Raw genomic sequence first — 111362 nt, 5'->3', positions numbered from 1 at the left:
CACGCTGCTGTCGGTCCTGGGTTTGCTGGACGTGCCCACCAGCGGCGATTACTGGTTCGAAGGCCGCAACGTCTCGGGCTGGAGCGAATCACGGCTGAACGAATTGCGGCGCGGGCGCATCGGCTTCATCTTCCAGAGCTTCAACCTGATCGAGGAATTGTCCGTATTCGAGAACGTGGAACTGGCGCTCGAATACACCGGCATGCCGGCGCGCGAGCGCAAGACCAAGGTGGCGGCCATGCTGGAAAAGCTGGGCGTGGCGCACCGCGCGAAGCACCGGCCGTCCCAGCTCTCCGGCGGCCAGCAGCAGCGCGTGGCGATCGCCCGCGCGCTCGTGGCAGGCCCGGCGATCCTGCTGGCCGACGAACCGACCGGCAACCTCGATACGGCGCACGGCGACGACGTGATGCGCCTCCTGCGCACCATCAATGCCGAGGGCACCACGGTCGTGATGGTGACGCACTCGCCGGCCCACGCGGCGCAGGCTTCGCGCACGCTGAACCTGCTCGACGGCCGCATCATCGTCGACGCCCTGCGTGCCGCATGAAATCCCTGCGCCTCGCCTGGGGCCAGCTGGCCGATGCGGCGCCGGCATGCACGACCGGCATTTCGATCCCGGGCTGCCCGCGCACCGCGCGGGCAGCGGTCCTGCGAGGATGAGAAGATGACCTTACGCGACTTTCGTATCGGCTGGCGCCTGCTGCTGCGCGAGCCCGGTTTTTCGCTGGTGACCGTGCTCGGGCTGGCACTGGCCTGCGCCGCCTGTTTCCTGCTGCTCGGCTATGTGCGCTACTGCTTCACCTACGACAGCCATGTGCCCGACGCCGCGCGCGTGGCAGTCGTAAAACAGCGCATCAACGTCTTCCCGCGGCCCGAGTGGGATACCCGGTCCCTGCTGCCGCTGGCCCGGGCCGCCCTGGACAGCGGCCTGGCCGAACAGGCCAGCATCGCCGTGCGCATGCGCGAGGCCGTGCGGGCCGGGGCCCACCTGCACGAAATGACCGTGGTGGCGGTGGATCCCGCCTTCGCCGGCATCTTCGGCCTTGTACCGCTGGCGGGCGACTTGCAGGCGGCATTGACGCGGCCGGAGGCGCTGGCCGTCACGCGGGCGGCCGCGCGCCGCCTGTTCGGCAGTGCCGAGGGCATACTGGGCCGCACCGTGCAGGTGAACGGCGAAACGCTGCAGGTGACGGCCCTGCTGCCCGACGTTCCGGCCAATGCCACCACCACCTGGGATGCGCTCACCGGTCCCTTGAGCCGCGCCCGCCCCGCTGCCGACCGCACGGCGGTTCCGGACTGGAAACGCGGCGGGGTCTTCGTGAAGTTGAAAGCCGGCGCCAGCGCCGCGCAGCTCGAAGCCCAGTTGCAGAAGGCCGTCGACGGGTCGCCGATGGAACAGCGCGTGCGCGCCAGCCCCATGGGCAAGACGCTGCAAGGTCCCGCCACCGAGGTGAAGCTGCTGCCGCTGCCGGATGCCTACTTCGACCCGGACCTGGCGGCCAGCCGCGCCGGCGCCGACCACGGCAAGCGCGCAACCGTGCTGGGCCTGGCAGGCATAGCGCTGCTGATCCTGCTGCTGGCCGTGACGAACTACGTGAACCTGGCCACGGTGCGCGCCCAGCAGCGCCAGCGCGAGTCGGGTCTGCGCAAGCTGCTCGGCGCCAGCGCGCCGCGCATGGCCGGGCAGTTCATCGCCGAAGCAGTCCTCGTCGCCCTGCTCGCCGCCGTGCTGGGCGTGGCGCTGGCGTGGCTGCTGCTGCCCACGTTCGCCGGCCTGGTCGACCGCACCCTGGAGGGATTCTTCAGCCCCGCGCGCATCGCCCTCGCCCTGCTGGCCGCGCTGCTGACCGGGGTGGTGGCCGGCGGCTGGCCGGCACTGGTGGCCTTGCGCGTGCGGCCGGCGGCGGCGCTGGCGGGGCGCGACAACAGCGAAACGGCCGGCGGCCTGTGGCTGCGCCGCGCCTTGACGGTGCTGCAATTCGCCACGGCCATCGCACTGGGCGCGATGGCGATCGCCGTCGCCTGGCAAACGCGCTTCGCCACCCATGCCGACCCCGGCTTCGATCCGGAGCAGCTGGTGACGGTGGACTTGCCGGTGGATGCGAAAGCGCCGGCGATGCAGGCCTTCGCGCAAGCCGTGCGGCACCTGCCGATGGCGGGTGGGGTGGCGCTGTCTTCCGAGGCGGTCGGCCGCGACGGCTACAAGATCGTGCAGAGCTTTCGCACGCGCGATGGGCGCGACCTGCGCATGGAAATCAAGCCGGTGTCGCCGGAGTACTTCGAGGTGTATGGCGTGCGGGCCCTGTTCGGCCGGCTGTTCACGGCCGGCACCGACCGGGCCGCCGGCGATGCGCTGGTGCTGAACGCGGCCGCCGCCAGGACCCTGGGCTACGGCAATCCGCAAGGCACGGTCGGGCAGGCGCCATTCGCGCAGAACGGCACCGTGGTTGGCATCGCCCCGGATATCCGCCACAACGACCTGCGCCGGCAGACCGAAGCGGTCGTCTACCTGCTGCGGCCCGATTACGGTGTGCTGACGTTGCGCACCGGGGCGAGCATGGATGAGGTAGAGCGCGCGCTGGCACCGCTGTGGCAGCGCTATTTCCCTGACCGCATCATGACCGTGCAGCCGGCGGCCGGCCTGTTCGCGCAGTCTTACCAGGCAGACGCCCGGCTGGCCGGCATGCTGGGCATGGCCAGCGTGCTGGCGGTAGGCCTGGCCGCGTTCGGCATCTATGTGCTGGCCGCCTACAGCGTGCAGCGCAACCGCCGCCAGATCGTGCTGCGCAAGCTGTATGGCGCCGGCAAGGGGGCGATCGCCCGATTGCTGGGGCGTGAATTCGCCGCGCTGCTGGCGGCGGGGGCACTGGTGGGCTTGCCGCTGGCCTGGCTGGCGATCGAACGCTACCTGGCCGGTTTCGTGGAACGCGCGCCGCTGGGCCAGTGGCCGCTCGTGCTGGCCACGCTGCTGGCCGCCCTGGTGGCACTGCTGGCTACCGCCCGCCATGCAGTGGCGGCGCTGCGGCTGCCGCCGGCGGGCGCGCTGCGAGACTGACACGGCGCATCCAAACGAAAATGGCGGCCCATGGGCCGCCATTCTTGTTCGAGTAATCGACGATCAGCGCTTGATCGCCAGCATTTCGATCTCGAACACCAGCTTGGAATTGGCGGGAATCTTTTCGCTCGCGGTGGCGCCATATCCCAGGCTTGCCGGGACGACCAGGCGGCGCTTGCCGCCCTGGCGCATGCCGACCACGCCCTGGTCCCAGCCAGCAATGACGGCACCCTTGCCGAGAGGGAAAGTGTACGGGCTTTCCGCGGTGCGCTGATCGAATTGCGTACCCTTGTTCTCGGTCTTGGTCTCGTCGTACAGCCAGCCGGTGTAGGTGACGGTCACGTTATCGCCGGTGATCGCCTCGATGCCCGTGCCCACGGCCAAGTCCACTTTCGTCACGACTTCCGGTGCCGGGGTGGTGACGGGCGCGTCGTCGTTGCCGCCGCATGCGGTGAAGGCCAGCGCGCAAGCCAGCGAGGCGAGAATGTTGAAGATCGATTTCATAAGGTCACTCTTGACTGGTTTCTTAAAGGTTGAGAACGGTGGCCATGCTGCCGGTGGAGCGAAAGTTTAACAGAGTGCCATCCCGGCTCTCCACCGACAACATTTCCTTACAAAAAAATGTGCACTAGATTTCGACTTGCGTGCCCAGTTCGATCACCCGGTTCGGCGGGATCTGGTAATAGTCGGCCGCCGCCCGCGCATTGCGCGACATGGCCACGAACAGGTGTTCGCGCCACGGCGCCATGCCCTGGCCCGGCGCCGAGATCACGGTCTGGCGCGCGATGAAGAACGAGGTTTCCATCATCTCGAACGGCAGGCCATGCTCGCCGCACAGGTCGAGGATGCCCGGGATGTCCGGCTCGTCCTTGAAGCCATAATTCACGTTGACCTGGAAGCACTGGTGCCCCAGGTCGGTAATGCGCACCTGTTCCTCGCGCGCCACGTAGGGCTCTTCCAGGATATGCACGGTGAGGAAGACTACGCGTTCGTGCAGCACCTTGTTGTGCGACAGGTTATGCAGCATCGCGTGCGGCACGCCATCGCTTTCGCCGCGCAGGAACACGGCGGTGCCGGGCACCCGCGCCGGCGGTGCCACGAACAGCGAATCGAGGAAGGCATCGAGGGGAATCGCGTGCTTTTGCAGGTTGTTGAACACCAGGTGGCGGCCGGTGCGCCAGGTGAGCATGATCGTAAACAGCGTGGCGCCGAGCAGCAGCGGCATCCAGCCGCCGTGGAACAGCTTCAGCGTGCAGGAAGACAGCAGCAGCACGTCGATCACGAGGAAGAAGCCGGTCGCGGCGACGCAGACCGCCAGCGGCAGGTGCCAGCGGTAGCGGATCACGAAGAACGTGAGGATGGTGGTGCACAGCATGGTGGCCGTCACGGCGATGCCGTAGGCGCCGGCCAGTTCGTCGGACGATCCGAAGCCCACCACCGCGATCAGCACCACGATCAGCTGGAGCCAGTTGACGGCCGGGATATAGATCTGGCCGATCTGGTGTTCGGACGTGTGCATCACGCGCATGCGCGGCAAGAGGCCCAGGGCGATGGCCTGCTTGGTCATCGAGAACGTGCCGGAAATGGTGGCTTGCGATGCGATGACGGCCGCCATGGTGGACAGCACGACGAGCGGATACACGCTCCAGCTGCCCAGCTGCTGGAAGAAGGGATTCGTGATCGCCTCCGGCGAGTGCAGCAGCAGCGCGCCCTGGCCGAAGTAGTTCAATGCCAGCGCGGGAAAGGCGACGGCGAACCAGGCCACGCGGATCGGCTTCTTGCCGAAGTGGCCCATGTCGGCATAGAGGGCCTCCGCACCGGTCATGGCCAGCACCACGGCGCCCAGGGCGACGAAGGCGATGAAGCCGTTGTCGATCATGAAGTGCACGGCGTGCAGGGGGTTCAGCGCGCGCAGGATGTCGGGCCGCTCGACGATGTTGACGATGCCCATCGCCGCCAGTGCAAGAAACCAGAGCACCATCACGGGCCCGAAGAAGCGGCCGATGCCGGCGGTGCCGTGGCGCTGCACGGAATACAGCGTCACGAGGATGACGATGGCCAGCGGCACCACATAGGGCTCCAGGGCGGGAGTGGCCACTTTCAGCCCTTCCACCGCGCCAAGCACGGAGATGGCCGGGGTTACCACGCTGTCGCCGTAGAACATGGTGGCACCCAGCACGCCCAGTGCCAGCAGCGGGAAATGCCAGCCCGAGCGCTTCGAGACCGAATTAAGCGCCAGCGCCATCAGGGCCATGATGCCGCCCTCGCCGCGGTTGTCGGCGCGCAGCACCAGCGTCACGTACTTCAAGGAGACGACGATGGTCAGGCCCCAGAAGATCAGCGACACGACGCCCAGCAGGTTTGCCTCGGAAAGCGCCAGCCCGTGCTCCGGGTCGAAAATGGTTTTCAGGGTATAGAGGGGACTGGTACCGATGTCGCCATAGACGATGCCGACCGCCGCCAGCGTGAGCGCGGCCAGGCTGTTATTCTTGTTTGTCAAAATTGCACCCGAGTTAAAATTTTGCGCACTGCACAATAGGCCAATCGCCTGTGAAAAGCAAGGCCGGGCCCGCCAGCGCCTGCTGCGCCGTTGTGTTAAGGTCGCGGCTCAAGAAAGGATGCAGTAATGATTACCCCCATCGACAAGGCGAACGCCGCCGATGTTCCCCGCCTGTTCGAGGTCTGGGAAGCCGCCGTGCGCGCCACGCACGATTTCCTCGACGTAGCAGCCATTGCCGCCCTGGTACCCGTGGTGCGCGACCTGCTGGGCTCGTTTGCTCCACTGTACTGCCTGCGCGACGCCGCCGGCGCACCCTATGCCTTCATCGGCGTGGCCGACGGCAATATCGAGATGCTGTTCGTGCATCCGGACCACCGCGGACGCCGCGCCGGCCGCGCGCTCACCGCCTTCGCCATCGGCACGCTGGGCGCCACGAAGGTGGACGTCAACGAGCAGAACGCCCAGGCTGCCGGCTTCTATGCGCGCATGGGGTTTGTCCAGGTGGGCCGCTCGGCGCGCGACCCGTTCGGCAATCCCTACCCGATATTGCACCTGGAGCTGGCATGAAGGAACATCACAGCGAGCAACGGCACAGCGCGGGCGTGCTGAACGCCACGTCCGCCTTCCTGCTCTGGGGTCTGTTTCCGCTGTACTTCCATGCGATCGGCGAGGTGCCGCCGGTGGAGATCCTGGCCCACCGCATGGTGTGGTCGCTGCTGTTCCTGTGCATCGTGCTCACCTGGCGCCAGCAATGGAAATGGCTGCCTGCCGTGCTGCGGCAGCCGAAGACCGTGGCCACCTTCGCGGCCAGCGCGCTGCTGTTGTCGGCCAACTGGTTCATCTATATCTGGGCCGTCAACAACGGCCACGTGATCGACGCCAGCCTGGGTTACTTCATCACGCCGCTGCTCAACGTGCTGCTCGGGCTGTTCGTACTGAAGGAACGGCTGCGCGCCGGCCAATGGCTGGCCATCGGCGTGGCGGCCACCGGCGTGGCCTGGCTCACCTGGCAGGCCGGCGCCCTGCCCTGGATTGCGCTGCTGCTGGCCGCCACCTTCGGCGCCTACGGCCTGCTGCGCAAGACCGCCACGCTGGCCGCGCTGGAGGGGCTGTCGTTCGAGACGCTGCTGCTGTTCCCGCTGGCCGGCGGCTATGTGCTGTGGCTGACGGTCCATGGCGCCAACACCTTCGTGAACACGCCGAACGACGTCACGCGCGCGCTGCTGGTCGCCGCCGGGCCGATCACGGCGATCCCGCTGCTGCTGTTCGCCGCCGGGGCACGCAAGATCCCCCTGTCGGTGCTGGGCATGCTGCAATATATCGCCCCCACGATCCAGATGATCCTGGGGCTGCTCGTCTTCCATGAAACGTTCTCGAAGGCACGGCTGGCCGGTTTCATCGTGATCTGGAGCGCGCTGGCGCTGTACATGGCGGAGGGGTTCTGGATGTCGCGCCGAACGGCGGCCGCTGGCTAGCGGCGCGCGTTTGGCGTATCCTTGTTGACCTTCTTTAAAGTCTCATCACTCATTCGAGAATTTCTTAATGGCAAACTACGTCTATACCATGAACCGCGTGGGCAAAATCGTCCCGCCCAAGCGCCAGATCCTGAAAGACATTTCGCTCTCGTTCTTCCCGGGCGCGAAGATCGGCGTGCTGGGCCTGAACGGCTCCGGTAAGTCGACCTTGCTGAAGATCATGGCCGGCATCGATACCGACATCCAGGGCGAAGCCCGCCCGATGCCGGGCCTGTCGATCGGTTACCTGCCGCAGGAACCGCAGCTCGATCCGGAAAAGACGGTGCGCCAGGAAGTGGAATCGGGCCTGGGCGAAGCCTTCGAAGCGCAGGCCAAGCTCGATGCCGTGTACGCCGCCTATGCCGAGCCGGACGCCGACTTCGACGCCCTGGCGGCCGAGCAGCAGCGCCTGGAATCGATCATCGCCGCCGCCGATGGCGGCAACCTGAACCTGCAACTGGAAATGGCCGCCGACGCACTGCGCCTGCCGCCGTGGGATGCCAGGATCGGCGTGCTGTCCGGCGGTGAAAAGCGCCGCGTGGCGCTGTGCAAGCTGCTGCTCTCCAAGCCCGACATGCTGCTGCTCGACGAGCCGACCAACCACCTGGATGCCGAATCCGTCGAATGGCTGGAGCAGTTCCTGCTGCGCTTCCCGGGCACCGTGGTGGGCATCACCCACGACCGCTACTTCCTCGACAATGCCGCCGAATGGATCCTGGAACTGGACCGCGGGCACGGCATCCCGTGGAAAGGCAACTACAGCTCGTGGCTGGACCAGAAGCAGGCCCGCCTGAAGCAGGAAGAAGCCACCGAATCGGCGCGCCAGAAGGCGCTGCAGAAGGAACTGGAATGGTCGCGCCAGAATCCGAAGGCCCGCCAGGCCAAGTCGAAGGCCCGCCTGGCGCGCTTCAATGAACTGTCCGAATACGAATACCAGAAGCGTAACGAGACGCAGGAAATCTTCATCCCCGTGGCGGAGCGCCTGGGCAATGAAGTCATCGAGTTCAAGAACGTGTCGAAAGCGTTCGGCGACCGCCTGCTGATCGACAACCTGTCGTTCACCGTGCCGCCCGGCGCGATCGTGGGCATCATCGGCCCGAACGGTGCCGGTAAATCGACGCTGTTCCGCATGATCGCCGGGATCGAGCAGCCGGACAGCGGCGAAGTCGTGATCGGCAAGACGGCGAAGATCTCCCTGGTCGACCAGAGCCGCGATGCGCTGGCCAACAACAAGACCGTGTTCGAGGACGTGTCGGGCGGGGCGGACATGCTGTCCGTGGGCCGCTTCGAAATGCCGTCGCGCGCGTATCTCGGCCGCTTCAACTTCAAGGGCGGCGACCAGCAGAAGATCGTGGGCAACCTGTCCGGCGGCGAGCGCGGCCGCCTGCACCTGGCCAAGACGCTGCTCAAGGGCGGCAACGTGCTCCTGCTGGACGAACCGTCGAACGACCTGGACGTGGAAACGCTGCGCGCGCTGGAAGACGCGCTGCTGGAATTCGCCGGTTCGGTGATGGTGATCTCGCACGACCGCTGGTTCCTGGACCGCATCGCCACCCACATCCTGGCCTTCGAAGGCAACTCGCAAGTAACCTTCTTCGACGGTAACTACCAGGAATACGAGGCGGACAAGAAGAAGCGCCTCGGCGAGGAAGGCGCAAAGCCGAAGCGTATCCGCTACAAGCCGCTCACGAACTAAGCTGCGTCGGAAACAAAAACGGACTCCACTGGAGTCCGTTTTTTCTTCTCTCACGAAGAACTTTTCCGGTGAGGCGGGCGCAGGGACATTGGGCCGGAATCCCGGCCGGCTGTCGCGCCCGGCCTCGATCGGTGCGCCAGCTCCGTTAGAAGCTGTACTTGGCGTTCAGCGACACGGCGCCCTTGCTGCGGCCGAAGTCCACTTCGTTCTTGCCGTAGTGTTCATACTCCAGCGACAGCGCGACCTGCTCGTTCACCGCGTACTCGGCGCCCAGCGCGGCGTAGGCGGAATTGCGGCTGCTCTCGCCGCTGTACGAGCCGGCCAGGCCGGACAGGTTCACGTCGTTCTTGTTATGCGCGACGCCCAGCTTGCCGAACACATTGACCTTTTCCGCTACCGGGTAGCTGGCCTTGCCGGCCACATAGTAGGACTTGGAATCGGCTTGGGCACGGCCATTGATGCCGGCTTGCGAGTAAGCGTAGTTGGACTTGCCGAAGTCGGTGTACCCGGCTTCAACGGCCCAGGTCGGGTTGATCTGGTAGCCGGCGAAGAACTTGCCGCCATATTCGTGCTTGCTGTGGTCGCCGCCGGTGTCGCCGGTCAGGTTCTCGTAGCGATGTTCGGAAACGACGCCACCGATACCGACGTACGGCCGGCCGTCGGCTGCGTGAGCGGATACCGCGCCAAAGGCAGCAGCGGAAGCAACAAGGGCAAGAATGGTGTTTTTCATGGTTGATCTCTCAGCAAAATGGTTGTCGTTACAGTGCTGCGGGATCGCTGTTCAGTGTGGTTGGAACCGCGATGGAACCAAGATAACACCGGAGCTCATTTATAAAAGGTCCATTTCCGTAATAATTGTTAGCAGATGTAATGGCCATTGAAATGGCGCTGAGGCCCCCAAACTGTCGGCGTTTGCTTAAGAAACCCTAATAAAGTGTTGTCGCGGCAAGTCTTCAGCGAATCCACCGGAAGGTGAGGTTCACGCGGGCGCCGCGTGGCCTGGTTTCCTTGTTGATGCCATGGCGCCAGTGCCGTTGCAGCGTGCCGGCCATCAGCAGCAGGCTGCCATCCGTCAGGTCCAGCTTGATGGTCGTGCCCCGCTTCTTGTGCTTGAGGATGAAGGTGCGCGCGTCGCCGAACGTGACCGAGGCGATGGTCGGCTCGGGGCCCAGCTCGGGCTCGTCGTCGCTGTGGAAACCCATGCTGTCGCGCTCGTTGCGGTAAAGGTTCAGCAATACGCTGTTGAAGCGCGCGCCGGTCGCATCCTCGACGGCGCGCTTGATGTCCAGCAGCAGCGGCGTGAACGGCAGGGGATGGAAGGTGCGGCCGGAATAGGTGTAGCTGGCTTCGCCGTACCAGGCCGAAAGCCGCGGCTGCCGCACTGCCTTGCCGAAGAGGTAGATGGTTTCCTCGCGCCACGCGATCTCGTCGAGCAGGCGGCGCAGCACCACGTCGTTGGGCCCGGGCAGCGGCAACTGGGGAAGGAAGGACAGCCGGCCATCCTCGATCGGAATCGGCTGCAGGGCGGCTTCAAGAGAGAACAGATCCATGGCGCTATGATATGCGCCTCGGAACGACAAGGAAAACCTGATGGAGAAACGTACTTTCCTCGGCGCGCTCGCCGCGACGGGCGCCGCGCCGGCGCTTGCCGCGCCGAAGGCCGGAACACGCGGACCGACGCTGTTGACGGTCACGGGCGCGATCCCGAAGGCCAACCGCGGCCGCTTCGACCCTGTGGCGGACCAGATGATGTTCAAGCAGAAGCTGGCCTTCGAGAAGGCCTGGACATTCGACTACGCGGCGCTGGCCGCGCTGCCGGCCGTGACGATCAAGCCCACGCTGGAATACGACGGCAAGGTGCACACGCTGTCCGGCCCCTTGCTGGCGGACGTGCTGAAGGCGGCCGGGGTCCTTGTCACGGACGCCACCCGCATCACGCTGCGCGCCGTCGACGGCTATGCGGCAGCCATCACCGGCGCGCAAGCGCGCAAGCAGCGTTTCATCGTGGCGACTGAAATGGATGGCGCGCCGATGGCGCTGGGCGGGCTGGGGCCGCTGTGGGCGGTCTACGACGCGGACCGGGTGCCGGAAATGGCTTCAAGACCCGTGGCCGAGCGCTTCGGCTCCTGCCCCTGGGCCCTGTACCACATCGATATTGCCTGAAAAATGGGGACAGACCCCATTTTCCTGGAAAGATTTCTTTGTTGGAAACTCAGGCGTAGGCTTCGGCCAGCGACATGACGCGCGGCGTGAAGGTGATGCCCACGTCGCCGAAGATCTTCGTGATCTGCGCCATGTTGGCTTCGCACTCTTCCGCCTTCCAGCCCTTGAACAGGTCGGTGCCGTCCTTCTGGAAATGCAGGTCGAGCACCTTGCCGCGGTCCTTGTGGGTGTAGCCGGAGCTGTGGGTTTGCTGGAAGCCGGCGGCGGCCAGCGCTTCGATCACGCCGACCGGCGGGTGATCCGGATCGGTGGCGAGGTAGACGCCGTAGGTCTTGCCAGGCGGTTTTGCGGCGATATCGATTTCGTAGATGCCGGGCGCCTTGGTCACGGTCGTGGACTTCAGAAATAACATAAGATCCCCTGTCCGGCGCGACGCCGGTTGATGAGAAGTGAAAAAGAGGACCTAGCTTATTGCCTTCAACCAATTTTGTCGATCACTGTGACAGTATTTTTGCTTGAGCGCAACGTTTTGACGCCAAGCCGACAAGATTGCCGTGCGGTTAATCGGACGTCCCGGCGGCCTTGCGCGCCGCCAGCGCCGCGGTCGGCGGCACCAGCGCGCCATACAGCATCCCCGTGTCACCATCCCACGCGGCCACCGCCGCCTGCTGCCGCTGCACCGTGGCGTAATCGCCCCGCGCGATCGGTCCCGACAGGGCTTGCGCCGCGCCCATGCGGAACACGTTCGACAGCGATTCCTGCGCCAGCGGCCGCGCCAGTTCGCGCGCCACGTCCTCGGGAATGCCGGCGGCCTGGTAGGCGCGCAGCGCCGCGTCCAGCACGGTGACGAGGTAGTTGCTGGCGAATACCGCGGCCGCATGGTAGACCGTCTTGGCCGCCGGATCGATCGTCACGGGGCGGGCTCCGATGGCTTCCAGCGCCGGCGCCAGCACTGCCAGCGCCGCCGCGTCGCCCTCGATGCCGCAGAACGTGCCGTCGAACGCGGCGACGACGGCCGCGGGGTCGGCGAAGCTGCGGATCGGGTGCGCGCTGGCCAGCAGCGCTCCACCCTGCCGCGCCGCCTCGAGCGTGCCCGATGCGAGCGCGCCGCTGCAGTGGAACACGACGGCGCCGTGCAGCGGCCGGCTGGCCGCGAGCGCCGCGCAGGCGGGCACGATCTGGTCGTCCGTGACGGCCAGCATGTAGACGTCCGCCAGCGGCAGGCCGGCCATGTCCCCAGTGGCCAAACCCGCTCCGATGAAGTCGACACCCCGCCGTGCCGATGCCGGCGAGCGGGCCAGCACGCCGGCGATGTCGAACACGCCGGCCGTGTGCCACAGGCGCCCCAGCGCCCGGCCCACGTGGCCCGCACCGACGATGCAAAGCCGCTTCATCAGAACCCGGACCCCGGCGTTTTCAGGAACTCCAGCTCCTCCGGCGTCGACGTGCGGCCCAGGATCTCGTTCCGATGCGGGAAACGGCCGAACTTGCGGATCACGTCGCGATGGCGCTTCGCGTAGTCGAGCATGCTCTCGAAGCCGGTGCTCGATGCGGCCAGCTTGTCGAACAGGATCACGGAGCGGTCCTGCATGGACAGGTTTTCCGCATGCTCGAACGGCATGTACGAAAACGCCCGCTGTACCGGGGGCAGCGTCTGGTTGGCGCCGGAGTTGTCGATGGCGAGCGCCGCCTCCAGTGCCAGCGTGTCGCCGGCGAACGCCTTCGGCGTGCCGCGGTAGATGTTGCGCGTGAACTGGTCGAGCACGATGATGCGTGCCAGAACGCCCTGCGTGCCCTCGTCGTCCCAGTGGCGCAGGCCGCCCGCGAGCGCGTCCTCGACGGCATCGCCGAATTCGGCGAACACCAGGCGATCGAACGCATCATCCTTGCGGAACCATTCCGGCCGCTGCATATTGTGGCCCTTCACGCCGATGGGCAGGAACCAGAAATCCAGTACGTCTTGCGGTGTGACGAGCATAAGTATTTCCCTGTTGCCGGATTTGACAGCCGTTCAGCTGGCAAACCCCAAGTGCGGAACCCGGGGTCGGCCCCGGCGGGTCCGACCCCAGCCTTTGCTGTTGGGGCGAATGCTTGCGTTTCCCAAAACCGGGGTCAGACCCCATAACCAGGAAATATTTCCAAAATTCGGGGTCTGACCCCGGTTTCGAGCAACTCGGCGGGTTCCACCCCAGTCTTTGCTGTTGGGGTGAATGCTCGCGAGATCGGCCCGCCGGCTCAACCCAACTGCATCAATTGCGGGCATGCGTGATCTGGAAACCCTCCACGCCCTCGTAATGCGCCATCTCGGCGGCCAGCTTGGCCAACGGGGTGCCGCTGTGCTTGCCGAGCGCCAGCGCGACGAAGCGCCATTCCATGCGGCCCGCTTCCAGCTTGATCATCAGCGAGCCGCCGGCGATCTCGTAGCCGCGCTCCCTGGCCATCTCGCGCAATTTTTCCCCGGACGGTTCGTAGCCCGGCTTGAAGCGCAGCGTGATCGCGATCGCATGGCGCGACGGCAGCCACGCTTCGATGCGCGACAGGTAGATCATCACCGTGGCCGATGCCAGCGCCAGGCCCATGGCCGCGGCATAGAACCCCACGCCGACGAGGACGCCGATCACGGACGATGCCCAGATCGACGCCGCCGTCGTCAAGCCGCTGATATTGAACCCTTCGCGCATGATGACGCCGGCGCCGAGGAAACCGATGCCGGTGACGATGCCCTGTATCACCCGGGTCGGATCGGTGCCCACCAGCGCCGTCATGTGCCCACCGAACCAGTGTTCGGGGTAGCCGCCGATCACCGTCAGCGCCGCCGAGGCCATGCACACGATCCCATAGGTGCGCATGCCGGCGGCGCGGCCGTGATACGAGCGCTCGTACCCGACCAGCATGCCGAGCAGCAGCGCGCCCAGCAGGTTCAGGATGATGACGCCATTCGTCACCAGCTCCGTGGACGACCAGTAGGCACCCAGCATGTCGCGCGTCATGTCAGGCCTTCGGCGGCTTCTTCGTCAGCTGCTTTTCGAATGCGACATCGAGCTTGCTCACGCGCTTGGGAGTCTGCGGCCCCTGCGCATTGACGAAGGCCACGAACTCGTCGAGCTCCATCGGTGGGCACAGCGGCGGCTTGCCCGGCCCTTCCGTCAGGAAGAAATGACCGCTGCCGGTAATCGACATCGAATACCCCTCGTTGCCGCTGCGCTTCTTCAGGCGGTCGACCGCGTTGGACGCACGGGTGGAACGGCTGCTCATATCGCCTTGGTCCTTTCATTGAGCCAGTCCAGCGCATCGCCCGCCACCAGCGGAGCCAGGCGTTCGCGCACGGTGGCGTGGTAATCGTTGAGCCACGCGATCTCGTCCTCGCGCAGCAGCGCGCGGTCGATGCAGCGCGTGTCGATCGGGCACAGCGTGAGCGTCTCGAAGCGCAGGAATTCGCCGAACTCGGTGGTGCCGTCGGCCCGGTTCATCACCAGGTTCTCGATGCGGATGCCCCATTTTCCGGGCCGGTAGATGCCCGGCTCGATCGACGTGATCATGCCCGGCTCCATCGCCGTGTGCGGCTCCGGCATCATCGATGGGGTGATCGCGTGCGGCCCTTCATGCACATTGAGGAAGAAGCCCACGCCGTGGCCCGTGCCGTGGCCGAAATCGATGCCGGCGGCCCAGATCGGCGCACGCGCGATCGCATCGAGCATGGGCGCCTTCGTCCCGCGCGGGAAGCGCGTGGCGGAAAGCCCCATCATTCCCTTCAGCACCAGCGTGAAGTCGCGCCGGTGCTCGGCCGTGATCTCGCCCACCGGCACCACACGGGTGATATCGGTGGTGCCGCCGATGTACTGGCCGCCGGAATCGATCAGCAGCAACCCGTCGCCTTCGATCACGGCGCGGTTCACCTCGGTGGCGCGGTAATGCATGATCGCGCCGTTCGACTGGTACCCGGCGATGGTGCCGAAGCTGGGGCTGACGAAGCCCGGTCGCCGCGCGCGCGCGGCGGTAATGTGTCGGTCGATATCGACCTCGTTCAGCGGTTCCTCATGGCGGCGCGCCAGCGCGCCCTCCAGCCAGCTGAAGAATTCGCACAGCGCGGCGCCATCCTGTTCCATCGTGGCGCGCACGTGCGCGGCTTCGGCCTCGGTCTTGCGCGACTTGGCGAACGTGGTGGGATTGATTGCTTCCACCACTTTCACATGGCCGGGCACGGCCTGGCGCGTGCCGTGCGTGATGCGGCGCGGGTCGAGCAGCAGCACGGTGCCGGGCGGCAGTTCGGCCAGTGCGGCGGCGGCACGCGCGTAGGGCGCGACGGTGATGCCGTCCGCCGCCAGCTTGGCAGCCAGCGACGGCTTGACCTTGCCTTCGGCAACGAACAGCGTGGCGTGATCCAGGCCCACCAGCGCATGCGAGACGAAGATCGGGTTGAAGTTCACGTCCGATCCGCGCAGGTTGAACAGCCAGGCGATATCGTCGAGCGTGGAGATCAGGTGCCGGTCGGCACCGTGTTCGCGCATGGCCGCATGCAGCGCGGCCAGCTTGTCCGCGCGCGAGGTGGAAGCAAACGGCGCCTCGTGCTCGTACACGGGTTCCGTCGGCAAGCCCGGTCGGTCGCTCCACACTTCGCCCGGCACGTCCAGGTCCGTACGCAGCTCGACGCCCTTCGCCTGCAGGGCGCCTAGCAGCAGCCGGGCAATGGCCAGGCCGAGCACCGCGCCGTCGACGGCCACGACCTGGCCGGGCTGCATCGTCTCGGCCAGCCAGTCCACGTATTGCGTGCTGGCGCCGGAGGAAATCTTCATCAGCGCGATGCCCGTGCCGGCCAGTTCCGATTCGGCCTGGGTCCAGTAGCGGCCATCGGTCCACACGCCGGCGAAGTCCTGCGTGGCGATGAACGTGCCGACCGACCCGGAAAAGCCGGACAGCCATTCGCGGCCCTTCCAGCACGGCGGCAGGTATTCGGACAGGTGCGGGTCGGAAGACGGCACGATGACGGCATCCGCCCCATGGCGGCGCATGGCCTGGCGCAGGGCGGCGAGGCGGTCGGGAATGGTATCGGTCATGGTTGTATCTCTTGCCGGCAGCGGTGGTCGGCGCAATGATACCGCGATTGCAGCTCGTCAGTGGCGCCCCTACAATCGTGCTTCCAACGAACGGAGAGGTATTCGTGATACCGGAAGACGTAAGGCAGGAAATCATGCGGCGCCTGGCGGCCGCCGAGCAGGAACATGGCGTGCGCATCCTGCTCGCCGTCGAATCGGGCAGCCGCGCCTGGGGCTTCGCCTCGCCCAACAGCGACTACGACGTGCGCTTCATCTACGCGCATCCCCCGGCGTGGTACATGGCGGTCGACCTGGAGGAAAAGCGCGACGTGATCGAATATCCGATCGTCGACGATATCGACCTGAACGGCTGGGACGTGCGCAAGGCGCTGCGGCTGTTCTGGAAATCGAATCCGGCATTCGTCGAGTGGATCCAGTCGCCGATCATCTACATCGAGCGGGGCAGCTTCCGGGAACGCGCCAGGGACGCGCTGCCGCAGGTGTACAACGGCGAGCATGGCCTGTACCACTACCGGAGCATGGCGAAGACGAATTACCGCGGCTACCTGAGAGCGGAGCAGGTCCCGCTGAAAAAATACTTCTACGCCCTGCGGCCCCTGCTGTCCGTGCGCTGGATCGAGCGCTACCGGACGGCGGCCCCGATCGAATTCCACAAGCTGCTGCATCTGCTGGACGATCGCCCGGAACTGCTGCGCGATATCGGCGCGCTGCTGGAGAAGAAGCGCGCCGCGCCGGAACTGGGCCTGGCCGATCCCGTGCCGAGCCTGAACGCCTTCATCGAGGAAGAGCTGGTCCGGCTCGACCATCCGGCGATACCGCGGTTCGAACGGGGCAGTGTCACCGCGCGGTTGAATGCGCTGTTCCACGCCGTGCTGGACGAGGAAAAACAGCCTTCGAGCGCCTAACAAAACCTCTCGACATACCGCCAACAGATGAGCGAGCAGGCAAGCGTCAGGAACGCTTGGTGCATGTCTGCTCGCCGCTCATGCCGGATGCGCAATCTGCGGAAGCGGTGTAGCCAACCCAAGGTCGGCTCGACGACCCAACGCCACCGTCCAAGCCGTTCACGCGACTCCACGCCGTAGCGCGCGACACGAGCTGCGATGCCACGACTGCGCAGCCAAGCCCGATGGGCTCTTGAAGCGTACGTTCGATCAGCATGCAGCTTACCTGGACGTTTGCGGGTACGGCCTGCAAGCCCTTTAATTGCGGGGATTGACTCTACTAACGGGATGAGGAAACGCGAATCGTGTACCAGCGCACCTGAGATCTGGGCTACGAAGGGAAGGCCACGCTCATCCACCAGCAAATGGTGTTTGCTGCCGAGTTTGCCGCGATCGGTCGGGTTTCGGCCTGTGTGCTCGCCTCCACCAGGTGCCGGTACGCTTGCAGCGTCAACGCAAGCTCGATCCCACATGATCTGATCGTGCTCGCGGAGCCGTCGAAGAATCGCCTCGTGGATAGGCTGCCAAACGCTGGCTAGAATCCATTCGTGAAGGCGACGCCAGCATGTCATGCCACTGCCGCAGCCGAGTTCGCGCGGCAGGTACTCCCATGGTATTCCAGTCTTGAGAACAAACAGGATTTTAATCAGCGCCGCGCGATCATCGATGCGCGGGCGACCGGCTTTCGGCGATGGGGACAAGGCGGAAGATGAGCTGCTATAAGGGACCAAAGATCTTCGGGAAGCAGTTCGCGGGCCATGGCATCAGTCCGTCGACAAACACGGACACCATGTTAGTGCCCTTACTGAGCCTGCTTACGTCCGCTATTGCCCCATAGCGGACGGTCTGAAGTCTACCGTTTGAAGACACTGCTTCAGGTGACGACCTATTTTGCGCTACGGATGGGAAAAAGAGCCCCTGGATCACGCCCGGTATCGCAGCGCTTCGACAAGTAGTGCAAATGCACTCGTTGGCTGCCTGCGGCTGGGATAGTAAAGGTGATAACCGGATAGTTCGGTGCGCCAATCGCTCAGCACATGTACCAGTTGTCTACTGCTAAGACGCATCTGAACTAGGTCCATCGGCAAATACGCCAAGCCAAACCCTTCGATCGCCGCCTCCAGGATCAGGTCGAGCGTGTTGAAAATCAACGGTCCATCAGTACGAACGTTGAGCTTTCGCCCGTCTTTTTCAAACCCCCAAGTAGTTAGCCCGCCAGAAGTAGGTACTCGAAGGTTGATGCAACGGTGTTGTATGAGGTCCTGTGGCACTGCCGGAGCTGGATGCTTCCCAAGATACACCGGCGCCCCGACTACGGCCATCGGAATGTCCGGCGCGATGCGAACAGCAATCATGTCTTGTGCGACCTGTTCCCCCAAACGTACGCCTGCGTCATAACGCTCGGCCACGATGTCGACGAGACCATAGTCAAGGGAGATCTCAACGTTGATATCGGGGTAGTCGGGCAACAGCTTTTTCAGCGCAGGCCAGATTATCGTTTTTGCTGCATGTTCGACTGAGGTGATACGTATAGTACCGGCTGGCTTGTCGCGTAGCTCGCTCAATGCTGCCAAGCTCGCATCCAAATTTGCCAGTGCTGGAGCAAGGGTTTGCAAAAGCCGCTCGCCCGCATCAGTCGGGGCCACGCTCCGCGTCGTTCGCGTCAGCAAACGCAATCCAAGCCGTTTCTCTAATCGACGCATGAGCTGGCTGAGCGCAGACTGCGTCATCCCGAGCTTTGCGGCAGCCCTTGTAAAGCTACGCTCCTCTGCTACGACAAGGAACGCCGTCAAGTCAGCCATTTCTTCGCGCTGCATTTAGTAGTCCCGCTTATAGGCTCTTGAAGATCTAGGCATCTTATCACTGAGAATGGCCAGGGCTAACATACTCGAGCTGTTGCAAGACTCGCGTGTGCCACCGTTGGTAAGGAAACAAGGCCGAGGCAGCACTCAATCAACCGCTCGTCCTAGCACTCAGTATCCGCACAGTCCAAATTGTGGATGGAACTGCTGAAAGGCGTGGCAGAAAAGGAGAAGATGTATGGATAAGCTGAAGAATCATCTTGATAGCGAAAATGGCCCGGAACAAACGGACCGCCGCAGGCTGCTCGTCGCGGGGTTAGGATTGGCAGCAACTTCATTGCTGACTCCTGGGTCTGTCAGCGCACAAACCCAGCAGCCAGGTCAGTCCGCGACTGCCCAGCAAGGAACACAACAAGGCCGCCGCAAGCTTGGAACGCTAGAAGTCTCGGCCCTCGGCTTTGGCTGCATGAACGTTGCCGGAATGTACAACCGGCCGATCGACAAGCAAGAGGCGATCCGACTGATCCGCGCTGCCTACGATCGCGGCGTTACCCTGTTTGATACCGCCGAAGTTTATGGCCCTTTCCTTAGCGAGGAACTAGTTGGTGAAGCTCTGGCACCAGTGCGTAACCGGGTAGTTATCGCCAGCAAGTTCGGCTTCAATGTCGACCTGAATACGGGTGCAGTTGGTCCCGGACATAACAGCAGGCCTGAGCACATCAAGCGTGCAACGGAGGGCTCGCTACGCCGCTTGAAGACTGATTACATCGATCTCCAGTACCAGCATCGTGTCGATCCATCCGTGCCTATCGAGGACGTTGCGGGGGCAGTACAAGACCTGATCCGCGAGGGAAAAGTGCGTCACTTCGGGCTTTCCGGTGCAGGCGGCGCAACGATTCGCCGTGCACAAAAAGTGCTGCAGGTAACGGCCGTACAGAACGAATACTCCATCTGGACGCGTGATCCCGAGCTTGAAGTGTTGCAGGCTTGCGAAGAGTTAGGCATTGGGCTTGTCGCGTGGAGTCCCTTGGGAATGGGCTACCTGACAGGAACCGTGACCCCGAGAACGGCACTTGGCCAGGAGGATCTGCGGGCATCGATGACCCGCTTCACTCCAGAAGCGCGCCGTGCCAATTGGCAGATCGTCGAACTGCTCCAGCGCGTGGCCAACCGGAAACAAGCGACACCCGGTCAGGTCGCGCTTGCTTGGCTGTTAGCTCGAAAACCATGGATCGTACCGATTCCGGGAACGACGACACGCAAGCATATGGAGCAGAACATGGACGCACTTGCGCTTTCCTTGAGCGCAGCGGACCTGAAGGAGATCAATGACGGCTTTGCTGGTATCCGGGTACAGGGAGCGCGGTTGAACGCGGAACTGCTCGCAGGCATCGATATCGGGGCCAAGCTGGGAACGAGTTCAAAAGGCGGACATGGCATGTCGCCGCTGCCCTGACGAGCCCCCAACTTCATGCATATTGGAAAGGATGCAGTATGACTTTAAAACTCAAGGGCACCGTTGCTCTCGTTACTGGTGCCAGCAGTGGCATCGGCCATGCCACTGCAAGAGCGCTGACTCAGCTGGGTGCTGTCGTCGTCCTCGTCGCTCGCCGTAAGGACCGTCTCGACGCCCTCGTTGGTGAAATCGAGCGCGCAGGAGGCAAAGCTTTCGCAATCGCGCTCGACATCATGGATCGGGCAAACGCAGAAGCCGCCGTTGAACAGACTATCGCTCAGTTCGGTCGCCTAGATATCCTCATCAACAACGCGGGTGTGATGATCATCGGCCCGGTTGTTGACAACGGGATCGAGGGCTGGGAACAGATGATTGACCTGAACCAGCGTGCGCTGCTCTACATGACCAAAGCTGCATTGCCCCATCTGCAGGCTGCAGCGAAGAAGGAGACGCGTGGCGTCGCCGACATCGTGAACATTTCCTCGTATGCCGGTCGTGTTGCTTCACCCAACTTCGCTGTCTACAACATGACGAAGTTCGGCGTGAACGGCTTTACGGAAGCGTTGCGTCAGGAACTGGGCGGCAGCCATGTCCGCGTCGGGGTGCTGGAGCCGGGCGCAGTCCACACCGAGCTCAACGACAATCATCAGGGCGCCATGCGTGCCGAGATCGATTCGTTCTTCGCAAGCATAGAGGCGCTCGATGCCGCAGATATTGCCGATGGAGTCACATACATGGTCACGCGCCCGCGTCATGCCGCCATTGGAGAGTTGTGGATCATGCCGACCAAGCAGGCTCAGAAAACGTAATCGTTTTTGCTTTAAGCCGATGATCTCTTGATCTTGGCACCACCGACACAAAGTCAATCTAAATCTGGAGAACATGATGACCAACAAGAAGGTTTGGTTCATTACTGGCGCAGGCCGCGGCTTGGGGCTTGATATCGCAAAGTCCGCCTTGGCTGCGGGTCATGCAGTCGTGGCCACCGGACGGGATCCAGCCAAGGTTGTCGCGGCAGTCGGTGCCCACGACGCTCTATTAACCGTGAGGCTTGACGTCACGCAGCCCGACGACGCACAAATTGCGGTGGAGGCCGCAATTGCGAAGTTCGGCCGGATCGACGTCCTGGTCAACAACGCGGGCAATTTCTTTGCCGATTTCTTTGAAGAGCTCACCACGGAACAGGTCCGTCAGCAGATCGATACGCTGCTGTTCGGCCCGATGAACGTGACCCGTGCCGTGTTGCCGCTGATGCGTAAACAGCGCTCAGGTTTGTTGTTGACTATCTCATCAACAGCCGGCATCTCGGGCGGCATGTTCTGTTCAGCATACGCTGCTGCCAAATTTGGAATCGAAGGCTGGATGAAGTCGATCACCCCCGAGTTTGCGCCATTCGGGATCCGTACCATGTTGGTCGAGCCTGGCTTCTTCCGCACGGATTTGCTTAATACCGATTCCACCACGTATGCAGCGCTCTCTATCGACGACTATGCTGAGCGCACGAAGGAAACCGTCGCCGCGTGGACCGACATGAATGGCAAGCAGAGCGGAGATCCTGCCAAGCTCGCCGCCGCACTTGTGCAGCTTGCCGAACTCGCAGAGCCCCCTGCACGCTTCGCTGCAGGCGCCGATGCTGTGCAGGCTTTTAAAACGAAGGCCAATGTCTTGCTCAGTCAAGCCAGCGCGCACCTTGATCTTTCTTCGTCGGTAGGATTGTGCCGATCGGAGCTCTGCAGTGCACCTTACGCAATGGTTAATCGAGTTGCCTAAACTTCATCCGTCGCTACCGAGAATTTCGGTGCAGCTCGACGCATACTGATGACCTTCGCACGTCGGCTTCTGGCCGATAGCGGACGGTCGGAACGGCTCAGTGTACTCGGCTGTTGCCTGCTGAGCAACCAGAGGGTTTTGTTAGGCGCTCCTAGTGCAGCACTCGCGGTTCCACGTAACTCGTCGTCTGCTCGAAATCCATGCGCGGCTTGCCTTGCACGATGTCATGCACGGCGCGGACGATCTGGTCCTGCGCCACGTAATGCAGCATGTGCCCCGCATCCTGCACGGTGTGCAGCTGGCTTTGCAGCAGTTCGCGGTGCAGCCGCTCGGCATTGTGCTCGTGCATTACAAGCTTGTCGCCAGCGCCGGAGAAAATCGTGACCGGCAGCGTGACCTCGGCATAGCGCCGCCGCAGTTGCGCGGCAGCCGGAATCATCAGCACCGATTCGGCGCTGGCCGCGCGCAGTTGCGAAGGCCGCAGCGACAGCCACTTGGGCCAGCGCGCGAAGGCCGGTGCCTCGCCGCGCGGGCTGAACGCGCGCTTGACGAAGGCGGGCCACAGCAGCCGGCCGAGCAACGGCGATACGGTGAAGCGCATCACGTCGCCCAGCACGGGGATCGCCGGGCCGGACAGCAACACCGCATCGGCGCGCGGGCTGGGGTAGTAATAGCCGGCCATCAGCACGAGCCCGCGCACGAGACCGGGATGGTCCATCGCCATCGCCAGCGCAACCAGCGTGCCCCAGGAATGGCCAGCCACGACCGCCTGCTCCACATGCAACTCCTTCAGCGCCTTGCCCAGCAGGGCAGCCTGCTCGGCGGGCGTCCACACCGTGCTGCGCGGGCGGTCGCTGTAGCCGAAGCCGGGCCGGTCGAAAGCGATCACCGTGTGCTCGCGCGCCAGCATGTCGATCAGGCCCGACAGCTCGAAGTCCAATGACGTGGCGCCGTTGCCGTGCAGGAGCACGACGACAGGGCCGGCACCGCGCCGCAAGTAATGCAGTTTCACGCCATCGACCGTCACGAATTCGCCGGTGGGCGGATTTTCCGCCTCGGCCCGTTTGGTCTTGGTCCTTACCACCATGAAGGCGGCGGCAAGCGCTCCCGCTCCCGCGGCCGCCCATGCCGTTTGTTTTCTGCTCAGCCGTAACATGTAAAACTCCCGAATTCAACCGTGTCCACGACAGGCTAAAGCAGGAGGGAGCTGCAATTTGTTAAGGCACTAACATACGCAGTGAAGCCGTGACCGCCTGTCGGCGAGCGGCCGGCTTTCATGCCGACTCACACTACTTCCCATATCGCTGACCCAATGAGCCACAGCACGGCCAATGCGAGGACGGACATGATCGTGAACCAGATGAGGTCTGCAAGCCGCGCCAGCAGCCATGCCGTGCCAGCGCCTCCGGCGATGACGATGGCGAAACGCAGCGCTTTCGGCAACTCCGCACCGCCAAACTGTTGAATCAAGACATAGCTCGATACGCCGCCAGCGATCAATCCGATAAACCCGAAGAAGAACGATCGACTGGCGCTGTCTTCCTCCTGCTGTGCCGCCCGCACGGACTCCTTGCTGTCGTGATATTCGTAGCTTCCGCTCGCCGAACGGCGGCTGTAACGCGTCCCCATCCCTTGCTCCCGTGGGTGTTGCAGTTCACCTGCGCGCCGGCAGGGCCAAGTCGGGATGATGCGCCTGCCACGATGGAAGCTGCTGAACATTCACTGAGCTTTGAGCTCAATCAATTCAAAGCTTGACGAAGCGAAACATTTCTCAATGCACTGTTTCAGATTGCTGGCTGCGCCTCGAACTTGCGCAGCCCGTCGAGATCGAGAATGCGGATGCCGCCATAATCCACGCGCAACAAGCCTTCCCGCTCCAGCACCTGCAATGCCTGGTTGGCCCGCTGCCGCGAAGCGCCCGACAGCAAGCCGATCTCTTCCTGCGAGATCTGCACGAGCCGCTCGCTGCCCGGATACAGATGGGTGTTGAACAGGGAGGCGAGGCAGCGCGCCACGCGGGTATCGGGATCGAGCAGCCGTTCGTGCTCGACCATGCCGATGAACTGGCCCAGCCGCTCGTTCAACTGCATCAGCAGGAAGCGGGTGAACGGCAGGCTGCCTTCCAGCAGCCAGTGGAAGGTTTCGGCGGGCATGCGGGCGATGCGGCTGTCGCGCAGGGCCATCGCGTCGTACTTGCGGCACTCGTCCTTGAGCAGCGAGCCTTCGCCGAACCAGCCGCCGGGCGGCACGCCCGTGAACGTCACGCTCTTCCCGGACGGCGAGAAATTGTTCATCTTGACCATGCCGGCGATGATGCCCACCCAGTTGTCGACGACTTCGCCCTTGCGGCACACATAGCCGCCCTTCGGCACGAAGACTTCGTACGTGGTCGCTTCCACGCGCGCCATCTGCTCGGGCGTGAGGGCCTGTGCCCAGAGGGCGCCGCGCAACGCCTCTTTCAGGCTGGGAACCTTGTCATCCATTTTGCATCGCACCATCGAAAGTGGGAGCGATTGTCTTCGAAACGACAACCGACGCGGAGAAGCGCAGTTAATATCATTGCATAAAAAGCGCGCCCCACCCCTTCACCATGGGAGACAAGATGGACGCAATACCGGAGACCTTCCCCCGCCTGCTTCGCGAGCACGGCCGGGTCCGGCCGCACAAGTGCGCGTACCGGGAAAAATACCTGGGCATCTGGCAGACATGGACCTGGGCCCAGGTGAACGACGAAGTGCGCGCACTGGCCTGCGGCCTCGCAGCACTCGGCTTCCAGCGCGGCATGAATCTCGCCATCATCGGCGACAACCGGCCGCGCCTGTACTGGGCCATGCTGGCGGCCCAGTGCCTGGGCGGCGTGCCCGTGCCGCTGTACCAGGATGCGCCGGCGGCCGACATGGCCTATGTGCTGGAGAACGCCGAGATCGCCTACGCGGTCGTGGAAGACCAGGAACAGGTCGACAAGCTGCTCGAGCTGCAAGGCGACCATGGCGGCATCCGGCACATTGCCTACGACGACGAGCGTGGCATGCGCCACTACCGCCAGAGCGAGCTGATCTCGTACAGGCGCCTGCAGGAGGCGGGTCGGGCCTGGGACGCGGCCAATCCCGGTTACTTCGACGCGGCGCTGCAAGCGGGCCGCGGCACGGACAATGCGATCATCCTTTATACCTCGGGCACCACCGGCAAACCGAAAGGCGTCTGCCAGACCCATGCCGCGCTGATCGCGGCCGGTACCGGCGGCACGGGCTTCGAACACCTGACCGACGCGGAAAACGTGCTCTCGTACCTGCCCATGGCATGGGTCGGCGATTGCCTGTTCTCGTTCGCCCAGGCCCTCGTGGCCGGATTTACCGTGAACTGCCCGGAATCGCCGGACACCGTGACGATCGACCTGCGCGAGATCGGACCCACGTATTACTTCGCACCGCCGCGCATCTTCGAGGGCATGCTCACGCAAGTCATGATCCGCATGGAGGATGCCGGCGCACTGAAGCGCCGCATGTTCGACCACTTCATGGACGTAGCGCGGCGCGTGGGCGCGGACATCCTCGACGGCCGCCCCGTGCCGCTCGCCGACCGGCTGCACTACGCCGTCGGCAACCTGCTGGTCTATGGTCCGTTGAAGAACGTGCTCGGCCTGTCGCGCGTGCGGGTAGCCTACACGGCCGGCGCCGCGATCGGCCCCGACCTGTTCCGCTTCTACCGCTCGATCGGCATCAACCTGAAGCAGTTCTACGGGTCCACGGAAACCTGCGCCTACATCTGCCTGCAACCGGATGGGCAGATCAAGTTCGACAGCGTCGGCATGGCCGCGCCGGGCGTGGACGTGAAGCTGGCCGACAATGGCGAAGTGCTCGTGAAGTCGCCCACCCTGATGAGCTGCTACTACAAGCGGCCCGACGCCACGGGCGAGGCGATCGATGCGCAAGGCTGGTTCCATACGGGGGACGCGGGCATCTTCGATGCCGACGGCCACCTGAAAATCATCGACCGCGCGGCGGACGTGGGGCGCCTGAACGGCGGCGCCATCTTCGCGCCGAACTACATCGAGAACAAGCTGAAGTTCTTCCCCTTCATCAAGGAGGCGGTGGCGTTCGGCCACGGCCGCGATACGGTGTGCGCGTTTCTCAACATCGACATGGACGCGGTGGGCAACTGGGCCGAACGGCGCGGCATCGCCTACTCGGGCTACACGGACCTGGCCGCGCACCCGCAGGTGTACGCTTTGATGACGGAATGCGTGGAAAAGGTGAACGCCGACCTGGCCGCCGACGCAGCGATGAGCGCCACGCAGATCCACCGCTTCCTCGTGCTGCACAAGGAACTCGATCCGGACGACGACGAGCTCACGCGCACCCGCAAGGTGCGCCGCAAGTTCATCGCCGAGAAATACCGCGTGCTGATCGACGCGCTGTATGCGGGCCGGCAATCGCAGTACATCGAGACGCAGGTGAAATTCGAGGATGGCCGCACCGGCATCGTGGCGGCCGACCTGCGCATTGCCGACAGCCGCGTATTGCCCGCCGACGTGCGGCGCGCGGCATGATGGGAGAACCAGCGATGCTGATGAACGAACCCGATACCCTGTTCCACGCACGGCGCGAGACTGGCCCCGTCATTCTCGACCTGCGCCGTATCTCGCTGTCGTTCGGCGGCGTGAAGGCGCTCACCGACATTTCCTTCGACGTGCGCGAGCACGAGATCCGCGCCATCATCGGCCCGAACGGCGCCGGCAAGAGTTCGATGCTCAATGTGATCAACGGCGTGTACCGCCCGCAGCAGGGCGAGATCGTGTTCCGCGGCCGGCACCGCCGCAGCATGGATTGCCACGCGGCGGCGAAGTCGGGCATTGCCCGCACGTTCCAGAACATCGCCCTGTTCAAGGGCATGACGGTGCTGGACAACGTGATGACCGGCCGCAACCTCAAGATGACATCGAATTTCCTGCTCCAGGCGCTGTACTGGGGGCCGGCCCGGCGCGAGGAAATCGCGCACCGCCGCAAGGTGGAGGAAATCATCGACTTCCTGGAAATCCAGCACATCCGCAAGACGCCCGTCGGGCGCCTGCCCTACGGTCTGCAGAAACGCGTGGAGCTGGCGCGCGCCCTGGCCGCCGAGCCGGAAATCCTGCTGCTGGACGAACCGATGGCCGGCATGAACGTGGAAGAGAAGCAGGACATGTGCCGCTTCATCCTCGACGTGAACGACCAGTTCGGCACGACGATCGTGCTGATCGAGCACGACATGGGCGTGGTGATGGATATTTCGGACCGGGTGGTGGTGCTCGACTACGGGCGCAAGATCGGCGACGGCACGCCGGACGAGGTGCGCAACAATCCGGAAGTGATCAAGGCTTACTTGGGGCGAGCCGGGGTTTCGGAAGGCATGCCTTCCGCCGGTCGAGCGCCCGGAGCTTTAGCGGAGGGCCGGCATGGACATTAACTTCTTCTTCGAAGTGCTGATCGGAGGCCTCCTCTCCGGCGTGATGTATGCGCTGGTGGCCATCGGCTTCGTGCTGATCTACAAGGCGTCCGGAGTGTTCAATTTCGCCCAGGGCGCCATGGTGTTCTTCGCGGCGCTGACCTGCGTGGGCCTGATGGACAAGTTCGGCATGTCGCTGTGGCTGGCCATCCCGGCCACCATCGTCGCGATGATCATCCTCGGCATCGCCATCGAGCGCGTGGTGCTGCGCCCGCTGGTGAACCAGCCGGAGATCACGCTGTTCATGGCCACCATCGGCCTGGCCTTCTTCCTGGAAGGGCTGGCGCAGCTGATCTGGGGCGCCCAGGTGCGCCAGCTGCCGCTGCCGATCGAGGACGTGCCGCTGCAATCGCTGCTGGACCGTTTCAATATCGTCGTGTCGCAGTTCGACGTGACGGCGGCCGCCATCTGCGGCGTGCTCGTCGCCGTGCTGGCGCTGCTGTTCGCGAAAACGAAGGTCGGGCGTGCATTGCGCGCCGTGGCGGACGATCACCAGGCCGCGCTGGCGGTCGGCATTCCACTCCAGCGCATCTGGGCCATCCTGTGGGCCGTGGCGGGCGTGGTGGCCCTGGTGGCCGGCCTGTTGTGGGGCGCGCGCAATGGCGTGCAGTTCGCGCTCACCTTCATTGCCCTGAAAGCCTTGCCGGTGCTGATCCTCGGCGGCTTCACGTCGGTGCCCGGCGCCATCGTCGGCGGCCTGATCATCGGTGCGTCCGAGAAGCTGGCCGAGGTGTATATCGGCCCCCTCGTCGGCGGCGGCATCGAGGGCTGGTTCCCCTACGTGCTGGCGCTGCTGTTCCTGCTGGTGCGGCCGGAAGGGCTGTTCGGCGAAAAGATCATCCGGAGGATCTGACATGTTCTACCGCGAAGCCGGGCAATTCCGCACCACCTACGAGGCCGACGGCCAGATCCTGCCGATCCGGCAAGACCGCATCTTCCTGCTCGCCACGCTGGCCGTGGCCGTGCTGGCGGTGCCCTTCATCGCCTCGCCCTACCTGCTGTCGGCGATCCTCATCCCCTTCCTGATCTTTTCTCTGGCGGCGCTGGGCTTGAACATCCTCACCGGCTATGCCGGCCAGCTGTCGCTGGGCACGGCCGCGTTCATGGCCGTGGGCGCCTTCGCCTCGTGGAACTTCGTGGCGCGCATCCCCGGCATTCCCATGCTGCTGGCCTTCGTGCTCGGCGGGCTGTGCGCGGCCCTGGTGGGCATCGCGTTCGGCCTGCCCTCGCTGCGCATCAGGGGCTTCTATCTGGCCGCCGCCACGCTGGCCACGCAATTCTTCGTGATCTGGTGCCTGACGAAGATCTCGTGGCTGACCAACTACAGCCCCTCCGGCGTGATCACCGCGCAGCAGATCGAGATCATGGGCTATGCCTTCGACACGCCGCAGCGCAAGTACGTGCTGGTGCTGCTGGTGGTGGCGCTGCTCGCGCTGCTGGCGAAGAATCTGGTGCGCTCGAACGTGGGGCGGTCCTGGATGGCGGTGCGCGACATGGACATGGCCGCCGAGGTGGTCGGCATCCGCCCGCTGCGCACCAAGCTGCTGGCCTTTGCCGTGAGTTCGTTCTACTGCGGCGTGGCTGGCGCACTGTACGCATTCGCCTACCTGGGCACGGTGGAGCCGGAAGCCTACAACCTCGACCTGTCGTTTCGCATCCTGTTCATGATCATCATCGGCGGCGTGGGCTCGATCCTCGGCTCCTTCCTGGGCGCCGCCTTCATCGTGCTGCTGCCGGTGTTCCTGAACATCGTCGCGCACGGCCTCGCGCTGCCCACCAGCGTGGCGTCGAACCTCGAACTGATGGTGTTCGGCGCCCTCATCATCTTCTTCCTGATCGTGGAGCCGCATGGCCTGGCGCGCCTGTGGCAGATCGGCAAGGAAAAACTGCGTTTATGGCCATTCCCGCATTAGAACAATCACATTAGAACAATCACAGGAGACCATCATGAAGCTGCTGCCCTCCCTCGTTTTCGGCGCCGTGCTGGCAGGCGCCATCGCGCCGGCCTTCGCGCAGGAACAGTTCGTTGCCCTGCCCTCCTACCGCGTGGGGCCATATGCCTCCGGCGGTTCCGGCTTCTATGGGGGCATCATCGACTACTTCTCGCTCGTCAACGCGGCCGGCGGCGTCAATGGCGTGAAGATCGCCTGGCAGGAATGCGAGACGGAATACAACCCATCGCGCGGCGTGGAATGCTACGAACGGCTGAAGACTCAGCGCGGCGGCGCCACGCTGGTCGAGCCGCTGTCGACCAGCATCGCCTACGGCATCCTCGACCGCATCCCGAAGGACAAGATCCCGATGACGATGATCGGCTACGGCCGGTCGGACGCCGCCAACGGCAAGGTGTTCCCTTACGTGTTCCCATTGATCTCCAGCTACTGGAGCCAGGCCGCGGCCATGGTGAAATACCTGGCGGACAAGAACGGCGGCTCGCTGAAGGGCAAGAAGATCGTGCACCTGTACCACGATTCCGCGTTCGGCAAGGAACCTTTGCCGGTGCTGGAAGCGCTGGCGACGCAACAGGGCTTCGAGCTCGTGAAGATCCCCGTGGCGCCGCCCGGCAGCGAGCAGCAGGCGCAGTGGCTGCAGATCCGCCAGGCGCGGCCCGACCACGTGATCCTGTGGGGCTGGGGCGTGATGAATTCGGTGGCGATCAAGACGGCGCAGCGCAACGGCTTCCCGCGCGAGAAGATCCTGGGCGTGTGGTGGGCCGGGTCCGAAGAAGACACCGTGCCTTCCGGCGACGCCGCCAAGGGCTATACGGCGATGTCGTTCAACACGCCCGGCAACTACCCGGTGCTGGACGAGATCCGCGCGAAGCTCTACAAGACCGGCAAGGGCAACCTGGCCGACCAGGCCCGCATCGGCTCCGTGTATCACATGCGCGGCGTGACGGCCGGCATCCTGTTCGTGGAAGCGATGCGCACCGCGCAGGACAAGTTCGGCAAGGGCAAGCCGGTGACAGGCGAGCAGCTGCGCTGGGGACTCGAACACCTGAATCTCGACGCGGCGCGGCAAAAGGCGATCGGCGCCGTGAACATGTTCCCCACCGTAAAGACGAGCTGCGAAGACCATGAGGGTTCCGGCGCCGTGAAGGTACAGCAATGGGACGGCAAGAAGTGGAATGCCATCACGCCGAACTGGATCGTGGGCGACCGCGCGCTGGTGAAGAAGCTCGTCGACGACTCGTCGAACAAATACGCGGCCGAGAAGAACATCAAGCCGGCCTGCATGCCATGACCGGCCTTTCCGTCAACAATATCGAGGTGATCTACGATCACGTGATCCTCGTGCTGAAAGGCGTGTCGCTGGAAGTGCCGAAAGGGTCCATCGTGGCCCTGCTGGGCGCCAACGGCGCGGGCAAGTCCACCACCCTGAAGACGATCTCCACGCTGCTGCGCGGCGAGCGGGGCGACGTGACGAAGGGCGAAGTGCGCTTCAACGGCGAGCGCGTGGACCAGCTCACGCCGAACGAACTGGTGACGCGGGGCCTGGCGCAGGTGATGGAGGGCCGCCACTGCTTCGGCCACCTGACGATCGAGGAAAACCTGCTGACCGGTGCCTACACGAGGAAGCTCACCCGCGCGGAACTGCGCGAGGAGCTCGACCGGGTGTACCGCTATTTCCCTCGCCTTCGGGAGCGGCGCGCCAGCCAGGCCGGTTACACGTCCGGCGGCGAGCAGCAAATGTGTGCGATCGGGCGCGCGCTGATGGCGAAGCCGTCGATGATCCTGCTCGATGAGCCTTCGATGGGCATCGCCCCGCAGATCGTGGAAGAGATCTTCGGCATCGTCAAGGACTTGAATACGAACGAGGGCGTGTCCTTCCTGCTGGCCGAGCAGAACACGATGGTGGCGCTGCGCTATGCGGACTTCGGCTACATCCTCGAAAACGGCCGCGTCGTGATGGAAGGCGACGCTGCCGAGCTGGCGGCCAACGAGGATGTGAAGGAGTTCTACCTGGGTGTAGCCGCTGCGGGGCGCAAGAGCTTCCGCGACCAGAAATTCTACAAGCGGCGCAAACGGTGGCTGTCATGAACCTGGCCAAGGCGAAGAAACTGTGCGCAGGGCTGCCCGGTGCCACGCAGGACGTGAAATGGGAATCGAGCCTCGTGTTTTCGGTTGGCGGCAAGATGTTTGCCGCGACCGATGCCGATCCGAAGGCAAGCCGCATCAGCTTCAAGGTCGACGACGACGCCTTCCTCGCGCTGACGGACCGTCCCGGCATCATCCCCGCCCCGTACCTGGCGCGGGCGAAGTGGGTGCAGATCGAGAACTTGAAGGCCGTATCGGACGAGGAAGCGGCCGCGCTGCTCACGCGCGCCCATGAAATCGTGTTCGGCAAACTGACGAAGAAGCTGCAGAGGGACATCCTGGAAGGCTGCGCATGAACTCACTCGACGATCTGGAGACGCGCGATCCGCGCGACCGCGAACGCGACCTGATGCGGCGCCTGCCTGCCCTCGTTGCGCAGGCGCAGACCGCGCCGGGCTGGGCGCGCATCCTGCGCGGCGTGGAAGCCTCGGCCATCGACCACCGCGCGGCGCTGGCGCAGCTGCCCGTGACGCGCAAGGCACAGCTGAAGGATTTGCAGCAACAGGAAAGCCCGCTGGGTGGCCTCACCAGCACGGCGCCGCGCGCGCTGGCGCGCATCTACATGTCGCCCGGCCCCATCTTCGATCCCGAGGGGCGCTCGCGCGACTGGTGGCGCTTTGCGCGGCCCATGTGGGCCGCCGGCGTGCGCGCCGGCGGCCTGCTGCAGAATTGCTTTTCCTACCACTTCACGCCGGCCGCGTTCATGGTCGAAGGCGGTGCTGCGCGCATCGGTTGCACGGTGATCCCGGCCGGCAGCGGGCAGACGGAGTTGCAGGTACAGGCCATGTCCACACTGAAACCGGATACCTATGTGGGCACGCCATCGTTCCTGAAGCTCATCATGGAAAAGGCCGTTGAAACGGGGGCGGACGTGTCGGGCCTGAAGCACGCGCTGGTATCGGCCGAAGCGCTGCCCGACTCGCTGCGCAAGTGGTTCGTCGATCACGGCGTGCCGCACGTATGCCAGGCCTACGCCTCGGCCGACGCCGGCAGCATCGCCTACGAGACCCGCACCGAGGGCAAGCTCAATCCGGGCATGGTGCTGGACGAGGAAATAATCCTGGAGATCGTCAAGCCCGGTACCGGCGAACCCGTGCCGCCGGGCGACGTGGGCGAAGTGGTGCTCACCGTGTTCAACCCGGACTATCCGCTGATCCGCTTCGCCACCGGCGATCTCTCCGCCCTGCTGGCCGACGCGGCGCCATCGCCATGCGGGCGCACGAATGCGCGCATCCGCGGCTGGCTGGGCCGCGCGGACCAGACGACGAAGGTGCGGGCGATGTTCGTCCATCCGTCGCAGGTGCACGAGGTGGCGCGGCGCCATGGCATCGCCAGGGCGCGGCTGGTGGTGACAGGCACGATCGCGGACGAAACGATGACCTTGCAGTGCGAAGTGGACGATCCGGCAACGGCCGGCGACGGCGCCGCCATCGTGGCGACCCTGCGCGATGTGACGAAGCTGCGCGGCGAAGTAATCTTCATGCAACGGGGCAGCCTGCCGAACGATGGCAAGGTGATCGACGACCAGCGCCGCTATGACTGAATGACTGAAGGCAAGGCGGATACTTGCGCTACACATTGCCAGTACGGTTGAATCCGGGCCGGACAACCGCACCGTAATCGCGGATAATTGGCGCATTTTTCAACTGTACTTTCCACGTCATGCAAGAATTTCATCATCAACGGGCCCGTGCGCTGCTGGACAACGCCGAGGAAATCTTTACCGCCCAGCAGGTGTCCGACGCCGTGCGCCAGGTGGCCGGCGACCTGAACGCGCGCTTCAACGCGCTCGAGGAATTCCCGCTCGTGCTCGGCGTGATGGGCGGCGCCGTCGTCTTCACCGGCAACCTGCTGCCGCAGCTGACGTTCCCCCTCGAATTCGACTACATCCACGTGAGCCGCTACGGCGACGAAGACCGCGGCGGCGAAGTGGTGTGGAAGGTGGTGCCCCGCTCGAATGTCGAGGGCCGCACCGTGATCGTCGTGGACGATATCCTCGACGAAGGCGAGACGCTGGCGCACGTGAAGCAGCGCCTGCTGGAAATGGGCGCCAAGGAAGTCGTCATCGTCGTGTTCTGCGACAAGGCGATCGGCAAGACCAAGCCCATCAAGCCCGACCTGGTCGGCCTCGTCATCCCGAACCGTTTCGTGGTGGGTTACGGCATGGATGCCTACAACTACTGGCGCAACCTGCCGGGCCTGTGGGCGCTCGACAACGCGGACCTGTCCAACTAGGCGGTCTCGCGCGGCCGCAGCACCGCGTCCACCAGGCCGTACTCGACGGCCTGCGTGGCCGACATGAAGTTATCCCGGTCCGAATCGCGCGCCACGCGCGCGATATCCTGCCCCGTGCGCTCGGCGAACAGCCGGTTCAGCCGCTCGCGCAGGTGCAGCACCTCCCTTGCCTGTATCTCCACATCTGCCGCCGTGCCCTGCGAACCGCCACTGGGCTGGTGGATCATGATGCGGGCATTCGGCAGCGCATGGCGCTTGCCCTTCTCCCCCGCCGCCAGCAGGAAGGCGCCCATGCTGGCCGCGAAACCCGTGCAGATCGTGGCCACCGCCGGCCGGATGAATTGCATCGTGTCGTAGACCGCCAGGCCCGCGTAGACGGACCCGCCGGGCGAGTTGATGTACAGTGAAATATCCTTGTCGGGGTTCTCCGATTCCAGGAACAGCAGTTGCGCGACGATCAGGTTGGCCGATTCGTCGGTGACGGGGCCGACGAGGAAGACGATGCGTTCGCGCAGCAGGCGCGAGTAGATGTCATAGGCCCGTTCGGTCCGGCCCGTGTTTTCGATGACGGTGGGGATCATGTGCATGGCGGCTCCTTGGTGAGTGTGCCCGCTTGACGCGCCACGCACCGCGGCCGTGACAGGGAAATTTTTTCGGCCGTTGTCACGTTTTCCCGGTCTCATGCGTCATCCACGCAAGGAGGATGAGATGAACGATTCGATTGCGCAATTCGAAGCGTCGCGCCGGCGCCTGTTGTCGATCGCCTACCGCATGCTGGGCAGCGTGGCCGAGGCGGAAGACGTGGTGCAGGACACCTGGCTGCGCTGGCACGCCGCCGACCATGCCAGACTGGAAACGCCGGTCGCCTGGCTGACGACGGTGGCCACGCGGCTGGCGCTCGACCGGCTGCGCCGGGCGAAACGGGAAATCGCGCTGCCGGAACCGTGGCTGGAAGACGAGCCGCCATCCGGCACGGACGAGGTGGAACGCCTGTGCGAGCTGTCGTACGGCATGCTGCTGATGTTGCAGCGCCTCTCGCCCGACGAGCGCGCGGCGCTGCTGTTGCACGAAGTGTTCGACGTGCCGCATGCGGAGATCGCCCGCATCCTCGGATTGAAAACGGACCATTCGCGCCAGCTCGTGCGCCGGGCGAAGGCGCGGGTACAGGCGGGCCCCGCGCGCCGCGGCGCCAGCGCCGACAGCGCGCGGCTGGCCCATGCGTTCGTGGAGGCGATCCGCCGCCACGACGAGGATGCGGTGGTGCGGCTGGTGCGCGGGCTCGACGTCGTCGGCCTGCTCGACCGCGCGGCGCCGCACGCCCTGGCCGCGCCGGGCACGAGCGCCCGCTTGCAATGCGTCAACGGCGCGCCGGGCGTGGCCGTGCTGCGCTACGGACGCATCGATGTGCTGCTCAGCTTTGACGATGGCACGCTGTATGCCGTGCAGCCGCGGGTCATGGCCGTGCCACCCTTGATCGGGGCCCCGCTGCCTACCACCTAAGGCCAATGGGCATGCGAGGTTGCCTGGACTACCATTTTCCGCACAATTCACCCCTTCAGAGGTCCCCATGAGCACGGAAAAACTGGAAGTCCTGACCCCGCACAACAGCCAGATCATCTTCATCGACCACCAGCCGCAGATGGCGTTCGGCGTGCAATCGATCGACCGCCAGGTCTTGAAGAACAATACCGTCGGCCTGGCGAAAGCGGCCAAGGTATTCAACATTCCCACCACGATCACCACGGTGGAAACGCTGAGCTTCTCCGGCCACACCTACCCGGAACTGCTGGACGTATTCCCCGGCCAGGACATCCTGGAACGCACCTCGATGAATTCCTGGGACGACCAGAAAGTGCGCGACGCGCTGGCAAAGAACGGCCGCAAGAAAGTGATCGTGGCCGGCCTGTGGACGGAAGTGTGCAATACCACGTTCGCGCTGTGCGCGATGCTGGAAGGCGGCTACGAGATCTATATGGTGTCCGACGCTTCGGGCGGCACGTCGAAGGAAGCGCACGACATGGCCATGCAGCGCATGATCCAGGCCGGCGTGGTGCCGGTGACGTGGCAGCAGGTGCTGCTGGAATGGCAGCGCGACTGGGCGCACCGCGATACGTATGATGCCGTGATGAAGATCGTCAAGGAACACTCGGGCGCGTACGGCATGGGCGTGGACTACGCGTACACGATGGTGCACAAGGCGCCGCAGCGTACCGCTTCGCAGCATGAGACGCTGGCGCCGGTGGCGGCGAAGTAATCGCATGATGCACCTGGTGTCGTACACCTCGCAGAGGTGTACGACACCGGTTTTCCCTTCCCCCGCCTTACAGCGCGAGCCGCTTGCGCGCCGCCTCGTACTCGGCCTTCAACCGCTCCACCATCTCCGCCGTCGTCGGCACGTCATCCATCAACCCCACCCCCTGGCCGGCGCCCCAGATGTCGCGCCATGCCTTCGCGCTGCCCGAGCCGAAGCTCATCTTGCTCTTGTCCGATTCCGGCAGGGCTTCAGGATCGAGGCCGGCGGCCACGATCGATTTCTTCAGGTAGTTGCCGTGCACGCCGGTGAACAGGTTCGTGTAGATCACGTCCGCCGCGTTCGATTCCACGATCGCTTCGCGGTAGGCGTCCGTCACGTTCGATTCCTTGGTCGCCAGCCAGCGCGAGCCGATGTAGGCGAAGTCGGCGCCCATCGCCTGCGCGGCCAGGATTGCGTCGCCGGTGGCGATCGAGCCGGAGAGCGCGATGGGACCGTCGAAGAACTTGCGCACCTCGCCGACCAGGGCGAAGGGCGACAGCGTGCCCGCATGGCCGCCGGCGCCGGCCGCCACCAGGATCAGGCCATCGACACCCGCTTCCAGCGCCTTCTGCGCGTGGCGGATCGAGATCACGTCGTGCAGCACGATGCCGCCGTAGCTGTGGATCGCGTCCAGCATTTCCTTCGGCGGGGCGCGCAGCGACGAGATGATGATCGGCACCTGGTGTTTCACACACACTTCCACGTCGTGCGCCAGGCGGTCGTTCGACTGGTGCACGATCTGGTTGACGGCAATCGGGCCCACTTTCTTGTCGGGATTGGCCGCCTGGAAGTCCGCCAGTTCCTTCTGCAGGTCGGTCAGCCACGTGTCGAGCAGCTCGGCCGGCCGGGCGTTCAGCGCCGGGAAGGAGCCGACGATGCCGGCCTTGCACTGCGCCGCCACCAGGGCGGGGCCGCTGGCGATGAACATCGGCGAGGCAATCACGGGAAGGGACAGGTTTTGCAGCACGGGAGGCAAGGCCATGGTCGACTCGCAGAAAGTGGAAAAGTTGATCGGGTCGGACGATTATAGACTTATAAAAGTACGATCGTGCGAATTCTAGACGGAACGCTCTACCCGATGGCGCCACACACTACACGTTCACCAGGTCGTCGCCCTCGACCTTGGCGGCCAGGCCCCGCACCAGCTGCTTGATGGCCCAGGCGGCCAGTTCTTCTTCCGATTTATGCAGGTGGCGACGGTTCGTCTCGACAACCAGCGGAATCGACGCGAGCAGTGCCTGCACGCCGGCGACGGGAATGCGCTGGCGTTCCAGCAACAGGAACTTGAGCAGCACCTTCACCGCGTATTCGGCGTTGTTGGCCGGTTTCGACGACAGGAAATCGAGCCGCCGCCGGGCACGCGCCAGCGAGGCTTCCACGTCGTCGAAGATCGCGCCATGGCCGGGGATCACGAGCCGCACGTCCAGCGCGGCGATCAGGTCGAGCGTGGCGCCCGCCTCGGCGAAGCCCTCCTCCCCTTCCAGCTCGGGGAAGATCACGCCAAAGCCGTTCTGCCACAGCGCATCCGCCGATATCAGCACCTTGTGCTCGGGGCAGTACCAGATCAGCGAGTGAGCATGGTGGCCAGGGGCGCCCAGCACCTGCCATTCGAGGCCGCCCACCGTCAGCACGTCGCCCGGCTTCACCACGCCGTCGATCGTGAAACGTGGGCATTGCTGGCCGGTGGCGCGGAACGTCAGCGCGTCTTCATCCCAGTGGCGCACCTTCGCTTCCTCGGCGGCCGGCACGAACGTGTCGCAGCCATAGTGGGCCTGCAAGAGCGCGTTGCCGCCGCAATGGTCGGAATGCAGGTGCGTGGTGAACAGCCGGTCCAGGTGGCGGCCCGGCAGCGCATGGCGCACCAGCTCGAGCGTTTGCGGCGCATGTGTTACGTAGCCGCTATCGATCAGCGCCGTGTCATGGCGGCCGACCAGCAGTACATTGTTGGCGGAAAGCCAACCGCGTTCGAACACGCGGATCGAGTCGGGTAAAGTCATCATATTCAATCGTGAGCCGGCGCGGCGCGCGGCGCGCTCAGTTGACCTTCAGTCGAAGCCCAGCGCCTGCTCGCGCAGGCGGAGCCGGGCCCATACGGCGCGTTTGTATTCGTCGTCGGCGCCCGACCACGCCACGATCTCCTCGATCGTGCGCAGGCAGCCCTCGCAGAAGCCGGTGTCGCGGTTCATCTTGCACAGGCTGACGCAGGGCGATGGAACGGGCGTGGCATGTTCCGGCAAACCAGTTTTCATAATGCGGTGGCAAATGGCAAGCCTGTATTTTAGCCGATACAGTGCGGCCCCCCCGTTTGGAGAATTTGGCTATACTGGCCAAAAATAAAAGGCCCGTGGACCGCACGGAGCGCAGAGGAGACGCAGCATGGCGCCTGGATCTGAAGGGTTTTCAGCCCGTTTCAGTTCCATTTCAGTTCCGTTTTCAGGTGCCCGTCTGACATCCACCAGCCTCCGGGGAACACCATGAATGAAGGTCATCATTGGTTTGCGCAAATGCGAAAGACGGTCAAGCTGCTGTTCGGCGGCGACCTGCCCGATATTCCCGAGTCAGCCTTCACGCTGCCTTCCTTTGAACTGCCAAACGCGGTGTTCGACACACCGCCCGCGCCATCGAAGCCCCCCTCGGGAGCGCACTTCATGAGCGGCGTGTATGCCAACGAGGCCGGCAGCCGCTCCTACAAGCTGTACGTGCCATCGAGCTGGAAGGGCCAGCCCCTGCCGCTGGTGGTCATGCTGCACGGTTGCGCGCAGGATCCCGACGATTTCGCCGCCGGCACGCAAATGAACGCGGTGGCCGAGGAAAGGCGCTGCTTCGTCGTCTACCCCGCGCAGTCGCCCGACGCGAACAACTCGCGCTGCTGGAACTGGTTCAATGCGCTCGACCAGAAGCATGGCCAGGGCGAGCCCTCGATCATCGCCGGCATCACGCGCGACATCATCGATACCTATCCGGTCAAGCCGGGGCAGGTGTACATCGCCGGCATGTCGGCCGGCGGAGCGATGGCCGTCATCGTCGGCACGCTGTATCCGGAACTGTTCGCCGCCGTGGGCGTGCACTCGGGCCTGCCTTTCGCGGCAGCGCGCGACCTGCCGTCGGCGCTGTCGGCGATGAAGCGCGGCGCCAGCGCGCGCGACGTGAAAAGCGCCGGGCTGCCGATCATCGTCTTCCACGGCGACCAGGATACGACGGTCCATCCCGTCAACGGCGAGGAATTGATGGCGCAAGGCTTGCGCAGCCATCCGCTGGGAACGAAGGCACTGCCTTCGCGGCTGGCCGGCCGGGTGCCGGACGGCCACGCGTACACGCGCACCAAGCACTGGCTGAACGATGGTTCGCCGCTGGCCGAGCACTGGGTGATCCACGGAGCCGGCCATGCATGGTCCGGCGGCAGCCCGGCGGGCAGCTACACGGACGGCAGGGGTCCCGACGCGAGCCGCGAGATGATGCGCTTCTTCGCCACGGTAAGGGGCGGCTGACCGTTCATCGCCGGCGCTGCAAGGCGACGATGTGCGCCTTCAGGCAGCCCGGGCACCAGCACCCGACCGTTGTCGATACGTCATCGCCTTCCTGCCGGGGTACCGGGACGGCAGGCGGCAGCAGCGTGCACCAGCACGGCGCATCGGTGGCGCCGTCCTTCATCGCGCAATGGAAAGTGGCGCCGCAGCGCTCGCAGGTGCTCATGCGCCGAGGCTAACGGATAGTCGGCGGAACCACAAGCGATGCGGCGCGGATTTGGTTTTATAATGCGCGTCAAAAAAGCCGCCGGCCCGGCAAGGCCGGTGGCCTGCGGCCCGCACCGCCGCTTCGCTGTAAAATCGCCCCACACTCTTTACCGGACCCGCCATGAGCCAACTGACCAATTTGAACCTGGATGTACCAGCCGATGACCTTGCCGCCGTGTCGCCGGCGATCAAGGCGCAGATTCTTGCGGAAGCGCTGCCGTACATCCGTAATTTTCATGGCAAAACCATCGTCATCAAATACGGCGGCAATGCCATGACCGACGAGCGCCTGAAGCACGGCTTCGCGCGCGACGTGATCCTGTTGAAACTGGTCGGCATGAACCCGGTCGTGGTGCACGGCGGTGGCCCGCAGATCGACAATGCGCTGAAGAAGATCGGCAAGCAGGGCACCTTCGTGCAGGGCATGCGCATCACCGACGAGGAAACGATGGAAGTCGTGGAATGGGTGCTGGGCGGTGAAGTGCAGCAGGACATCGTCATGCTGATCAACCACTACGGCGGCCAGGCCGTGGGCCTGACCGGCAAGGACGGCGGCCTGATCCGCGCCCGCAAGATGGCGATGCCGGACAGGGACAACCCAGGCCAGTACCTCGACATCGGCTTCGTCGGCGAGATCGACGCGATCAACCCGGCCGTGGTGAAGGCGCTGCAGGACGACGCGTTCATCCCGATCATTTCGCCGATCGGTTTCGGCCAGGACGGCCAGGCCTACAACATCAATGCCGACGTGGTGGCCGGCAAGATCGCCGAGATCCTGAAGGCGGAAAAACTGATCATGATGACCAATATCGCCGGCGTGCAGGACAAGAACGGCAACCTGGTCACCGACCTGTCCGCCCGCGAGATCGACGAGATGTTCGCCGACGGTACGATCTCCGGCGGCATGCTGCCGAAGATCTCGTCCGCCCTCGATGCCGCCAAATCGGGCGTCAACACGGTGCACATCATCGATGGCCGCATCGAGCACAGCCTGCTGCTGGAAGTGTTGACCGAACAGGCATTTGGCACTATGATCCGGTCTCACTGAAAAAAACGGGCGGTGCAAGCCGCCCGTTTTTTTCGGAGTCTGCGCGAAGTTTTCCACGCAGTTTTCCGGTTCGATGCCCTTGTAGCTCAGTGGTAGAGCACTCCCTTGGTAAGGGAGAGGCCACGTGTTCAATCCACGTCAAGGGCACCATCCTCCGCGCCCAGTACCCTTCCTCGGTACACCCACCTCAGTACACCCGTTCCACCCGCAGTCCTCTTTGCCGCAGCAGTTCCGGCACGCTGTTCTTCCCCACCAGATGCAATACCCCGATCGCGGCCACGCTCAGTTTTTCGCGCGCCAGCAGTTTCGCGATGCCGTCGGCGAGCAGCGGATTGCGCTCGTCCAGCAGCACGCGGCTGACGAAACGGCCGGAGAACGTCGTGTCGCCGGCCGTCTTGGCGGCGATGCGGTCCAGTGCGGCCTGGTCGGCAGTGGCCCATGCCGAAGCGATGGCACGCGCATCGCTGGCCTGTTCCTTGTCTTCGATCGCGTCGATCGTCTCCTGCAGGAACAGGGCCTGATCGGCGGTTGTCATGCGCCCGAACAGGGACATTTGCGCATGCACCGATTCGAGTTCCACGATCTTCTGCTTGCGCGAGCGCGCCCTTTGCGACAGCCAGCTTTCCACGGCCAGCTCGGTCTGGTAGCCCTGCCGTTCGAATTCGCGCACCGTCAGGAGGCTGGCCAGCATCCATGGCTTCATCGGCGCCACCGAGGCGGGCGGCACGTCGTACTGGCGCAGCAGGCGGTCGAGGCGGGGCCGGTAGGCGGCCGGCAGGTCGGCCGCCGCGGGGCCGCGGCCGGCCGGGTACATGCCGAAATCGCGCACGGCGCGGGCGATCTCTTCCTGGCTGCCGAGCGGATCGACTTCCAGCGCCAGCACGGCGGCGTTGTCCAGCGCGGCGGTGATCTTCGGTTCGAGGGGATAGAAGCTGCTCGCGCCCACGTGGATGGTGCCAAACAGCCAGGCGACGTTGCCCGCGTTTTCCCCGACCGCCTCGATGCGGAACAGGGCGCCACGGTTCGGAGTGTCGCCTGCCGCCATCGCCCGCGATGCCAATGACGCGGTAAACACGAACAGGCAACAAAACATCACTATAATCTGGCGTCGCATGGCTACCTTTGCAGTTCCGAGAGACGTGAATATTAAACCTTTGGCCCCGGTCTGGCTGTTCGACCTCGACAACACGCTGCACAACGCGTCGCACGCGATCTTCCCCGCGATCATGGCGAACATGAACACGTATATCGCGCGCGTGCTGGGCGACGGCACCACACCGGCCGGCATCGACGCCGTCAATGCCGCGCGCACCCTGTACTGGAAGCGCTACGGCGCCACGCTGCTGGGCCTGGTGAAGCACCATGGCGTGCAAGCCGAGCACTTCCTGGCTGAAACCCATACCATGGACGACCTGGTATCGATGATCCGGCACGAAAAAGGGCTCGGCCAGCTGCTCCGGCGCCTGCCCGGCCGCAAGGTGCTGCTGACCAACGCCCCACACCGCTACTCGACGATGGTGCTGCGCCATCTCGGCATCGCCCGGCACTTTTCGCACCATATCGCGGTCGAATCGATGCGCGTGCATGGCCAGCTGCGCCCGAAGCCGTCGAAGCTGTTGCTGCGCAAGGTGATGCGGCGCCAGCAGGTCACGGCGCGCCGCTGCATCCTCGTCGAGGATACGCTGGCCAACCTGCGCAGCGCCCATGCGCTGGGCATGCGCACGGCATGGGTCACGCAGTACGTGAAGGTGGGCGACGCGGTCAGCACCGCACACCCGCCCAAGCGGCTGACCCGCCCAGGCTGGGTGGACGTCAAAGTACAATCCGTCAAACACCTGCCGGCGCGGCTGTCGCGCCTGCGCCGCAGCACCTTGATCGCGAGCTCCATCCGATAATGGCAACCCAACCGCCCGGCCAGCGCAAGCTGCAAATCCTCCAGGCCCTGGCCGCGATGCTCGAGCATCCGAAGGGCGAAAAGATCACCACGGCCGCGCTGGCGCGCCGGCTCGAGGTGTCCGAGGCCGCCCTGTACCGCCACTTCGCCAGCAAGGCCCAGATGTTCGAGGGCTTGATCGAATTCATCGAAACCTCGGTGTTCGGGCTGATCAACCAGATCACCGAGCACCAGGAGGACGGCCTGGCGCAAGCCTGCGACATCCTCTCCATGCTGCTGCATTTCGCCGCCAACAACCCGGGCATGACCCGCGTGCTGATCGGCGATGCGCTGGTGGGCGAGGACGAGCGCCTGCAACAGCGCATGAACGGGTTCCACGACCGCGTGGAACTGGCCCTGAAGGGCGCGCTGCGTCAGGCCGCCGCGGATGCGGGCGTGGATTCGGGCCGTGGCAGCGACCAGGAACGCGACGTGGCGGCACGTGCCAGCCTCATGGTGGCCTTCGTGGTGGGCCGCTGGCACCGCTACGCCAAGAGTGGCTTTGCCCTGTCCCCGGCACAGGATGCGAACACGCAGATCGCCCTGCTGCTGCGCTGACCGCCATGAATCCCGACTGTTTCGCCCTGCTCGATGACGCCGCGGCCGGCGGCCGCTCCCGGCTGCTGACGGACCACGTGCGCACGCTGCGCTGCGCCTCGTTCGACACATGGCCGGCGCTGCTCGCCGACATGGAAGCGGCGCTGGCGCAGGGTTACTACGCGGTGGTGCTGTGCAGTTACGAACTGGGGCACCACATCGTGGGCATTCCGCCACGCGATGCCGGCGTGCCGCTCGCCCGCGTGCTGCTGTTCCGGGACTGCGCGCACCTCGATGGCGAGGCGGTTGCGCGCTGGCTGGCCGAGCGCGCCGGCGACGGCGTGGCCGGCCTGGCCGACATCGGGCCGAACGTCACCGAAACGCAGTTCACGCAAGCCATCGGGCAGATCCGCGAATACATCGCGGCCGGCGACACCTACCAGGTCAACTATACGTACCGCCTGCGCTTCGACGCGTTCGGCGCGCCCTGCGCGCTGTACCAGCGGCTGCGCGCGCGCCAGCCGGTGCCGTATGGCGCCCTGGTGCTGGCCGACGACGGCACGGCGACCCTGTCGCTGTCGCCGGAGCTGTTCGTGCGACGCGATGGCGATATGCTGACGGCCCAGCCCATGAAGGGCACGGCACCGGCGGCGCTGCCCGGCCAGGTGGAAGACATCGACGCCGAAAACGCCAGGCGCGCCGCCGCCCTGGCGGCCGACCCGAAGAACCGGGCGGAAAACCTGATGATCGTCGACCTGCTGCGCAACGACATCGGCCGCGTGGCCGTCACCGGTTCCGTGAAAGTACCTGCCCTGTTCGAGGTGCGCCGCTACAGCGGCGTGTTGCAGATGACGTCGACCGTGCAGGCCCGGGTGCGGCCCGATGCCACGCTCGCCGACCTGTTCACCGCGCTCTACCCGTGCGGCTCGATCACCGGCGCGCCGAAGCGCCGCACGATGGAAATCATCGCCGAGCTGGAACCGGCGCCGCGCGGCCTGTACACGGGTGCGATCGGCTGGTTCGACCCGCCGCGGCCCGGCGCGCCCGGCGACTTCTGCCTGAACGTGCCGATCCGCACCCTGTCGCTGCAAGCGGAGGCGAACGGCGTGCGCCAGGGCGAGATGGGCGTGGGCGCCGGCATCGTGTACGACAGCGTGGCGGCCGACGAATACGCCGAATGCCGCTTGAAGGCGCGCTTCCTCACCGGGCTGTCGAACGATTTCGAGCTGTTCGAAACGATGTACGCCACGCGCGAACAGGGCGCGCGGCACGTGGAACGCCACCTGGCGCGGCTGGCGCGCTCGGCGCGCTATTTCGGCTTTCAGTGGGATGAGGCGGCGGCCAGGGCGTACATCGGCATGGCTTGTGAAGGGCTGCCCGATGGTGAACAGATGAGCACGCCGCACCGCTTGCGGCTGGCGATGAATGCGGCGGGCGGCTTCGCGGTGCAGACCGGCGTGCTGGCCCCGTTGCAGCAACCGGTGCGCGTGCTGCTGGCGGGCACGCCGACCGCCTCGACCGACCTGTTCCTGCGCCACAAGACCACGCTTCGGTCGGACTACGACGCGGCCTGGAAGGCGGCCGAGGCGCAGGGCGCGTTCGACCAGCTCCACTTCAACGAGCGGGGCGAACTCACCGAAGGTGGCCGCAGCAGCGTGTTCGTGCGCATCGGCGGCCGCTGGCTCACGCCCGCGCTGGCCTGCGGCCTGCTGCCGGGCGTGATGCGCGCGGTGGTGCTGGAAGCGTGGGCCGCCGCCGAAGCCGTCATCACGCGCGAGATGCTGGCGGGGGCCGAGGAAATCGTCGTCTGCAATGCACTGCGGGGCGCGCTGCGCGCTACCCTGTAATCCACGCTGCGGCCTCGGACGAAGCGTTGGCGCGCCGGGGCGCCTACAGTGCGGCTTTCACGACGGAGGCGCACGATGCTGCTGACTTATCTCGACACCCATCTGCTGGACGAAACCCGATTGCTGGCGGCGACAGGCCTCGATGCGGCGGCGCTGCACGCGCTGCAGGCGCGGCGCATGGTGCCGCAACCTTCCTACCGGGTACGGCTCGCGGTGCAATGCGAATCGTTCTTCGGGCCCCATGCGGAGGAAGCAACGCCGTGCTATTACGCGGTGGGCACGCCCGCCTGGATCGACGCCGTGCAGGCACTGGGCGGCGAGGACGAGGCTTACGCGCTGTTCGCGCGCCGCTACACGGCAAGGCTGCGCGCGCTCGACCCGGTCGCGCAGGCGGACTTCGCTGCCGAGTGGCGCAGCTTCCTCGATGGCACCTATGGCTTGTGCACGAAGTCCGGCCTGCCGGAAGAGATCGCCGCCAAGGAATGGGCCACCGCGCAAGTCGCGCGGCTGCTTGCGGAGGAAGAGCCCGACCGGGCCGCACTGGCCGGCGCCGTGGACCTGCTCGATGCCGCCAGCAGCCCGTTCGCACCGCACGAACGCGCACGCAGTTCGCGGCACCGGCTGGTGGATGCCGTGCGCGCCCGCTTCCGGCTACAGGGACACGAATGACTTGAATCCGCCCCAGAACATGCGCTTGCCGTCGAAGGGCATCGATTCGGGCGTGAAGGTGTTCGCCAGGCGGGGATCGTTCATCACCTTTTCATTGATCGCATCGCGCTCCTCGCGCGAGTTGTAGACGATCCAGGAGAAGAACACCGTTTCGTCCTCCTTCAATTGCACCGCCTGGGGAAAGGACGTCACTTCGCCCGGCTTCACGTCGTCGGCGATGCATTCGTGGAACTCGAGGGCGCCGTGTTCGCGCCAGACGGCGCCGGCCGTTTCGGCCAGCTTGCGATACGCTTCGATCTTGTCTTTCGGGACGGGTACGACGAAACCATCGACATAGGGCATGGTGGACTCCTCCTTTGAATTTTGGACAAGGAACAAGGGCCGGGGGCCGCCCAAGCAGCTTAGTCCGCGGAAGCGTCCGCAACAAGGAATGCTTTCCGGTAAGCACCCGGTGTCGTCGCGGCCAGCCGGCGGAAGTGGTGCCGCAGCGTTTCCTCGGACCCGAAGCCGGCCCGCTCCGCCACCTGGGCCATCGGCAGGGCCGATTCCAGCAATTCCTTCGCGAGCGCCACGCGTTCGCGCGTGAGCCACTCCACCGGCCCCATGCCGGTCGTCTCGCGGAACTGGCGCTGCAGCGTGCGGGGGCTCATCGCCGCCCGTTCGGCCATCGTGGCCACCGTGTGCGCCCTGGCGGGATGGCGCCGCAGCCACTCCATCAGCTTCGACAGGCGGCCAGCTTCGTCGGCCGGCATGGGCCGCGGCAGGAATTGCGCCTGCCCGCCCTCGCGGTGCGGCGCCACGACCAGGCGCTGGGCCACCATATTGCCGACGCGGGCACCGTAGTCGCGGCGCACCAGGTGCAGCAGCATGTCCAGCCCCGCGGCGGAACCGGCGGACGTGATCACCTGCCCGTTGTCGATGTACAGTGCGTCCGCTTCCACGGCGATGGCCGGGTGGCGCTCGGCCAGCCGCTGCGCGTAGCGCCAGTGCGTGGTGGCACGCTGGCCATCGAGCACGCCGGCCGCGGCCAGCACGAACACGCCGGAGCAGATCGAGCACAGGCGCGCGCCGCGCGCGTGGGCGGCGCGCAGCGCCTTCACCAGCGCGGGCGGCGGCGGCTCGTCGGCATCGCGCCAGCCGGGAATCACGATGGTGTCCGCGCGCCCCAGCAGGCCGGGCGCGTAGCGGGCCTGCACGGTGATGCCGCCCGCCGCGCGGATCGGCCCCCGTTCCACCGCGCACACGGCGAAGTCGTACCACTCCACGCCGAGCTCGGGCCGGTCGAGCGCGAACAGCTCGACCGTGCAGCCGAATTCGAAGGTGCACAGGCCGTCGTACGCGAGGGCGACGACGAGATGACGTTTACGGGAAACAGGGTGCATGGCGCAATCTTAACGCACATTGGCATCCGCGCCACTGCCCCGGCAAGGCCGCCGGGCCGACAATGAAGCCTCGTTCAACGCACTACAGGAGAGAATGATGTCGATCGTGACCGAAGTTGCCGCCGCCCCCGCCGCCGAGGCGCTGGCCCGTTTCGAGGATTCGCTGCGGTTCGAAACGGATTGCTGGGACGTGCACAGCGTGCTCGGCACGCCGCAGCAGGATTTCGTGCTGCTGGACGTGCGCGGCACCGAGAAATACGCCCAGGGCCACTTGCCGGGCGCCGTCGACCTGGCGCACCGCAAGATCATCGGCTCGAAGCTGGCCGAGTACCCGGCCGACACGCTGTTCGTCACCTATTGCGCCGGCCCGCACTGCAACGGCGCCACCCGCGCGGCGATCCGCATCGCCAGGCTGGGGCGGCCCGTGAAGATCATGCCGGGCGGGGTGACGGGGTGGCTGGATGAGGGATTCGAGCTGGTCCGCGCGTGATCAGGACGCCAGCGCCTTCTCGATCGCCCCCACCAGCTGCTTGTCCTGCGGCGTGACCTTGCTGGGGAAGTTCTCGATCACCTTGCCGTCGCGCCCGATCAGGTACTTGTGGAAGTTCCAGCCGGGCGCCTTGCCGGTGGCCTTGATCAGGTCGGCATACAGCGGGTTCGGCGCGCTGCCGGACACCACGGTCTTGGCGAACATGGGGAACTTCACGCCGTAGGTGTTGTAGCAGAGTTCGGCGATTTCCTTCGCGGTGCCCGGTTCCTGCTGGCCGAAGTCGTTCGACGGGAAGCCCAGTATCACCAGGCCCTTGCCGCCGTATTTGGCATGCAGCGCTTCCAGGCCTTCGTATTGCTTCGTGAAGCCGCAGTAGCTGGCCGTGTTCACCACGAGGACGACCTTGCCGGCATATTGGCACAGGTCTTGGGGAGCATCGTCCTGCAAGCGCTTGAAGGTGCGGTGCAGGATGGCGGGGCAGCTGGCGGCGCGTGCCGGCTGCGCCTGCGCCGTGGCGGGGGTCGCCTGGGCGGGCTGCTGCGCGAACGCCGCTGCCGCGCCCAGCAGGCCGAACGCGGAGACGGCCGCGAACCTGATCAGAGTAGTCATGTCGAATCCGGATGCGAAGATGGTGGAAAGGCATTGTATGCTGGTGGACGCCGGCTGTCCCGGCTTTTGGAAAGTCCAACGTATCGCGTACCTGTTTGATAGCGGTCGAGGCAGTACGCGGGTACCACCCGGGCATCGAGTCCATCCACGCTGGGAGTCAGTCATGAAAAGTCCCGCCCCCATCCGTTACGCCTTCATCCTCGCCACACTCGCGGCTGCCGCCAGCGCCGGCGCCCGGGTCGTGCCGCTGCCGGCCATGAAGACGGGCCAGCTGTCGGTCTCCGGCCTGTCCTCCGGCGCCTACATGGCCGTGCAGTTCGGCGTGGCGTATTCGGCCAGCGTGGTCGGCGCCGGCATCATCGCGGGCGGCCCCTACTCCTGCTCGCGCGGCAACCTGAGCAGGGCGATGATGGTCTGCAGCTGCACCACGGGCACGCCGTGGTGTGCCGTGTCGCCCGGCGGTACCAATGTGCCGGCGCTGGTGAGGCTGACGGGCACCCATGCGGAGCGTGGCCGCATCGATGCCACGTCGCACCTGGCCCGGCACCGCGTATGGCTGTTCTCGGGCCTGCTCGACAGCGTAGTGCCGATGGCGGTCATGAACGACCTGGAGGCGTACTACAGGCACTTCATCCCGCCGGAGAACATCAGCTACCGCAAGGATGTGCGGGCCGAGCACGCGATGCCGTCGGATAGCTTCGGCAACCACTGCGACCACCTGGGCGCGCCCTATATCAGCGATTGCGACGTCGACGGCGCCGGCGAACTGCTGCGCTGGATCTACGGGCCGCTGGCGCCGAAGGCAAGTGGCCCGGCTACCGGGCGGTTCGTGGAGTTCGACCAGGCCGAATTCCTGCCCAAGCCGACCGAGCACGGCATGGCGCCCACCGGCTGGCTGTACATCCCGCCGGCATGCGAAGGCGATGGCACCGGGTGCAAGCTGCACGTGGCCTTCCACGGCTGCAAGCAGACGTCGGCCCTCGTCAAGGAAGCCTGGGTGCGGCACGCCGGCTACAACGGCTGGGCGGACGCGAACCGGATCGTGGTGCTGTACCCGCAAGCTGCGCCGCTGGGGTACAAGAACCCGAATTCATGCTGGGATTGGTTCAACTACGATGACCCGGACTTCGCCGTGAAGTCCGGCCGCCAGATGCGGGCGGTAAAGCGCATGACGGAACGCCTGACGGTGGGCGGGAACCGCTGACACCTGCCCGGCGCCAGGCGCCGCCCAAAGGGCACCTCAGGTACTGACCAGTACGCCGCCGCTTACCTGGTTCCTGCCGCCATGCTTGGCGCGGTACAGCTGCGCGTCCGCCACCGCGATGAGCTCGTCCACTGACGGCTTGCCGGGCTGTTGGCGCACGGCGGTCGCCACGCCCAGGCTGGATGTCACGACCCGGCTGGCGGCCATCTGGTGAGGTATGGCGAGCGCTTGCAAGGCCACCCGTATGCGCTCGGCCACCGCCAGCGCGCCATCCCGATCGGTGTTGGGCAGGATGACGGCGAATTCTTCGCCACCGATGCGCGCCGCCAGGTCTCCCGCCCGGGTGACCTGGTCCGACAATACTTTCGCAACGCTCTGCAGGCAGCGGTCTCCCGCCTGGTGGCCATAATGATCGTTGAACTGCTTGAAGTAATCGAGATCCATCAGGATCAGGGAAATGGGCAGGTTCGCGCGGTCGGCGCGCTTCAGTTCCAGCAAGAGCTGCTCGTCGAAGCGGCGCCGGTTGGGCAGCTGGGTCAGCTTGTCCGTATGGGCCAGGGCATGCAAGTCGATATTGTGCTCTTGCAGGCGTTCGGAAAAGATGCGCAGTTTCTGGTCCAGCTGGTCCCTGATGACAATCTGCCTGATCAACCTTGTGGCGAACCAGCCGAAGATCACGCAGATGAGGAACGCGGCACTGCCGATGACGATGCTCGTCCTGGCCCAGTTGCTCAGCAGTTCTTGCCTGGTCTGGCCGACCGCGACGAGGAATGGCGCCGTGTCGAGCCGCCGATAGCTGTAGAGGCGCTCTATGCCATCGACCTTGGCAACGAGGAACGCCGACCCGGCGTTGGCCTTGCGCAGCTCGGCAAAAATATTGCCTTTCGAAAGATCCTGGCCGATCAGCTTCTCGTCGAAGGGCCGGCGGTAGACGACCGTTCCATTCGATTGCATGAGCAGGACAATGCCCGTGCGGCCGATGTTCAATTCGTCGTAGACGCGCTCGAAAAAGTTGATGCGCAGCGTGACCAGGGCCACGCCTGCGAAGCTGCCGTCGGCATGCTGGATGCGCCGGGATACGGGAATGATCCAGACCCCGGTCGACCGGCTTCGCATCGGGGCACCCACGTGCACTTCCCGGCCGGCGTGAGCGCGGTGGTACCTGAAATATTCCCGGTCGGCGTTATTCCCCCCGACAGGCTCGCTCAACGACGAGGCCAGCCAGGCACCGTCGGCGCCATACACGAACAGCCCATGCAGCTCAGGGGTCGCCCTTGCCAGTGCGGCCAGATGCCCATTCAGGCGGGCGAGCGATTTCGCGTCCGTCCGGTCGTTTTCCGCCCGCTCCGTGATATCGGCGAGCACCAGGCCCGCAGCCTTCATCGCCAGTTCGACCTGTATGCCGACCATGCGGGCGACATTCGTGGTAGCCACTTCGGTCTCGCGGATCTGCGTCTGCCGGGACGAGTAGATGAACCAGATGGCGACGGCGATGACGACCGTGCATGCAAACGCGGTGGACAGGAGAAGCAGCCGGATGACCGGCCGTTTCCTGGTACTCAGGCGCCCGACCAGGCTCTCCAGGGAGCCTGCCGTTGTGCTGGAAGATGCGGGCGGCGATTCGGGGTTCAGGCTCGCCATGGGTTTCGCTCACAAGACTGCTGGAGAATGAGTGCGCACGCCGCGCCGGCCGTCGCGCAGTGCGATCGGTTTTGACCGAGTGAGCTCAATCATAGCAGCGCACGGCGAAGAAAGTGTACCGCTCCCGCGGGCGGCCCCGGCCCGTGGCTGACGGCACACGCCCGCTCCCGGCTGCCGGATTGGAAGCCGCCGCGGAGGTACACGGCGCCAGGATCATCGTCAATGCCGTGCCCCGCCTTCGCATGCATGGGGCGATCTACTTCACCCTCACCTTCGCCAGCTTCGGATCCCCCGTTGGAAACGCGAGATTCATTGCCTGCATCGTCTCTGCCAGCAGCGATGCCACGGCCAGGTCTCGGTGCGGCTTCGAGTCGGCCGGCACGATGTACCAGGGGGCATGCGGCGCGTCCGTCTCCGCGATCGCCTTTGCGTAGGCGGCGTGGTAGTCGTCCCACCGTTCGCGGTGCTTCAAGTCTTCCGGATCGAATTTCCAGTGCTTGTCGGGATCGTCGATGCGCGCTTGCAGCCGGCGCCGCTGCTCCTCCTTCGAAATGTGCAGGAACACCTTGACGATGGTGGTGCCCGATTCGGCCAGCATGCGCTCGAAGTCGCGGATCTGCGCATAGCGGCGGCCCGTGTCGGCGCCGTCGATCTTGTCGTAGACGACCGGGTGCAGCACGTCTTCGTAATGGCTGCGGTTGAACACGGCGATCTCGCCCTTGCGCGGTACCGCGATGTGTACGCGCCACAGGAAGTCGCGCGCCGTCTCCGCCACCGTCGGCACGTCGAAGCGCACCGGCCGCAAGCCCATCGGGTTGATCTTGCGGAACAGCCGGTGCACCGTGCCGTCCTTGCCCGCGCAATCGACGCCCTGCAGCACGAGCAGCACCTTGCGCTCGCGTTCGGCGTACAGCTTTTCCTGCAGGAGGGCGATCTCCTTGTGCAGGGCCTTGCCCAGGCGCCGGTCCTGCCGCTCGTCGCCGCTGCACAGCGGCGTGAGCGCCGCGGCTTCGTCCACGAACTCCGGTTGATCCTTGACGCGAAACAGCTTGCAAGCCTTCATGCGTTCTCCCTGATGTGGTGAATCCGGGGCCTTGCCGTGCACTGTCAACGCAGAGTCGGGGCCGCGGTATTCAATCCCTTCGTCGGATCTATTCGACGGATCTCTGATTCGCCACGCCAGGATAACGCTGCGCGGCGACTTCGCGCAGCGTGGCCAGCATCGCTTCCGCGCCGGGCGACAGGCGGTGCTGCCTGCGGGTGACGATACCATACAGGTCCATCGTCATGCCCAGGTCGTACGGGAGAAGCGTGATCAGGCCCATGTCCAGGTAAGGCCGCACCAGTTCGGCCGGCAGCGCCGACACCATGCGGCTGCCGGCAAGCAGGTTGACGATGACCGGCAGCGCCATCGCTTCCACGGTATCGGTTGGCGGTTCCAGGCCGCGGGACAGGAACAGTGCCGTCAGGCGGTCGCGCAGCACCGAGCCGGCCGGGGGCACGATCCACGGTTCGGCGGCCAGGTCGGCCAGCGACAGGTCGGTGCGGCTGGCCAGCGGGTGGCCCGCGCCGGCGATGAGGCTGTGCGGCTCGTCGGTGACCGGTTCGAAATGCAGTTCGCCGGCGGCGTTGGTATCCTGCACGCGGCCGATCACGATATCGAGCTCGCCGGCCCGCAACTTATCGACCAGGAGCTTGCTCGTGTCGACCGTAACGGCGACCCGCACCCGCGCATGGCGCGTCTTCAGCAGCTTGATCGCATCGGGCAGCAGGCCGGCCGAAGGCGTGAGCACGGCGCCCACGTTCACCTTGCCCGACAGTCCCGCCAGCAGCTCCATCACTTCCTGGTGCGCGGCATCCATCTCGGCCAGCGCGGCACCGGCGCGGCGGATCAGCACTTCGCCATACCAGGTGGGCAGTACGCCGCGCGGCAGCCGTTCGAACAGCTGCACGTTCAGCGCGTGTTCCAGTTCGGCCAGCAGCTTGGAGGCGGCCGGCTGCGTGAGGTTGGCTGCCTGCGCGGCGTGCAGGATCGAGCCATGGCGGCCAAGTTCCACGAGCAGCACGAGCTGGCGCATCTTCAGGTGGGAGCGGACGAAGCGGTCGGAAAGGATGTCGTGCATGCAGGGTGACGCGATCGAAACAACTGAAGATCAACTAAGCGGGGACAGTCCCCACGCAGGGGAGGTTCCCGGTGCGTCAGCCATGATAGGCCGCTACCCTGGTCCAGTCAATCGAAGCGGCGTGCGGCAGGGGCCGCACGCCGTCGACCATTACAGGTTCGCCTGCAGGCTCAGGCCGAAGCGGCGGTCGTCCGCATAGCGGCCGAACTGCGTGCCGGTCACGCCGTAGTAGCTGCTGCGCGACTTGCGGGTCAGGTTGCTGACCTCGAACGCCACCTTCAGGTTCTTCGTCAGCTGGTAGCTCGCATACGCATCCACCAGGCCGTAGCCGTTCATCCAGGCCGTCGTCTGCGCCATCGTGGCACCGTTGTTGACGTAGTAGTTCTCGGTGCCGGCCAGGTACTTGCCGCGGTAGTTGTACGCCAGGCGCAGGGCGATGTCGTTCCAGTCATACATGCCGACGATGTTGGCGCTCTGCTTCGACAGGTTTTCCAGCGCCGTTTCCTGGCCGCCGAGGGGGCCCGGCGCCTTGCTGTCCACGTACGTGAAGTTCGCCTGCAGGCCCAGGCCTTTCCACATGCCCGGCAGGCTGGTGAAGAAGCCCTGATAGCCGATTTCCAGGCCCTTGATCGTGCCATCGTTGCCGTTCGACGGGGTGCGCACGGCATACTTGGTGTCGCCGTACTGGATACTGTTCGTCGCGTTCTTGATGAAGCCGTCGACTTTCTTGAAGAACGCAGCGGCAAACACATAGTCGCTCTGGCTCAGGTAGTACTCCAGCGTAGTGTCGAACTGGCGTGCCGACAGCGGCTGCAGATCGGGGTTGCCGACGAAGCCCGTGCGGTTGTTCGCATCCAGCGACAGGCTCGGGGTCAACTGGTCGAAGTTCGGGCGCGTCACCACCTTCGACGCGGCCACGCGGGCGATCAGCTTGTCGGTCAGTTCCATGCGCGCGTTCACGCTCGGCAGGAAATCGTCGTCGGTGGTGGACGCCTGGCGCGCCACGTAGCCACCGCTCTGCAGCTCCTGCCACTGGCGCTCGGTTTTCGTGCGCACATAGCGCACGCCGAAGTTGCCGGTTACCGTCTTGCCCAGCAGTTCCGATTCGAAGTCCGCCATGCCGTACAGTGCTTGCGTCTTTTCCTTGAAGTCGAAGGTCTGCGCCGCGTCGAAGCCCGGGACGGTCAGGCCAAGTGCGGAGCGCACGGTCTGCGGGTCGCGCAGCCAGTCCAGGTTGGCGATGGACAGCCACTGCTTCGGGATCGTGCCGGCGCCCTCGCGGTGCAGCAGGTCGCTATAGGGAATCGTGCCGATCTGGCTTGCCAGGCCCGGCAACGCGCCGCCCACGGCGCCGGTGCCGGCGGCGTTCCAGATGTCATGGATCGTGTTGATTTCGGAGCTGCCGGCCTTGCGGTCGGACAGGCGTACGCCGGCCTTGATGCGCGGGATCAGGTCGCTGTCCAGGCTGCGTTCCACGTCGCCTCGCCATACCGTTTCGCGGCCGTCGTTCTTCTGGCGGAAGTACAGCGCCTTGCTGGCCCAGTACTGCGACGGCGTCACCAGGTCGTTCGGGTTCGCCAATTCCGGATACGCAGATGGCAGGGGCGTCGTCAGGTCGTACGTGAACGCCGGATTGGTGGAGCCCATGCCCAGGCGCACTTCCTGGTACAGGCGCTGGTAATCGCTCTTCGTGTAGCCCAATTCGGATTTCACGGTCCAGCCGTTGGCGCGCCACGAACCGCCCAGCGCGAGCTGGCGCGTCTTCGTGTCGTTGTCGCCGATGAAGCCCGACGTGGTCACTTCCGCGCCGTAGAACGTGCCCTTGGTGACGTTGCCGTTCTCGGTAGCGACGCTGCCGCGCGGCCACATGGCGCCTGCATTCGTCTCGGCCGACCAGTTCGGCCAGTATGGCGTGCCGTAGAGGCCATAGGTGTCGGTGGCCGTTTCCAGCTTCGTGTAGTTCGCGTCCAGGTACAGCTCCACGCCGCGGGTCGGTCGCCATTGCAGCGACGCGTTCACGCCGGTGCGTTCGCGCTCGCCGTGTTCATACGAGTACCAGGCGCCGATCGGGGCATAGACGCCAGAGCCGTCGGCCAGCTGGGCCGGGGGGTCCAGCTCCTGCATGTCCGACCGGTAGTCGCGCTTCTGGTGGGCGATGCTGACGAGGGCGCCGAACTCCTGGCCGTTCACTTTCCAGCGGTTCGAGACGAGGATCGAGCCTTCGCCGTTGCGCTTGTCCGCGTAGTCGGCATCGGTCACCTTGACGGTGCCGGCCACTTTCGAACCGGCGAAATCGAACGGCCGGCGCATGCGCAGGTCGATCACGCCGCCGATACCGCCTTCGACCTGTTCGGCCGTGGGGCTCTTGTACACGTCGGCGCCGGCCAGCAGTTCGGACGGCACATCCTGGAACGACAGGCCGCGTTCCTTGCCGGCCGTGAAGATCGAACGGCCGTTGACCAGGGTTTGCGTCTGCGACAGGCCGCGGATCTGCACCTTGTCGCCTTCGCCGCGGCTGCGCGAGATCTGCACGCCGGTGATGCGCTGCAGCGCCTCGGCCACGTTCGAGTCGGGCAGCTTGCCGATATCGTCGGCCACGATCGAATCGACCACCTGGCCGGCGTTCTTTTTCAGGTCCTGCGCCTTTTGCAGGCTGGCGCGCATGCCGGTCACGACGACCTGCTGCGGCTCGGCCGCGGTAGTTTCAGTGGTCTGGGCCATGGCCGGCATCGCGCAGATGGCCGCGGCGATGGCGATCGCGTGGCGGCGACCGGGTTGCTTGGTGAAGTACATGCTTTCTCCGAGGTTGTGAATTTTTTATGGTGTGACGGTGAGCTTGTACACGGGTACCAGGCTTACCTTGTTCAGGCGCGCGATCTGCGCCTCCTTGCCGAATTCGGGGCGTGCTTCCTTGGGTATATAGACGGGGGCGTCGGCGCGCAGCGGCAACACCGCCAGCGTCAGTTCCTTTTCCACCGCCAGCGCTTTCAGCCCCGCCTGCCAGCCGTAGCCGCTGTAGTACCAGTCGTCCGCCAGCCGGGTGCCGTCGAACAGGCGGCCGATATCGCCGGTGAAGTCGATCTGCAGCAGGACATCGTCGAGATGCTGGAGCGCGTCGACGTTCTTCAGGGCCGCGCGCGGCACGTTGATGCGCCAGGTGGCGGCATTTCGCCAGGCTTCGGGGATCGGCTGGATGGCAGCCTTGGCCAGGCCGCCCTTCACCACCGGCGGGACGGCGCGCGCTTCGCGCAGCGGCGTGGCGGTTGCAGCCCGTCGAACGGCCGGCAGCGTGGCTTCATAGGCCTGGAACACGCCGTCGCTTCCCTGCGCGCGCAGCGCGTGAGACGCTTTCGGTGCCTTGCCCAGCGCCGGGTAGACGGCAAAGCGCATCGCGTTGTTGTCCACGGAACGCAGGTGCAGCCTGCCGCCTTCGAACCAGGCCTGCTGGCCGCTCAGCACCAGGCGGCGCTGGCCGGCCAGCTCGCCGATCGCCAGCTGGCGCGCCTGTTCGGCCGACAGCACCAGCACGTGCACGGGTTTCGCGCCGGCGCGGCGGATCGTCAATGCCCGCGCGGTGCCGGGCACGATGCCGTCGATGACGGTGGCGCCGTTCTCCGTGGCGCGCCGGCCAGTCGTCTCGACCGTAGCGCTACCAGCCTCGACCGCCAGCTCGACGGGGATGCCCTTGGCCGCGGCGAACACATAGGTGATGCCATCGGCGCCGCCATCGAGGCGCGCCACCGGCTGCGCCGTCGCGTAGCGCAGCCGCGCGCCATCGAGGTCGAAATTCACCGGCCAGATCGCGTAGGCACCGTCTGGCACCTCGACCGCGCCGCGCGGGAATTGCACGGTGCCGCCGGCCAGCTTCACGCTCAATTGCAGCGACTGCACGGGCATCGGGTACTGGCGCACGTGGTTGTTGACGAACACGAAGGCACTGTCGCCGCTGCTGCGCACGGCCACGCGGGGCGTGCGCAGGTCCTTGGGGTCCGCCGGGGTCACGTCCGGTTTGCGCACCGTCATCGGCGCGAGGCGGTTGCCGAAATCGGCGATGAAATGGTGGAACGGGCGCAGGTAGCCGAGCACCGGGCGCTCCTGGCCGTCCGGCCCCAGCGGCGCCTGGAAATCGTAGTTGATCGCCGGCGTATCGTTGTAGCCGCCGCTGATGCTGCTCTCTTCCAGCGTGGTGCCGCCCACCGGATTGCGGCCGCCATGGAACATGTAGTAGCCCATCAGGTTCACGCCGGAACCCAGCTGCACGGGAAGCATCGCGGCGATATCGTCCGGCGACACCACCGGGCGGCGGCGGTACATGAACGGCAGGCCGGCGCCGTATTCGGCGCCCAGGAACGGGGTCTTGTCGATGTCCGATTCGGCGGTGCCGGGGCCGTGCGATTTCGTTTGCGCGCCCAGGTCGCCGGAGACGCGGCTGTCGAAGCGGAAGGCGTAGGTTTCCTTCGGCGGCAATTGGGTGGCCGACACGGCCCAGGGTTCATCGACGTAGCCGCCGAACACGGGCGTGACCTGGCCGGATGGATAGACGGCGCCATCCCAGCCGGTGACGGTGTAGTACGGTACGTCCATGCCCGCCTGCAGCGCCAGCTTCTTCAACGTAGCGATGTGCCCAGCGCCCTCGCCCGGGCCGTTCAGGTTGTACTCGTTTTCCAGTTGCAGGCCGATGACCGGGCCGCCATCCTTCCACAGGCTGCCCTTCAACTGGGCGCCGATCTCGCGGTAGAAGCGCGCCACGTGGCGCAGGTATTGCGGATCGTCGCCACGCGTGCGCATGCCATCGACGACCCAGTCGGGAATGCCGCCGTAGCGCACTTCGGCGTGCACCCATGGTCCCACGCGCACCACGGCTTTCAGCCCCAGCTTGCCGCACAACTGGATAAAGCGGCGCAGGTCGCGGTTGCCCCGCCAGTCGAACGCGCCATCCTTCGGTTCGTGGTGGTTCCAGATCACATACGAGGCGACAACGGTGATGCCGGCCGCCTTCATCTTCGCCAGTTCCGCTTCCCAGGTGGATGCAGGGCTGCGCGAGTAGTGGAACTCGCCCATCACGGGCATCCACGGCTGGCCATCTTGCGTGAGATAGCGGTTGTTCGCGCCCAGCACGCTGCCCTTCGGCGTCGTCGCGGCGCCCAGTTGCAGGTGCCCCGTCGCGGGTGCGGTGGCCGGCGCGGCGGCGTCCACGCCGACGACTTGCGCGGCCTGTGCGTTCAGTGCGTTCGTCAGGGCGAATGCGGCTGCCAGCGCCAGGGCGGGCCGCTTCGATTGATTACTCATTCCATCTCCATTATTCGGTCCGGCTGTGATCGCCGGTTGTCTTCGGGGCTGCGAGGCGCTTACTTCCAGGCGTTCACGAAGGCGGCTGCATGGGCGGCGACGGTGGCGGCATCCATGCCGGGCTGGTACAGCGCCGAGCCAAGACCGAAGCCGGCCACGCCGGCGGCGCGAAAGTCTGCCATATTGACGGGCGTGATGCCACCCACGGGCAGCAATTTGACCTCTTTCGGCAGTACCGCGCGCATGGCCCGCACCACCGCGGGGGTGATCAGTTCGGCCGGGAACAGCTTCAATGCATCGGCGCCCGCCTTGAGCGCGGCGAACGCTTCGGTGGGCGTGGCCACGCCCGGCACGCAGTACATGCCGGCCGCCTTCGCGGCGCGGATCACGTCCACGTCCGCATGCGGCATCACGATCAGGCTGCCGCCCGCATCGCGCACGCGCGCCACCGCGCCGGTTTCCAGCACGGTGCCGGCACCCAGCACCGCATCGGCCGGCAACGATCGGGCGAGCCGGGCGATGGAGTCGAACGGCTCGGGAGAGTTCAGCGGCACTTCGATCAGGCGGAAACCGGCGGCATACAGGGCCGCGCCGATGTCCTCGGCTTCTTCAGGCCGCAGGCCGCGCAGGATCGCCACCAGCGGCAGGTGTTCAAAGGCGGTGTCGAGAATGGTCATCGCTTCTCCAAGGGCAGCAGGCCGGCTTCGCGCGCCAGCGCGAAAAGGCCTGCGGGTGCCGTGTTATCCAGGACGAGGTCGGCCGGCCGCCCGAACCTGTGCAGCGCCACCTGGTAACGGGCGCACAGCTGGGGCGCGCCCACCAGCGCCAGTGGCCGCGAGCCCAGGCCCGCCATCGCGCGCCATTGCAGGCCGGCGCGCAATTCATGCCCGATCAGGAGGCCGGACAAGTAATCGGCCAGCATCTCGTGCGGCAGCTTCCCGGTCACGCCCAGGCTGCGCGCGGCGAACATCTGGTGCGGCAAGCCCAGTTCGCCATGGTCGCGTGCCGCGTCGACACCCTGCACGAACGCATCAGGGTCGACGGGCGCATCTTCCGGCATCAGCCGGCCCAGCACCGAATGCTCGCGCAAGACTGCATACAGCTCGCCCGTCATATGGGTTGCGAAGCGCACGATGCGCTCGTCACAGACCTGCGCCCATTTCGAATGGGTGCCGGGCAGCACGATGCAGCTCGAGGTACGCAGCGTCTCGTGCAGGTGCAGCGCGCCGGCGACCTGCGTTTCCTCGCCGCGCATCACGTCCGGCGGCAGGCTGGTGTCGTCGAACAGCACGCCGGGTACGATGTGCGGACCACCATCGGGCCCGCGCAGGCCGGCCGCCAGCGCGGCCGCGCCGGCCGGGCAGCGCAGGTACGGCACGTCGAGCCAGCCGTGCGCGCTGCCCACCATGCCGCAGGCCAGCACGGGAAGATCGGCATGGGCAGTGCGCCACGCGCCGGCGACGTCGTCGAACGCCGCGAGGAAGGCGCCGTGGCCGGACAATGCCGACGCGCCCTTGTCCGCCTTGCGCTCGTCCAATACGATGCCTTCGGGCCCGATCAGCCAGGCGCGCAGGCTGGTACTGCCCCAGTCCAGGCCGATGAGCGAGGGAACGGCGCTCACCATTCGGCCACGCTGCCGTCCGGGTGGCGCCACACGGGGTTGCGCCAGTCCGGCGGATTCTGGCTCGCGGCCAGGATCCGTTCCTCGTCCACGATCACGCCCAGGCCCGGCTTGGGCAGCGGCGGGAAGTAGCCGTCCGTGATCTGGAAGTCTTCGCGGTTGACCACGTAGTCGAACAGTTCGGCGCCCTTGTTGTAGTGGATGCCCATGCTCTGCTCCTGCAGCACGGCGTTGTGGGACACGAAGTCCACCTGCAGGCAGGCGGCCAGCGCCACCGGGCCCAGCGGGCAATGGGGTGCGAGCGCCACGTCATAGGCCTCGGCCATCGCGGCGATCTTCACGCATTCCGTGATGCCGCCCGCATGCGACAGGTCGGGCTGCGCGATGGCGATGCCGCCGCGGTTGAACACGTGCTTGAACTCGAAGCGCGAGTACATGCGCTCGCCGGCCGCCAGCGGGATCGACGTGTGCTCGGCGAGGCGCGGATAGTATTCGGCCTGTTCGGCCAGCACCGGTTCCTCGACGAACAGGGGGCGGAACGGTTCCAGCTCGCGCAGCAGCACCTTCGCCATCGGTGCGGCCACGCGGCCGTGGAAGTCGATGCCGAATTCGATCGTGTTGCCGAACGCTTCGCGGATCTGGGCGATGCGGTTGACGGCCGCGTCGACCGCGGTAGCCGTGTCGACGATCCCCAGCTCCTCGGTACCGTTCATCTTGAACGTGTGGATGCCGATCTCGCGCAGCGTGAGAATGCCTTCGATGACGTCCGCCGGGCGGTCGCCTCCGACCCAGCTGTACATCTTCATCTTGTCGCGCACGCGGCCGCCCAGCAATTCATACACGGGCACGCCGAGTGCCTTGCCCTTGATATCCCACAGCGCCTGGTCGACGCCGGCGATGGCACTCATCATGATCGGCCCGCCGCGGTAGAAGCCGCCGCGATACATCACCTGCCACAGGTCGTTGATGCGCGCAGGATCCTGCCCGACCAGGTACTCGGCCAGCTCGTTGACGGCCGCCTCGACGGTGCGGGCACGCCCTTCGATCACCGGCTCGCCCCAGCCCGTAATGCCTTCATCGGTCTCGATCTTCAGGAACATCCAGCGGGGCGGTACGCGGTACAACGTCAGCTTCGTGATCTTCATGGCGGCCTGTCTCAAGGGAGTCGGGCAAGTGTAGCGTGGGTGGCAAAAGAAGAAATATTGATTATTCAGCGAAACATATATCAAATTCACATATCTTCGCCGTCGCGGGCCCTGCAAAATATCTATAAAAATCGCTTGCTATTTCATAGCGCACTATCTATACTGCGTTTCATGCACTGAAGACAAGGCGCCGGAATGATGAAACGGGGGCGCCAAGGCTTCACGACCAACCCAGATAAGTAGTACGCTATTTAAACGCTCACAATTTACTTAGGAGATCACCATGAAAGCCATCAAGACCATCGCCCTCGCCCTGTCGATCATCGGCACCGCATCCGCCATCGCCGCCCCGGCCGTGGAAACCAAGCCAACCGTGATCCTGGTGCACGGCGCCTTCGCCGATTCGACCAGCTGGAACGGCGTGGCCGCGAAACTGCGCGCCGACGGCTACACCGTGATCGGCGCCGCCAACCCGCTGCGCAGCGTAAAGGCCGATGCCGCCGCCGTGGCCTCGATCGTGAAAAGCGTGAAAGGCCCGGTCGTGCTGGTGGGCCATTCGTATGGCGGCTCGGTGATCTCCACCGCTGCATATGGCCAGTCGAACGTGAAGAGCCTGGTGTACGTAGCGGCCTTCGCCCTCGACCAGGGCGAAACGACGCTGGAACTCTCCGGCCGCTTCCCGGGCGGCACGCTGGGCAGCGCGCTGGCCGAACCGGTGGTCCTGCCCGATGGCGGCAAGGATCTCTATATCCGCCAGGACAAGTTCCACCAGCAATTCGCCGCGGACGTGCCGAAGGCCGAGGCCGAGCTGATGGCCGTGGCGCAGCGCCCGATCGCCGAAGCCGCACTGACCGAAGCGGCCGGCACCCCGGCGTGGAAGCAGTTGCCGTCGTACTTCGTCTACGGCACCGCCGACAAGAACGTTCCGGCCGCTGCTTTGCAATTCATGGCCGACCGTGCCCAGTCGCGCAAGACCGTGGCGATCCCCGGTGCCTCGCACGTGGTGATGACGTCGTACCCGGCCGAGGTGGCGAAGCTGATCGAAACCGCCGCCCAAGCCAAATAACTTAAGTCGCTCACTATCTAATAACTAGCAAAGGAATAATCATGAACACCGCCAGGAACGCCATCGTCACCGCCCTCCTCGCCATCACCGCCGCCAGTGCGGGCGCGGCCGCCCTCCCCGGCGTGGAACACCAGACCGCCGGCTTCTTGAAAGCGATCGAAGGCGGTAAGCCGATGGAACAGATGACGCCGCAGGAAGCGCGGGCCGTGCTGGTAGGTGCGCAAGCGGGATCGAAAGTGATCCTGCCGCCGGCGGAGGTGAGCGAGAAGACCGTCACGCTCGACGGCAAGCCGGTGAAGCTGACGATCGTGCGCCCGGCCGGCGCGAAGGGGCAGACGCCGGCGTTCATGTTCTTCCACGGCGGCGGCTGGGTGCTGGGCGACTACCCGACCCACGAGCGGCTGGTGCGCGACCTGGTGGCCGGTTCGGGCGCGACGGCGGTGTTCGTGAACTACACCCCCTCGCCGGAAGCGGGCTACGGGGTGGCGATCAACGAAGCGTACGCCGCCACCCGCTGGGTGGCCGCGCACGGCGCCGAGATCGGCGTGGACGGCAAGCGCCTGGCCGTGGCCGGCAACAGCGTGGGCGGCAATATGGCGGCCGTCGTCAGCCTGATGGCCAAGGACAGGGGTGGCCCCGCCCTGCGTGCCCAGGTGCTGCTGTGGCCCGTGACGGATGCGAACTTCGACACGCCGTCATACCGGCAGTATGCGGACGGCCACTTCCTGACGCGGAACATGATGCAGTGGTTCTGGGATAACTACACCCGCGATGCCGCGGCCCGCAAGGAGATCTACGCGTCGCCACTGCAGGCGAGTACGCAGCAGCTGAAAGGCTTGCCGCCCACCCTGATCCAGACCGCCGAGTTCGACGTGCTGCGCGATGAAGGCGAAGCGTATGGCCGCAAGCTCGATGCGGCCGGCGTGACCGTGAAATCGGTGCGCTACAACGGCATGATCCACGACTTCGGGCTGCTCAACGCGCTGGCCGACGTGCCGGCCGTGCGCGGGGCGATGGAGCAGGCGGCGGGCGAGTTGAAGTTGCGGCTGAAGTAAGCGCTCCTGCGGAGCCGTTTCGTGGGCGGTTTCACGCGGTAACGTCGGGCACCTCGATGAGGTGCCCGTTCTGTTTTTCGGCGGCCGAGCGCTTGCATCTTGTCCTTGTTCTGCACATGCGACCTCGTCTAGGAAAGCGCTGATTTAGAGCGCCTAACAAAACCCCCATGGCTGCGTTGCAGCGTCTCGCCGTACAGGTGTACTGTCTTCGACGCCGCGCCTTGCCCTGCGGGTTTTGTTAGGCGCTCTTATTGCTGGTGGATGAGATTGGTCCTGAAAACGTGTCCAGCAAGACGCAAATGGTCCGTCATACCGAGGTATGGCGGGCCATTTGTGCCGCAGCTGGGCGCGTTTTCTCAGGGCCAAGTTCGCCGCCATGAATAAATCAGCGCTTCCCTAGAGGGTACTCTCCTTGCCAAACCACCCCGCCATGCCCCAGCATGCCCCTTTTTGCCCGGGATTCCGATGAATCTGTGGTTCCGCCTGCTCTTCCTCCTCGTCTGCGCGCCCTTTCGCCCCAAACTGGCGGCGCCGCATGGCGTATCGCGCCTGAACTTCCGCGTCTGGTTCCATGACCTCGATACGAACGGCCATGTGAACAACGGCCGCTACTGGACGCTGTTCGACCTGGGCCGTACCGACATCATGATCCGCATGGGCCTGTTGGGCGCCGTGTTGAAGAACAAGTGGACGCCGATCGTGGGAGGTGGCGCGATCCGCTTCCGGCGCGAGCTGCGCCTGTTCCAGGCCTTCGTGCTGGAGACCCGGCTGGTGGCGTGGACGGAAAACCGCGTGGTGTTCGAACAGCGCATCCTGGCGGACGGCGATGTGGTGGCGACGCGGGCGCTGGTGCTGGCCGGGCTGTACGATCGCAAGCGCCGCGGCTTCGTGCCCATCGAGACGATCTTCGGCAGCGTGGGCGTGACAGGCGTGCAGTCGCCGCCCATCGATGCCGCCGTGCAGGCGATGCTGGACCTGGATATAGCGATGAAGCTGAACGCGGATTAAGATGCGGGCCTGGCACGCGGCGCGGGGCTCAACCCGATCGTCAGCATGCCGCCGCCATCCTCGCGATACCCGAGCCGCTCGAACATGCGCCGCGCCCGCGCATTCTCCACGACGACATCCGCGAGCAGCCCGTTGAAGCGCAGCACCCCGTCGGCATAGCCCGTCAGCGCGCCGAGCGCGTCTGCCATGTGGCCTTGCCCCCACGCCGAGCGCCGCAGCAGGCACCCCACCTGCGCCGTGCGGGACGCCGCATCGAAGCTGTGCAGGCCACAAGTGCCGATCGGCTCTCCGCCATCGGCCGGCACGATCGCCCACTCCAGCGATTCGCCGCTGGCCAGCAGGCGGCGCACGCTGGCCAGCATGATCCCGACCGTGGACAGGTCGGGGAACGGATCTTCATCGGTGTGGCGCATGACGAGCGGGTCGCCGTAGATCGCGAACAGGGCCGGCGCGTCGTGTTCGTCCATCGGCCTCAGCGTCACGCGCTCGCCGCGCAGGACCGGCAATACGGAAGGAAGCCACAGGTCGGTCATGTCAAGCCAGCGCCGCCCGGGCCGCCTGCCAGCCCCACCACGACGCTTCCTCGAACACGGAAAAGCCGGACAGGTCCGAATGCGCGAACAGCACCGGCCCGTCCGCATCGCGCAGCGCCTGCGCGCCGGGATTGGACAGGAACCCCGGCAACGGCGCGGCCATCGCGTGGGCGCGCAAGGTGATGTCGGCACGCTGCACGCACGCGTCGATGTCGCTGCCATAGGCCGCGCGCAAGTCGACCATCGCCAGCGCCAGCAATTCCTCGGCCGGTGCGGATTCCATCCACTTGCGGGCCTCCAGTGGATCCCGGTCGGCCAGCGCCACGTAGCTGGTGAACACGGTCTGCGCCGGCGGTACCTGCCGGATGTCCTGGTGCGTGGAGACCACGTAGCCGAGTCCTTTTGTGCCATGCACCACGTTGTCCCAGGACAGCGGCGCTTCGGGCAGCTCTTCCGGGAAACGGTCGAGCAGGAAGTTCGTCACCAGCCAGGGCGCATACGTGGGCATGTGCCGTGCCGGATCGAAACCATAGCTGGCGATGTCGTCGACGACGCGGGCCGCGACGAACAGCGGCATCGCGCAGATCGCCTTGCGGGCGCGCACGAGATACGTGCGCGGCTTGCCGCGCGGTTTACCATTTTCGAGCACGAAGCACAGCGCCTCGGCGCGGCCATCGACTTGCCTGACACTGGCGACGGCGCCGCCGATGCGCCGCGCACCCGTGCGTTCGGCCAGCTTCGCCGCCAGCGGTTGCAGCCCGCCGGGCCACGTGAGCCACGCGCCGCCTTCCGCATTGGCCGCTTCACCGCCGCGCGCACAAAAATAATGCAGGCCGGCCCAGGCGGACACGCGGTCGATGCCGGTGCCGTAATCGTCGCGGCAGCAATAGTCGAGGTACCACAGCAGCGTCGGCGCGCGGAAATTGTGCTGCTCCAGCCAGGCCTTGAACGTGATGGTGTCGAGGCGGCGCCAGGCCGGGTCGTTCGACGCCTGTGCGGCAGGCAGCGTAAACACCTTGCGGCGGTCGGCGCCGCGCATGGCATGCAGCTTTTCCATCGCGGCGTTGAAGCGCGCATGCTCGGCCAGTTCGGCCGCCGGCACGCCTTGGCGCGGCACGATCCCTTCATGCCACTTGCCGTTGAAAAGCAGCCGCTCGTGGGGCGCATGCAGGATCAGCTTTTCATCGTAGTAGGGCTTGGGGCCGTAGGGATCGCGCGTGATGATGCCCAGGTCGTACAGCAGGTGCCGCACGTGCAGGCATTCCTGCGGCGGAATCGGTAAATAATGCGCGCCGGTCGGATAGGCCAGCGCCCCGTACGTGCCACCGGCCGCGTTGCCGAATGGCTCCGGCCCGTCGACGATCAGCACATCCTTCACGCCTTCGCGATGCAGCTTCCATGCCGCCGTCAGGCCGGCGATGCCGGAACCCAGTACGGCGACATCGACGTCGATCACCTCGGCGGGTGCGGGCAGCGCCTGGCGGCCTCGCGCCAGGTCACGCAGATAGTGGCCTTCGGCGCGACCGGGGGAATGCAGCACCGGCTGGATCTCGCGCCAGCGGCCGTAGGCGGCGATGCCGGCGGCCGCGGCGGCACCGCCGGCGCCGAGCGCGGCGCTCCAGCGCAGGAAAGAACGGCGTTCCATCGTGTCCTCATCGGATCGTGCGGTGCCAGTCCTGCTCGAACTCGTGCACCAGCGATTGCGTGTTCAGGCGATTGGGCGCCATCCTCAACGGCTGCATATCGGGCGGAAAGCTGAACATCGCGGCGGTGGTCGCGCCGTTCAGGAAGCGCATCGGCAACCGGTATGCGGCCGGTGGCGTGTATTGTGCCTGAGGTGACGCGAGGATGAAGCCCCATTCGCCAAAGGAGGGCACGTAGGCGTGATACGGGTAGGTGCGCAGGCCCACTTCGCGCAGCGTGGCGTCGATGGTCCAGAAGGCGTGCGGTGCGAAGAACGGCGACGTCGATTGCACCACCACCAGGCCGTTGGCCGCCAGGTGGTGCTTCAGCATGCTGTAGAACGGCACCGAGTACAGCTTGCCCAGCGCGAAGCTGGAAGGATCGGGGAAGTCGACGATCACGGCATCGAACATGTCGCGCGTGTCCCGGAGCCACACGGCCGCGTCGGCATTGATCACGGTAACGCGCGGGTCGGACAGCGACTTGTGGTTCAACGCCGCCAGTTCGGCGCGCGTCTTGAAGGCTGCCGTCATCGCCGGATCGAGATCGACCAGCGTCACATGCTCGATGTTCCGGTAGCGCAGCACCTCGCGCAATGCGAGACCGTCGCCGCCGCCCAGCACCAGCACGCGCTTTGCCCATGGCAGCTTCTCCAGCGCGGGGTGCACGAGCGCCTCGTGGTACCGGTATTCGTCGCGCGACGAGAATTGCAGGTTGCCATTGATGTAGAGCCGCGTATCGTCCTTCCAGCGCGTGATCACCAGGCGCTGGTAGGGCGTGCTGGTGGCGTAAACGATTTCGTCGCCGAACAGCGCGTGCTCGCCGAAATGCGTGAGGCGGTCGGCGCTGGCGAAGCCGAAGGTCAGCGCCAGCAGCACGGCGCAGGCGCGCAGCGTGCGGCCGGCCAGGTTCGTGAGCTCGGCGCGGAACACGTAGATCGTCCACAGCGCCACGCCGATATTGAGCATGCCGAACAGGTAGCCGGTGCGCACCAGGCCGAGATACGGCGCCAGCACCAGCGGAAACAGCAGCGACACGGCCAAGGCACCCAGGTAATCGAAGGTGAGCACGCGGCTGACGATTTCCGCGAATTCCGTCTGCCGCGCATTCAGCGCCCGCATCACGAGCGGCACTTCCATGCCCACCATCGCGCCGACCATGAACACCAGCACATACAGCAGCAGGCGGAACGGCGCCTCCGACCACGAAAACGTCAGGAACAACAGCGCGGCCGAGACACCGCCGATCAGGCCGATGGCCAGTTCGATGTCGACGAAGCGCCCGAGCACGTGCTCGTCCTTCACGTATTTCGATACATGGGCGCCCACGCCCATCGCGAACAGGTAGCAGCCGATAATGGTGGAAAACTGCAGCACCGAGTCGCCCAGCAGGTAGCTCGACAGTGCGCCGGCGATCAGTTCATAGGCCAGGCCGCAGGAGGCGACCACGAACACGGACAGGATCAGAATCTTTTTGGTCATTGGCCCGTGGCTGGATTATCATCTTTGTTTATTTGCAAGAACCCTACACTATAAGCCATGTTAGCCGTCGTTAACTACCTGATCCATCTGTGCATCGCGGCCGCGCTGCTGGCGGTGTTCTTCAAGGCTTACACGTGGATGACGCCGTACGACGAGGTGCACCTGATCCGGCAAGGCAACCATGCGGCCGCGCTGTCGCTGGGCGGCGCGCTGCTCGGCTTTTCGCTCACCATCGCCTCGGGCCTGCTGCATACGCGGAACTACCAGGAATTCTTCGCGTGGGCGTTCGGCGCCATGGTCGTGCAGGCGCTGGCCTATGCGATAACGACGCGCGCCCTGAAAATGGCCAAGGACCAGATCGAAGCCGGCAACAGCGCATTCGGCGGCCTGCTCGGCGCCATTTCCCTTTCCATCGGCGGCATCAATGCCGCCTGCATTTCCTGAAGGAGCCAGTGATGGGTATCGGCAGCTTTATCAAGAAGCAGTTCATCGACGTCCTGCAATGGAACGAGGACGAGGAAGGCGTGCTGGCCTGGCGCTACCCGATGCAGGATTTCGAGATCCAGAACGGCGGCGTGCTCGTGGTGCGCGAATCGCAGGTGGCCGTGTTCGTCAACGAGGGCCAGATCGCCGACGTGTTCGGCCCCGGCACGCACAAGCTGACGACGCAGACGCTGCCCGTGCTGACCAACCTGAGGAACTGGGACAAGCTGTTCGACGCACCCTTCAAGTCCGACGTGTACTTCTTCAGCACCCGCGTGCAGACGGGCCGCAAATGGGGCACGCCGCAGCCGATCACGATCCGCGACAAGGATTTCGACATGATCCGCGTGCGCGCCTTCGGCATGTATTCCTACCGCATCAGCGACGCGCGCAAGTTCTTCACCGAGATCAGCGGCACGCGCGACACCTACACGCGCGACGAAGTGGAAGACCAGCTGCGCGGCATCCTGCTGGCCACCATGGCCAGCTCGATCGGCGGCTCGAACGTGGCCTTCCTCGACATGGCGGCGAACCAGGCACTGATGGCGCAGGAGGTCAAGGGCGACCTGGCCGACGCGTTCGCGCGCTACGGCATCGGCCTCGATGAATTCAACGTGGCTTCCGTGAGCCTGCCGGAGGAATTGCAGCAGGCGCTGGATGACCGTATCTCGGCCGGCATGAAGGGCGGCCTGTCGCCCGACAAGATGACCGGCTACACGCGCTACCAGACCGCCACGGCGATCCCGCTGGCGGCGCAGAACGAAGGCGGCATCGCCGGCATCGGCGCCGGCCTGGGTGCCGGCGTGACGATCGGGCAGGCGATGGGCCAGGCCGTCGGCGCTTCGCTGACGCCGGCCGCGCCACAGGCCGTGGCGCCGGTCGCTCCCGCGGCCCCCGCCGCGCCGGCCGTCGCCGCAGCCGCGGACGACTCCATCGAAGCGCGGCTGCAAAAGCTCAAGGGCTTGCTGGACAAGGGCCTGATCTCCGCCGCCGACTACGACAGCACGAAGGCCGAGCTGCTGAAGAAACTGATCGGTTGAAGGTTTGCTGACGCTCTCCTGCCCCAGCTGCGGCGCCGAGGTGCGCTTCCGCTCGCACGCGGCCGTGATGGCCGTGTGCGAGTACTGCCGCACGGGTGTATTGAAAGACCCCGGCAGCGTGGGCGACCTGGGCAAGATTGCCGAGGTGCTGGAAGATTTTTCGCCGATCCAGCTGGGCACCGCCGGTACGTGGAACGGGCGTTCCTTCACCGTGGTCGGGCGCCTGCAGCTGCGTTACGACGCCGGCTTCTGGAATGAGTGGTACCTGCTGTTCGGCGACGGCGAAACGGGCTGGCTGGGCGATGCGTCGGGCCAGTTCACGATCACCGTGGACCGGCCGACTGACGAAAAACCATCGCCCTTCGACACCCTGCGGCCCGGCATGGACGTGACGGCCGCCGGCGAGCGCTGGGTGGTGGCGGACGTGCGCACGGCCCGCTGCACGGGCGGCCAGGGCGAATTGCCGTTCCGCGTGGGCGATGGCTGGGAAGCGAAGGTGGCGGACCTGCGCTCCGCCGGCCGCTTTCTCACGCTCGATTACTCGGATGGCTACCCGCCGAAGGTCTATGACGGCACATCCGTCACGCTGGAGAGCCTGCGGCCGCAACTGCTGCGCGACGACGACGCGATCCGGCAAACCGCTGGCCGCTACCGTGGCAAGGTGCAGGCGCTCGATTGCCCGGCCTGCGGCAGCGGCATCAAGTACCTGCCGGGCATGACGGCGAACCTCGTCTGCCCGTCTTGCCGCGCGCACCTCGATGCGGCCAGCCCGCAGGTCGCCGTGCTCCGCGCCGGCGAAAAGCTGGCGGCCGTGCGCACCACGCTGCCCCTGGGCGCCGAGGCGAAGGTGGGCAACCAGAAGCTGACGGTGATCGGGGTGATGCGCCGTGCCGATGACGAAGGGACTGAGTGGACCGAATACCTGTTGTACGGTCCCCGCTCCGGCTTCACCTGGCTGGTGGAGACGGACGAAGGGTGGCAGCGCTCCAACGCCATGGATTCCTGGCCCGCGCGGCGCGGCGACTCGGTGCTGCTGCATAACGTCGGCTACCGGCGGCTGTATGCCTACCCTGCCCGCGTGACGTTCGCGGCCGGCGCCTTCAATTGGCGCGTGGCGGTGGGCGACACGGTGCAGGTCGAGGAATTCGAGAAGGGACAGGAGCGGCTGACCGCCGAGCGCACCGATCACGAGATCACCTGGTCGCGCTCGAAGCCGCTGGCGCTCGACCAGCTGAAGGCGTGGTTTCCCGGCGTGCTGAAGGACGTCATGCCGCCGTTGCGCAAGCCCGCGGCGCTGACCGACGGCTCGCGCTACCGGGGCGCGGCCAAATTCCTGATCATCGTGGCCGGCGCGCTGAACGCCGTGCCGCTGATGGTGAACTTCGGCGGCACGATCGCCTACACGATACTGGCCGGGCTGGCGCTGTACCTGCCAGCGATTTTCCTGGATAACAACGACAGCCAATGAGGAAATTCTGGATCTACGGGATCGCGGTGGTTTTCATCTCGACCGTGCTCAGCTGGACCAATATGGACGACACGTCCGGCCGCACTGGCTACCGTTCGGGCGGCTCCGCGTGGTCGTCGAGCACGGGTGGCGGCAGCTGGGGCGGCGGCGGAGGCCACAAGTGAGCACATACTTCAAGGCCGAGGGAACCCATCTGCTGGCCGACTTGTCCGGCGTGGCACCGGCCCTGCTGACGAGTTGCAGTCGCATCGAGGCGCTGCTGCGCGCTGCGGCGGAAGCGGCCGGCGCGCGCATCCTGCACAGCCATTTCCACACCTTCGGCCCCGGCCTGGGCGTGACGGGCGTGGTGCTGCTGGCTGAATCGCATATGTCGATCCACACCTGGCCGGAACAGGCGTTCGCGGCGATCGATATCTTCATGTGCGGCAGCACCGCGCCGCAGCGGGCGCTGGACGTACTGCGCGATGCGCTGGCGCCGGCCGACTGCCGCGTGCGCTCCGTGCAACGCTGCGCGGTTGACGAAACGGCCCTGCAGTGACAAACTTGCCATCCCGATAACCCACACAGGAGAAGACCATGAACGCCAAGGATATTGCCCTCCTGTCGGCCGCCTGACGCCCGGGTTCACTTTTCCACGATTTTCCGGTGTTCCCCGGCGCGCCCGCGCCGACCTTCCCGTTTCGACGTTGCCGCCCGAAGTAGACTGACTTCGGGCCGGCTTGTGCTCGCCCGTGCGAGCGTCTCCTTTCCGGGAACACCATCATGTTCGACATCGCATCCGAACCCTTACGCACCATCGGACTGAACAACTTTACCGCCGCGCGCCTCGCGGCACTCGACACCACTGACACCATGCGCCCGATGCGCATTGCCGCCATCTACGGCACGTGGATTGACGTGCACGACGGCCAGGCCGAAGCGCAGGCGCGCGCCCTGCCCCGGCTGCTGGCCGAACTGGCCGGCTTTGATGACATGCTGGCCGTCGGCGACTGGGTCGCCGTCGACAGCGTGGACGGCGAATTCTGTATCGTGCAGCGCGCCGAACCGCTGACGCAGGTCGCCCGCCGTGCCAACGATGGCCGTCGCCAGGTCCTGGCCAGCAATATCGATACGGCGCTGCTGGTCATGGGGCTGGATCTCGACTTCAACCTGCGCCGCCTCGAGCGGTATGTGGCCGTGGTGCAGAGTGCCGGCATCGCGCCAGTGGTGGTGCTGACCAAGGCCGATCTCGTCGCCGAACCCGAGGCCAGGGTGGCGGAAGTACACCGCCGCCTGCCGGCCGCCATTCCCGTCATTGCCGTGAACGGCCTGAGTGCCGATGCGGCGCTGGCCTTGCAACCGTGGCTGGATCCCGGTCAGACGGTGTGCCTGCTCGGCGCTTCCGGCACCGGTAAGTCGACGCTGACGAACATGCTCACCGCCGCGGGGCAGGAGACGGGCGGCGTGCGCAAGAGCGATGGCCGCGGCAGGCACACCACCACCACGCGCTCGCTGCACCGCTGCGCCGGCGGCGCCTGCATCGTCGACACGCCGGGCTTGCGCACGTGGCGGCCCGACGCGGACGAAGCGGCGCTGTCGGCCGCGTTCGACGATATCGCCGCGCTGGCGGAGCAATGCCAGTTCCGCGATTGCCGCCATGGACTGGAACCGGGTTGCGCCGTGCGCGCCGGTGTCGAGCCGGACCGGCTGGCCAACTACCACAAGCTGTTGCGGGATGCGCGGCGCGGCGAGCAAACGCCGCTGGAGCGGATCGCGGCGCGCGCGAAGTGGAAGGTGATCAGCAAGGCGGTGCAGCGGCACATGCGGGAGAAGGGGAAATAACCGAGGGCTGAGTAACGTCGCTTGCCTGTCACTCGGCAGGCAAGCGGGAACGCATGCATCAACCCCGGGGTCGGACCCGACGGGATGGCGCAGGGGTTTCGTGGAGCGCTGCTCCGCGCCTGCGCAACAGTGCAAGCATGCATGCCAGCCCTCCTTCCCGACCCGGCCTTTGCAGTCGGGTGGATGCACGCACCTTCGATACCTCGTATTACTTTTCCTTGATCGTCGCCTCGATATTGTTGCCGTCCAGGTCGAGGATATAGGCGCTGTAGTAATGGCCCGCCCCGACCCGCAAGCCGGGCGGTCCGTTATCCTCGGCGCCGTGTTCGAGCGCCATGGCATGGAAGGCATCCACCGCTTCACGGCTGGGTGCCGCAAAGGCGATGTGCAGGGGCGCATTGCCGGCCTGGTTGCCGGAGCGCCAGTAGGTGGGAATTTCGGACCCGAGCCAGAGGAACGGCTGGCCGCCCTCGGCCGCGTAGATGGCCCAGTCGATATCGGTTTCGGTGCGACGGATGCCCAGCGGTGCGAGACAGGCGTCGTACAACGCCGCGCTCCGGGTGAAGTCTGTCACGACGATACCGAGGTGATGAATCATGCATGGCTCCTGAAGTCGATGATGGAAAGCCTAGCACCGTCATGAGTGCGATGGCGCGCGGCATCAACTTTTGGTATGCCGCAGGTACGCAGGTTGTTGCCCGGCGGAGCGCTCGGTTACACTGTCGGCTGCCTTCATCAACGACATCGATCATGCGCCGACTTGCGCTTCTTGCCGCGCCCCTGCTGCCAGCCCTCGCGGGTTGCGGCAACGACTACCAGCCTGAACAGTTATACATGGCGACCACGCCGGATTGCCGGGAATGGGTCGACGGCTCCATCTTCCAGCTGCCGGAAGGCGTGAGCGCTTCCGCCACCAGCCCGGTGACGCTGGAAAAAGGCAGTGCCGAGTTCGGCATCATCTACCTGGTGCCGCGCGGCGGCAAGGTACAGTTCACCACGCGCGCGTACAACGTCACCCAACCGAAAGGTCCGGTCGTCGCCAAGGCGAAGGTGCTGAGCTACTACCAGCGCGGTACCAATAACCGGGCCGAGATGGTCGAGGTCATCGAGGCGGTGCCCGGCATGCTGATTGCCGTGGCCACGGCGGACGTCACGCAGTGGCGCGTCCGGCTCGGCGTGCACGGCGGCTTGCCGGACCGCTTCGACCTGGTGACGCCCGGCGTGATCATCGATGGCGAGCGCTACCCGGTGCGAACCTTCACCTACCGGTGGTTCCCGGAGCGGAAAGCGTACGGCTTGTGCCGATAACACCGTTTCCCAATTTGGGCACGGTGGCCGCGACCAACTGAGGAAGTGTTGTAAAAATTCGGGGACAGTCCCCAGTGGTTTTTTGGCAACGTACGGGCGTAAAAAAAGCAGCCCGAAGGCTGCTTTGGGGTGCGGCGGCGGCGATTATTTGCCGCGGGCGCGCAGTTTTTGCAGGGCTGCCAGCTGGCCGATGGCCGCTGCCAGTTCCGCCTGGGCTTTCGCGTAGTCGATGCCCGTCTTGTTGTTCGCCAGGCTTTCTTCCGCCAGTTTCTTGGCGGCTTGGGCCTTGGCTTCGTCCAGGTCGCCGCCGCGGATCGCGGTGTCGGCCAGGACCGTCACGGCGTTCGGCTGCACTTCCAGCAGGCCGCCGGCGACGAAGACGAATTCCTCTTCCGCCTTGCCTGGAACCTGGATGCGCACCGCGCCCGGACGGATACGGGTGATCAGGGGGGTGTGCTTCGGGTAGATACCCAGCTCGCCCTGCTCGCCCGGCAACGCGACGAACGTGGCCTGGCCGGAGAAGATCTGCTCTTCCGCGGACACCACATCGACGTGAATAGTGTTAGCCATAATTATCCTATCTGGTGAAGCGACCCTGATAAACCTACTGCGCGTTGCATTTCCGATCTCCGTTGCTCCGCATCGGCGGACCGGCCGTACAAAAGTACGACTTTGCAACTGAAACGGAACTGCCGCCGCTCGCTACGGTTTCTCAGGGCCGCCCAACTACCGTATTAGCCGAGCTTCTTGGCTTTTTCGATGGCTTCTTCGATCGTGCCGACCATGTAGAACGCCTGCTCCGGCAGGTGATCCAGTTCGCCGGAAGCGATCATCTTGAAGCCCTTGATCGTGTCCTTCAGCGAAACGTACTTGCCCGGTGCGCCGGTGAACACTTCGGCGACGTGGAACGGCTGCGACAGGAAACGCTGCATCTTACGGGCGCGGGCCACCAGCAGCTTGTCTTCCGGTGCCAGTTCGTCCATACCCAGAATCGCGATGATGTCGCGCAGTTCCTTGTAGCGCTGCAGCGTGCCCTGCACGGCGCGGGCCGTGTCGTAGTGGTCCTGGCCGACGACCAGCGGGTCCAGCTGGCGCGAGGTCGAGTCCAGCGGGTCCACGGCCGGGTAGATACCCAGCGAGGCGATGTCACGCGACAGAACGACGGTGGAATCGAGGTGACCGAAGGTCGTCGCGGGCGACGGGTCGGTCAAGTCATCCGCAGGGACGTAGACGGCCTGGATCGACGTGATCGAACCGGTCTTGGTCGACGTGATGCGTTCCTGCAGGCGGCCCATCTCTTCGGCCAGCGTCGGCTGGTAGCCCACGGCGGAAGGCATACGGCCCAGCAGTGCGGACACTTCAGTACCGGCCAGCGTGAAGCGGTAGATGTTGTCGACGAAGAACAGCACGTCCTTGCCCTGGTCACGGAACGATTCCGCGATGGTCAGGCCGGTCAGTGCCACGCGCAGGCGGTTGCCCGGCGGTTCGTTCATCTGGCCGTACACCATGGCCACCTTGGAGTTGCCCAGGTTGTCCAGGTCGACGACCTTCGCATCGGCCATTTCGTGGTAGAAGTCGTTACCTTCGCGGGTACGCTCGCCCACGCCGGCGAACACGGACAGACCCGAGTGCGCCTTGGCGATGTTGTTGATCAGTTCCATCATGTTGACGGTCTTGCCCACGCCGGCGCCGCCGAACAGGCCGACTTTACCGCCCTTGGCGAACGGGCACACCAGGTCGATCACCTTGATGCCGGTTTCCAGCAGGTCTTGCGACGGCGACAGCTCGTCGTAGGCCGGCGGGGTGCGGTGGATCGACGCGGTCTGCTCTTGCGAGACAGGGCCACGCTCGTCGATCGGGTTGCCCAGCACGTCCATGATGCGGCCCAGCGTGCCGTTACCAACCGGAACCATGATCGGGTTGCCGGTGTTCTGGATGGTCATGCCGCGACGCAGGCCGTCGGAAGAACCCAGCGCAATGGTACGGACCACGCCGTCGCCCAGCTGCTGTTGAACTTCCAGGGTCAGCTCGGAGCCTTCCATTTTCAGCGCGTCAAAAACCTTAGGCATCGCGTTGCGCGGGAACTCCACGTCCACCACGGCGCCGATACACTGAACGATTTTGCCATCAGCCATTTTCGTTCCTTCAAATATAGTTAAATTCGTTTAAACCGCTGCCGCACCGGCCACGATTTCAGAGAGTTCTTTGGTGATGGCTGCCTGACGGGTCTTGTTGTACACCAGCTTCAGTTCGCCGATCACACTGCCGGCGTTGTCGCTGGCGGCCTTCATCGCCACCATCCGCGCCGACTGCTCGGACGCAAGGTTTTCCGCCACGGACTGGTACACCAGGGCTTCCACATAACGTTCCAGCAGTTCGTCGATGACGGTCCCTGCATCCGGTTCGTAGATGTAATCCCAGGTGATGCCGCCCTTGTCTGCCGCGCGCTTTTCAGCGGTCAGCGGCAGCAGCTGCTCGACCATCGGTTCCTGCTTCATCGTGTTGATGAACTTGGTGTAGCACAGGTAAACCGCGTCGAGCTTGCCTTCCTGGAACTTCTCCAGCATCACTTTCACGGGGCCGATCAGCTTTTCCAGGTGCGGGGTATCGCCGATCTGCGTCGCCTGTGCCACCACGGGCACGCCGATGCGGTTCAGGAAACCGAGACCCTTGTTGCCGATCGCGACCGCTTCCACCTTGTTGCCGGCGGCTTCCAGTTCCTTCGTCTTGTTCGTCACCGCGCGCAGCACGTTGGTGTTCATGCCACCGCACAGACCCTTGTCGGTCGTGATGATGATGAAGCCAACGGCTTTTGCCTGCGTGCCCTGGGCATCGGCCAGGAACGGGTGCGTGTACTCGGGATTGGCGCCAGCCAGGTTCGCGGCGATATTACGAATCTTGTCCGCGTAGGGACGGGCGGCGCGCATGCGATCCTGCGCCTTGCGCATTTTCGATGCGGCGACCATTTCCATCGCCTTCGTGATCTTCTTCGTATTTTCTACGCTCTTGATCTTGCCACGTATCTCTTTGCCTACTGCCATGAGTCCTTACTCCTTCTGCGCGAATGGCGGTTCACCGAGGTGAACCGCCGTGCCGCTTAAAATGCGCCGGATTTCTTGAAATCAGCGATGGCCGCGGACAGCGTTGCTTCGCTATCCTTGTCCAGTTGCTTGCTTTCTTCGATCTTCGACAGCAGGGCAGCGTGCTTCGTCTTCAGGTACGAATGCAGACCCGCTTCGAACGGCAGCACTTGCTTGACGCTGATATCGTCCAGGAAGCCCTTGTTCACGGCGAACAGCGACGCGGCCATCAGCGAGGTCGACAGCGGCGAGTATTGCTGCTGCTTCAGCAGTTCCGTCACGCGGGCACCGCGGTCCAGCTGCTTGCGGGTCGATTCGTCCAGGTCGGAAGCGAACTGCGCGAACGCAGCCAGTTCACGGTACTGCGCCAGGTCGGTACGGATACCACCGGACAGGCCCTTGATGACTTTCGTCTGCGCTGCGCCACCCACGCGGGACACCGAGATACCGGCGTTGATCGCGGGACGCACACCGGCGTTGAACAGCGAGGTTTCCAGGAAGATCTGGCCGTCGGTAATCGAGATCACGTTGGTCGGCACGAAGGCGGACACGTCGCCCGCTTGCGTTTCGATGATCGGCAGTGCCGTCAGCGAACCGGTCTTGCCCGTCACGGCGCCATTGGTGAAGGCGGACACGTAGTCGGCGTTCACGCGAGCGGCACGCTCCAGCAGGCGGCTGTGCAGGTAGAACACGTCGCCCGGGTACGCTTCGCGGCCCGGCGGACGGCGCAGCAGCAGCGAAATCTGACGGTAAGCAACGGCTTGCTTCGACAGGTCGTCGTACACGATCAGCGCGTCTTCGCCGCGATCGCGGAAGTACTCGCCCATCGTGCAGCCCGAGTAGGCCGAGATGTACTGCATGGCGGCCGATTCGGACGCCGTGGCGGCCACGACGATCGTGTATTCCATCGCGCCGTGCTGTTCCAGCGAGCGGACGATGTTCTTGATCGTGGATGCCTTCTGGCCGATGGCGACGTAGATACACGTCATGCCCTGGCCCTTCTGGTTGATGATCGCGTCGACTGCGACAGCCGATTTACCGGTCTGGCGGTCGCCGATGATCAGCTCACGCTGGCCACGGCCGATCGGCACCATCGCGTCGATGGACTTCAGGCCGGTCTGCATCGGCTGCGACACGGATTCACGGGCGATCACGCCCGGGGCGATCTTTTCGATCGGCGAGGTCAGCGTGGTAGTGACCGGACCCTTGCCGTCGATCGGCTGGCCCAGCGCGTTCACGACGCGGCCGCGCAGTTCCGGGCCGACCGGCACTTCCAGGATGCGGCCGGTGGTCTTCACCGTGTCGCCTTCGGAGATGTGCTCGTAGGCACCCAGGATCACGGCGCCGACGGAGTCGCGCTCCAGGTTCATGGCCAGGCCGAACGTGTTGCCAGGGAATTCGAGCATCTCGCCTTGCATCACTTCGGACAGACCGTGGATGCGGCAGATACCGTCGGCAACCGAGATGACGGTGCCTTGATTGCGCACTTCAGCGCCGCTGTCAATGCCTTGGATCCGGCTCTTGATCAGCTCGCTGATTTCAGATGGGTTGAGTTGCATGGTAACTCCTAATTGTGTTCTCTCGGCTTGCGCGAGGGTATAAGGTCTGCCGCAGGTGGACGATGCACTGCCCGATTACGACGTCAGCGCGACGCGCATCTGTTCGAGTCGGGCGCGTACGGAAGTGTCCAGCACTTCGTCACCCACCACCACGCGCACGCCACCGATCAGCGAGGGATCGACGGTAACTTGCGGGTTCAGCTTGCGGCCGAATTTCTTTTCCAGCGTCGCGACCAGGGCGGCGGTTTGCGCGCCATCGAGGTCGAATGCGCTCGTAATCTCGGCATCCGCCGCACCTTCCTTGCCGTTTTTCAGGTCATGGAATTGGGCGCCGATTTCCGGCAGCAATGCGATGCGGCCGTTTTCGATCAAGGTCGAGAGAAAGTTGTTCGCTTCCGCGGTCAGCGGCGACTTCAGCAGGGAGGTGACGGTGGCCAGCACATCGCTGTCCGACACCTTCGGGTTGCGGGCATACGCCAGCACCTCTTCGTGCGAACCGATCTGGGCCAGTTCGGACACCAGATCGGACCACTGCGCGAGGTTGCCAGCCTGGGCTACGCGGAAGAGAGCTTCCGCGTAAGGACGAGCGACGGTTGCGAGTTCAGCCATGATTACAGCTCGGTCGCAAGGCGGTTCAGCAGGTCGGCGTGGGCCGACGCGTTGACTTCGCGCTTCAGGATTTGCTCGGCGCCCTTGACTGCCAGGTCGGCCACTTGCGCACGCAGTTGTTCGCGCGCCTGGGTCACCTGCTGGTCGGCTTCGGCCTTGGCGGTCGCGATGATGCGATCCGCTTCCGCCTTGGCGTTGGCCTTGATTTCTTCAGCTACCAGCTGAGCGCGCTTTTCGGCGTCCGCGACGCGCTGGGCGGCTTCGTCACGGGCGGCGGTCAGGGCTTCGGTAGCGCGCTTTTCGGCAGCCGCCATCGAAGCCTGGCCCTGCTCGGCAGCAGCCAGACCGTCCGCGATACGCTTGGCACGCTCATCCAGCGCATTGTTCAGCGCCGGGAATACGAATTTCATCGAGAACCAGACGAGCACCGCGAAGGTGATCATCTGACCGATGAGAGACATATTGATGTTCATACCTTGCTCCTAAAAAGTTTCCCCTGGTTGGAGCGGTTGATTACTGGCCTACGGCTGCGGTCAGCGGGGTCAGGAACGGGTTAGCGAACGTGAACAGCAGAGCAACACCAACGCCGATCATCGAGATGGCGTCCAGCAGACCGGCGATAACGAACAGCTTGGTTTGCAGTTGCGGCATCAGTTCAGGCTGACGTGCCGACGCTTCCAGGAACTTACCACCCAGGATTGCGAAGCCCAATGCGGTGCCGATGGCAGCCAGGCCGATGATGATAGCCACTGCCAGAACGGTCATGCCTTGTACTTGTGCGATCAGAGCTTGCATTTAGATTTCTCCTAAGATTTAAAAAAACTACAGATACAGATTTAAGAAACTTCGATTTTTTTACAGCGGAACTTCTCGGGACCCTGCCGGGGTGTCCCGGCAGGATTCCATCATTAGTGCTTCTCGACCGCGAGGGCGAGGTACACAACCGTCAGGGCCATGAAGACGAAGGCCTGCAGCGTCACAATCAGGATGTGGAAGATTGCCCATGGACCACCCAGTGCCCACTGTGCCCACCATGGCAGCAGCGCGATCAGGATGAAAATCAGTTCGCCGGCATACATGTTGCCGAACAGTCGCAGCGACAGGGAGATCGGCTTGGCCAGCAACTCAACCATCTGCAGCAGGAAGTTTGCCGGTGCCAACAGGATCATGCCGACCGGGCCGCTGGCGTGGAAAGGAGCCGTGAACAGTTCCTTGACCCAGCCGCCGGCACCCTTGGCGCTGATCGAGAAGCCGATGATGCAGATCAGCACACCGATCGACATGCCCAGCGTGTGGTTTACGTCGGCGGTCGGCACGACGCGCAGGTAGTTCACGCCCACCAGCGACAACAGTTTCGGCAGCAGATCGACCGGCAGGAAGTCCATCGCGTTCAGCAACCAGACCCACACGAAGATCGTGATCGCCAGGGGAGCGATGACACGGCTCTTGGCATGGAAGGCGCCGTTGACGGTGTCGTTGACGATCTCCATCACGAACTCGACGAAGTTCTGCAGCTTGCCCGGCACGCCGGCCGTGGCGCGCTTGGAGGCCAGCCAGAAGACGAACAGGAACAAGGCGCCCAGGATCGCGGAGATCCAGAAGGTATCGAGGTTGAACGTCTTGTCGGCGTTCTGAAGGTGTGCAAGGTGGTGCTGGATGTACTCGGTGGCGTTTGCCGGGCCTGCGTGGCCCCCCGCGTGTTCAGTCGTCATAATGAAGTTGATATTGAATTTAGAAACTTTGACCGCACCATTCATCTCTCGAACGGTGATACGGCGTTAAACCTGCGCGGTGATCAACTCGCGAGCAATGAGAACCAGTATGCCAAGGTCGTCACCGCAAAACCCAAGATCAGCCATAACCAGGCCGCCGATGGAAACAGCACCAGCGTCGTTATGAACAGAACTGCTGTAATGAATACTTTCACCATCTCGGCGCGGAAGTGCCGCCGGAAGATCGCCTTGGCGTCGCCGTTGCCGCGCGCGACGATCAGCGCGTAGACAAGGCTGCCTGCCACCGCGATCGCGCCGCCCGTGGCGGCGGACCAGCCTTTCTCCAGCCCGGCGAAGAGCGCGACAAGAGCGGAGAAGAGGACGGCGATGGTCAGTTGCAGGGCAACGATGCGAAAGACCGGCCGGGCGATACCTGCTGCAGAATCACTCACTTGCCAACCTTCTTAACGTAGCCTTAAGACCCAAAGACACGGGATTATAGGACTGTTACGTGAGCCGCGTCAAACGTGATGCACCTTGTATGAGCAAATGAGGCAATATTGTGACTATTGCGCAATTTGCCCGCACCATGCTGGTGCGTCACACTCCCCGTCCATTTGCTTGCCCCGGCCGCTGCGTCCATCCCGGCGGTAAAACGTATCCTTTCTGCAACATTCCTGCGCAATACTCAACAGGCATCCCGCTTCGTCATGCCATATGGGGTTCCTGAAAAAGCGAACAATGACAATACGTTACGGTACGATGCCGATTTTTAGAGGGTTTACTCGGCCGCTGTTCAGCGGACACTTGCGCTCGCCTGGCGCCGTTTCTGCTGCGGCGCGCGGGGACGATCATCACCCGAAACGTTTCTCAAAAAGCAAACGACTGACGTTATGTGAATAACTCTGCCGTATTGCGATCGGTGCCGCGTGATTTAACAGCGACCGTATTTAATCGAGTCGGGGAGATAATCCCGGAAACGCGATTTGATTCAGCCCGGCGCGATTAGCGCCGCTCCGTGGCCGATAATGATCGTCGCCGGTTTCGGGACGCCCCGGGTATCGATGCCGGGGGATCCCTGTCGGGCTCAGTCGCCGGCGGCCGATTCGCGCAGCCGCGCCAGCACGCCGTCAAGAATGTCGAGGTCGGCAAAGTCGATGATCATCTGGCCCTTGCCCTTGGCGCCCATGCGGAACGTGACCGGCGTGGCCAGCCGGTCCGACAATTCTTCTTCCAGGCGCTTGATGTCGGCGGATTTTTCCCGCACCTTCGCTTCAGGCGGCGCATTTTGCTCTTCCTGCGTGCGCGTCACCAATTTTTCCGTCTCGCGTACCGAGAGCCGCCTGGCGACGACGACGTTCGCCAGCGTGATCTGGGTGGCCGCATCGACGGCCAGCAGCGCGCGCGCATGGCCCATGTCGATGTCGCCGGCCATCAGCATCGTCTGCACCGGTCCAGCGAGATTGAGCAGGCGCAGCAGGTTCGACACGGCGGAGCGCGAGCGGCCGACGGCCGTTGCCGCCTGTTCGTGCGTGAACGCGAAATCGGTGATCAGGCGATGGATGCCCTGCGCTTCCTCCAGCGGGTTCAAGTCTTCGCGCTGGATGTTCTCGATCAGTGCCATCGCCGCCGCGGATGTGTCGTCCACTTCCCGCACGAGCACCGGCACTGTCTCCAGGCCGGCGATCTGCGCGGCACGGTAGCGGCGCTCGCCGGCGATGATTTCATATTTGCTTTCGCCGAAGCCGCCATCGAGGGGCCGCACGAGGATCGGCTGCATGATGCCCTGCGCCTTGATCGATGCCGCCAGCTCGTTCAGGCTGCCTTCATCCATGCGCGTGCGCGGCTGGTATTTGCCGGGCTGCAGTTGCGCCAGCGGCAGTTCGGAGGGCGCGCCCTGTTCCACGGCGGGAGTCTGATCGCTGTCGCCGCCCAGCAGCGCATCGAGGCCGCGACCGAGGCCTTTGAGTTTTCTGGTTGCCATAGTGTGCTCTGGTGACAGGCACCTCTTTCCTGCGGAAAAAGGTGCCTGTCACCAGTTTTCGATAGTTAGCGTGTGGTGTGCGACACCATTTCCCTGGAAATGGTGTCGGACACCGGTTTTCTGTTGAGGTCCCGGGCAATCACATCGTCTTGATCCGCGCCACCATCTCCGCCCCGAAGGCGATATACGCCTGCGCCCCCTTGGAAGACGGGTCGAACGACACCCCGGGCATCCCATAGGATGGCGCTTCGGCGAGCCGCACGTTGCGGGGAATGATCGTCTTGAACACCTTGTCGCCGAAATGCTGCTCGAGCTGGGCCGACACTTGCTGCGACAGGGTCATGCGCGGATCGAACATCACGCGCAAGAGGCCGATGATCTTCAGGTCCTGGTTCAGGTTGGCGTGCACCTTCTTGATCGTGTTGACGAGGTCGGACAAGCCCTCCAGCGCGTAGTACTCGCACTGCATGGGGATGATCACGCCGTGGGCGGCGCACAGGCCGTTCAGCGTGAGCATCGACAGCGCGGGCGGGCAATCGATCAGGATGAAGTCGTAGTCCTTGTCGACCAGTGCCAGTGCATGCTTGAGGCGCTTTTCGCGATTGTCCAGCTCCACCATCTCCACTTCGGCGCCGGCCAGCTCGCGGTTGGCGGGCAGCACGTCGAAGCGGCCGGTTTCCGAGCGCTGGCGCGCCGTGGCCACGTCGGCCGTGCCCAGCATCACCTCATAGGTGGAAGCGGCCAGCCCGGCCTTGTTGATACCGGCACCCATCGTTGCATTGCCCTGCGGGTCCAGGTCGACCAGCAGCACGCGCTGGTTCAGTTTGGCAAGCCCGGCGGAGAGGTTCACCGTGGTGGTAGTCTTGCCCACTCCGCCCTTCTGGTTCGCTACGCAGAATATCTTTGCCATCTGTTGTTCTTTGTCTTTTTCAGTTTATATTGTTTATACGATTTATATCGTTTATATGATTTATACCGTTTATACTATTTATACGGTATAAACTATTTATACTGTTTATACCGTTATCGAACGACCTACGAAAACCAGGTGCCGCTCGGCGTCCAGTCCCGGCACTCGCAGGGGCTGCAATTCGCGCACTGCCCAGTCGCCCGGCAGGCGTTCGCGTTCGTCCTGCGGCGCGGTCCCTTTCAGGGCGATGAAGCGGCCGCCTTCCGCCAGCAGGTGGTGCGACCATTCAACGAAGTCGGACAGGTCGGCAAAGGCGCGCGACGTGATCACGTCGAACGGCTCCTTCACCGCCAGTTCCTGCACCTTCTTCGTGTACACCGTCACATTCGCCAGACCCAATTCGGCCTTGACCTGCGTGAGGAAGGCGGTCTTCTTGTGCACCGTGTCGATCATCGACACCTTCATGTCAGGCCGGGCGATCGCCAGCACGATGCCGGGCAAGCCGCCCCCTGCCCCCACGTCCAGCACGTTGCGCGCGCCGGCGAACGCCGGCACGGCTGAGAGCGAATCGAGCAGGTGCAACGTCATCATCTGCATCGGGTCCCGCACGGAGGTCAGGTTGTACACGTGGTTCCACTTGTTCAGGAGCGCCAGGTAGTCCAGCAGCTGCTCCTGCTGGGTACCCGCCAAGTCGAGACCCAGCTCGGTAACGCCGTTCGCCAGCACCTGCGCCAGGGCAGCGCGATCAAACACCGCCATCAGGCTGCCTCGTCTTTCAAGGTCACGAAACCGCCGTAGCCCGCCTTCTTCAGGTGCACGAGCAACAGCGAAATCGCCGCCGGCGTCACGCCGGAGATACGCGAGGCCTGGCCGAGCGTTTCCGGGCGATGCTTGTTCAGCTTCTGGCGCACTTCGACGGACAGCGCGGCAATGTCCAGGTAGTTGAACCCTTCCGGCAGTTTCAGGTTTTCGTAATGTTCATGCCGCTCCACTTCCTTCAGCTGGCGTTCGATATAGCCGGAATACTTGAGCTGGATCTCGACCTGTTCCTGGACGGCCGGATCCGTCACGCCCGGACCGCCGAGATTGCGGCCGTCCGCGCCCGTCAGCGTCACCAGCTTGTCGTAGTCGACGTTCGGGCGGCGCAGCAGGTCCGCCAGCGAGTATTCGCGCTCGATGGCCTGGCCGATCACGCGTTCGGATTCCGCCGCTTCCAGAATGCGCGGATTGACCCACGTGGACTTCAGGCGTTCCAGCTCGGCGGCAACGGCCTCACGCTTGCGCTCGAACGCTTCCCACTGCGCATCGCCGACGACGCCCAGCTTGCGGCCGATCTCGGTGAGCCGCATGTCGGCGTTGTCCTCCCGCAGCGACAGCCGGTACTCGGCGCGGCTGGTGAACATGCGGTACGGCTCCTGTACGCCTTGCGTCACCAGGTCGTCGACCAGCACGCCCAGATACGCTTCCGAGCGCGCCGGCGTCCACGGTTCCTTGCCTTGCGTTTGCAGCGCGGCATTCAAGCCAGCCAGCAAGCCTTGCGCGGCCGCTTCCTCGTAGCCGGTCGTGCCGTTGATCTGGCCAGCAAAGTACAGGCCGGAAATCGCCTTCGTTTCCAGCGAGGCCTTCAAGCCGCGCGGGTCGAAGTAGTCGTATTCGATCGCATAGCCGGGGCGCAGGATGTGGGCGTTTTCGAGCCCCTTCATCGAACGCACCAGTTCGATCTGCACGTCGAACGGCAGGCTCGTGGAAATACCGTTCGGGTAGAACTCGTTCGTCGTCAAGCCTTCCGGTTCCAGGAAGATCTGGTGCGACTCCTTCGCCGAGAAGCGATGGATCTTGTCCTCGATCGACGGGCAGTAGCGCGGCCCCACGCCTTCGATCACGCCGGTGTACATGGGGCTGCGGTCCAGGCCGCCACGGATGATGTCGTGCGTCTTCTGGTTCGTGTGCGTGACCCAGCACGGCAACTGCTTCGGGTGCATGGCCGCATTGCCCATGTAGGAAAACACGGGAACCGGGTCGAGATCGCCCGGCTGTTCCGTCATCACGGAAAAGTCGATGCTGCGGCCATCGATGCGCGGCGGCGTGCCGGTCTTCAGGCGCCCCTGCGGCAGCTTCAATTCCTTCAGGCGCGCGGACAGCGACAGCGCGGGCGGATCGCCGGCGCGGCCAGCCGAGTAGTTCTGCAAGCCGACGTGGATCTTCCCATCCAGGAAAGTGCCGGCCGTCAGCACGACGGCGCGCGCACGGAACTGCAAGCCGATCTGCGTTACGGCACCGACGACACGGTCGCCCTCCACCATCAGGTCGTCGACCGCCTGCTGGAACAGCCACAGGTTCGGCTGGTTTTCCAGGCGCGAACGAATGGCGGCTTTATAGAGGATGCGGTCGGCCTGCGCGCGCGTGGCGCGCACGGCTGGACCCTTCGACGAATTCAGGATGCGGAACTGGATGCCGGCCTCGTCCGTCGCGATCGCCATCGCACCGCCCAGGGCATCGACCTCCTTGACGAGGTGGCCCTTGCCGATCCCGCCGATCGACGGGTTGCAGGACATTTGTCCAAGGGTTTCGATATTGTGGGTCAACAGCAAGGTCTTCTGACCGGTGCGCGCCGACGCCAGTGCCGCCTCGGTGCCGGCATGGCCGCCGCCAACGACGATGACGTCGAATTCAGTAGGAAATAGCATGGTGGAAAGAAAAGCAGAGGGATGAAGTGAGATTATAGAGTTTTTTGCGCGCTGCGACTTTTTTAGGCAGAAATATTCCGGCGATGTTTCACGTGGAACGTAGGATTGTTGAGCTAGATTGCTGCCGCGCGGGTGTTTCACGTGAAACAAAAGCCCGGCATCGGCCGGGCTTCGATCACACCGTCGACTGTTCCACGTGGAACAATCACCAGCGCTGCCATGCGTCCCACGACGTCTTGACGATCAGGATCGTGACCACGACAAGAAAGACACGACGCACGAACCCGCTACCGTGCCGCATCGCCAACTTGGTACCGATCAGCGACCCCGCCACCTGGCACACCGCCATCATCAGGCCAAGCTGCCACAGCAAATGACCGCTGTAACCGAACCACATCAGCGCCGACAAATTGCACGCAACATTGACGACCTTGGCGACCGCCGAAGCGCCCAGGAAGTCGAAGCCGAACAGGCGGACAAACAGGAAGACAAGGAAGCTGCCGGTGCCGGGACCGAAGAAGCCATCATAGAAACCGATACACGCGCCGATCCCGACGGCCAGCAAACGCTCCTTTAACCCACTGTGCAGCGGCGCATGGATACTGCCCAGGTCCTTGCGCTTGAAGGTGTAGACCGCCACCGCAATCAGCACAAACGGCAGCAGCGTACGCATGAAGTCGGCGGGAATCTTGGTGACCGTATAGGCGCCGAAGAACGCAAAGAGGAAGGCTGCAAAGGCGGCCGGTGCCGCCGTCGTCCAGGCAATCGACACGCGCCGAGCATAATTGACGGCAGCGGCCGCCGTCCCGAAAATGCCGGCCAGCTTGCTCGTACCCAGCAGGGTCGCCGGCGCCGTGCTGCCGAAGGTGGAAAACAGCACGGGAATCTGAATCAGCCCTCCCCCACCGACCACTGCGTCGACCAATCCGGCCGCGAACGCGGCCACCCCAAGAATCGCAACATCCAGCATCGAGCCCCCTTCGGTAAACCCGATATTGTACGGAAGAACATTGCCCATCGTCCGGGTGTATGCTGGAGCGACCACGTTTCACGGAGATGCCATGAACGATTTTTCTTTCAGCACCGTGCCCCACATCGTGTCCGCAGCCGGCGCGTCTGCGCGCCTGGGCGAACACGTCCGCCAATATTTCCCGGATGCCCTCCGTGCTCTCGTCGTGACCGATGCCGGCTTCCTTCGCACCGGCCTCGCCGGCCCGCCGATTACCAGCCTGGAGCGCGCCGGTTTTCACGTGAAAACGTACAGCGACGTGATCGCCGATCCACCCGAACACATTGTGCAGGCAGCCGTGGCGGTCGCCCGCGACCACGACACGGACCTGGTGGTCGGCCTCGGCGGGGGCAGTTCGATGGACGTCGCGAAGCTCATCGCCGTGCTGGCCGCCACCGGCCAGCCACTCGCGGAAGCATACGGCATCGGCAATGTGCAAGGCAGCCGTCTGCCGCTGGTGCAGATCCCCACGACTGCCGGCACCGGCTCCGAGGTAACGAATATCGCCATCGTCACCACCGGGGCCACCACGAAGATGGGAGTGGTGGCCCCGCAGTTGTACGCCGACCTCGCGATCCTCGATGCCGAACTGACGCTTGGCTTGCCGCCCCGCGTGACCGCCGCGACGGGGATCGACGCGATGGTGCATGCGATCGAGGCGTATACGAGCCGACACAAGAAGAATCCCTTGTCGGATGTGCTCGCACGTGAAGCCCTGCGCCTGCTATCGGCCAACCTGCCCCGCGCCTGTGACGGCGGGGACGACCGGGCGGCCAACCTCGCCGCTCGACAGGCCATGCTGCTCGGTGCGCTGCTGGCAGGCCAGGCTTTCGCGAACGCACCTGTCGCCGCCGTGCATGCCCTCGCCTATCCAATCGGCGGCATTTTTCATGTGCCACATGGCCTGTCGAATGCGCTGGTACTGCCCCATGTCCTGCGCTTCAATGCGCCGGCCGCCGCCGGGCATTACGCCGAGCTGGCGGCCATCGTCGCACCACATGCGCAAGGCACGGACGAAGCGCGGTCCGAGGCATTCGTGCTCGCGATGGAACAGCTCGCCGCCCGCGCCGGTATCGAACGCACGCTGCGCGACGTCGGCATTACCGAGGCCGACCTGGATACTCTCGCCGATGCCGCGATGCTGCAAACCCGCCTGTTGGGCAACAACCCACGCGAGGTGACGCGGGACGATGCCAGGGCGATCTACGCGGCAGCGCTGTAAATGCGACGCCGCCGGGCATGAAAAAGCGGACCGCCCGGTCCGCTTCGCCTTGTGCTGGAGGAATCAATCCGGCACGTTCACGGTGGTCCCGGTGACCGTGATGGCATTGTTTCCTGGGGATGCGGAGATCGGCGGCACGTTCGCCACCGTGATCGGTACCGCGTTGCTGGCCCGCGTGACGGTGTGTACGACCTGTGACGGCGGCAGTGCCGTCTGGCTGTTCTTCAGGTTCGCGTACACCGCGTCAAGTGCCCGGAACAGGTAGACGTGCAAGGGCACGATCACGTTCGGCAGCGCGTTGGTGAAATTGTCGAAGTGGTTGGCATTCGTTACTTCAACATAGCGCAGCTTGCTGGCCGCCCCTTCCACCGCCGCGTTCAATCCCACGTAAGCCCGCGAAGCATGGTTCACCGGGATCAGCGCATCGGCCCGTCCGGAAACGATCAGCGCCGGCTTGCCGCGCAGGTTGCCGGTGGCCTGCACTTCCGCCATGCCCGCCCTCACCCGCGCACTCTGCGCGGCAAGGTCTCCCGCCAGCGGCGCGCCGGTCACCGCGTCGATCCCCGTTGCCAGCGAACGCAGGCACAGGAAGCCGTCCAGCGACTGGTCGTCGATTCCGGTCGACGGCGACACGCCCATGCTGTAGACCTTGGCACCACCAGCCGACGCCTCGTAGATCGGCGCGCCGATGATACCGTTCTGCGTGGCAAAGCTCGATGCCAAGGCCGCCGGCGTAAACGGCACCGGCGCCCCGGTCGTCGCGTCGAAGGGGCTCCAGCTGAAGCCGCACACATTGTCCGTGACGGCGAACCTGCCGTACGCGTTCACGTAAGTGACGGCAACGAGGATGTTCGTGAGCGCATGCGCTGCCTGCAGCGGTTCCGCGTCCGGCGTCCAGCCATACGCTTTCATGCGCGCACGCGCGTCGGCCTGCCGGGATGCCAGGTCGTTCCCGGACAGCAGTCCCTTCTGTACCAGCGAGGCGCAACGGCCGGCGCTGCCGGCAATACACGGCTGATACAACGCGGCATAGCTCGAGTAATCGAGCAAAGGCTTGCCCTGCGCTGTCACCACCGCACCGGCTTGCCGCACCGTATAGCCCGTCGTCCTGTTCGGCTGGATCTGCGGTTCCGTGGCCGCCACGGCATCGATGAGGCCGGTCGTATCCTGTTCCGCGGCCAACAGTGCCGAGCCAGCGCCGTTCGAGATCGACGAGGCGATCGTCAGCGTATTGGCGGGCGTGAACCGGACAAGCCGACTGGTGTTATCCCGTGCCACGACACCGTACTTCTCGTTGAGCACGTAAAACGCGAATTCAACGGCCTGCAGCGTGATCCTGCCCCAGTCCTTTTCCGGATTCTGCTGCGAGTGCGCGTGCTTGAACGCGATGCGGCCGGGGTATTGCTGGGCGAACGCCGTGCGTTGCGCATCGGTCAGCTCGGGCGCAAACTGGGCATTCTTGCCGGCGGACGTGCGGGACGCGCGCGTACCGTTCTGCAGATTGACGCTGTCATCCTCGAACGCATACAGGCCGGTACCGCTGCCCTTGTCCGCGTATGCGACCGCGCAATTGTTCTTCAGGCCCCACTCGCCGGAACTGCCGATGGCGCCGTAGATACCGCGCGACCCGCTCGACGTCCCCGTCACGATGCACGGGTTCACAGTGTCGAAGCTGTTCGGTACCTGCACCATCAAGGTGACGTTCTGCCGGCCCGAGCCATCGTCCGCGTACGCCAGGTATTCGGTGCCCGCCACCATGCCGCTGCCGGTCGTCGCCTGTCCGGCCGCGTTGACGTTCGGACCGTACAGGGTACCGTAGCCGCTGTTGGCGGCGATATCGAGCACGGCGCGGTAATTCGAGAAGATGGCATTGCGCCGCAATTCACGCGCCGTCGGGCTGGCGGGATTGGTGTAGGCCGGCGGCGCGGCGGCGGCCAGGCCGGCGGCGCCCAGCCCTGCCGTCAACAGGTCGTCCGTCGTGCCGTCGTAACTCGTCTGCGTGATCGTGCCCAGGTACGCCGGCTTCTGGTTCAACACTTCCGGTTCGTCGTCGTCATCGTCGCCTCCACAGGCGCCGAGCAACAGTGCCACCGCAATGGCGATCGCGGTCTTCGAAGTCCTCATTTGCATGGTCGGTTACCCCTATCAAAGTCAGTCAGGAATGAAGCAGCTTGCTGGGTGAAATCTCCTACGAAAAAAACAACGCCGGAAAATTCCGGCGTCGTCATGGGGTTCAAGCAGGTTTTCGCCTGCCGAGCGCGGCGACGATCTCGCCGATAATGCCGCGCCGGAATGCCAACACGCAGGCAACGAAGATCAGCCCGGTTACCATGCTGACGGCTTCGCCCAGCGTATTGAACCATTCGATGCCGGTGCCGCTGGCCACCATCGTGCCGAAGTCGCCCAGCTTGTTCTCCAGCACGATAATGATGACGGCGCCCAGCAGCGGGCCGGCCAGCGTGCCCATGCCGCCGACCAGGGTCATCAGGATGACGAGGCCGGACATCGTCCAGTGCACATCCGTCAGCGTCTCGAAGCCCAGCACCACGGTCTTGAGCGCACCGGCCAGGCCGGCCAGTGCGGCGGACAGCACGAACGCCATCAGCTTGTACTTGTCCACGTCGTAGCCAAGCGAGATTGCCCGCGGTTCGTTCTCCTTGATCGCCTTCAGTACCTGGCCGAACGGCGAATGCACCGTGCGCACGATCAGGGCGAACGCGGCCACGCACACAGCCAGCACCACGTAGTACAGCGTCAGGTCGCTGGACAGCTCGACCGCGCCCAGCAGCCGGCCCCGCGGAACGCCCTGCAAGCCATCCTCGCCGCCGGTAAAATTGGTAAAGCGCAGCGCGCCGAAGTACACCATCTGCGCCAGCGCCAGCGTGATCATCGAGAAATAGATGCCGGACCGGCGGATCGCCAGCCCGCCGATCACGAAGCCGACCAGGGCGGCCGCGAGCACCCCGAGCACGATGCCAAGCTCGAACGGCATGCCCCAGCTCTTCAGGGCGTTGCCGGCCACGTAGCCGGCGGTGCCGAAGAACGCCGCGTGGCCGAACGACAGCAGGCCGGTAAAGCCGATCAGCAGGTTGAAGGCGCTGGCGAACAGCGCGAAGCACAGCAATTTCATCAGGAAAACCGGGTAGCCGACGAAGGGCGCCACCAGCGCCGCCAGCAACAGGAGTCCGTAGCCGATTTGCTTGTTCATGGATGCCCTTTCACTTTTCTTTGCCGAACAGGCCGGCGGGACGCAGCAGCAGCACGATGACCATCACGAGGAACACCACGGTCGATGAAAATTCCGGGTAGAACACCCGGGTCAGGCCCTCGATGACTCCCAGGCCGAGCCCCGTCACGATCGAGCCGAGGATGGAGCCCATGCCGCCGATCACGACCACGGCGAACACGACGATGATGAGGTTGGAGCCCATCAGGGGGGACACCTGGATGATGGGCGCCGCCAGCACGCCGGCGAAACCGGCCAGTGCAACGCCGAAGCCATAGGTGAGCGTGACCATCAGCGGGACGTTGATGCCGAACGCTTCGACCAGTTTCGGGTTTTCCGTGCCGGCGCGCAGGTACGCGCCGAGCCGCGTTTTCTCGATGACGAACCAGGTGGCGAAGCAGACGATCAGCGAGGCCACGACGACCCAGCCGCGGTAGTTCGGCAGGATCATGAAGCCCAGGTCGGTCGCCCCCTGCAGCTGTTCCGGGGTATCGAACGGCTGGCCGGACACGCCGTAGAACGAACGGAAAATCCCTTCCACCAGCAGCGTGATGCCGAAGGTCAGCAGCAGGCCGTACAGGTGGTCCAGCTTGTACAGCCAGCGCAGCATCGTTTTTTCGATGACGATGCCGAGCAGGCCCACGATGATGGGGGCCGCGATCAGCATCGTCCAGTAGCTCATGCCCAGGTAGGACATGCCCATCCAGGCGAGGAACGCGCCCATCATGTACATCGCGCCGTGCGAGAAATTGATGACGTTCAAGAGGCCGAAGATGATGGCCAGGCCGAGCGACAGCATCGCGTAGAACGAGCCGTTGACGAGCCCCAGCAGCAGCTGGCTCATCATGGCTGGCAGGGGAACGCCGAAAATTTCCATGGCCTTCGTCTCCTCGATAGTGGTAACGGTTGGTGGTACAAATAAGAATTCACTGCGAGAAATCACTGCGGACGCCGTGCCGGACATCGCTGGTCGAACGCCCCGGCCACGGCCCCGCATGCGGGCATGCGGCCGTGACGGGCACGAACGCCCATGCGACGGTTCCTGCGACGGTTCATGTGACAACGCACGAACAACGAACGAGAGAGGCGTCGCGACGCAATGACGGCGGGCATCGGTCGAAGCCCGTGCGGTCGTGGCCCAGCGTCGCCCGCCCTGCTCCCGATGGCCGGTGAAACCGGCCGGCGGCTCAGGAAAACGGACTTATTTCCACAGCGCGCACTTGCTCTCGGCCTTCGTCATATAGGCTTGCTCGCCGGGAATCGTGGCCACGACCTTGTAGTAATCCCACGGATACTTCGACTCGTTTGGCTTTTTCACTTCCATCAGGTACATGTCGTGCACCATGCGGCCGTCCGGACGGATCACGCCGTTCTTGGCGAACATGTCGTTGATCGGGGTCTTCTTCAGGTAGGCCATCACCTTGTCGGAATCGTCGGTGCCCAGCGCTTTCACCGCCTTCAGGTAGTTCGCCGCCGCCGAATAGTCGGCCGCCTGCAACATGGACGGCTCCTTCTTCATCTTGGCGAAGTAGCGCTTGGACCATGCGCGGGTGTCGGCATTCAGGTCCCAGTACCAGCCATCGGTCAGGTACATGCCCTGCGTGGTGTTCAGACCCAGCGAGTGGATATCGTTGATGAAGATCAGCAGGCCGGCCAGCTTCATCTTCTTCGTGATGCCGAATTCGTTGGCCGCCTTGATGGAGTTGATCGCGTCGCCGCCGGCGTTCGCCAGCCCGAGGATCTGCGCCTTCGACGATTGCGCCTGCAACAGGAACGACGAGAAATCCGATGCCGACAGCGGATGCTTCACCGAACCCAGCACGCGCCCGCCACCCGTCTTCACGACGGCCGCCGTGTCCGCTTCGAGCGACTGGCCGAACGCGTAGTCGGCCGTCATGAAATACCAGTCCTTGCCGCCCTGCTTGACGATCGCTCCGCCGGTGCCGCGGGCCAGCGCCACCGTGTCGTAGGCATAATGAATCGTGTACGGCGTGCATTCCTCGTTCGTCAGGCGCGAGGAACCGGCGCCGATCGAGACGAAGATCTTCTTCTTCTCGGCCGCCACTTTCGCCATGGCCAGGTTGGCGCCCGAGTTGGTGCCGCCGATCAGCATGTCCACGCCCTGCTGGTCGAACCATTCGCGCGCCTTCGAGGCGGCGATGTCGGCCTTGTTCTGGTGGTCCGCGGAGATGAATTCCACTTTCTTGCCGGCGATGACGGTGCCTGCATCGGCGATCGCCATCTTGATCGCTTCGGCGCCACCGGCGCCGTCGATGTCCGTGTACAGGCCGGACATGTCGGTGATGAAACCGATCTTGATCGTATCGCCGGAAACCTGGGCGGACGCGGCACTGGACAGGCCGATGGCGCAGATGGCGGTGGCGGCGGTGGCGATGGCTTTGCGCTTCGTAATCGTCTTCATAATCGTCTCCATTCACTCGGTTTTATGGCGCCGCCGGAAGTGGCGGCGGACTTCCCTGCCTGGCTATCTGCCAGGGAAGCGCTGATTGATTCATGGCGGCGATCTTGGCCCTGAGAAAACGCGCCCAGCTGCGCCACAAATGTCCCGCCATACCTTTGTATGGCGGGACATTTGCGTCTTGCTGGACACGTTTTTCAGACCAATCTCATCCACCAGCAATAAATCAGCGCTTCCCTAGACGCCAAGGAGCTCGGTGAGCACCGGCATCTTGGCGTTCAATTCGGACGCCGCGAACGTCTCGACGATCTGGCCGTGTTCCATCACGTAGAACCGGTCCGCCAGCGGCGCCGCGAAGCGGAAGTTCTGCTCCACCATGACAATGGTGTAGCCCTTCGCTTTCAGTGTGCGAATCATGCGCGCGAGGCCCTGGACGATGACGGGCGCCAACCCTTCGGAGATTTCATCGAGCAGCAGCAGGCGCGCGCCCGTGCGCAGGATGCGCGCCACGGCCAGCATCTGCTGCTCGCCGCCGGACAGGCGTGTGCCCTGGCTGTGGCGGCGTTCCTTGAGGTTCGGGAACATCTCGTAGATTTCCTCGACGGTCATGCCTTTTGCATCGGTCTTCAGGGGCGGCGGCAGCAGCAAGTTTTCCTCGGTCGACAGCGAGGAAAAGATGCCCCGCTCTTCCGGGCAATAGCCGACGCCCAGGTGGGCGATCCGGTGCGTGGCGAGGTTGATCGCCTCCTTGCCGTTGATGCGGATCGAGCCCTTGCGCGCACCGGTGAGCCCCATGATCGCGCGCAGCGTGGTGGTGCGGCCGGCTCCGTTGCGGCCCAGCAGCGTGACGACTTCGCCCTGCCCCACCGTGATGTTCACGTTGTGCAGGATGTGCGATTCGCCGTACCAGGCTTGCAGGTCGGCGATTTCCAGCGCCACCCGCGCCGGCTCGCTGGCCGGCAGGTGGACGTTCGAGGTGGCCGGCGCGTTCATCCGTGCGCTCCTACCAGTTCGGTTGCTTCCGTGCCCATGTAAGCCTCCATGACCTGGGGATTCTTCGACACCTCGGCGTACGTGCCCTCGGCCAGCATGGCGCCTCGCTGCAACACCGAGATCCGGTCGCAGATGCCGGACACCACGCTCATATTGTGTTCCACCATCAGGATCGTGCGGCCGTTCGACACCTTCCTGATCAACTCCGTAACGCGGTGCACGTCCTCGTGGCCCATGCCCTGCGTGGGTTCGTCCAGCAGCATCAGTTCCGGTTCCATCGCCAGCGTGGTGGCGATTTCCAGCGCGCGCTTGCGGCCGTATGGCATGTCCGCCGTGATCGTGTCCGCGAATTGGGTGAGATCGACCTCGGCCAGGAGTTCCATGGCGCGGCCGTTCAACCGATCCAATGTGCGTTCGCTGCGCCAGAAGTGGAACGTGTTGCCGAGCTGGCGCTGCAGGCCGATCCGCACGTTCTGCAGCACCGTCAGGTGGGGAAACACGGCGGAAATCTGGAACGACCGGATCACGCCCATTCGGGCGATACCGGCCGGCTTGGCCGATGTGATGTCGCGGCCATTGAACAGGATCTGGCCGGAAGTCGGCACCAGGAACTTGGTCAGCAGGTTGAAGCAGGTCGTCTTGCCGGCCCCGTTCGGGCCGATCAGGGCATGGATATGACCCCGTTGAACCTTCAGGTTCACGTCGTTAACAGCTGTGAAACCCTTGAACTCCTTGGTCAAATTCCTTGTTTCCAAGATGAAGTTTGACATCGCGTCTCCCCGAGGATTCTTTACATACTGCTAAATTTTGCGTCGATCATACCCACATCAAATTTGCCAAACAATACCGTATAACTACCATAAACTTTTGCATAACTGCTATCAGACCGAACGAGATTTGTGCGCTGCGCAACATCAATAACTTCGGTCAATTGCATCCTGCATGTTTCTTCGGTCTTCTTTTTCGCCCATTTATGGTCCTTTTATGCGGCGCCCCAGCCGAATTTTGTGCAGGACGGAATCCCGCAAGCGATGGAAAAGTTTCCTTAAAGAATTACTGCTTTGCTATTTCCTCGACGAGCGTCTGCACCAGGCGCGCCGCACTCATTCGTCGCGTCCGCCCAACACCGGTGCCGCACCACAGCGACATCAGTTCCGTGTCGCCGCGCTTGGCCGCCTCGAACCGGATCGGCCCGGTCAGGGCGTTTTGCACGGGATAAGCCGGCACCTGGTCTTCGACCGCTTCCATCTCGCGCATGAAACGGTTGACGAGACCGCGTGCGTAACGGCCCGAAAAGGCGCGCGTCAGCCGGGTCGGCGAAGAGCCGGCAATCTGCAAGCGTTGCTTGTAGGCGGGATGGATGCCCGCTTCGTCCGTCACCATGAACGCGGTGCCCATCTGGACGCCGGCCGCGCCGAGGTCCATGCGTTCGCGGATGTCCGCCCCGGTCATCACATTGCCGGCCGAAATGACCGGAATCGTTACCTCGGCCACCACCGCTTTCAGCAGGGCGATCGCGTCCAGCGTGGCATCGCGCTGGTCGCCGATGAAGGTTCCGCGATGGCCGCCCGCTTCCGTGCCGGAGGCAATCACCGCATCCGCGCCGACCGCTTGCCAGGCCTGCGCTTCATCGACCCGGGTCGCGGTACCGATCACGAGAATGCCGGCATCGTGCAACTGCCGCACCTGGTCGGCCGAAAGAATGTCGAACGTGAAGCTGGCCGCGGCGGGTTTCAGTTCCAGCAGCGCCGCGAACTGGGCGGAAAAGTCTTCGCACCATTTGAACGGCAGCGCCAGCTCGTTCCACCCGAGCGATGACCAGATCGGCTTGAGCAGTTCCACCGCGTGTGCCACCTCTTCGCCGCTGGGGCGGGGTATTTCCTGGACAAAGAAATTCAGCAGGAAAGGCTTGGCGGTGAGTTGCCGGATCTCGGCCACCTGGCGGCGGATGGTGTCCGGCGGCAGCAACGAACAAGCCAGCGAGCCGAGGGCGCCGGCATTCGACACGGCAGCCACCAGGGCGGGGGTCGTGCACCCACCGGCCATCGGGCCCTGGATGATCGGATGGGAAATGGCACCACTGAACAGGGACCGCAACTCCATGAATGTCTCCTAAAGGCTTGTGGATAAGCTTATGGATATCCACAGGCATCGTTTGTGCGTAAACCGCGGGTATGTGGGAAACGCCATTTTTGTCCAAAATCCGTTCCTCGGCCATACAAGGTTTACGAGTGTGGTTGTGCAAGACGTAAACCGCTGATTTTTCAGGGGCTGAGCAGCTTATCCACAGAAACCCGCATCTGTTAACAACCACTATCAGCTTATATATCTACTTATTCTTGTAAACCCGACGACGTTCGCGCGTCGCCACGGAGCCACAGACGGCATCGAGCAAAACGCCGCCAGAAAAAAAAATCAGGTCGGTCTACCTACGACAATTCCGAAGGCAAACCGTTCCGTGACGTTCGTCGCGTACTGAGCTGGATCACTGCATGCTGGTTTTTGCTCGCAAAAAGGGAGCCGAAGCACCCTGGCCTCGTGTTGAGAGCAGGCTGGAGAGGAGTAAATTGCTGATTTTTTGCAGGTTCTGTGGATAAGCTCTTGCATATCCACAGGATCGGATGTGCGTAAACCGCCTTTGTGCTGGCAGACCGGTTTTTTGTCCAGAACTCGTCCGGCGCGGATACAATCCTTGTCCCACTGGTTGCGAAACCGGTAAACCGCTGATTTTGTGGATGTTAACAGCTTTATCCACAATGCCTGCCTGGTTTACTATCTACTACCAGCTTAAATATTTATTCTTATTCTTGTAAACCAACGGCGCTTCGGCAGCGAAAAAGCGCTGTCCAGTATCCTGGAAATCGATGACCAACAGTCAAACCACGGTCGAAAAACCCCGGCTCGGCATCATCTCCGCCCTGGCGGAAGAGCAGGAAGGCGTGATCCAGGCCATGCAAGACCCTGTCCGGCACACGCATGGCATGCGCGATTACACGGTGGGCAGCCTGTGGAACGTGGAGACGGTTGCCGTGCTGTCGCGGATCGGCAAGGTCGCCGCGGCAATGACTGCCGCAACGCTTGTGGAAAGGTTCGGAGTTACCCACATCCTGTTCACGGGCGTTGCCGGCAGTGCCGACTACGCCGTGCGGGTGGGCGATGTCGTGATCGCGGAATCGCTGGTCCAGCACGATATGGATGCGTCGCCGCTGTTTGCCCGCTTCGAAGTGCCGCTGACGGGGCTGGCCCACCTGCCGAGCGACCTGGAGATGAGTTCCCGGCTCGCCCATGCGGCCACCTGCTTCCTGGAAGGCGAGAACGGCCCCACGCTGCATCGCGGCCTCATCGGTAGTGGCGACCAGTTCATCAACGACGGCGTGCGCCTGGCGGCCCTTAAAAACGCCTTGCCGGGCCTGCTCGCGGTGGAGATGGAAGGCGCCGCGGTGGCGCAGGTGTGTTTCGAGCTGGGCATCCCCTTCGCCGTGATCCGCACGATTTCGGACAATGCCAACGAAAATGCCGCCATCGACTTCATGCATTTCGTGAAAACGGTCGCCTCGCGCTATGCGTTCGGCATCATCGAGCACTTCTGCCGCGCCATGCAGCCTGTGGGAGCCACCAGATGAGCCCCTGCCGGCTCCGGTGCCTGTCACGGGGCTGGACACGAACTCGTCTCTAGAAACGCGCTGGAGGGGCTGTAAACGCTTCCTGGACGTATCCGCATTTCATTCAGGCAAAAAAGATGGCGCCGAAGCGCCATGTTTCATGTCGAGGGCCGGATTACGTCGCCAATGTCATCAGGCTGGCGTTGCCGCCGGCTGCCGTCGTGTTGACACACAATGCCCGCTCCGCGATCAGCCGCCACAGCGGGATCGGGCTTTCCGGCGTCGTGTCGATGACGGACACGATCGCGCCGTCCCGTTCAGCCAGCGGCACCCGTACCGGCGCCGACATCGATGCCTCGACCAGCGCGATCTGGAACGTGTCCTTCAACGCTTCCAGGTTGCCGACCACTTCCAGCCGGTCCTGTACCGCCGCCGGCAGGTCGGCCGGCACGAGGGACGTGGCGTGGGCAACGATCACGGCCCGGTTCCCCGTCGCCAGCACGGCGGCCAGCTGGTTCAGCAGTGCGTCCTGCGTATCGGCGAAACAGGCGATCGTGCCCCGCGCCTCGTAGCGCAGGGTATTGCGTTCACCGGTCGGGCCAGGCAGTTGGATCTCGGTGCCGAGCGGCGTCGCGCGCACGTACTGCTCGGCCAGCGCCGCCGCGCGCTCCTTGCCCTTGGCCTTCGCCCAGACGACGAGCGCATCCACGCTGGGCGACGACTGGCGCGCATGCGCTTCTGCCTGCGCGGCGGCGCGCTGCAAGCGCTTCAGGTACAGCGGGCCACCCGCCTTCGGTCCGGTGCCCGACTTCCCTTCTCCGCCAAACGGTTGCACCCCGACGACGGCGCCGACGATATTGCGGTTCACGTAGATATTGCCCACATGGGCGCGCGACGTGATGTAGGCGATGGTTTCGTCGATGCGGGAATGTACGCCCAGGGTGAGGCCGAAGCCGCTGGCATTGATCTGGTCCACTACCTTCGGCAATTCGCTGCGCTGGTAGCGGATGACGTGCATCACGGGGCCGAACACTTCCTTCGTCAGCTCGGCCAGGGAACGGATTTCCAGGACGGTCGGTGGCACGAAGGTGCCGTCCGCCTCCCCCGGCAAGCCCAGCGAGAAGTGCGCCACGCACGTGCGTTTCGTCTTTTCGATGTGCGCCAGCAGGTTTTGCTGGGCCTCGGCATCGATGACGGGGCCGATATCGGTCACCAGACGGTCCGGGCTGCCGATCTTCAGCTCGCTCATCGCCCCTTTCAGCATCTTGATCGTCTTGTCGGCGATATCGTCCTGCAGGAACAGCACGCGCAGCGCGGAGCAGCGCTGGCCGGCACTGTCGAACGCGGACGAGATCGCATCCTGCACCACCTGCTCCGGCAGCGACGACGAATCGACGATCATGGCGTTCTGCCCGCCCGTCTCGGCGATCAGCGCAATGTCGCAATGTTCCGCCACGGCGCGCCTGGCGAGCACGCGGTTGATCAGCTGCGCCACTTCCGTCGACCCCGTGAAGATCACGCCTTTGACGCGCGCATCGTTGCACAGGCCGGCGCCGACCACTTCGCCGCGGCCCGGCAGGTATTGCAGCGCGGTGCGCGGGATGCCGGCTTCGTGCAGCAACTCGACGGCGCGGTGGGCGATCAGCGGCGTCTGCTCGGCCGGCTTGGCCAGGACCACGTTGCCGGCTGCCAACGCCGCCGCCACCTGCCCCGTAAAGATCGCCAGCGGGAAATTCCACGGGCTGATGCAGGTCACGGGACCCAGCGCCAGCACATTCTTCTCGTGCCGCACCTGCTGGGCGTAGTAGCGCAGGAAATCGACGGCCTCGCGCACCTCGGCAATGGCGTTCGGCAGCGACTTGCCCGCTTCGCGGATCGCCAGCGCCATCAGCTCGAGCTTGTGGTGCTCGTACAGGTCGGCTGCCCGCATCAGCGCATCGGCGCGCGCCGACGGCTCGACCGTCTGCCAGTCCATCGCCGCCGCGCTGGCGCTGGCCAGCGCCCGCTCCACGTCCCCCGCGGTCGCCTCCGTCACATGGCCGACCAGGTCGGCCTTCTGGGCGGGATTGATGACAGGCTGGGCGGGCTGGTCCGCTTCGGGCGGGATGGCCAGCAACGGCGACGCCTGCCACGTGCGCGGCTGCGCCAGCGCGTTCGACACTTCGCGCAGCACGTCCTCGTTCGACAGGTCGAGGCCTTCCGAGTTCTTGCGTTCGGCACCGAACAGGTCGAGCGGCAGTGGAATGGCCGCGTGCGGCGCGCCGCCAAGCTGCCGGGCAACGTCGAGCGGATTCTGGATCAGTGCATCGACGGGAATGCCCTCGTCGACGATCTGGCTGACGAAGGAGGAATTGGCGCCGTTTTCGAGCAGGCGGCGCACCAGGTAGGCCAGCAGCGTTTCATGGGTGCCGACCGGGGCGTAGATGCGGCAGGCCTTGTCCAGCTTGTCCTTGCCCACGACCTGGTCGTACAGCGTCTCCCCCATGCCGTGCAGGCACTGGAATTCGTAGGCGTCGATGCCGTCGCGCTTCGCCCACGTGTAGATCGTCGACAGCGTTTGCGCATTGTGCGTAGCGAACTGCGGGTAGATCACGTCCGTGGCCGCCAACAGGCGCTGCGCGCACGCCAGGTACGATACGTCCGTGTACACCTTGCGGGTATACACGGGATAGCCCGGCATGCCTTCCACCTGGGCGCGCTTGACTTCCGCATCCCAATAGGCGCCTTTCACGAGGCGGATCATGAACTTGCGCCCGCTGCGCCGCGCCAGGTCGACGAGGTAATCGATGACGAACGGGCAACGCTTCTGGTACGCCTGGACGACGAAGCCGATGCCGTCGAAGCCGGCCAGGTCTGGATCATGTGCCAGCGCCTCCATCAGGTCGAGCGACAGTTCCAGGCGGTCGGCCTCTTCCGCGTCGATGTTCAGGCCGATGTCGTAGCCCTTGGCCAGCAACACCAGCGCGCGCAGCCGCGGCAACAGTTCGGCCATCACGCGCTCGCGCTGGGCGCGGCTGTAGCGCGGGTGCAGCGCCGACAGTTTCACGGAAATACCGGGGCCATTACGGATGCCGCGGCCGTTCGACGCCCGGCCGATCGCATGGATCGCCTTTTCGTACGACGCGTAGTAGCTGGCCGCATCCGCCTCCGTCAGCGCCGCCTCGCCCAGCATGTCATAGGAATAACGGTAGCCGCGCGCCTCGTTGTCGCGGCCATTCCTGATGGCTTCCTCGATCGTCTGGCCCGTCACGAACTGGTTGCCCAGCATGCGCATGGCCAGGTCGACGCCCTTGCGGATCAGCGGTTCGCCGCCCTTGGCGATGAGCCGCGTGATCGCCGAGCCCAGTTTTTCCTCGCTGGACGAAGTGACCAGCTTGCCCGTCACCAGCAAGCCCCAGGTGGCGGCGTTGACGAACAGCGAAGGCGACTCGCCCAGGTGCTTGCGCCAGTCGCCCTTGCTGATCTTGTCCGCGATCAGGCGGTCGGCGGTGGCCTGGTCGGGAATGCGCAGCAACGCTTCGGCAAGGCACATCAGCGCCACGCCCTCGTCCGAGGACAGCGAGAACTGGTGCATCAGCGCATCGACGCCGGAGGCGCGGGTGCGCTTTTCGCGCACGGCCGTCACAAGGCGACGCGCCAGGGCTTGCGCCTCCTGCGTGGTCTCCTGGCCGCGGTCGCGAACCTGGGCCAGCAACCACTGCACGGCGGTGCGCTCGTCGCGCCGGTAAGCTGCCGTGACCGCCGCGCGCAGCGGAGATGGGTCGCGCAGGATTTCGGCCTGCAGGGCGCTGAAGGGAACTGGGGCATTCATGGGAAGAATCTCGATCAAGGGTTGAGGCTGCCACCTAGCAAAACACGCTCGGCAAAGCTGGTTTGCGGAGCGTGCTGTGGGCGGTCAAGGTGGCGCTTGCCAATGATTCGATTGTATGCGGGATTCTTCTGGATTAATTCTGGTAATCGCGGGGGCTAGCAATACAACATTTTTGATGAGAGAATTTAACCAAATAAAATTAATAGTGGGGATATCGAATGCTGGACAAGATCAGTAAGAAAATCCTGATGGAGCTGCAGAGCGACGGGCGCATCAGCAATGTGGAACTGGCCGCGCGGGTGAACCTGTCACCGGCGGCCTGCCTGGAACGCGTGCGCAAGCTGCACGATTCAGGCTATATCCTGGGCTACACGGCGCAGCTGAACCCGCAATTGCTGGACGTCTCGCTGCTGGTCTTCATCGAAGTCGTGCTGGACCGGACCACGCCGGAAGTCTTCGACGCGTTCAAGCATAGCGTACAACTGATCCCCGAGGTGCTCGAATGCCATATGGTGGCCGGCGGCTTCGATTACCTGGTGAAGGCGCGCGTGAAGGACATGGCCGCCTATCGTGAGTTCCTGGGGAAAACTTTGTTGCAAAAAGGCGTGCGCGAGACCCATACTTATGCGGTAATGGAAGAAGTGAAGAATACCAGCAAGTTGCCCATCAAATGAGCGCGGCCCGTCTCCCGGCGCCGCGCCGGAGGAGACGAGATGCAGCGCGCAGCAGTGCAACAGGCGGCCTGGGCCGCGGGTGCCATGGCGGCCGGCATTGTGCCCGCCTGGCTGAGCTTCGGTAACGCGGCCTTGTGGCCGGCCGTGCTGGCGGTGGCCATCGCGGTGCCGGTCGCCCGCTTCGCCGGTCGCGGCAGGGCCGACGACGGTCCGCGCCGCTTCGCCGCCACGGTCGGCAATGAAATCGACGCGATCATGATCGGCGCGGCCGAGACGTCGTATTTCGTCGATTCGATCAAGAAAAAGATCGGCGAGGATGTCTATACCTCCGGCAGCATCGCCACCGCCACCCGCCAGAACACCGCCACCACGGGCCAGATCGCCGCCAATGCCGAGCGCGCGTCCGCTGTCGCGCACCGCGTGCGCGAAGAAACGGTCGCCGGCCGCGCCGAGGCGGACGACGGCCTGTCGCGCATCTCCGGCGCCAGTACGCAGGCGCGGACAGCGGCGGACACGATGGCCGCGCTGCGCGAGAAGGCAAGCCGCATCGCCGGTTTCACGGACGCGATTTCGGAGATTTCCGCCCGCACCAACCTGCTGGCGCTGAACGCCGCCATCGAGGCGGCCCGTGCCGGCGAACAGGGGCGTGGCTTTGCGGTGGTGGCCGGCGAGGTGCGCCAGCTGGCGCAGCGCACGAAGGCCGCCACGGACGAGATCAGCCAGATGGTGCGCGAAATCAATGACGAGGCGAACAAGGCCAGCACGGGCATGACGTCGCTGGCGGACGCCGTCAGCCAGGCGGCCGGCAATGTGCGCACCGTGCACGGCCTGCTGGCCAATATCGAGCAATCGTCGGGCGCGGCGGAAAAGGAAATCGACGAGATTGCCCGTGCCTCGCGCGAGCAGGTGGCGACCGCGCAGGTGATCGCCGATGCGATCGCGCGCATCCGCGACAGCATGCTCTCCACCGACCGCGAGCTGCCGCGCGTGGCCGCTTCCGCGATGGCGCTGGCCGACCGCGCCGAGATCATCGCCGGCGCGCTGGCCGAGGCGGACGTGCCCACGTCGCACGACGCCGTCCGCGCGGCGGCCCAGCGCGCGGCCGCGGAAGTGGGCCGCATCTTCGAGGAAGCGATCGCCAGCAGGCAGATCACCCGCGAAGCGCTGTTCGACCGGCGCTACCAGCCGATCGCCGGCACCAACCCGCCCAAGTACACCACGCAGTTCGACAAGTTCACCGACCGGGTGCTGCCGCCCCTGCAGGAAGGCCTGCTGGCCGCGATGCCGCAACTGGCGTACGCCGGCGCCGTCGACGACCAGGGCTACTTCCCCACGCACAACCGGAAATATTCGCAGCCGCTGACGGGCAATTACGACGTCGATATCGTCAACAACCGCACGAAACGCATCTTCACGGACCGCACCGGCAAGCGCTGCGGCAGCAACACGCGGCCCTTCCTGCTGCAGACCTATAAACGGGATACGGGGGAAGTGATGCACGACCTGTCGGCGCCGATCTTTGTGCACGGCAAGCACTGGGGCGGGTTCCGGATCGGCTACCGGTCGGCGGAGAAGTAGAGCTTGCGTCTTGGTGTCGTACACCATTTTTCATCGAAAAATGGTGTACGACACCGGTTCTCTTTTGCAAATTTAGTGCGTATCAGCCTTCGGCAACGTCCCCGGCGCCACGCGCTGCGCCACCTGCTGCATGCTTTCGAGCTGGGCGCGCAGCCATTTGTGGGCGGGGCTGCGGGCATCGCGTTCGTGCCACAGCATGTCCAGGTGCACGGCCGGCAAGGTGAACGGCAATTCCTTGTACACGAGCGCGTCCGTCATACCGGTGGAGGCGATCAGGTGCTTCGGCAGCACCGTGATGAGGTCGGAGTTCGCCACCACGCGGCCCGCGGTGAAGAACTGGTTCACCGTCAGCAGGATGCGGCGTTCGCGCTGCAGTTGCGCCAGCGCCTCGTCCACCAGGCCGTGGGCGCGGCCCGAGAAACTCACCAGCAGGTGGTTGGCGGCGCAGTAGCTGTCCAGCGTCAGTTCTTCCTTCGCCAGCGGGTGGTTGCGGCGCATCACGCACACGTAGATACCCGAATACAGCCGCTCATGGCGGATCGGCGACGCCGTTTCATACGACAGCTGCGCCGCCACGCCGGGGAAGAAGCCGACCGCCAGGTCGATGTCGCCGCGCAGCAGCATCGGGCGCGGTTCGCGGGTAGTGAGCGGTACCATGCGCACGTTGATGCCGGGGGCTTCCGCTTCGATCGAGCGCATCAGCGACGGCAGGAAGAAGGCCGCGGTCGCATCGGCCATCGCCAGGCGGAAGGTGGCGTGGGCTTTCGAGACGTCGAACGAACCGGGCGCCACCGCCGATTCCAGGGAAGCGAGGGCGCTGCGCACCGTCGGCCACAGCGCTTCGGCGCGCGGCGTGGGCTTCACGCCATAGGCGGTACGGATCAGCAATTCATCCCCCAGGCTTTCGCGCAAGCGCTTGATCGCGTTCGACACTGCCGGTTGCGTCATTGCCAGGTGGCCAGCGGCCCGGGTCAGGTTTTGCTCCGTCATCACGGCATCGAAAACACGCAGCAGGTTCAAGTCCAGTGTCAGAAAACTCATGGTTCAGTCATTCAGAGGGGTGATGATTTATATTGGGAAACAGAATTGGATTGATATGTTGCGCTGCACTATAGTTACGTTGATTCTATACGTAAACCGCAAAAGATATGTCCAATTTCCTTTCCGCAGCCCAATTTCTACCGCTGAGTGTCGGCGATGCGCTGCAAGTGCTCGTGGCCTGCGCCGCCGCCGTGGGTTTCCTGGTGCTGTTCAAGCCGCTGCTGCGCGGGCTGGCGCTGGCCGCCGTGCTGCTGGTGAAGCCGAAACTGACGAAGGAACAACGCCTGCAGCGCCGCCAGATGCGCGATGCGGCCATGCTCAAGCGGATGATGAACTCGCACAAGGCGTCGCCGAGCGAAGCGGCCGAACTGCAGGCGCTGGCGTCGCGCGCCTGATCAAGCCAGCTCCCAGGAACATTTCCTGAAACCGGGGTCAGAACCCAATTCCAGGAAATATTACTCAAAAAAAACCCGGGACGTCCCGGGTTTTTTTATGCGTGCTCTGTTCAACCGCCCAGCAGCTTCGGTTTCAGCCCGCTGTCGGCCGGATCGTTGCCGATCCAGATGCGCAGGATCGCGTTGTGGAACGCCACGTCCGGCACCGTTTCGCCGATTTTCTTGCCGTTGAGCGTGCACACGGTGCCCGTGCCGGGGATCCAGTCGACCAGCAGCACGTCGCCCTTCTTCAGGCCGGGAATGGCGGCGAACATGTCGTTGAACGCCTTGATCTGGGGCTGCAGGCGGGTGCGCTCGGCGGCATCCGTGTTCGCGTTCAGGCCTTTCATGAAGGCTTCGCTGAAGTCTTGCGACGACAGGTCGCGTAAGCTGACGATGTGGATGCGGCGTGCGCCCTGCACGGCCTGGATGTCGGCCGCGGACGTTTTCTTTTCCGGCAGGTACAGGCCAAGCGCATACACCTTGAAGACGACCTTCGTGCGCACGCCGGCACCGTTCAGCTTCAGCGGCTGGCCGTTGACGGTGGCCGTGTCGTCGAACTTCACGCCGGCCGCGTCGACGGCGGCAAAGGCTGGCATGGCAGGCAGGGTGGCGGCGAGCAGCAGCGCGCAGGCGCCGTGCATGACTAATCTGCGGGAAGGGTTCATGGTCGTGTCTCCGGATGGGTGTTGTGGAAGTGCCGTTGCACTATACCACCGCCCTGCCCGGTTCACGCACGGTCATGCTTTTTTGTTCACGCAGCCTTGGCCGCTTCCAGGCGCTCGTACTTGGCGCGCAACTGGTCTTCCGTTTCGCGCCATTCGGGATTGAAGGGAATGCACGCGACCGGGCACACCTGCTGGCACTGCGGTTCCGAGAAGTGCCCCACGCATTCGGTGCACTTGTTCGGATCGATTTCGTAAATTTCCGGACCCATGTAGATCGCTTCGTTTGGGCACTCGGGCTCGCAAACGTCGCAATTGATGCAGTCGTCAGTGATCATCAAAGCCATGGCAAACCTCTAGGCGGCGTTGGTTTCCGCGATTTTCTTGCGCAGCCAGCGGTCGACGGAGGGGAAGACGAACTTCGATACGTCGCCGCCCAGCTGGGCGATCTCGCGCACGATGGTGCCCGAGATGAATTGGTACTGGTCCGACGGCGTCAGGAACAGCGTTTCGACATCCGGCAGCAGGTAGCGGTTCATGCCCGCCATCTGGAACTCGTATTCGAAGTCAGAGACGGCGCGCAGGCCGCGCACGATCACGCGCGCATCGTGCTGGCGCACGAAATCCTTCAGCAGGCCGGAAAAACTCTCGACCTTCACGTTCGGGTAATGGCCCAGCACCTCGTTGGCGATTTCCAGGCGCTCCTCGACCGTGAAGAACGGGTGCTTGTTCTTGCTGTCGGCCACGCCGACCACCAGCGTGTCGAACAAGCCCGATGCGCGGCGCACCAGGTCTTCGTGACCACGGGTGAGCGGATCGAACGTTCCTGGATAAACGGCTACAACCATTGTGTCCCTCGACTTTTTGCTCGAATCAGACGCGCATTATGCCTGAAACGGGGGCGGGCTTCACCGCCGGGGGCCGGCGCCAACTTAGAGCGCCTAACAAAACCCGCAGGGCAAGGCGCGGCGTCGAAGACAGTACACCTGTACGGCGAGACGCTGCAACGCAGCCATGGGGGTTTTGTTAGGCGCTCTTATTCTGCGCGACGGCGCAACAGGTGGAAGTGCACCATGCCGGCCTTGTCTTGCCGCACCACTTCCCATGGCGCCATCCAGTCCGGCGCATCACCATCGACCGCCAGCGGCAGGCCGGATTCGGCGTAGACGAGGCCGCCTTCGGCCACCAGCTTCTCGCACAGCGGCAGCGCGCGGGACAGGAAATCCTGCTGGTAAGGCGGATCGAGGAAGATCACGTCGAACTGCTGGCCCCGCTGCGCGAGCGATTGCGCCAGCGCCAGCGCATCCGCACGCTGCACGACGACGTTCGTCGCTTTCAGTTTTTCCTGGATCGCCTGCAACTGGCGCACGATGGCCGCGTTCGCGTCCACCATCGTCACCCCCTTCGCCCCACGGCTGGCGGCTTCGAAGCCGAGCGCGCCACTGCCCGCGAACAGGTCCAGCACGCGCACGTTGCCCCAGTCGCCGCGCAGGTGATTGAGCCAGTTGAACACCGTCTCGCGCACCCGGTCAGGCGTGGGCCGCAAGCCGAGCGCCTCGAGCACCGGCAACGGCGTGCGCTTCCACTCCCCACCGATGATGCGCACCTGCTTGGCGTGCTGCGGACCGTGGACGGGAACTTTGGCGGCGGGCTTCTTCTTTTGCATGGGAACGTCGTGCGGAAATGAGGCGGGCACTATAGCACGCACTTCCCCGGGGACAGTCCCCGAATTTTTACAACACTTTTTGTCTCGCTTACCCAACGATTACCCAACGATTGTGCCGGCGGCGCCACGCATTGTGACTTGCCCGGCACCAAGCGCGGAACTGCGGCGCGGCGCGGCCCTCTGCGCAATCATCGATTGTTAAATGTTGCCAAAAATTGGGGACTGTCCCCGCAAAAAGTGGGGACTGTCCCCCGTACTTCAGTCGCACAGGGTCGGCAAATCCGGGTTCGCGGCGAAGTCGAACAGGCGTTCGAGCTGCGACAGCGTGACGCGGTCGGTGGAGAGGTCCAGCGCGGGCAGTTCGTGGCGCGAGACCCAGCGTACTTCGGTTGTCTCGGCGGTGTCGGCCAGCAGGGCGCCGCCGGTGGGGCGGCACAGGATGAAGGCCTTGTACACGTACCACGCCTGCGGCGGATGCGGGTGCACGCGCTTGTCCCACAGCGCCAGCAGCCGCACCGCTTCCGTGTCCAGGCCCGTTTCCTCGCGCACTTCCTTCACGGCCACCTCGAACGGCGTGCAGCCGACGTCCGCCCAGCCGCCCGGCAGCGACCATTTGCCGCCGTCGTGCTTTTCGCGCGCCATCAGCACCTGGTCGGTGCCGTTGAACAGCACGGCGCGGATGTCCACCTTCGGCGTCGGGTAGCCGCGCTCCAGCGCGATCGCGTCCTGCAACTGCGGCACCGGCTGGCCCGTCAGGTGGCTCAGCATCTGTTGGCTGAGCGCCAGCACTTCCTGGTAGCGCTCGGCGTCGAAGACGTGGGGATCGTATGCCAGCCCGGCCTGCGCCAGTGCCTGCAAGCGCTGGGCGATGCCCAGCCACATGCCGTCCGGCGCCGCGCCCGCATGCAGCCGCGGCCACAGCCAGTCGCGCAGTTCGCCCACCGAGTGCGCCAGCAGGTCCGGGCCCATCGCTTGCAGGGTGGCGGCGTCCGCAGTGTCCGCCCATGCCGCGGACACGATGGGCATTCCCACGGCGCGGGCGGCCGTGATGTCGCTCGGCGCGTCCCCGATGTACACCGCCTCCGCCGCCGCCAGCTGCCATGCGGCGAGCACGTCGCGCAGCGCCTCGGCCTTGCGCGGCCCGAGCGGCGAGCCCGTTTCGACGACTTCGAACACGTCTTCCAGGCCGAACTGCCGCAGCGACAGCCGGGCGCTGGCGACACCCTTGCCCGTCACCATGCCCAGGCGCACGCCGTGCAGGCGCAGGTCGCGCAGCAGTTCGGCCATGCCGTCGAACACGGCAGGGTAGTCGGCATGCTTCGCTTCATAGTGGCGCAGATAGGCGGCCAGGCATTCGTCGTAGCGCGCCGGCGCCAGCGCGCGGATCGTCCCCTCTTCGGACGGGCCAAACGTGGCGATGATTTCCGCATCGGACAGTGCACGGCCCGCCACCGGTTCGATGGCGCCGCGAAAGGCTTCGATACACAGCGGGAGCGTATTGGCCAGCGTGCCGTCCAGGTCGAACAGGATGGCGCGGAACGGTCCGGGGAGCAGCGTAGTCATGGCAGATCCGAAAGAAGTGTCAATAAAAACAAGACTACCATCATCTTGCAGAATGTTGCAACAAGTTGCAAAATGCCGCAAGAATTTCCGAAAACCGGGGGCAGACCCCGGTTCAGGCAACTTTTATCTTGCTTCCAAAGCCAGCCACCATGCTCAAGCACGAACGATTCCGCCGCATCCTCGACGAGTTGCAACGCCACGGCCAGGTGCAGCTGGCCACGCTCAGTACCGCGCTGGACGTTTCCGAAGACACGATCCGCCGTGACATCGATGAACTGGCCCGCAAGGGCGCGCTCACGCGCATCCGCGGCGGCGCCCTGCTGCCCTCGCCGATTCCGAACGCCTACCAGGCGCGCGAGCAGCACGACGCGGCGGCAAAACAGGAAATCGCGCAGAAGGCGCTAGCGCTGGTAAGCGAGGGGCAGTTGATCATCCTCGATGGCGGCACGACGGCGGGCTGGCTGGCGCGCCAACTGCCGGGCACGGGCAAGCTGACCGTGGCCACGCACAGCCTGCCGGCCGCGATGACGCTGCTCGATCATCCGAACATCGAGGTGCGCATGGCCGGCGGCCGGGTGCACGCGCAATACCGCGTCAACCTGGGGCTGGAAACGGTGGATTTCTTCCGCCAGCTGCT

The 111362-nt window shown here is 64.7% G+C and carries 109 protein-coding genes and 1 tRNA gene (2 of these 110 running past the window's edge); 46 read left to right on the top strand and 64 right to left on the bottom strand.

Annotation, left to right across the window (positions count from 1 at the left end; translation table 11 throughout):
• Both V6Z91_RS08660 and V6Z91_RS08655 read left to right on the top strand, forming a co-directional pair.
• Positions 1-547 carry the 3' portion of an ABC transporter ATP-binding protein gene (locus V6Z91_RS08660; RefSeq protein ID WP_338769236.1) on the top strand. Its footprint begins 134 nt before the window's first position, so the window shows 547 of its 681 coding nt (coding positions 135-681); its start codon lies off the left edge, out of view; its stop codon occupies positions 545-547.
• A gap of 117 nt (positions 548-664) precedes the next feature.
• Positions 665-3055 carry an ABC transporter permease gene (locus V6Z91_RS08655; protein ID WP_338769233.1) on the top strand — a complete coding sequence of 797 codons (2391 nt, stop codon included), beginning with the start codon at positions 665-667 and terminating at the stop codon, positions 3053-3055.
• A gap of 63 nt (positions 3056-3118) precedes the next feature.
• Here the strand turns inward: V6Z91_RS08655 and V6Z91_RS08650 are convergent, their stop codons facing one another.
• Positions 3119-3559 (bottom strand): FKBP-type peptidyl-prolyl cis-trans isomerase, encoded by a 441-nt coding sequence (locus V6Z91_RS08650; protein ID WP_338769230.1) that lies wholly within the window; start codon positions 3557-3559, stop codon positions 3119-3121.
• Positions 3560-3683: 124 nt separating this feature from the next.
• Positions 3684-5555, bottom strand: a complete 1872-nt coding sequence (locus V6Z91_RS08645) for a potassium transporter Kup (protein ID WP_338769227.1) — start codon at positions 5553-5555, stop codon at positions 3684-3686.
• Between the two features lie 126 nt (positions 5556-5681).
• On the opposite strand from V6Z91_RS08645, the gene V6Z91_RS08640 reads away from it, so the two are divergent.
• The 3 genes from V6Z91_RS08640 to ettA all read left to right on the top strand — a co-directional run bounded on the left by V6Z91_RS08640 (position 5682) and on the right by ettA (position 8765).
• On the top strand, positions 5682-6122 hold the full coding sequence (locus V6Z91_RS08640; RefSeq protein WP_338769225.1) for a GNAT family N-acetyltransferase: 441 nt from the start codon (positions 5682-5684) through the stop codon (positions 6120-6122).
• On the top strand, positions 6119-7030 hold the full coding sequence (gene rarD, locus V6Z91_RS08635) for an EamA family transporter RarD (RefSeq protein WP_338769220.1): 912 nt from the start codon (positions 6119-6121) through the stop codon (positions 7028-7030). Before V6Z91_RS08640 ends, rarD begins: the two co-directional genes overlap by 4 nt.
• A gap of 67 nt (positions 7031-7097) precedes the next feature.
• On the top strand, positions 7098-8765 hold the full coding sequence (ettA, locus tag V6Z91_RS08630) for an energy-dependent translational throttle protein EttA (RefSeq protein WP_338769217.1): 1668 nt from the start codon (positions 7098-7100) through the stop codon (positions 8763-8765).
• Positions 8766-8910: 145 nt separating this feature from the next.
• On the opposite strand, the gene V6Z91_RS08625 is transcribed toward ettA, so the two are convergent.
• Positions 8911-9495: an outer membrane beta-barrel protein gene (locus V6Z91_RS08625; RefSeq protein ID WP_338769214.1), complete on the bottom strand. Its 585-nt coding sequence runs from the start codon at positions 9493-9495 to the stop codon at positions 8911-8913.
• A 223-nt stretch (positions 9496-9718) separates the two neighbouring features.
• Positions 9719-10315 (bottom strand): alpha-ketoglutarate-dependent dioxygenase AlkB, encoded by a 597-nt coding sequence (locus V6Z91_RS08620; protein ID WP_338769212.1) that lies wholly within the window; start codon positions 10313-10315, stop codon positions 9719-9721.
• 40 nt (positions 10316-10355) lie between these two features.
• Between V6Z91_RS08620 and V6Z91_RS08615 the strand changes: the two genes are divergently transcribed.
• Positions 10356-10928: a molybdopterin-dependent oxidoreductase gene (locus V6Z91_RS08615; protein ID WP_338769210.1), complete on the top strand. Its 573-nt coding sequence runs from the start codon at positions 10356-10358 to the stop codon at positions 10926-10928.
• A gap of 49 nt (positions 10929-10977) precedes the next feature.
• On the opposite strand, the gene V6Z91_RS08610 is transcribed toward V6Z91_RS08615, so the two are convergent.
• The 6 genes from V6Z91_RS08610 to V6Z91_RS08585 form a co-directional block, all read right to left on the bottom strand.
• Positions 10978-11340: a hypothetical protein gene (locus V6Z91_RS08610; protein ID WP_338769207.1), complete on the bottom strand. Its 363-nt coding sequence runs from the start codon at positions 11338-11340 to the stop codon at positions 10978-10980.
• Positions 11341-11488: 148 nt separating this feature from the next.
• Positions 11489-12322 (bottom strand): DUF2520 domain-containing protein, encoded by an 834-nt coding sequence (locus tag V6Z91_RS08605; RefSeq protein WP_338769204.1) that lies wholly within the window; start codon positions 12320-12322, stop codon positions 11489-11491.
• Positions 12322-12906 (bottom strand): DUF924 family protein, encoded by a 585-nt coding sequence (locus V6Z91_RS08600; RefSeq protein WP_338769202.1) that lies wholly within the window; start codon positions 12904-12906, stop codon positions 12322-12324. Before V6Z91_RS08600 ends, V6Z91_RS08605 begins: the two co-directional genes overlap by 1 nt.
• Positions 12907-13177: 271 nt before the next feature.
• Positions 13178-13918 carry an MgtC/SapB family protein gene (locus tag V6Z91_RS08595; RefSeq protein WP_338769199.1) on the bottom strand — a complete coding sequence of 247 codons (741 nt, stop codon included), beginning with the start codon at positions 13916-13918 and terminating at the stop codon, positions 13178-13180.
• Between the two features lies 1 nt (position 13919).
• Entirely contained in the window at positions 13920-14183 is a 264-nt protein-coding gene (locus V6Z91_RS08590) for a hypothetical protein (protein ID WP_338769197.1), read from the bottom strand.
• Positions 14180-15982, bottom strand: a complete 1803-nt coding sequence (locus tag V6Z91_RS08585; RefSeq protein ID WP_338769194.1) for an aminopeptidase P family protein — start codon at positions 15980-15982, stop codon at positions 14180-14182. Before V6Z91_RS08585 ends, V6Z91_RS08590 begins: the two co-directional genes overlap by 4 nt.
• Positions 15983-16086: 104 nt before the next feature.
• Between V6Z91_RS08585 and V6Z91_RS08580 the strand changes: the two genes are divergently transcribed.
• Positions 16087-16887 (top strand): nucleotidyltransferase domain-containing protein, encoded by an 801-nt coding sequence (locus tag V6Z91_RS08580; RefSeq protein ID WP_338769191.1) that lies wholly within the window; start codon positions 16087-16089, stop codon positions 16885-16887.
• On the opposite strand, the gene V6Z91_RS08575 is transcribed toward V6Z91_RS08580, so the two are convergent.
• Together V6Z91_RS08575 and V6Z91_RS08570 are read right to left on the bottom strand one after the other, a co-directional pair.
• A protein-coding gene (locus V6Z91_RS08575) for an IS5 family transposase (protein WP_338769188.1) occupies positions 16884-17686 on the bottom strand; the annotation gives its coding sequence in 2 pieces (ribosomal slippage) (positions 16884-17626 and positions 17626-17686; 804 coding nt in all). The two genes, V6Z91_RS08580 and V6Z91_RS08575, sit on opposite strands and share 4 nt — an antisense overlap.
• A 163-nt stretch (positions 17687-17849) precedes the next feature.
• The gene (locus tag V6Z91_RS08570) at positions 17850-18743 is read right to left on the bottom strand and encodes a LysR family transcriptional regulator (RefSeq protein WP_338769185.1); all 894 of its coding nucleotides are present in this window, start codon (positions 18741-18743) and stop codon (positions 17850-17852) included.
• Positions 18744-19194: 451 nt separating this feature from the next.
• Here V6Z91_RS08570 and V6Z91_RS08565 point away from each other — a divergent pair, with 451 nt between their 5' ends.
• The 3 genes from V6Z91_RS08565 to V6Z91_RS08555 all read left to right on the top strand — a co-directional run bounded on the left by V6Z91_RS08565 (position 19195) and on the right by V6Z91_RS08555 (position 21954).
• Positions 19195-20184, top strand: a complete 990-nt coding sequence (locus V6Z91_RS08565) for an aldo/keto reductase (protein ID WP_338771774.1) — start codon at positions 19195-19197, stop codon at positions 20182-20184.
• 38 nt (positions 20185-20222) lie between these two features.
• Positions 20223-20993, top strand: a complete 771-nt coding sequence (locus tag V6Z91_RS08560; RefSeq protein ID WP_338769183.1) for an SDR family NAD(P)-dependent oxidoreductase — start codon at positions 20223-20225, stop codon at positions 20991-20993.
• Between the two features lie 73 nt (positions 20994-21066).
• A complete protein-coding gene (locus V6Z91_RS08555; protein WP_338769181.1) occupies positions 21067-21954 on the top strand; it encodes an SDR family oxidoreductase in 888 nt (295 codons plus the stop codon).
• Between the two features lie 151 nt (positions 21955-22105).
• On the opposite strand, the gene V6Z91_RS08550 is transcribed toward V6Z91_RS08555, so the two are convergent.
• The 3 genes from V6Z91_RS08550 to V6Z91_RS08540 all read right to left on the bottom strand — a co-directional run bounded on the left by V6Z91_RS08550 (position 22106) and on the right by V6Z91_RS08540 (position 24437).
• Entirely contained in the window at positions 22106-23110 is a 1005-nt protein-coding gene (locus V6Z91_RS08550; protein WP_338769179.1) for an alpha/beta hydrolase, read from the bottom strand.
• A 128-nt stretch (positions 23111-23238) separates the two neighbouring features.
• Positions 23239-23583 (bottom strand): hypothetical protein, encoded by a 345-nt coding sequence (locus V6Z91_RS08545; RefSeq protein ID WP_338769176.1) that lies wholly within the window; start codon positions 23581-23583, stop codon positions 23239-23241.
• A 155-nt stretch (positions 23584-23738) separates the two neighbouring features.
• Entirely contained in the window at positions 23739-24437 is a 699-nt protein-coding gene (locus tag V6Z91_RS08540) for a Crp/Fnr family transcriptional regulator (protein ID WP_338769173.1), read from the bottom strand.
• Between the two features lie 119 nt (positions 24438-24556).
• Here V6Z91_RS08540 and V6Z91_RS08535 point away from each other — a divergent pair, with 119 nt between their 5' ends.
• From V6Z91_RS08535 to V6Z91_RS08495, 9 genes are all read left to right on the top strand, one after another.
• Positions 24557-26503, top strand: a complete 1947-nt coding sequence (locus V6Z91_RS08535; RefSeq protein WP_338769170.1) for an AMP-binding protein — start codon at positions 24557-24559, stop codon at positions 26501-26503.
• A 14-nt stretch (positions 26504-26517) separates the two neighbouring features.
• The gene (locus V6Z91_RS08530) at positions 26518-27399 is read left to right on the top strand and encodes an ABC transporter ATP-binding protein (protein ID WP_338771772.1); all 882 of its coding nucleotides are present in this window, start codon (positions 26518-26520) and stop codon (positions 27397-27399) included.
• Positions 27395-28291, top strand: coding sequence for a branched-chain amino acid ABC transporter permease (locus tag V6Z91_RS08525; protein WP_338771771.1), 897 nt, complete (start codon positions 27395-27397; stop codon positions 28289-28291). The genes V6Z91_RS08530 and V6Z91_RS08525 overlap by 5 nt, the downstream gene beginning before the upstream one ends.
• Before the next feature lies 1 nt (position 28292).
• Entirely contained in the window at positions 28293-29351 is a 1059-nt protein-coding gene (locus tag V6Z91_RS08520) for a branched-chain amino acid ABC transporter permease (protein ID WP_338769167.1), read from the top strand.
• A 34-nt stretch (positions 29352-29385) separates the two neighbouring features.
• Positions 29386-30681 carry an ABC transporter substrate-binding protein gene (locus tag V6Z91_RS08515; protein ID WP_338769165.1) on the top strand — a complete coding sequence of 432 codons (1296 nt, stop codon included), beginning with the start codon at positions 29386-29388 and terminating at the stop codon, positions 30679-30681.
• On the top strand, positions 30678-31478 hold the full coding sequence (locus tag V6Z91_RS08510; protein WP_338769163.1) for an ABC transporter ATP-binding protein: 801 nt from the start codon (positions 30678-30680) through the stop codon (positions 31476-31478). Before V6Z91_RS08515 ends, V6Z91_RS08510 begins: the two co-directional genes overlap by 4 nt.
• Positions 31475-31831 carry an MmcQ/YjbR family DNA-binding protein gene (locus V6Z91_RS08505; RefSeq protein ID WP_338769161.1) on the top strand — a complete coding sequence of 119 codons (357 nt, stop codon included), beginning with the start codon at positions 31475-31477 and terminating at the stop codon, positions 31829-31831. The genes V6Z91_RS08510 and V6Z91_RS08505 overlap by 4 nt, the downstream gene beginning before the upstream one ends.
• Positions 31828-33078 carry an AMP-binding protein gene (locus tag V6Z91_RS08500; protein WP_338769159.1) on the top strand — a complete coding sequence of 417 codons (1251 nt, stop codon included), beginning with the start codon at positions 31828-31830 and terminating at the stop codon, positions 33076-33078. Before V6Z91_RS08505 ends, V6Z91_RS08500 begins: the two co-directional genes overlap by 4 nt.
• 119 nt (positions 33079-33197) lie before the next feature.
• Positions 33198-33770, top strand: a complete 573-nt coding sequence (locus V6Z91_RS08495; protein WP_338769157.1) for a hypoxanthine-guanine phosphoribosyltransferase — start codon at positions 33198-33200, stop codon at positions 33768-33770.
• Here the strand turns inward: V6Z91_RS08495 and clpP are convergent.
• The gene (clpP, locus tag V6Z91_RS08490; RefSeq protein ID WP_338769154.1) at positions 33767-34357 is read right to left on the bottom strand and encodes an ATP-dependent Clp endopeptidase proteolytic subunit ClpP; all 591 of its coding nucleotides are present in this window, start codon (positions 34355-34357) and stop codon (positions 33767-33769) included. The genes V6Z91_RS08495 and clpP overlap by 4 nt on opposite strands.
• Before the next feature lie 121 nt (positions 34358-34478).
• Between clpP and V6Z91_RS08485 the strand changes: the two genes are divergently transcribed.
• Together V6Z91_RS08485 and V6Z91_RS08480 are read left to right on the top strand one after the other, a co-directional pair.
• Positions 34479-35270, top strand: coding sequence for a sigma-70 family RNA polymerase sigma factor (locus V6Z91_RS08485; RefSeq protein ID WP_338769149.1), 792 nt, complete (start codon positions 34479-34481; stop codon positions 35268-35270).
• A gap of 67 nt (positions 35271-35337) precedes the next feature.
• Positions 35338-36024 (top strand): hydrolase, encoded by a 687-nt coding sequence (locus V6Z91_RS08480; protein ID WP_338769147.1) that lies wholly within the window; start codon positions 35338-35340, stop codon positions 36022-36024.
• Positions 36025-36091: 67 nt separating this feature from the next.
• Here the strand turns inward: V6Z91_RS08480 and V6Z91_RS08475 are convergent, their stop codons facing one another.
• The 3 genes from V6Z91_RS08475 to V6Z91_RS08465 form a co-directional block, all read right to left on the bottom strand.
• The gene (locus V6Z91_RS08475; protein ID WP_338769145.1) at positions 36092-37045 is read right to left on the bottom strand and encodes a nitronate monooxygenase family protein; all 954 of its coding nucleotides are present in this window, start codon (positions 37043-37045) and stop codon (positions 36092-36094) included.
• A 109-nt stretch (positions 37046-37154) separates the two neighbouring features.
• Positions 37155-38063 (bottom strand): MBL fold metallo-hydrolase, encoded by a 909-nt coding sequence (locus tag V6Z91_RS08470; RefSeq protein ID WP_338769143.1) that lies wholly within the window; start codon positions 38061-38063, stop codon positions 37155-37157.
• Between the two features lie 45 nt (positions 38064-38108).
• Positions 38109-38312 carry a DUF1289 domain-containing protein gene (locus V6Z91_RS08465; RefSeq protein WP_338769140.1) on the bottom strand — a complete coding sequence of 68 codons (204 nt, stop codon included), beginning with the start codon at positions 38310-38312 and terminating at the stop codon, positions 38109-38111.
• A gap of 255 nt (positions 38313-38567) precedes the next feature.
• Between V6Z91_RS08465 and V6Z91_RS08460 the strand changes: the two genes are divergently transcribed.
• Complete coding sequence (locus tag V6Z91_RS08460) at positions 38568-39551, top strand: PHB depolymerase family esterase (protein ID WP_338769137.1); 984 nt, start codon at positions 38568-38570, stop codon at positions 39549-39551.
• Positions 39552-39555: 4 nt separating this feature from the next.
• On the opposite strand, the gene V6Z91_RS08455 is transcribed toward V6Z91_RS08460, so the two are convergent.
• Complete coding sequence (locus tag V6Z91_RS08455; RefSeq protein WP_338769135.1) at positions 39556-39756, bottom strand: cysteine-rich CWC family protein; 201 nt, start codon at positions 39754-39756, stop codon at positions 39556-39558.
• Positions 39757-39918: 162 nt separating this feature from the next.
• Between V6Z91_RS08455 and argB the strand changes: the two genes are divergently transcribed.
• Together argB and V6Z91_RS08445 are read left to right on the top strand one after the other, a co-directional pair.
• Positions 39919-40845, top strand: a complete 927-nt coding sequence (argB, locus tag V6Z91_RS08450) for an acetylglutamate kinase (RefSeq protein WP_338769132.1) — start codon at positions 39919-39921, stop codon at positions 40843-40845.
• A gap of 75 nt (positions 40846-40920) precedes the next feature.
• Positions 40921-40995: transfer RNA gene (locus V6Z91_RS08445), tRNA-Thr, on the top strand.
• 37 nt (positions 40996-41032) lie between these two features.
• On the opposite strand, the gene V6Z91_RS08440 is transcribed toward V6Z91_RS08445, so the two are convergent.
• Positions 41033-41890, bottom strand: a complete 858-nt coding sequence (locus tag V6Z91_RS08440) for a TraB/GumN family protein (protein ID WP_338769129.1) — start codon at positions 41888-41890, stop codon at positions 41033-41035.
• 94 nt (positions 41891-41984) lie between these two features.
• Here V6Z91_RS08440 and V6Z91_RS08435 point away from each other — a divergent pair, with 94 nt between their 5' ends.
• From V6Z91_RS08435 to V6Z91_RS08420, 4 genes are all read left to right on the top strand, one after another.
• Positions 41985-42740, top strand: a complete 756-nt coding sequence (locus V6Z91_RS08435; protein WP_338769127.1) for a pyrimidine 5'-nucleotidase — start codon at positions 41985-41987, stop codon at positions 42738-42740.
• A complete protein-coding gene (slmA, locus tag V6Z91_RS08430) occupies positions 42740-43336 on the top strand; it encodes a nucleoid occlusion factor SlmA (RefSeq protein ID WP_338769124.1) in 597 nt (198 codons plus the stop codon). The genes V6Z91_RS08435 and slmA overlap by 1 nt, the downstream gene beginning before the upstream one ends.
• Before the next feature lie 5 nt (positions 43337-43341).
• Complete coding sequence (gene pabB / locus V6Z91_RS08425; RefSeq protein WP_338769121.1) at positions 43342-45162, top strand: aminodeoxychorismate synthase component I; 1821 nt, start codon at positions 43342-43344, stop codon at positions 45160-45162.
• A gap of 75 nt (positions 45163-45237) precedes the next feature.
• Complete coding sequence (locus tag V6Z91_RS08420) at positions 45238-45831, top strand: DUF6058 family natural product biosynthesis protein (RefSeq protein ID WP_338769119.1); 594 nt, start codon at positions 45238-45240, stop codon at positions 45829-45831.
• Here the strand turns inward: V6Z91_RS08420 and V6Z91_RS08415 are convergent.
• Together V6Z91_RS08415 and ftrA are read right to left on the bottom strand one after the other, a co-directional pair.
• Positions 45814-46173, bottom strand: a complete 360-nt coding sequence (locus tag V6Z91_RS08415) for a DUF1428 domain-containing protein (protein WP_338769116.1) — start codon at positions 46171-46173, stop codon at positions 45814-45816. The two genes, V6Z91_RS08420 and V6Z91_RS08415, sit on opposite strands and share 18 nt — an antisense overlap.
• A gap of 59 nt (positions 46174-46232) precedes the next feature.
• Entirely contained in the window at positions 46233-47213 is a 981-nt protein-coding gene (gene ftrA / locus V6Z91_RS08410; protein WP_338769113.1) for a transcriptional regulator FtrA, read from the bottom strand.
• A 97-nt stretch (positions 47214-47310) separates the two neighbouring features.
• Here ftrA and V6Z91_RS08405 point away from each other — a divergent pair, with 97 nt between their 5' ends.
• Positions 47311-47703, top strand: coding sequence for a rhodanese-like domain-containing protein (locus V6Z91_RS08405; RefSeq protein ID WP_338771769.1), 393 nt, complete (start codon positions 47311-47313; stop codon positions 47701-47703).
• Here the strand turns inward: V6Z91_RS08405 and V6Z91_RS08400 are convergent, their stop codons facing one another.
• On the bottom strand, positions 47704-48312 hold the full coding sequence (locus tag V6Z91_RS08400) for a glutathione peroxidase (protein ID WP_338769111.1): 609 nt from the start codon (positions 48310-48312) through the stop codon (positions 47704-47706).
• 163 nt (positions 48313-48475) lie between these two features.
• Here V6Z91_RS08400 and V6Z91_RS08395 point away from each other — a divergent pair, with 163 nt between their 5' ends.
• Positions 48476-49516, top strand: coding sequence for a PHB depolymerase family esterase (locus tag V6Z91_RS08395; RefSeq protein WP_338769108.1), 1041 nt, complete (start codon positions 48476-48478; stop codon positions 49514-49516).
• 36 nt (positions 49517-49552) lie between these two features.
• Here V6Z91_RS08395 and V6Z91_RS08390 read toward each other — a convergent pair whose 3' ends face one another.
• From V6Z91_RS08390 to dgoD, 8 genes are all read right to left on the bottom strand, one after another.
• The gene (locus tag V6Z91_RS08390; RefSeq protein WP_338769105.1) at positions 49553-51157 is read right to left on the bottom strand and encodes a sensor domain-containing diguanylate cyclase; all 1605 of its coding nucleotides are present in this window, start codon (positions 51155-51157) and stop codon (positions 49553-49555) included.
• 256 nt (positions 51158-51413) lie between these two features.
• A complete protein-coding gene (locus V6Z91_RS08385) occupies positions 51414-52220 on the bottom strand; it encodes a PPK2 family polyphosphate kinase (protein ID WP_338769102.1) in 807 nt (268 codons plus the stop codon).
• 88 nt (positions 52221-52308) lie between these two features.
• Positions 52309-53280 carry a LysR substrate-binding domain-containing protein gene (locus tag V6Z91_RS08380; RefSeq protein WP_338769099.1) on the bottom strand — a complete coding sequence of 324 codons (972 nt, stop codon included), beginning with the start codon at positions 53278-53280 and terminating at the stop codon, positions 52309-52311.
• Positions 53281-53430: 150 nt separating this feature from the next.
• Positions 53431-56073, bottom strand: a complete 2643-nt coding sequence (locus V6Z91_RS08375) for a TonB-dependent receptor (protein WP_338769097.1) — start codon at positions 56071-56073, stop codon at positions 53431-53433.
• 24 nt (positions 56074-56097) lie between these two features.
• Positions 56098-58569, bottom strand: a complete 2472-nt coding sequence (locus tag V6Z91_RS08370; protein WP_338769095.1) for a beta-galactosidase — start codon at positions 58567-58569, stop codon at positions 56098-56100.
• A gap of 59 nt (positions 58570-58628) precedes the next feature.
• A complete protein-coding gene (locus V6Z91_RS08365; RefSeq protein ID WP_338769092.1) occupies positions 58629-59246 on the bottom strand; it encodes a 2-dehydro-3-deoxy-6-phosphogalactonate aldolase in 618 nt (205 codons plus the stop codon).
• Positions 59243-60193 (bottom strand): 2-dehydro-3-deoxygalactonokinase, encoded by a 951-nt coding sequence (locus V6Z91_RS08360; protein ID WP_338769089.1) that lies wholly within the window; start codon positions 60191-60193, stop codon positions 59243-59245. Before V6Z91_RS08360 ends, V6Z91_RS08365 begins: the two co-directional genes overlap by 4 nt.
• Positions 60187-61335: a galactonate dehydratase gene (gene dgoD / locus V6Z91_RS08355; protein WP_338769086.1), complete on the bottom strand. Its 1149-nt coding sequence runs from the start codon at positions 61333-61335 to the stop codon at positions 60187-60189. Before dgoD ends, V6Z91_RS08360 begins: the two co-directional genes overlap by 7 nt.
• Before the next feature lie 283 nt (positions 61336-61618).
• Here dgoD and V6Z91_RS08350 point away from each other — a divergent pair, with 283 nt between their 5' ends.
• From V6Z91_RS08350 to V6Z91_RS08340, 3 genes are all read left to right on the top strand, one after another.
• A complete protein-coding gene (locus V6Z91_RS08350; RefSeq protein WP_338769083.1) occupies positions 61619-62401 on the top strand; it encodes an alpha/beta hydrolase in 783 nt (260 codons plus the stop codon).
• A 41-nt stretch (positions 62402-62442) separates the two neighbouring features.
• Positions 62443-63456, top strand: a complete 1014-nt coding sequence (locus V6Z91_RS08345) for an alpha/beta hydrolase (protein ID WP_338769080.1) — start codon at positions 62443-62445, stop codon at positions 63454-63456.
• 465 nt (positions 63457-63921) lie between these two features.
• The gene (locus V6Z91_RS08340) at positions 63922-64464 is read left to right on the top strand and encodes an acyl-CoA thioesterase (RefSeq protein WP_338769077.1); all 543 of its coding nucleotides are present in this window, start codon (positions 63922-63924) and stop codon (positions 64462-64464) included.
• Here V6Z91_RS08340 and V6Z91_RS08335 read toward each other — a convergent pair.
• The 3 genes from V6Z91_RS08335 to V6Z91_RS08325 are packed head-to-tail and all read right to left on the bottom strand — an operon-like array spanning position 64461 to position 68161.
• Positions 64461-64997, bottom strand: a complete 537-nt coding sequence (locus V6Z91_RS08335; RefSeq protein WP_338769074.1) for a GNAT family N-acetyltransferase — start codon at positions 64995-64997, stop codon at positions 64461-64463. The two genes, V6Z91_RS08340 and V6Z91_RS08335, sit on opposite strands and share 4 nt — an antisense overlap.
• A gap of 1 nt (position 64998) precedes the next feature.
• On the bottom strand, positions 64999-66642 hold the full coding sequence (locus V6Z91_RS08330; RefSeq protein WP_338769071.1) for an FAD-dependent oxidoreductase: 1644 nt from the start codon (positions 66640-66642) through the stop codon (positions 64999-65001).
• Positions 66643-66649: 7 nt separating this feature from the next.
• Positions 66650-68161 carry a polyamine aminopropyltransferase gene (locus V6Z91_RS08325; protein WP_338769068.1) on the bottom strand — a complete coding sequence of 504 codons (1512 nt, stop codon included), beginning with the start codon at positions 68159-68161 and terminating at the stop codon, positions 66650-66652.
• Positions 68162-68218: 57 nt separating this feature from the next.
• On the opposite strand from V6Z91_RS08325, the gene V6Z91_RS08320 reads away from it, so the two are divergent.
• From V6Z91_RS08320 to rsgA, 6 genes are all read left to right on the top strand, one after another.
• Entirely contained in the window at positions 68219-68605 is a 387-nt protein-coding gene (locus V6Z91_RS08320) for a DUF350 domain-containing protein (protein WP_338769065.1), read from the top strand.
• A gap of 11 nt (positions 68606-68616) precedes the next feature.
• Complete coding sequence (locus V6Z91_RS08315) at positions 68617-69684, top strand: SPFH domain-containing protein (RefSeq protein ID WP_338769063.1); 1068 nt, start codon at positions 68617-68619, stop codon at positions 69682-69684.
• Between the two features lie 4 nt (positions 69685-69688).
• Positions 69689-71152 (top strand): DUF4178 domain-containing protein, encoded by a 1464-nt coding sequence (locus tag V6Z91_RS08310; RefSeq protein ID WP_338769060.1) that lies wholly within the window; start codon positions 69689-69691, stop codon positions 71150-71152.
• Positions 71149-71316, top strand: coding sequence for a hypothetical protein (locus V6Z91_RS08305; RefSeq protein WP_338769057.1), 168 nt, complete (start codon positions 71149-71151; stop codon positions 71314-71316). The genes V6Z91_RS08310 and V6Z91_RS08305 overlap by 4 nt, the downstream gene beginning before the upstream one ends.
• A complete protein-coding gene (speD, locus tag V6Z91_RS08300; protein ID WP_338769055.1) occupies positions 71313-71690 on the top strand; it encodes an adenosylmethionine decarboxylase in 378 nt (125 codons plus the stop codon). The genes V6Z91_RS08305 and speD overlap by 4 nt, the downstream gene beginning before the upstream one ends.
• Before the next feature lie 224 nt (positions 71691-71914).
• Entirely contained in the window at positions 71915-72973 is a 1059-nt protein-coding gene (gene rsgA / locus V6Z91_RS08295; protein ID WP_338769052.1) for a ribosome small subunit-dependent GTPase A, read from the top strand.
• Between the two features lie 208 nt (positions 72974-73181).
• Here rsgA and V6Z91_RS08290 read toward each other — a convergent pair whose 3' ends face one another.
• Positions 73182-73571: a VOC family protein gene (locus V6Z91_RS08290; RefSeq protein WP_338769049.1), complete on the bottom strand. Its 390-nt coding sequence runs from the start codon at positions 73569-73571 to the stop codon at positions 73182-73184.
• Positions 73572-73723: 152 nt separating this feature from the next.
• Here V6Z91_RS08290 and V6Z91_RS08285 point away from each other — a divergent pair, with 152 nt between their 5' ends.
• Positions 73724-74281: a hypothetical protein gene (locus V6Z91_RS08285; protein WP_338769047.1), complete on the top strand. Its 558-nt coding sequence runs from the start codon at positions 73724-73726 to the stop codon at positions 74279-74281.
• A 144-nt stretch (positions 74282-74425) separates the two neighbouring features.
• Here the strand turns inward: V6Z91_RS08285 and V6Z91_RS08280 are convergent, their stop codons facing one another.
• The 14 genes from V6Z91_RS08280 to V6Z91_RS08215 form a co-directional block, all read right to left on the bottom strand.
• Positions 74426-74851 (bottom strand): F0F1 ATP synthase subunit epsilon, encoded by a 426-nt coding sequence (locus V6Z91_RS08280; RefSeq protein ID WP_338769045.1) that lies wholly within the window; start codon positions 74849-74851, stop codon positions 74426-74428.
• A gap of 164 nt (positions 74852-75015) precedes the next feature.
• A complete protein-coding gene (gene atpD, locus V6Z91_RS08275; protein ID WP_338769043.1) occupies positions 75016-76416 on the bottom strand; it encodes a F0F1 ATP synthase subunit beta in 1401 nt (466 codons plus the stop codon).
• 30 nt (positions 76417-76446) lie between these two features.
• On the bottom strand, positions 76447-77322 hold the full coding sequence (atpG, locus tag V6Z91_RS08270; RefSeq protein ID WP_131148401.1) for a F0F1 ATP synthase subunit gamma: 876 nt from the start codon (positions 77320-77322) through the stop codon (positions 76447-76449).
• A gap of 56 nt (positions 77323-77378) precedes the next feature.
• The gene (gene atpA / locus V6Z91_RS08265; RefSeq protein WP_338769038.1) at positions 77379-78920 is read right to left on the bottom strand and encodes a F0F1 ATP synthase subunit alpha; all 1542 of its coding nucleotides are present in this window, start codon (positions 78918-78920) and stop codon (positions 77379-77381) included.
• A 75-nt stretch (positions 78921-78995) separates the two neighbouring features.
• The gene (locus tag V6Z91_RS08260; RefSeq protein ID WP_338769036.1) at positions 78996-79529 is read right to left on the bottom strand and encodes a F0F1 ATP synthase subunit delta; all 534 of its coding nucleotides are present in this window, start codon (positions 79527-79529) and stop codon (positions 78996-78998) included.
• Positions 79530-79531: 2 nt separating this feature from the next.
• Complete coding sequence (locus V6Z91_RS08255; protein ID WP_338769034.1) at positions 79532-80002, bottom strand: F0F1 ATP synthase subunit B; 471 nt, start codon at positions 80000-80002, stop codon at positions 79532-79534.
• A 40-nt stretch (positions 80003-80042) separates the two neighbouring features.
• Positions 80043-80324, bottom strand: coding sequence for a F0F1 ATP synthase subunit C (gene atpE, locus V6Z91_RS08250; RefSeq protein WP_338769031.1), 282 nt, complete (start codon positions 80322-80324; stop codon positions 80043-80045).
• A 113-nt stretch (positions 80325-80437) separates the two neighbouring features.
• Positions 80438-81241 carry a F0F1 ATP synthase subunit A gene (gene atpB, locus V6Z91_RS08245; RefSeq protein WP_338769029.1) on the bottom strand — a complete coding sequence of 268 codons (804 nt, stop codon included), beginning with the start codon at positions 81239-81241 and terminating at the stop codon, positions 80438-80440.
• Positions 81242-81324: 83 nt separating this feature from the next.
• Positions 81325-81693, bottom strand: a complete 369-nt coding sequence (locus V6Z91_RS08240; protein ID WP_338769026.1) for an ATP synthase subunit I — start codon at positions 81691-81693, stop codon at positions 81325-81327.
• Positions 81694-82328: 635 nt separating this feature from the next.
• The gene (locus tag V6Z91_RS08235; protein ID WP_338769024.1) at positions 82329-83225 is read right to left on the bottom strand and encodes a ParB/RepB/Spo0J family partition protein; all 897 of its coding nucleotides are present in this window, start codon (positions 83223-83225) and stop codon (positions 82329-82331) included.
• 139 nt (positions 83226-83364) lie between these two features.
• Positions 83365-84135, bottom strand: a complete 771-nt coding sequence (locus V6Z91_RS08230) for a ParA family protein (RefSeq protein WP_338769022.1) — start codon at positions 84133-84135, stop codon at positions 83365-83367.
• Positions 84136-84240: 105 nt separating this feature from the next.
• Positions 84241-84894 carry a 16S rRNA (guanine(527)-N(7))-methyltransferase RsmG gene (gene rsmG, locus V6Z91_RS08225; RefSeq protein WP_338769019.1) on the bottom strand — a complete coding sequence of 218 codons (654 nt, stop codon included), beginning with the start codon at positions 84892-84894 and terminating at the stop codon, positions 84241-84243.
• Positions 84894-86822: a tRNA uridine-5-carboxymethylaminomethyl(34) synthesis enzyme MnmG gene (gene mnmG, locus V6Z91_RS08220; protein ID WP_338769016.1), complete on the bottom strand. Its 1929-nt coding sequence runs from the start codon at positions 86820-86822 to the stop codon at positions 84894-84896. Before mnmG ends, rsmG begins: the two co-directional genes overlap by 1 nt.
• 205 nt (positions 86823-87027) lie before the next feature.
• Positions 87028-87792, bottom strand: a complete 765-nt coding sequence (locus V6Z91_RS08215; protein WP_338771768.1) for a TSUP family transporter — start codon at positions 87790-87792, stop codon at positions 87028-87030.
• Positions 87793-87883: 91 nt separating this feature from the next.
• On the opposite strand from V6Z91_RS08215, the gene V6Z91_RS08210 reads away from it, so the two are divergent.
• On the top strand, positions 87884-89053 hold the full coding sequence (locus V6Z91_RS08210) for an iron-containing alcohol dehydrogenase (RefSeq protein ID WP_338769013.1): 1170 nt from the start codon (positions 87884-87886) through the stop codon (positions 89051-89053).
• Positions 89054-89116: 63 nt separating this feature from the next.
• Here V6Z91_RS08210 and V6Z91_RS08205 read toward each other — a convergent pair whose 3' ends face one another.
• The 7 genes from V6Z91_RS08205 to V6Z91_RS08175 all read right to left on the bottom strand — a co-directional run bounded on the left by V6Z91_RS08205 (position 89117) and on the right by V6Z91_RS08175 (position 97794).
• Positions 89117-91177, bottom strand: a complete 2061-nt coding sequence (locus tag V6Z91_RS08205; RefSeq protein ID WP_338771766.1) for a 3-hydroxybutyrate oligomer hydrolase family protein — start codon at positions 91175-91177, stop codon at positions 89117-89119.
• Between the two features lie 109 nt (positions 91178-91286).
• The gene (locus tag V6Z91_RS08200) at positions 91287-92261 is read right to left on the bottom strand and encodes a branched-chain amino acid ABC transporter permease (RefSeq protein WP_338769011.1); all 975 of its coding nucleotides are present in this window, start codon (positions 92259-92261) and stop codon (positions 91287-91289) included.
• Positions 92262-92271: 10 nt separating this feature from the next.
• Positions 92272-93156, bottom strand: coding sequence for a branched-chain amino acid ABC transporter permease (locus V6Z91_RS08195; protein ID WP_338769009.1), 885 nt, complete (start codon positions 93154-93156; stop codon positions 92272-92274).
• A 324-nt stretch (positions 93157-93480) separates the two neighbouring features.
• The gene (locus V6Z91_RS08190; RefSeq protein WP_338769007.1) at positions 93481-94701 is read right to left on the bottom strand and encodes an ABC transporter substrate-binding protein; all 1221 of its coding nucleotides are present in this window, start codon (positions 94699-94701) and stop codon (positions 93481-93483) included.
• 234 nt (positions 94702-94935) lie between these two features.
• On the bottom strand, positions 94936-95691 hold the full coding sequence (locus V6Z91_RS08185; RefSeq protein WP_338769005.1) for an ABC transporter ATP-binding protein: 756 nt from the start codon (positions 95689-95691) through the stop codon (positions 94936-94938).
• On the bottom strand, positions 95688-96461 hold the full coding sequence (locus V6Z91_RS08180) for an ABC transporter ATP-binding protein (RefSeq protein ID WP_338769002.1): 774 nt from the start codon (positions 96459-96461) through the stop codon (positions 95688-95690). Before V6Z91_RS08180 ends, V6Z91_RS08185 begins: the two co-directional genes overlap by 4 nt.
• Positions 96462-96744: 283 nt before the next feature.
• Complete coding sequence (locus V6Z91_RS08175) at positions 96745-97794, bottom strand: nitronate monooxygenase (RefSeq protein ID WP_338768999.1); 1050 nt, start codon at positions 97792-97794, stop codon at positions 96745-96747.
• Positions 97795-98555: 761 nt separating this feature from the next.
• Here V6Z91_RS08175 and V6Z91_RS08170 point away from each other — a divergent pair.
• Positions 98556-99314, top strand: a complete 759-nt coding sequence (locus tag V6Z91_RS08170) for a 5'-methylthioadenosine/adenosylhomocysteine nucleosidase (protein WP_338768997.1) — start codon at positions 98556-98558, stop codon at positions 99312-99314.
• A gap of 154 nt (positions 99315-99468) precedes the next feature.
• On the opposite strand, the gene putA is transcribed toward V6Z91_RS08170, so the two are convergent.
• A complete protein-coding gene (putA, locus tag V6Z91_RS08165; RefSeq protein ID WP_338768994.1) occupies positions 99469-103104 on the bottom strand; it encodes a trifunctional transcriptional regulator/proline dehydrogenase/L-glutamate gamma-semialdehyde dehydrogenase in 3636 nt (1211 codons plus the stop codon).
• A gap of 218 nt (positions 103105-103322) precedes the next feature.
• On the opposite strand from putA, the gene V6Z91_RS08160 reads away from it, so the two are divergent.
• Entirely contained in the window at positions 103323-103778 is a 456-nt protein-coding gene (locus tag V6Z91_RS08160; RefSeq protein WP_130186877.1) for an Lrp/AsnC ligand binding domain-containing protein, read from the top strand.
• 39 nt (positions 103779-103817) lie between these two features.
• Positions 103818-105356, top strand: a complete 1539-nt coding sequence (locus tag V6Z91_RS08155) for a methyl-accepting chemotaxis protein (protein WP_338768979.1) — start codon at positions 103818-103820, stop codon at positions 105354-105356.
• Between the two features lie 72 nt (positions 105357-105428).
• Here the strand turns inward: V6Z91_RS08155 and V6Z91_RS08150 are convergent, their stop codons facing one another.
• Positions 105429-106397: a LysR family transcriptional regulator gene (locus tag V6Z91_RS08150; protein ID WP_338768977.1), complete on the bottom strand. Its 969-nt coding sequence runs from the start codon at positions 106395-106397 to the stop codon at positions 105429-105431.
• Positions 106398-106504: 107 nt separating this feature from the next.
• On the opposite strand from V6Z91_RS08150, the gene V6Z91_RS08145 reads away from it, so the two are divergent.
• On the top strand, positions 106505-106792 hold the full coding sequence (locus tag V6Z91_RS08145) for a hypothetical protein (RefSeq protein ID WP_338768974.1): 288 nt from the start codon (positions 106505-106507) through the stop codon (positions 106790-106792).
• Between the two features lie 110 nt (positions 106793-106902).
• Here V6Z91_RS08145 and V6Z91_RS08140 read toward each other — a convergent pair whose 3' ends face one another.
• The 5 genes from V6Z91_RS08140 to V6Z91_RS08120 all read right to left on the bottom strand — a co-directional run bounded on the left by V6Z91_RS08140 (position 106903) and on the right by V6Z91_RS08120 (position 110725).
• Positions 106903-107499: a chalcone isomerase family protein gene (locus V6Z91_RS08140; RefSeq protein WP_338768972.1), complete on the bottom strand. Its 597-nt coding sequence runs from the start codon at positions 107497-107499 to the stop codon at positions 106903-106905.
• Positions 107500-107585: 86 nt separating this feature from the next.
• Positions 107586-107843 (bottom strand): YfhL family 4Fe-4S dicluster ferredoxin, encoded by a 258-nt coding sequence (locus V6Z91_RS08135; RefSeq protein WP_338768970.1) that lies wholly within the window; start codon positions 107841-107843, stop codon positions 107586-107588.
• 9 nt (positions 107844-107852) lie between these two features.
• Entirely contained in the window at positions 107853-108344 is a 492-nt protein-coding gene (gene coaD / locus V6Z91_RS08130) for a pantetheine-phosphate adenylyltransferase (RefSeq protein ID WP_338768968.1), read from the bottom strand.
• Between the two features lie 188 nt (positions 108345-108532).
• The gene (gene rsmD / locus V6Z91_RS08125; RefSeq protein WP_338768966.1) at positions 108533-109162 is read right to left on the bottom strand and encodes a 16S rRNA (guanine(966)-N(2))-methyltransferase RsmD; all 630 of its coding nucleotides are present in this window, start codon (positions 109160-109162) and stop codon (positions 108533-108535) included.
• A 258-nt stretch (positions 109163-109420) separates the two neighbouring features.
• On the bottom strand, positions 109421-110725 hold the full coding sequence (locus V6Z91_RS08120; protein ID WP_338768965.1) for an NUDIX hydrolase N-terminal domain-containing protein: 1305 nt from the start codon (positions 110723-110725) through the stop codon (positions 109421-109423).
• Between the two features lie 149 nt (positions 110726-110874).
• On the opposite strand from V6Z91_RS08120, the gene V6Z91_RS08115 reads away from it, so the two are divergent.
• Positions 110875-111362, top strand: partial view of a DeoR/GlpR family DNA-binding transcription regulator gene (locus V6Z91_RS08115; RefSeq protein ID WP_338768963.1) — the 5' portion only. 262 nt of this gene lie beyond the right edge of the window; only the first 488 of its 750 coding nucleotides appear in the window; its start codon is at positions 110875-110877; its stop codon lies beyond the right edge, outside the window.

Origin of the sequence: Massilia sp. METH4 (genome assembly GCF_037094685.1) — a bacterium.
Taxonomy (GTDB): domain Bacteria; phylum Pseudomonadota; class Gammaproteobacteria; order Burkholderiales; family Burkholderiaceae_D; genus Rugamonas.
Note: the sequence above shows the minus strand (reverse complement) of the source record. Positions and strands in the feature narration are given on the sequence as shown.

Excerpts from the sequence above, each read along its gene's own strand:
- V6Z91_RS08655 (WP_338769233.1), top strand. The coding sequence starts at position 665 with ATGACCTTACGCGACTTTCGTATCGGCTGGCGCCTGCTGCTGCGCGAG.
- V6Z91_RS08650 (WP_338769230.1), bottom strand. The coding sequence starts at position 3,559 with ATGAAATCGATCTTCAACATTCTCGCCTCGCTGGCTTGCGCGCTGGCC.
- V6Z91_RS08640 (WP_338769225.1), top strand. The coding sequence starts at position 5,682 with ATGATTACCCCCATCGACAAGGCGAACGCCGCCGATGTTCCCCGCCTG.
- rarD (WP_338769220.1), top strand. The coding sequence starts at position 6,119 with ATGAAGGAACATCACAGCGAGCAACGGCACAGCGCGGGCGTGCTGAAC.
- ettA (WP_338769217.1), top strand. The coding sequence starts at position 7,098 with ATGGCAAACTACGTCTATACCATGAACCGCGTGGGCAAAATCGTCCCG.
- V6Z91_RS08625 (WP_338769214.1), bottom strand. The coding sequence starts at position 9,495 with ATGAAAAACACCATTCTTGCCCTTGTTGCTTCCGCTGCTGCCTTTGGC.
- V6Z91_RS08620 (WP_338769212.1), bottom strand. The coding sequence starts at position 10,315 with ATGGATCTGTTCTCTCTTGAAGCCGCCCTGCAGCCGATTCCGATCGAG.
- V6Z91_RS08615 (WP_338769210.1), top strand. The coding sequence starts at position 10,356 with ATGGAGAAACGTACTTTCCTCGGCGCGCTCGCCGCGACGGGCGCCGCG.
- V6Z91_RS08610 (WP_338769207.1), bottom strand. The coding sequence starts at position 11,340 with ATGTTATTTCTGAAGTCCACGACCGTGACCAAGGCGCCCGGCATCTAC.
- V6Z91_RS08605 (WP_338769204.1), bottom strand. The coding sequence starts at position 12,322 with ATGAAGCGGCTTTGCATCGTCGGTGCGGGCCACGTGGGCCGGGCGCTG.
- V6Z91_RS08600 (WP_338769202.1), bottom strand. The coding sequence starts at position 12,906 with ATGCTCGTCACACCGCAAGACGTACTGGATTTCTGGTTCCTGCCCATC.
- V6Z91_RS08595 (WP_338769199.1), bottom strand. The coding sequence starts at position 13,918 with ATGACGCGCGACATGCTGGGTGCCTACTGGTCGTCCACGGAGCTGGTG.
- V6Z91_RS08590 (WP_338769197.1), bottom strand. The coding sequence starts at position 14,183 with ATGAGCAGCCGTTCCACCCGTGCGTCCAACGCGGTCGACCGCCTGAAG.
- V6Z91_RS08585 (WP_338769194.1), bottom strand. The coding sequence starts at position 15,982 with ATGACCGATACCATTCCCGACCGCCTCGCCGCCCTGCGCCAGGCCATG.
- V6Z91_RS08570 (WP_338769185.1), bottom strand. The coding sequence starts at position 18,743 with ATGCAGCGCGAAGAAATGGCTGACTTGACGGCGTTCCTTGTCGTAGCA.
- V6Z91_RS08565 (WP_338771774.1), top strand. The coding sequence starts at position 19,195 with ATGAACGTTGCCGGAATGTACAACCGGCCGATCGACAAGCAAGAGGCG.
- V6Z91_RS08560 (WP_338769183.1), top strand. The coding sequence starts at position 20,223 with ATGACTTTAAAACTCAAGGGCACCGTTGCTCTCGTTACTGGTGCCAGC.
- V6Z91_RS08555 (WP_338769181.1), top strand. The coding sequence starts at position 21,067 with ATGATGACCAACAAGAAGGTTTGGTTCATTACTGGCGCAGGCCGCGGC.
- V6Z91_RS08550 (WP_338769179.1), bottom strand. The coding sequence starts at position 23,110 with ATGTTACGGCTGAGCAGAAAACAAACGGCATGGGCGGCCGCGGGAGCG.
- V6Z91_RS08545 (WP_338769176.1), bottom strand. The coding sequence starts at position 23,583 with ATGGGGACGCGTTACAGCCGCCGTTCGGCGAGCGGAAGCTACGAATAT.
- V6Z91_RS08540 (WP_338769173.1), bottom strand. The coding sequence starts at position 24,437 with ATGGATGACAAGGTTCCCAGCCTGAAAGAGGCGTTGCGCGGCGCCCTC.
- V6Z91_RS08535 (WP_338769170.1), top strand. The coding sequence starts at position 24,557 with ATGGACGCAATACCGGAGACCTTCCCCCGCCTGCTTCGCGAGCACGGC.
- V6Z91_RS08530 (WP_338771772.1), top strand. The coding sequence starts at position 26,518 with ATGCTGATGAACGAACCCGATACCCTGTTCCACGCACGGCGCGAGACT.
- V6Z91_RS08520 (WP_338769167.1), top strand. The coding sequence starts at position 28,293 with ATGTTCTACCGCGAAGCCGGGCAATTCCGCACCACCTACGAGGCCGAC.
- V6Z91_RS08515 (WP_338769165.1), top strand. The coding sequence starts at position 29,386 with ATGAAGCTGCTGCCCTCCCTCGTTTTCGGCGCCGTGCTGGCAGGCGCC.
- V6Z91_RS08510 (WP_338769163.1), top strand. The coding sequence starts at position 30,678 with ATGACCGGCCTTTCCGTCAACAATATCGAGGTGATCTACGATCACGTG.
- V6Z91_RS08505 (WP_338769161.1), top strand. The coding sequence starts at position 31,475 with ATGAACCTGGCCAAGGCGAAGAAACTGTGCGCAGGGCTGCCCGGTGCC.
- V6Z91_RS08500 (WP_338769159.1), top strand. The coding sequence starts at position 31,828 with ATGAACTCACTCGACGATCTGGAGACGCGCGATCCGCGCGACCGCGAA.
- V6Z91_RS08495 (WP_338769157.1), top strand. The coding sequence starts at position 33,198 with ATGCAAGAATTTCATCATCAACGGGCCCGTGCGCTGCTGGACAACGCC.
- clpP (WP_338769154.1), bottom strand. The coding sequence starts at position 34,357 with ATGCACATGATCCCCACCGTCATCGAAAACACGGGCCGGACCGAACGG.
- V6Z91_RS08485 (WP_338769149.1), top strand. The coding sequence starts at position 34,479 with ATGAACGATTCGATTGCGCAATTCGAAGCGTCGCGCCGGCGCCTGTTG.
- V6Z91_RS08480 (WP_338769147.1), top strand. The coding sequence starts at position 35,338 with ATGAGCACGGAAAAACTGGAAGTCCTGACCCCGCACAACAGCCAGATC.
- V6Z91_RS08475 (WP_338769145.1), bottom strand. The coding sequence starts at position 37,045 with ATGGCCTTGCCTCCCGTGCTGCAAAACCTGTCCCTTCCCGTGATTGCC.
- V6Z91_RS08470 (WP_338769143.1), bottom strand. The coding sequence starts at position 38,063 with ATGATGACTTTACCCGACTCGATCCGCGTGTTCGAACGCGGTTGGCTT.
- V6Z91_RS08465 (WP_338769140.1), bottom strand. The coding sequence starts at position 38,312 with ATGAAAACTGGTTTGCCGGAACATGCCACGCCCGTTCCATCGCCCTGC.
- V6Z91_RS08460 (WP_338769137.1), top strand. The coding sequence starts at position 38,568 with ATGCGAAAGACGGTCAAGCTGCTGTTCGGCGGCGACCTGCCCGATATT.
- V6Z91_RS08455 (WP_338769135.1), bottom strand. The coding sequence starts at position 39,756 with ATGAGCACCTGCGAGCGCTGCGGCGCCACTTTCCATTGCGCGATGAAG.
- argB (WP_338769132.1), top strand. The coding sequence starts at position 39,919 with ATGAGCCAACTGACCAATTTGAACCTGGATGTACCAGCCGATGACCTT.
- V6Z91_RS08440 (WP_338769129.1), bottom strand. The coding sequence starts at position 41,890 with ATGGCGGCAGGCGACACTCCGAACCGTGGCGCCCTGTTCCGCATCGAG.
- slmA (WP_338769124.1), top strand. The coding sequence starts at position 42,740 with ATGGCAACCCAACCGCCCGGCCAGCGCAAGCTGCAAATCCTCCAGGCC.
- pabB (WP_338769121.1), top strand. The coding sequence starts at position 43,342 with ATGAATCCCGACTGTTTCGCCCTGCTCGATGACGCCGCGGCCGGCGGC.
- V6Z91_RS08420 (WP_338769119.1), top strand. The coding sequence starts at position 45,238 with ATGCTGCTGACTTATCTCGACACCCATCTGCTGGACGAAACCCGATTG.
- V6Z91_RS08415 (WP_338769116.1), bottom strand. The coding sequence starts at position 46,173 with ATGCCCTATGTCGATGGTTTCGTCGTACCCGTCCCGAAAGACAAGATC.
- ftrA (WP_338769113.1), bottom strand. The coding sequence starts at position 47,213 with ATGCACCCTGTTTCCCGTAAACGTCATCTCGTCGTCGCCCTCGCGTAC.
- V6Z91_RS08405 (WP_338771769.1), top strand. The coding sequence starts at position 47,311 with ATGTCGATCGTGACCGAAGTTGCCGCCGCCCCCGCCGCCGAGGCGCTG.
- V6Z91_RS08400 (WP_338769111.1), bottom strand. The coding sequence starts at position 48,312 with ATGACTACTCTGATCAGGTTCGCGGCCGTCTCCGCGTTCGGCCTGCTG.
- V6Z91_RS08395 (WP_338769108.1), top strand. The coding sequence starts at position 48,476 with ATGAAAAGTCCCGCCCCCATCCGTTACGCCTTCATCCTCGCCACACTC.
- V6Z91_RS08390 (WP_338769105.1), bottom strand. The coding sequence starts at position 51,157 with ATGGCGAGCCTGAACCCCGAATCGCCGCCCGCATCTTCCAGCACAACG.
- V6Z91_RS08385 (WP_338769102.1), bottom strand. The coding sequence starts at position 52,220 with ATGAAGGCTTGCAAGCTGTTTCGCGTCAAGGATCAACCGGAGTTCGTG.
- V6Z91_RS08380 (WP_338769099.1), bottom strand. The coding sequence starts at position 53,280 with ATGCACGACATCCTTTCCGACCGCTTCGTCCGCTCCCACCTGAAGATG.
- V6Z91_RS08375 (WP_338769097.1), bottom strand. The coding sequence starts at position 56,073 with ATGTACTTCACCAAGCAACCCGGTCGCCGCCACGCGATCGCCATCGCC.
- V6Z91_RS08370 (WP_338769095.1), bottom strand. The coding sequence starts at position 58,569 with ATGAGTAATCAATCGAAGCGGCCCGCCCTGGCGCTGGCAGCCGCATTC.
- V6Z91_RS08365 (WP_338769092.1), bottom strand. The coding sequence starts at position 59,246 with ATGACCATTCTCGACACCGCCTTTGAACACCTGCCGCTGGTGGCGATC.
- V6Z91_RS08360 (WP_338769089.1), bottom strand. The coding sequence starts at position 60,193 with ATGGTGAGCGCCGTTCCCTCGCTCATCGGCCTGGACTGGGGCAGTACC.
- dgoD (WP_338769086.1), bottom strand. The coding sequence starts at position 61,335 with ATGAAGATCACGAAGCTGACGTTGTACCGCGTACCGCCCCGCTGGATG.
- V6Z91_RS08350 (WP_338769083.1), top strand. The coding sequence starts at position 61,619 with ATGAAAGCCATCAAGACCATCGCCCTCGCCCTGTCGATCATCGGCACC.
- V6Z91_RS08345 (WP_338769080.1), top strand. The coding sequence starts at position 62,443 with ATGAACACCGCCAGGAACGCCATCGTCACCGCCCTCCTCGCCATCACC.
- V6Z91_RS08340 (WP_338769077.1), top strand. The coding sequence starts at position 63,922 with ATGAATCTGTGGTTCCGCCTGCTCTTCCTCCTCGTCTGCGCGCCCTTT.
- V6Z91_RS08335 (WP_338769074.1), bottom strand. The coding sequence starts at position 64,997 with ATGACCGACCTGTGGCTTCCTTCCGTATTGCCGGTCCTGCGCGGCGAG.
- V6Z91_RS08330 (WP_338769071.1), bottom strand. The coding sequence starts at position 66,642 with ATGGAACGCCGTTCTTTCCTGCGCTGGAGCGCCGCGCTCGGCGCCGGC.
- V6Z91_RS08325 (WP_338769068.1), bottom strand. The coding sequence starts at position 68,161 with ATGACCAAAAAGATTCTGATCCTGTCCGTGTTCGTGGTCGCCTCCTGC.
- V6Z91_RS08320 (WP_338769065.1), top strand. The coding sequence starts at position 68,219 with ATGTTAGCCGTCGTTAACTACCTGATCCATCTGTGCATCGCGGCCGCG.
- V6Z91_RS08315 (WP_338769063.1), top strand. The coding sequence starts at position 68,617 with ATGGGTATCGGCAGCTTTATCAAGAAGCAGTTCATCGACGTCCTGCAA.
- V6Z91_RS08305 (WP_338769057.1), top strand. The coding sequence starts at position 71,149 with ATGAGGAAATTCTGGATCTACGGGATCGCGGTGGTTTTCATCTCGACC.
- rsgA (WP_338769052.1), top strand. The coding sequence starts at position 71,915 with ATGTTCGACATCGCATCCGAACCCTTACGCACCATCGGACTGAACAAC.
- V6Z91_RS08290 (WP_338769049.1), bottom strand. The coding sequence starts at position 73,571 with ATGATTCATCACCTCGGTATCGTCGTGACAGACTTCACCCGGAGCGCG.
- V6Z91_RS08285 (WP_338769047.1), top strand. The coding sequence starts at position 73,724 with ATGCGCCGACTTGCGCTTCTTGCCGCGCCCCTGCTGCCAGCCCTCGCG.
- V6Z91_RS08280 (WP_338769045.1), bottom strand. The coding sequence starts at position 74,851 with ATGGCTAACACTATTCACGTCGATGTGGTGTCCGCGGAAGAGCAGATC.
- atpD (WP_338769043.1), bottom strand. The coding sequence starts at position 76,416 with ATGGCTGATGGCAAAATCGTTCAGTGTATCGGCGCCGTGGTGGACGTG.
- atpG (WP_131148401.1), bottom strand. The coding sequence starts at position 77,322 with ATGGCAGTAGGCAAAGAGATACGTGGCAAGATCAAGAGCGTAGAAAAT.
- atpA (WP_338769038.1), bottom strand. The coding sequence starts at position 78,920 with ATGCAACTCAACCCATCTGAAATCAGCGAGCTGATCAAGAGCCGGATC.
- V6Z91_RS08260 (WP_338769036.1), bottom strand. The coding sequence starts at position 79,529 with ATGGCTGAACTCGCAACCGTCGCTCGTCCTTACGCGGAAGCTCTCTTC.
- V6Z91_RS08255 (WP_338769034.1), bottom strand. The coding sequence starts at position 80,002 with ATGAACATCAATATGTCTCTCATCGGTCAGATGATCACCTTCGCGGTG.
- atpE (WP_338769031.1), bottom strand. The coding sequence starts at position 80,324 with ATGCAAGCTCTGATCGCACAAGTACAAGGCATGACCGTTCTGGCAGTG.
- atpB (WP_338769029.1), bottom strand. The coding sequence starts at position 81,241 with ATGACGACTGAACACGCGGGGGGCCACGCAGGCCCGGCAAACGCCACC.
- V6Z91_RS08235 (WP_338769024.1), bottom strand. The coding sequence starts at position 83,225 with ATGGCAACCAGAAAACTCAAAGGCCTCGGTCGCGGCCTCGATGCGCTG.
- V6Z91_RS08230 (WP_338769022.1), bottom strand. The coding sequence starts at position 84,135 with ATGGCAAAGATATTCTGCGTAGCGAACCAGAAGGGCGGAGTGGGCAAG.
- rsmG (WP_338769019.1), bottom strand. The coding sequence starts at position 84,894 with ATGGCGGTGTTTGATCGCGCTGCCCTGGCGCAGGTGCTGGCGAACGGC.
- mnmG (WP_338769016.1), bottom strand. The coding sequence starts at position 86,822 with ATGCTATTTCCTACTGAATTCGACGTCATCGTCGTTGGCGGCGGCCAT.
- V6Z91_RS08215 (WP_338771768.1), bottom strand. The coding sequence starts at position 87,792 with ATGCTGGATGTTGCGATTCTTGGGGTGGCCGCGTTCGCGGCCGGATTG.
- V6Z91_RS08210 (WP_338769013.1), top strand. The coding sequence starts at position 87,884 with ATGAACGATTTTTCTTTCAGCACCGTGCCCCACATCGTGTCCGCAGCC.
- V6Z91_RS08205 (WP_338771766.1), bottom strand. The coding sequence starts at position 91,177 with ATGAGGACTTCGAAGACCGCGATCGCCATTGCGGTGGCACTGTTGCTC.
- V6Z91_RS08200 (WP_338769011.1), bottom strand. The coding sequence starts at position 92,261 with ATGAACAAGCAAATCGGCTACGGACTCCTGTTGCTGGCGGCGCTGGTG.
- V6Z91_RS08195 (WP_338769009.1), bottom strand. The coding sequence starts at position 93,156 with ATGGAAATTTTCGGCGTTCCCCTGCCAGCCATGATGAGCCAGCTGCTG.
- V6Z91_RS08190 (WP_338769007.1), bottom strand. The coding sequence starts at position 94,701 with ATGAAGACGATTACGAAGCGCAAAGCCATCGCCACCGCCGCCACCGCC.
- V6Z91_RS08185 (WP_338769005.1), bottom strand. The coding sequence starts at position 95,691 with ATGAACGCGCCGGCCACCTCGAACGTCCACCTGCCGGCCAGCGAGCCG.
- V6Z91_RS08180 (WP_338769002.1), bottom strand. The coding sequence starts at position 96,461 with ATGTCAAACTTCATCTTGGAAACAAGGAATTTGACCAAGGAGTTCAAG.
- V6Z91_RS08175 (WP_338768999.1), bottom strand. The coding sequence starts at position 97,794 with ATGGAGTTGCGGTCCCTGTTCAGTGGTGCCATTTCCCATCCGATCATC.
- V6Z91_RS08170 (WP_338768997.1), top strand. The coding sequence starts at position 98,556 with ATGACCAACAGTCAAACCACGGTCGAAAAACCCCGGCTCGGCATCATC.
- putA (WP_338768994.1), bottom strand. The coding sequence starts at position 103,104 with ATGAATGCCCCAGTTCCCTTCAGCGCCCTGCAGGCCGAAATCCTGCGC.
- V6Z91_RS08160 (WP_130186877.1), top strand. The coding sequence starts at position 103,323 with ATGCTGGACAAGATCAGTAAGAAAATCCTGATGGAGCTGCAGAGCGAC.
- V6Z91_RS08155 (WP_338768979.1), top strand. The coding sequence starts at position 103,818 with ATGCAGCGCGCAGCAGTGCAACAGGCGGCCTGGGCCGCGGGTGCCATG.
- V6Z91_RS08150 (WP_338768977.1), bottom strand. The coding sequence starts at position 106,397 with ATGAGTTTTCTGACACTGGACTTGAACCTGCTGCGTGTTTTCGATGCC.
- V6Z91_RS08145 (WP_338768974.1), top strand. The coding sequence starts at position 106,505 with ATGTCCAATTTCCTTTCCGCAGCCCAATTTCTACCGCTGAGTGTCGGC.
- V6Z91_RS08140 (WP_338768972.1), bottom strand. The coding sequence starts at position 107,499 with ATGAACCCTTCCCGCAGATTAGTCATGCACGGCGCCTGCGCGCTGCTG.
- V6Z91_RS08135 (WP_338768970.1), bottom strand. The coding sequence starts at position 107,843 with ATGGCTTTGATGATCACTGACGACTGCATCAATTGCGACGTTTGCGAG.
- coaD (WP_338768968.1), bottom strand. The coding sequence starts at position 108,344 with ATGGTTGTAGCCGTTTATCCAGGAACGTTCGATCCGCTCACCCGTGGT.
- rsmD (WP_338768966.1), bottom strand. The coding sequence starts at position 109,162 with ATGCAAAAGAAGAAGCCCGCCGCCAAAGTTCCCGTCCACGGTCCGCAG.
- V6Z91_RS08120 (WP_338768965.1), bottom strand. The coding sequence starts at position 110,725 with ATGACTACGCTGCTCCCCGGACCGTTCCGCGCCATCCTGTTCGACCTG.